The organism is Staphylococcus sp. LKG3-1 (assembly GCF_048568385.1).
GTDB classification, from domain to species: Bacteria; Bacillota; Bacilli; order Staphylococcales; family Staphylococcaceae; genus Staphylococcus; species Staphylococcus saprophyticus.
Window position 1 is genome coordinate 57,672 of the sequence record NZ_CP183796.1, and the last position, 115,343, is coordinate 173,014.

Annotated in this window: 126 protein-coding genes, 2 tRNA genes, 1 pseudogene and 2 riboswitches (2 of these 131 cut by a window edge); of the genes and pseudogenes, 99 read left to right on the forward strand and 30 right to left on the reverse strand. The window is 33.3% G+C overall.

Annotated features, from left to right (window positions below):
* The 3 genes from mgtE to fabI all read left to right on the forward strand — a co-directional run.
* On the forward strand, positions 1-426 hold the final stretch of the coding sequence (gene mgtE / locus ACM595_RS00240; RefSeq protein ID WP_002483753.1) for a magnesium transporter. Its footprint begins 960 nt before the window's first position; only the last 426 of its 1,386 coding nucleotides appear in the window; the start codon falls outside the window, past its left edge; it ends in the stop codon at positions 424-426.
* A 9-nt stretch (positions 427-435) separates the two neighbouring features.
* On the forward strand, positions 436-2,280 hold the full coding sequence (locus tag ACM595_RS00245; RefSeq protein ID WP_011303479.1) for a monovalent cation:proton antiporter family protein: 1,845 nt from the start codon (positions 436-438) through the stop codon (positions 2,278-2,280).
* Positions 2,281-2,551: 271 nt separating this feature from the next.
* On the forward strand, positions 2,552-3,322 hold the full coding sequence (gene fabI, locus ACM595_RS00250) for an enoyl-ACP reductase FabI (RefSeq protein WP_002483750.1): 771 nt from the start codon (positions 2,552-2,554) through the stop codon (positions 3,320-3,322).
* A gap of 175 nt (positions 3,323-3,497) precedes the next feature.
* On the opposite strand, the gene cozEa is transcribed toward fabI, so the two are convergent.
* The gene (gene cozEa / locus ACM595_RS00255) at positions 3,498-4,583 is read right to left on the reverse strand and encodes a lipoteichoic acid biosynthesis protein CozEa (RefSeq protein WP_037538884.1); all 1,086 of its coding nucleotides are present in this window, start codon (positions 4,581-4,583) and stop codon (positions 3,498-3,500) included.
* Positions 4,584-4,920: 337 nt separating this feature from the next.
* Here cozEa and ACM595_RS00260 point away from each other — a divergent pair, with 337 nt between their 5' ends.
* The 3 genes from ACM595_RS00260 (at position 4,921) to ACM595_RS00270 (ending at position 7,931) form a co-directional block, all read left to right on the forward strand.
* A complete protein-coding gene (locus ACM595_RS00260; protein ID WP_037538882.1) occupies positions 4,921-6,495 on the forward strand; it encodes an alanine/glycine:cation symporter family protein in 1,575 nt (524 codons plus the stop codon).
* Between the two features lie 94 nt (positions 6,496-6,589).
* Complete coding sequence (locus tag ACM595_RS00265; RefSeq protein ID WP_037538881.1) at positions 6,590-7,336, forward strand: esterase family protein; 747 nt, start codon at positions 6,590-6,592, stop codon at positions 7,334-7,336.
* Positions 7,337-7,421: 85 nt separating this feature from the next.
* Positions 7,422-7,931, forward strand: a complete 510-nt coding sequence (locus ACM595_RS00270) for a YjcG family protein (RefSeq protein ID WP_002483746.1) — start codon at positions 7,422-7,424, stop codon at positions 7,929-7,931.
* A 121-nt stretch (positions 7,932-8,052) separates the two neighbouring features.
* Here the strand turns inward: ACM595_RS00270 and ltaA are convergent, their stop codons facing one another.
* Both ltaA and ACM595_RS00280 read right to left on the reverse strand, forming a co-directional pair.
* Entirely contained in the window at positions 8,053-9,249 is a 1,197-nt protein-coding gene (ltaA, locus tag ACM595_RS00275; protein ID WP_037538878.1) for a lipoteichoic acid biosynthesis MFS flippase LtaA, read from the reverse strand.
* Complete coding sequence (locus ACM595_RS00280) at positions 9,227-10,402, reverse strand: diglucosyl diacylglycerol synthase (protein ID WP_037538876.1); 1,176 nt, start codon at positions 10,400-10,402, stop codon at positions 9,227-9,229. The genes ltaA and ACM595_RS00280 overlap by 23 nt, the downstream gene beginning before the upstream one ends.
* 402 nt (positions 10,403-10,804) lie before the next feature.
* Here ACM595_RS00280 and ACM595_RS00285 point away from each other — a divergent pair, with 402 nt between their 5' ends.
* From ACM595_RS00285 to ACM595_RS00315, 7 genes are all read left to right on the forward strand, one after another.
* Positions 10,805-12,289, forward strand: coding sequence for a UDP-N-acetylmuramoyl-L-alanyl-D-glutamate--L-lysine ligase (locus ACM595_RS00285; protein WP_041079090.1), 1,485 nt, complete (start codon positions 10,805-10,807; stop codon positions 12,287-12,289).
* Positions 12,270-12,518: a YueH family protein gene (locus ACM595_RS00290; RefSeq protein WP_268747308.1), complete on the forward strand. Its 249-nt coding sequence runs from the start codon at positions 12,270-12,272 to the stop codon at positions 12,516-12,518. Before ACM595_RS00285 ends, ACM595_RS00290 begins: the two co-directional genes overlap by 20 nt.
* A gap of 12 nt (positions 12,519-12,530) precedes the next feature.
* Entirely contained in the window at positions 12,531-14,093 is a 1,563-nt protein-coding gene (locus tag ACM595_RS00295) for a peptide chain release factor 3 (protein ID WP_002483741.1), read from the forward strand.
* 46 nt (positions 14,094-14,139) lie between these two features.
* Positions 14,140-14,321, forward strand: a riboswitch (yybP-ykoY riboswitch).
* Positions 14,322-14,452: 131 nt separating this feature from the next.
* The gene (locus ACM595_RS00300) at positions 14,453-15,253 is read left to right on the forward strand and encodes a TerC family protein (RefSeq protein ID WP_041079003.1); all 801 of its coding nucleotides are present in this window, start codon (positions 14,453-14,455) and stop codon (positions 15,251-15,253) included.
* A 371-nt stretch (positions 15,254-15,624) separates the two neighbouring features.
* Positions 15,625-17,418, forward strand: coding sequence for a S1C family serine protease (locus ACM595_RS00305; RefSeq protein ID WP_041079005.1), 1,794 nt, complete (start codon positions 15,625-15,627; stop codon positions 17,416-17,418).
* Positions 17,419-17,436: 18 nt separating this feature from the next.
* On the forward strand, positions 17,437-18,795 hold the full coding sequence (locus tag ACM595_RS00310; RefSeq protein ID WP_041079007.1) for a TrkH family potassium uptake protein: 1,359 nt from the start codon (positions 17,437-17,439) through the stop codon (positions 18,793-18,795).
* A gap of 166 nt (positions 18,796-18,961) precedes the next feature.
* Positions 18,962-20,470 (forward strand): bifunctional metallophosphatase/5'-nucleotidase, encoded by a 1,509-nt coding sequence (locus ACM595_RS00315; protein WP_002483737.1) that lies wholly within the window; start codon positions 18,962-18,964, stop codon positions 20,468-20,470.
* A 542-nt stretch (positions 20,471-21,012) separates the two neighbouring features.
* Here ACM595_RS00315 and ACM595_RS00320 read toward each other — a convergent pair.
* Positions 21,013-21,615: a type II CAAX prenyl endopeptidase Rce1 family protein gene (locus ACM595_RS00320; protein ID WP_002483736.1), complete on the reverse strand. Its 603-nt coding sequence runs from the start codon at positions 21,613-21,615 to the stop codon at positions 21,013-21,015.
* Between the two features lie 5 nt (positions 21,616-21,620).
* Entirely contained in the window at positions 21,621-21,806 is a 186-nt protein-coding gene (locus ACM595_RS00325) for a YkvS family protein (RefSeq protein WP_002483735.1), read from the reverse strand.
* Between the two features lie 200 nt (positions 21,807-22,006).
* On the opposite strand from ACM595_RS00325, the gene ACM595_RS00330 reads away from it, so the two are divergent.
* Positions 22,007-22,996 carry a lipoate--protein ligase gene (locus ACM595_RS00330; protein ID WP_002483734.1) on the forward strand — a complete coding sequence of 330 codons (990 nt, stop codon included), beginning with the start codon at positions 22,007-22,009 and terminating at the stop codon, positions 22,994-22,996.
* 81 nt (positions 22,997-23,077) lie between these two features.
* Here the strand turns inward: ACM595_RS00330 and ACM595_RS00335 are convergent, their stop codons facing one another.
* Positions 23,078-23,296, reverse strand: coding sequence for an IDEAL domain-containing protein (locus tag ACM595_RS00335; RefSeq protein ID WP_011303465.1), 219 nt, complete (start codon positions 23,294-23,296; stop codon positions 23,078-23,080).
* A gap of 252 nt (positions 23,297-23,548) precedes the next feature.
* On the opposite strand from ACM595_RS00335, the gene ACM595_RS00340 reads away from it, so the two are divergent.
* The 3 genes from ACM595_RS00340 (at position 23,549) to ACM595_RS00350 (ending at position 24,434) form a co-directional block, all read left to right on the forward strand.
* Positions 23,549-24,115, forward strand: coding sequence for a competence protein ComK (locus tag ACM595_RS00340; protein ID WP_041079011.1), 567 nt, complete (start codon positions 23,549-23,551; stop codon positions 24,113-24,115).
* Between the two features lie 153 nt (positions 24,116-24,268).
* A tRNA-Asn gene (locus ACM595_RS00345) sits at positions 24,269-24,343 on the forward strand.
* A gap of 2 nt (positions 24,344-24,345) precedes the next feature.
* Positions 24,346-24,434: transfer RNA gene (locus ACM595_RS00350), tRNA-Ser, on the forward strand.
* A gap of 171 nt (positions 24,435-24,605) precedes the next feature.
* On the opposite strand, the gene ACM595_RS00355 is transcribed toward ACM595_RS00350, so the two are convergent.
* Genes ACM595_RS00355 through ACM595_RS00370 form a run of 4 tightly spaced genes read right to left on the reverse strand, consistent with a single transcriptional unit; the run spans position 24,606 to position 27,164 of the window.
* Positions 24,606-25,661: a tyrosine-type recombinase/integrase gene (locus tag ACM595_RS00355; RefSeq protein WP_419744367.1), complete on the reverse strand. Its 1,056-nt coding sequence runs from the start codon at positions 25,659-25,661 to the stop codon at positions 24,606-24,608.
* 59 nt (positions 25,662-25,720) lie between these two features.
* Positions 25,721-26,359 carry a hypothetical protein gene (locus ACM595_RS00360; protein WP_419744368.1) on the reverse strand — a complete coding sequence of 213 codons (639 nt, stop codon included), beginning with the start codon at positions 26,357-26,359 and terminating at the stop codon, positions 25,721-25,723.
* 14 nt (positions 26,360-26,373) lie between these two features.
* Positions 26,374-26,838: an ImmA/IrrE family metallo-endopeptidase gene (locus tag ACM595_RS00365; protein WP_419744369.1), complete on the reverse strand. Its 465-nt coding sequence runs from the start codon at positions 26,836-26,838 to the stop codon at positions 26,374-26,376.
* A gap of 11 nt (positions 26,839-26,849) precedes the next feature.
* Entirely contained in the window at positions 26,850-27,164 is a 315-nt protein-coding gene (locus ACM595_RS00370; RefSeq protein WP_210136405.1) for a helix-turn-helix domain-containing protein, read from the reverse strand.
* Positions 27,165-27,316: 152 nt separating this feature from the next.
* On the opposite strand from ACM595_RS00370, the gene ACM595_RS00375 reads away from it, so the two are divergent.
* The 59 genes and pseudogenes from ACM595_RS00375 (at position 27,317) to ACM595_RS00665 (ending at position 67,645) form a co-directional block, all read left to right on the forward strand.
* On the forward strand, positions 27,317-27,529 hold the full coding sequence (locus ACM595_RS00375) for a helix-turn-helix transcriptional regulator (protein WP_210136404.1): 213 nt from the start codon (positions 27,317-27,319) through the stop codon (positions 27,527-27,529).
* 41 nt (positions 27,530-27,570) lie between these two features.
* Entirely contained in the window at positions 27,571-28,533 is a 963-nt protein-coding gene (locus ACM595_RS00380) for a hypothetical protein (protein WP_419744370.1), read from the forward strand.
* Complete coding sequence (locus tag ACM595_RS00385; protein ID WP_419744371.1) at positions 28,526-29,065, forward strand: ORF6C domain-containing protein; 540 nt, start codon at positions 28,526-28,528, stop codon at positions 29,063-29,065. The genes ACM595_RS00380 and ACM595_RS00385 overlap by 8 nt, the downstream gene beginning before the upstream one ends.
* A gap of 45 nt (positions 29,066-29,110) precedes the next feature.
* Entirely contained in the window at positions 29,111-29,437 is a 327-nt protein-coding gene (locus ACM595_RS00390; protein ID WP_210136401.1) for a DUF771 domain-containing protein, read from the forward strand.
* A gap of 12 nt (positions 29,438-29,449) precedes the next feature.
* A complete protein-coding gene (locus ACM595_RS00395; protein ID WP_419744372.1) occupies positions 29,450-29,623 on the forward strand; it encodes a hypothetical protein in 174 nt (57 codons plus the stop codon).
* Between the two features lie 61 nt (positions 29,624-29,684).
* Entirely contained in the window at positions 29,685-29,909 is a 225-nt protein-coding gene (locus tag ACM595_RS00400; RefSeq protein ID WP_326024551.1) for a DUF2483 family protein, read from the forward strand.
* Positions 29,902-30,534, forward strand: a complete 633-nt coding sequence (locus tag ACM595_RS00405; protein WP_419744373.1) for a DUF1071 domain-containing protein — start codon at positions 29,902-29,904, stop codon at positions 30,532-30,534. The genes ACM595_RS00400 and ACM595_RS00405 overlap by 8 nt, the downstream gene beginning before the upstream one ends.
* On the forward strand, positions 30,524-30,964 hold the full coding sequence (ssb, locus tag ACM595_RS00410; RefSeq protein ID WP_419744374.1) for a single-stranded DNA-binding protein: 441 nt from the start codon (positions 30,524-30,526) through the stop codon (positions 30,962-30,964). The genes ACM595_RS00405 and ssb overlap by 11 nt, the downstream gene beginning before the upstream one ends.
* Before the next feature lie 13 nt (positions 30,965-30,977).
* Positions 30,978-31,649, forward strand: a complete 672-nt coding sequence (locus tag ACM595_RS00415) for a putative HNHc nuclease (RefSeq protein WP_419744375.1) — start codon at positions 30,978-30,980, stop codon at positions 31,647-31,649.
* A complete protein-coding gene (locus tag ACM595_RS00420) occupies positions 31,646-32,398 on the forward strand; it encodes a DnaD domain protein (RefSeq protein ID WP_419744376.1) in 753 nt (250 codons plus the stop codon). Before ACM595_RS00415 ends, ACM595_RS00420 begins: the two co-directional genes overlap by 4 nt.
* Positions 32,399-32,401: 3 nt before the next feature.
* Positions 32,402-32,764, forward strand: coding sequence for a hypothetical protein (locus ACM595_RS00425; protein WP_419744377.1), 363 nt, complete (start codon positions 32,402-32,404; stop codon positions 32,762-32,764).
* The gene (locus tag ACM595_RS00430; protein ID WP_419744484.1) at positions 32,760-33,995 is read left to right on the forward strand and encodes a DnaB helicase C-terminal domain-containing protein; all 1,236 of its coding nucleotides are present in this window, start codon (positions 32,760-32,762) and stop codon (positions 33,993-33,995) included. Before ACM595_RS00425 ends, ACM595_RS00430 begins: the two co-directional genes overlap by 5 nt.
* Positions 33,992-34,204: a hypothetical protein gene (locus tag ACM595_RS00435; protein WP_419744378.1), complete on the forward strand. Its 213-nt coding sequence runs from the start codon at positions 33,992-33,994 to the stop codon at positions 34,202-34,204. The genes ACM595_RS00430 and ACM595_RS00435 overlap by 4 nt, the downstream gene beginning before the upstream one ends.
* Entirely contained in the window at positions 34,191-34,427 is a 237-nt protein-coding gene (locus ACM595_RS00440; protein ID WP_129303566.1) for a DUF3269 family protein, read from the forward strand. The genes ACM595_RS00435 and ACM595_RS00440 overlap by 14 nt, the downstream gene beginning before the upstream one ends.
* 10 nt (positions 34,428-34,437) lie before the next feature.
* Positions 34,438-34,839 carry a DUF1064 domain-containing protein gene (locus ACM595_RS00445; protein WP_069822265.1) on the forward strand — a complete coding sequence of 134 codons (402 nt, stop codon included), beginning with the start codon at positions 34,438-34,440 and terminating at the stop codon, positions 34,837-34,839.
* On the forward strand, positions 34,836-35,048 hold the full coding sequence (locus ACM595_RS00450) for a hypothetical protein (RefSeq protein ID WP_419744379.1): 213 nt from the start codon (positions 34,836-34,838) through the stop codon (positions 35,046-35,048). The genes ACM595_RS00445 and ACM595_RS00450 overlap by 4 nt, the downstream gene beginning before the upstream one ends.
* Before the next feature lie 13 nt (positions 35,049-35,061).
* On the forward strand, positions 35,062-35,415 hold the full coding sequence (locus ACM595_RS00455) for an SA1788 family PVL leukocidin-associated protein (protein ID WP_419744380.1): 354 nt from the start codon (positions 35,062-35,064) through the stop codon (positions 35,413-35,415).
* Positions 35,416-35,931: 516 nt separating this feature from the next.
* Positions 35,932-36,147 (forward strand): annotated as a pseudogene (locus ACM595_RS00460) (DUF3310 domain-containing protein); the annotation flags it as partial.
* Positions 36,148-36,453, forward strand: a complete 306-nt coding sequence (locus tag ACM595_RS00465; protein WP_419744381.1) for a DUF1140 family protein — start codon at positions 36,148-36,150, stop codon at positions 36,451-36,453.
* Between the two features lie 62 nt (positions 36,454-36,515).
* On the forward strand, positions 36,516-36,662 hold the full coding sequence (locus ACM595_RS00470; RefSeq protein ID WP_419744382.1) for a hypothetical protein: 147 nt from the start codon (positions 36,516-36,518) through the stop codon (positions 36,660-36,662).
* The gene (locus tag ACM595_RS00475) at positions 36,655-37,008 is read left to right on the forward strand and encodes a hypothetical protein (RefSeq protein WP_419744383.1); all 354 of its coding nucleotides are present in this window, start codon (positions 36,655-36,657) and stop codon (positions 37,006-37,008) included. The genes ACM595_RS00470 and ACM595_RS00475 overlap by 8 nt, the downstream gene beginning before the upstream one ends.
* A 2-nt stretch (positions 37,009-37,010) precedes the next feature.
* Positions 37,011-37,280 carry a hypothetical protein gene (locus tag ACM595_RS00480; protein ID WP_210146124.1) on the forward strand — a complete coding sequence of 90 codons (270 nt, stop codon included), beginning with the start codon at positions 37,011-37,013 and terminating at the stop codon, positions 37,278-37,280.
* 195 nt (positions 37,281-37,475) lie between these two features.
* On the forward strand, positions 37,476-37,835 hold the full coding sequence (locus tag ACM595_RS00485; protein ID WP_419744485.1) for a MazG-like family protein: 360 nt from the start codon (positions 37,476-37,478) through the stop codon (positions 37,833-37,835).
* 85 nt (positions 37,836-37,920) lie between these two features.
* Entirely contained in the window at positions 37,921-38,163 is a 243-nt protein-coding gene (locus ACM595_RS00490; RefSeq protein WP_419744384.1) for a hypothetical protein, read from the forward strand.
* Positions 38,163-38,396, forward strand: coding sequence for a DUF1381 domain-containing protein (locus ACM595_RS00495; RefSeq protein WP_419744385.1), 234 nt, complete (start codon positions 38,163-38,165; stop codon positions 38,394-38,396). The genes ACM595_RS00490 and ACM595_RS00495 overlap by 1 nt, the downstream gene beginning before the upstream one ends.
* Entirely contained in the window at positions 38,393-38,539 is a 147-nt protein-coding gene (rinB, locus tag ACM595_RS00500) for a transcriptional activator RinB (protein WP_419744386.1), read from the forward strand. Before ACM595_RS00495 ends, rinB begins: the two co-directional genes overlap by 4 nt.
* Before the next feature lie 15 nt (positions 38,540-38,554).
* Positions 38,555-38,971 carry a transcriptional regulator gene (locus ACM595_RS00505; RefSeq protein WP_419744387.1) on the forward strand — a complete coding sequence of 139 codons (417 nt, stop codon included), beginning with the start codon at positions 38,555-38,557 and terminating at the stop codon, positions 38,969-38,971.
* A 231-nt stretch (positions 38,972-39,202) separates the two neighbouring features.
* Positions 39,203-39,871 (forward strand): hypothetical protein, encoded by a 669-nt coding sequence (locus ACM595_RS00510; protein ID WP_419744388.1) that lies wholly within the window; start codon positions 39,203-39,205, stop codon positions 39,869-39,871.
* 62 nt (positions 39,872-39,933) lie between these two features.
* Positions 39,934-40,371: a terminase small subunit gene (locus ACM595_RS00515; RefSeq protein ID WP_419744389.1), complete on the forward strand. Its 438-nt coding sequence runs from the start codon at positions 39,934-39,936 to the stop codon at positions 40,369-40,371.
* Between the two features lie 8 nt (positions 40,372-40,379).
* On the forward strand, positions 40,380-41,648 hold the full coding sequence (locus ACM595_RS00520; protein ID WP_419744390.1) for a PBSX family phage terminase large subunit: 1,269 nt from the start codon (positions 40,380-40,382) through the stop codon (positions 41,646-41,648).
* Positions 41,649-41,652: 4 nt separating this feature from the next.
* Positions 41,653-43,086 (forward strand): phage portal protein, encoded by a 1,434-nt coding sequence (locus ACM595_RS00525; protein ID WP_419744391.1) that lies wholly within the window; start codon positions 41,653-41,655, stop codon positions 43,084-43,086.
* A 13-nt stretch (positions 43,087-43,099) separates the two neighbouring features.
* Entirely contained in the window at positions 43,100-43,999 is a 900-nt protein-coding gene (locus ACM595_RS00530) for a phage minor head protein (protein WP_419744392.1), read from the forward strand.
* A 93-nt stretch (positions 44,000-44,092) separates the two neighbouring features.
* Positions 44,093-44,686 (forward strand): phage scaffolding protein, encoded by a 594-nt coding sequence (locus tag ACM595_RS00535; protein ID WP_419744393.1) that lies wholly within the window; start codon positions 44,093-44,095, stop codon positions 44,684-44,686.
* Positions 44,687-44,704: 18 nt separating this feature from the next.
* Positions 44,705-45,523 carry a N4-gp56 family major capsid protein gene (locus ACM595_RS00540; RefSeq protein WP_419744394.1) on the forward strand — a complete coding sequence of 273 codons (819 nt, stop codon included), beginning with the start codon at positions 44,705-44,707 and terminating at the stop codon, positions 45,521-45,523.
* 14 nt (positions 45,524-45,537) lie between these two features.
* Positions 45,538-45,831, forward strand: a complete 294-nt coding sequence (locus tag ACM595_RS00545) for a Rho termination factor N-terminal domain-containing protein (RefSeq protein ID WP_419744395.1) — start codon at positions 45,538-45,540, stop codon at positions 45,829-45,831.
* A complete protein-coding gene (locus ACM595_RS00550) occupies positions 45,831-46,145 on the forward strand; it encodes a phage head-tail connector protein (protein ID WP_419744396.1) in 315 nt (104 codons plus the stop codon). Before ACM595_RS00545 ends, ACM595_RS00550 begins: the two co-directional genes overlap by 1 nt.
* The gene (locus ACM595_RS00555; protein WP_419744397.1) at positions 46,138-46,470 is read left to right on the forward strand and encodes a phage head closure protein; all 333 of its coding nucleotides are present in this window, start codon (positions 46,138-46,140) and stop codon (positions 46,468-46,470) included. The genes ACM595_RS00550 and ACM595_RS00555 overlap by 8 nt, the downstream gene beginning before the upstream one ends.
* A complete protein-coding gene (locus ACM595_RS00560) occupies positions 46,463-46,879 on the forward strand; it encodes an HK97-gp10 family putative phage morphogenesis protein (protein WP_419744398.1) in 417 nt (138 codons plus the stop codon). Before ACM595_RS00555 ends, ACM595_RS00560 begins: the two co-directional genes overlap by 8 nt.
* Before the next feature lie 12 nt (positions 46,880-46,891).
* Positions 46,892-47,314, forward strand: a complete 423-nt coding sequence (locus ACM595_RS00565) for a DUF3168 domain-containing protein (RefSeq protein ID WP_419744399.1) — start codon at positions 46,892-46,894, stop codon at positions 47,312-47,314.
* A 3-nt stretch (positions 47,315-47,317) separates the two neighbouring features.
* A complete protein-coding gene (locus ACM595_RS00570) occupies positions 47,318-47,845 on the forward strand; it encodes a phage tail protein (RefSeq protein ID WP_078072853.1) in 528 nt (175 codons plus the stop codon).
* Positions 47,846-47,903: 58 nt separating this feature from the next.
* Complete coding sequence (locus tag ACM595_RS00575; RefSeq protein WP_419744400.1) at positions 47,904-48,401, forward strand: tail assembly chaperone; 498 nt, start codon at positions 47,904-47,906, stop codon at positions 48,399-48,401.
* Positions 48,402-48,454: 53 nt separating this feature from the next.
* Positions 48,455-48,751, forward strand: coding sequence for a hypothetical protein (locus ACM595_RS00580; protein ID WP_419744401.1), 297 nt, complete (start codon positions 48,455-48,457; stop codon positions 48,749-48,751).
* A 3-nt stretch (positions 48,752-48,754) separates the two neighbouring features.
* Positions 48,755-51,691 (forward strand): phage tail protein, encoded by a 2,937-nt coding sequence (locus ACM595_RS00585; RefSeq protein WP_419744402.1) that lies wholly within the window; start codon positions 48,755-48,757, stop codon positions 51,689-51,691.
* An 11-nt stretch (positions 51,692-51,702) separates the two neighbouring features.
* A complete protein-coding gene (locus ACM595_RS00590; protein ID WP_419744403.1) occupies positions 51,703-52,617 on the forward strand; it encodes a phage tail protein in 915 nt (304 codons plus the stop codon).
* A 14-nt stretch (positions 52,618-52,631) separates the two neighbouring features.
* The gene (locus ACM595_RS00595) at positions 52,632-54,104 is read left to right on the forward strand and encodes a DUF7643 domain-containing protein (protein WP_419744404.1); all 1,473 of its coding nucleotides are present in this window, start codon (positions 52,632-52,634) and stop codon (positions 54,102-54,104) included.
* A complete protein-coding gene (locus ACM595_RS00600; protein ID WP_419744405.1) occupies positions 54,104-55,993 on the forward strand; it encodes a hypothetical protein in 1,890 nt (629 codons plus the stop codon). The genes ACM595_RS00595 and ACM595_RS00600 overlap by 1 nt, the downstream gene beginning before the upstream one ends.
* The gene (locus ACM595_RS00605; RefSeq protein ID WP_419744406.1) at positions 55,994-57,919 is read left to right on the forward strand and encodes a BppU family phage baseplate upper protein; all 1,926 of its coding nucleotides are present in this window, start codon (positions 55,994-55,996) and stop codon (positions 57,917-57,919) included. It abuts the gene before it with no gap.
* Entirely contained in the window at positions 57,919-58,266 is a 348-nt protein-coding gene (locus ACM595_RS00610; RefSeq protein WP_419744407.1) for a DUF2977 domain-containing protein, read from the forward strand. The genes ACM595_RS00605 and ACM595_RS00610 overlap by 1 nt, the downstream gene beginning before the upstream one ends.
* Entirely contained in the window at positions 58,253-58,414 is a 162-nt protein-coding gene (locus tag ACM595_RS00615) for an XkdX family protein (RefSeq protein ID WP_078072845.1), read from the forward strand. The genes ACM595_RS00610 and ACM595_RS00615 overlap by 14 nt, the downstream gene beginning before the upstream one ends.
* 37 nt (positions 58,415-58,451) lie before the next feature.
* A complete protein-coding gene (locus ACM595_RS00620) occupies positions 58,452-58,886 on the forward strand; it encodes a hypothetical protein (RefSeq protein ID WP_419744408.1) in 435 nt (144 codons plus the stop codon).
* Entirely contained in the window at positions 58,870-59,274 is a 405-nt protein-coding gene (locus tag ACM595_RS00625; protein WP_078072843.1) for a hypothetical protein, read from the forward strand. The genes ACM595_RS00620 and ACM595_RS00625 overlap by 17 nt, the downstream gene beginning before the upstream one ends.
* 52 nt (positions 59,275-59,326) lie before the next feature.
* On the forward strand, positions 59,327-61,252 hold the full coding sequence (locus ACM595_RS00630) for a glucosaminidase domain-containing protein (protein ID WP_419744409.1): 1,926 nt from the start codon (positions 59,327-59,329) through the stop codon (positions 61,250-61,252).
* Between the two features lie 141 nt (positions 61,253-61,393).
* Positions 61,394-63,625: a BppU family phage baseplate upper protein gene (locus tag ACM595_RS00635; protein ID WP_419744410.1), complete on the forward strand. Its 2,232-nt coding sequence runs from the start codon at positions 61,394-61,396 to the stop codon at positions 63,623-63,625.
* A gap of 82 nt (positions 63,626-63,707) precedes the next feature.
* Entirely contained in the window at positions 63,708-63,995 is a 288-nt protein-coding gene (locus tag ACM595_RS00640; protein ID WP_419744411.1) for a phage holin, read from the forward strand.
* A 10-nt stretch (positions 63,996-64,005) separates the two neighbouring features.
* Positions 64,006-65,385 carry an N-acetylmuramoyl-L-alanine amidase gene (locus ACM595_RS00645; RefSeq protein ID WP_419744412.1) on the forward strand — a complete coding sequence of 460 codons (1,380 nt, stop codon included), beginning with the start codon at positions 64,006-64,008 and terminating at the stop codon, positions 65,383-65,385.
* Positions 65,386-65,695: 310 nt separating this feature from the next.
* Positions 65,696-66,007, forward strand: a complete 312-nt coding sequence (locus ACM595_RS00650; protein WP_174605002.1) for a DUF3467 domain-containing protein — start codon at positions 65,696-65,698, stop codon at positions 66,005-66,007.
* Positions 65,994-66,389, forward strand: coding sequence for a hypothetical protein (locus ACM595_RS00655; protein WP_239466229.1), 396 nt, complete (start codon positions 65,994-65,996; stop codon positions 66,387-66,389). The genes ACM595_RS00650 and ACM595_RS00655 overlap by 14 nt, the downstream gene beginning before the upstream one ends.
* 99 nt (positions 66,390-66,488) lie before the next feature.
* Positions 66,489-66,899 (forward strand): YolD-like family protein, encoded by a 411-nt coding sequence (locus ACM595_RS00660; protein WP_419744413.1) that lies wholly within the window; start codon positions 66,489-66,491, stop codon positions 66,897-66,899.
* Positions 66,900-67,216: 317 nt separating this feature from the next.
* Positions 67,217-67,645 (forward strand): organic hydroperoxide resistance protein, encoded by a 429-nt coding sequence (locus ACM595_RS00665; protein ID WP_002483731.1) that lies wholly within the window; start codon positions 67,217-67,219, stop codon positions 67,643-67,645.
* A gap of 86 nt (positions 67,646-67,731) precedes the next feature.
* Here ACM595_RS00665 and ACM595_RS00670 read toward each other — a convergent pair whose 3' ends face one another.
* Together ACM595_RS00670 and ACM595_RS00675 are read right to left on the reverse strand one after the other, a co-directional pair.
* Positions 67,732-67,821 carry an SAR1012 family small protein gene (locus ACM595_RS00670; protein WP_011303463.1) on the reverse strand — a complete coding sequence of 30 codons (90 nt, stop codon included), beginning with the start codon at positions 67,819-67,821 and terminating at the stop codon, positions 67,732-67,734.
* Positions 67,822-67,941: 120 nt separating this feature from the next.
* Positions 67,942-68,154, reverse strand: a complete 213-nt coding sequence (locus ACM595_RS00675) for a TM2 domain-containing protein (protein ID WP_011303462.1) — start codon at positions 68,152-68,154, stop codon at positions 67,942-67,944.
* A gap of 177 nt (positions 68,155-68,331) precedes the next feature.
* On the opposite strand from ACM595_RS00675, the gene ACM595_RS00680 reads away from it, so the two are divergent.
* Positions 68,332-68,889 carry a GNAT family N-acetyltransferase gene (locus ACM595_RS00680; protein WP_002483730.1) on the forward strand — a complete coding sequence of 186 codons (558 nt, stop codon included), beginning with the start codon at positions 68,332-68,334 and terminating at the stop codon, positions 68,887-68,889.
* Positions 68,890-68,999: 110 nt separating this feature from the next.
* On the opposite strand, the gene ACM595_RS00685 is transcribed toward ACM595_RS00680, so the two are convergent.
* Positions 69,000-69,938, reverse strand: coding sequence for a 1,4-dihydroxy-2-naphthoate polyprenyltransferase (locus ACM595_RS00685; protein WP_041079016.1), 939 nt, complete (start codon positions 69,936-69,938; stop codon positions 69,000-69,002).
* Between the two features lie 188 nt (positions 69,939-70,126).
* Here ACM595_RS00685 and ACM595_RS00690 point away from each other — a divergent pair, with 188 nt between their 5' ends.
* The 5 genes from ACM595_RS00690 to ACM595_RS00710 all read left to right on the forward strand — a co-directional run bounded on the left by ACM595_RS00690 (position 70,127) and on the right by ACM595_RS00710 (position 75,648).
* Positions 70,127-71,479 carry an isochorismate synthase gene (locus tag ACM595_RS00690; protein WP_069821856.1) on the forward strand — a complete coding sequence of 451 codons (1,353 nt, stop codon included), beginning with the start codon at positions 70,127-70,129 and terminating at the stop codon, positions 71,477-71,479.
* The gene (gene menD / locus ACM595_RS00695) at positions 71,472-73,154 is read left to right on the forward strand and encodes a 2-succinyl-5-enolpyruvyl-6-hydroxy-3-cyclohexene-1-carboxylic-acid synthase (protein WP_126424498.1); all 1,683 of its coding nucleotides are present in this window, start codon (positions 71,472-71,474) and stop codon (positions 73,152-73,154) included. Before ACM595_RS00690 ends, menD begins: the two co-directional genes overlap by 8 nt.
* Positions 73,141-73,947 carry a 2-succinyl-6-hydroxy-2,4-cyclohexadiene-1-carboxylate synthase gene (gene menH / locus ACM595_RS00700; protein WP_115338605.1) on the forward strand — a complete coding sequence of 269 codons (807 nt, stop codon included), beginning with the start codon at positions 73,141-73,143 and terminating at the stop codon, positions 73,945-73,947. The genes menD and menH overlap by 14 nt, the downstream gene beginning before the upstream one ends.
* The gene (menB, locus tag ACM595_RS00705; RefSeq protein WP_002483725.1) at positions 73,940-74,758 is read left to right on the forward strand and encodes a 1,4-dihydroxy-2-naphthoyl-CoA synthase; all 819 of its coding nucleotides are present in this window, start codon (positions 73,940-73,942) and stop codon (positions 74,756-74,758) included. The genes menH and menB overlap by 8 nt, the downstream gene beginning before the upstream one ends.
* A gap of 437 nt (positions 74,759-75,195) precedes the next feature.
* Positions 75,196-75,648 (forward strand): MarR family winged helix-turn-helix transcriptional regulator, encoded by a 453-nt coding sequence (locus ACM595_RS00710; protein ID WP_041079024.1) that lies wholly within the window; start codon positions 75,196-75,198, stop codon positions 75,646-75,648.
* 94 nt (positions 75,649-75,742) lie between these two features.
* On the opposite strand, the gene ACM595_RS00715 is transcribed toward ACM595_RS00710, so the two are convergent.
* Together ACM595_RS00715 and ACM595_RS00720 are read right to left on the reverse strand one after the other, a co-directional pair.
* The gene (locus tag ACM595_RS00715; RefSeq protein WP_041079026.1) at positions 75,743-76,903 is read right to left on the reverse strand and encodes an aminotransferase class I/II-fold pyridoxal phosphate-dependent enzyme; all 1,161 of its coding nucleotides are present in this window, start codon (positions 76,901-76,903) and stop codon (positions 75,743-75,745) included.
* A gap of 243 nt (positions 76,904-77,146) precedes the next feature.
* A complete protein-coding gene (locus tag ACM595_RS00720; RefSeq protein WP_075339736.1) occupies positions 77,147-78,151 on the reverse strand; it encodes an acyltransferase family protein in 1,005 nt (334 codons plus the stop codon).
* 200 nt (positions 78,152-78,351) lie between these two features.
* On the opposite strand from ACM595_RS00720, the gene ACM595_RS00725 reads away from it, so the two are divergent.
* Positions 78,352-78,777 carry a MarR family transcriptional regulator gene (locus ACM595_RS00725; protein ID WP_002483721.1) on the forward strand — a complete coding sequence of 142 codons (426 nt, stop codon included), beginning with the start codon at positions 78,352-78,354 and terminating at the stop codon, positions 78,775-78,777.
* 193 nt (positions 78,778-78,970) lie between these two features.
* Here ACM595_RS00725 and ACM595_RS00730 read toward each other — a convergent pair whose 3' ends face one another.
* The 4 genes from ACM595_RS00730 to ACM595_RS00745 all read right to left on the reverse strand — a co-directional run bounded on the left by ACM595_RS00730 (position 78,971) and on the right by ACM595_RS00745 (position 86,037).
* The gene (locus tag ACM595_RS00730; protein WP_419744414.1) at positions 78,971-83,494 is read right to left on the reverse strand and encodes a GW dipeptide domain-containing protein; all 4,524 of its coding nucleotides are present in this window, start codon (positions 83,492-83,494) and stop codon (positions 78,971-78,973) included.
* Positions 83,495-83,728: 234 nt separating this feature from the next.
* Positions 83,729-84,151: a GNAT family N-acetyltransferase gene (locus tag ACM595_RS00735; RefSeq protein WP_069821859.1), complete on the reverse strand. Its 423-nt coding sequence runs from the start codon at positions 84,149-84,151 to the stop codon at positions 83,729-83,731.
* A gap of 77 nt (positions 84,152-84,228) precedes the next feature.
* Positions 84,229-84,699: a DUF2538 family protein gene (locus tag ACM595_RS00740; protein WP_011303451.1), complete on the reverse strand. Its 471-nt coding sequence runs from the start codon at positions 84,697-84,699 to the stop codon at positions 84,229-84,231.
* Positions 84,700-84,723: 24 nt separating this feature from the next.
* Positions 84,724-86,037 carry an LCP family protein gene (locus ACM595_RS00745; protein WP_069821860.1) on the reverse strand — a complete coding sequence of 438 codons (1,314 nt, stop codon included), beginning with the start codon at positions 86,035-86,037 and terminating at the stop codon, positions 84,724-84,726.
* A 573-nt stretch (positions 86,038-86,610) separates the two neighbouring features.
* On the opposite strand from ACM595_RS00745, the gene ACM595_RS00750 reads away from it, so the two are divergent.
* Positions 86,611-88,269: a phospho-sugar mutase gene (locus tag ACM595_RS00750; protein WP_419744415.1), complete on the forward strand. Its 1,659-nt coding sequence runs from the start codon at positions 86,611-86,613 to the stop codon at positions 88,267-88,269.
* Positions 88,270-88,289: 20 nt separating this feature from the next.
* Positions 88,290-89,465 carry a serine hydrolase domain-containing protein gene (locus ACM595_RS00755; protein ID WP_115343871.1) on the forward strand — a complete coding sequence of 392 codons (1,176 nt, stop codon included), beginning with the start codon at positions 88,290-88,292 and terminating at the stop codon, positions 89,463-89,465.
* A gap of 52 nt (positions 89,466-89,517) precedes the next feature.
* Here the strand turns inward: ACM595_RS00755 and rihC are convergent, their stop codons facing one another.
* From rihC to ACM595_RS00785, 6 genes are all read right to left on the reverse strand, one after another.
* Positions 89,518-90,426 (reverse strand): ribonucleoside hydrolase RihC, encoded by a 909-nt coding sequence (gene rihC, locus ACM595_RS00760; RefSeq protein WP_115343870.1) that lies wholly within the window; start codon positions 90,424-90,426, stop codon positions 89,518-89,520.
* 481 nt (positions 90,427-90,907) lie between these two features.
* Entirely contained in the window at positions 90,908-91,198 is a 291-nt protein-coding gene (gene qoxD / locus ACM595_RS00765; protein ID WP_037538855.1) for a cytochrome aa3 quinol oxidase subunit IV, read from the reverse strand.
* Positions 91,195-91,800: a cytochrome aa3 quinol oxidase subunit III gene (gene qoxC / locus ACM595_RS00770; RefSeq protein WP_002483712.1), complete on the reverse strand. Its 606-nt coding sequence runs from the start codon at positions 91,798-91,800 to the stop codon at positions 91,195-91,197. Before qoxC ends, qoxD begins: the two co-directional genes overlap by 4 nt.
* Positions 91,790-93,778, reverse strand: a complete 1,989-nt coding sequence (qoxB, locus tag ACM595_RS00775) for a cytochrome aa3 quinol oxidase subunit I (protein WP_037538853.1) — start codon at positions 93,776-93,778, stop codon at positions 91,790-91,792. The genes qoxC and qoxB overlap by 11 nt, the downstream gene beginning before the upstream one ends.
* Positions 93,778-94,899 (reverse strand): cytochrome aa3 quinol oxidase subunit II, encoded by a 1,122-nt coding sequence (gene qoxA, locus ACM595_RS00780; protein WP_037538850.1) that lies wholly within the window; start codon positions 94,897-94,899, stop codon positions 93,778-93,780. Before qoxA ends, qoxB begins: the two co-directional genes overlap by 1 nt.
* Positions 94,900-95,168: 269 nt before the next feature.
* A complete protein-coding gene (locus ACM595_RS00785) occupies positions 95,169-95,486 on the reverse strand; it encodes a DUF5011 domain-containing protein (RefSeq protein WP_002483709.1) in 318 nt (105 codons plus the stop codon).
* A gap of 245 nt (positions 95,487-95,731) precedes the next feature.
* On the opposite strand from ACM595_RS00785, the gene ACM595_RS00790 reads away from it, so the two are divergent.
* Positions 95,732-96,877 carry a globin domain-containing protein gene (locus tag ACM595_RS00790; RefSeq protein WP_041079039.1) on the forward strand — a complete coding sequence of 382 codons (1,146 nt, stop codon included), beginning with the start codon at positions 95,732-95,734 and terminating at the stop codon, positions 96,875-96,877.
* A gap of 153 nt (positions 96,878-97,030) precedes the next feature.
* Here ACM595_RS00790 and folD read toward each other — a convergent pair whose 3' ends face one another.
* Complete coding sequence (gene folD, locus ACM595_RS00795) at positions 97,031-97,888, reverse strand: bifunctional methylenetetrahydrofolate dehydrogenase/methenyltetrahydrofolate cyclohydrolase FolD (protein WP_011303442.1); 858 nt, start codon at positions 97,886-97,888, stop codon at positions 97,031-97,033.
* Between the two features lie 204 nt (positions 97,889-98,092).
* Between folD and purE the strand changes: the two genes are divergently transcribed.
* From purE to purD, 11 genes are read left to right on the forward strand one after another with little or no spacing between them, the layout of a single operon-like run.
* Positions 98,093-98,575, forward strand: coding sequence for a 5-(carboxyamino)imidazole ribonucleotide mutase (gene purE, locus ACM595_RS00800; protein ID WP_037538847.1), 483 nt, complete (start codon positions 98,093-98,095; stop codon positions 98,573-98,575).
* Positions 98,562-99,689: a 5-(carboxyamino)imidazole ribonucleotide synthase gene (gene purK / locus ACM595_RS00805; RefSeq protein WP_115338601.1), complete on the forward strand. Its 1,128-nt coding sequence runs from the start codon at positions 98,562-98,564 to the stop codon at positions 99,687-99,689. The genes purE and purK overlap by 14 nt, the downstream gene beginning before the upstream one ends.
* 4 nt (positions 99,690-99,693) lie before the next feature.
* Complete coding sequence (purC, locus tag ACM595_RS00810; protein ID WP_041079043.1) at positions 99,694-100,395, forward strand: phosphoribosylaminoimidazolesuccinocarboxamide synthase; 702 nt, start codon at positions 99,694-99,696, stop codon at positions 100,393-100,395.
* A gap of 2 nt (positions 100,396-100,397) precedes the next feature.
* The gene (gene purS / locus ACM595_RS00815) at positions 100,398-100,658 is read left to right on the forward strand and encodes a phosphoribosylformylglycinamidine synthase subunit PurS (RefSeq protein WP_002483703.1); all 261 of its coding nucleotides are present in this window, start codon (positions 100,398-100,400) and stop codon (positions 100,656-100,658) included.
* Positions 100,658-101,329, forward strand: a complete 672-nt coding sequence (purQ, locus tag ACM595_RS00820; protein ID WP_011303437.1) for a phosphoribosylformylglycinamidine synthase subunit PurQ — start codon at positions 100,658-100,660, stop codon at positions 101,327-101,329. Before purS ends, purQ begins: the two co-directional genes overlap by 1 nt.
* A complete protein-coding gene (purL, locus tag ACM595_RS00825; RefSeq protein ID WP_115338599.1) occupies positions 101,322-103,511 on the forward strand; it encodes a phosphoribosylformylglycinamidine synthase subunit PurL in 2,190 nt (729 codons plus the stop codon). The genes purQ and purL overlap by 8 nt, the downstream gene beginning before the upstream one ends.
* The gene (purF, locus tag ACM595_RS00830) at positions 103,490-104,977 is read left to right on the forward strand and encodes an amidophosphoribosyltransferase (protein WP_115338598.1); all 1,488 of its coding nucleotides are present in this window, start codon (positions 103,490-103,492) and stop codon (positions 104,975-104,977) included. The genes purL and purF overlap by 22 nt, the downstream gene beginning before the upstream one ends.
* Positions 104,970-105,998, forward strand: coding sequence for a phosphoribosylformylglycinamidine cyclo-ligase (purM, locus tag ACM595_RS00835; protein ID WP_041079047.1), 1,029 nt, complete (start codon positions 104,970-104,972; stop codon positions 105,996-105,998). Before purF ends, purM begins: the two co-directional genes overlap by 8 nt.
* Positions 105,999-106,000: 2 nt before the next feature.
* Entirely contained in the window at positions 106,001-106,567 is a 567-nt protein-coding gene (gene purN / locus ACM595_RS00840) for a phosphoribosylglycinamide formyltransferase (RefSeq protein WP_115338597.1), read from the forward strand.
* Between the two features lie 15 nt (positions 106,568-106,582).
* Complete coding sequence (gene purH, locus ACM595_RS00845; RefSeq protein WP_115338596.1) at positions 106,583-108,061, forward strand: bifunctional phosphoribosylaminoimidazolecarboxamide formyltransferase/IMP cyclohydrolase; 1,479 nt, start codon at positions 106,583-106,585, stop codon at positions 108,059-108,061.
* 24 nt (positions 108,062-108,085) lie between these two features.
* Entirely contained in the window at positions 108,086-109,330 is a 1,245-nt protein-coding gene (gene purD, locus ACM595_RS00850; RefSeq protein ID WP_115338595.1) for a phosphoribosylamine--glycine ligase, read from the forward strand.
* Positions 109,331-109,422: 92 nt separating this feature from the next.
* On the opposite strand, the gene ACM595_RS00855 is transcribed toward purD, so the two are convergent.
* The 4 genes from ACM595_RS00855 to graF form a co-directional block, all read right to left on the reverse strand.
* On the reverse strand, positions 109,423-110,229 hold the full coding sequence (locus ACM595_RS00855; RefSeq protein WP_115338594.1) for an energy-coupling factor transporter transmembrane component T family protein: 807 nt from the start codon (positions 110,227-110,229) through the stop codon (positions 109,423-109,425).
* Positions 110,222-111,634, reverse strand: coding sequence for an ABC transporter ATP-binding protein (locus ACM595_RS00860; RefSeq protein WP_041079092.1), 1,413 nt, complete (start codon positions 111,632-111,634; stop codon positions 110,222-110,224). The genes ACM595_RS00855 and ACM595_RS00860 overlap by 8 nt, the downstream gene beginning before the upstream one ends.
* A gap of 12 nt (positions 111,635-111,646) precedes the next feature.
* On the reverse strand, positions 111,647-112,222 hold the full coding sequence (locus ACM595_RS00865; RefSeq protein WP_037538842.1) for an ECF transporter S component: 576 nt from the start codon (positions 112,220-112,222) through the stop codon (positions 111,647-111,649).
* Between the two features lie 86 nt (positions 112,223-112,308).
* Positions 112,309-112,410: riboswitch (TPP riboswitch) on the reverse strand.
* A gap of 249 nt (positions 112,411-112,659) precedes the next feature.
* Positions 112,660-112,794 (reverse strand): glycopeptide resistance-associated protein GraF, encoded by a 135-nt coding sequence (graF, locus tag ACM595_RS00870; RefSeq protein WP_002483692.1) that lies wholly within the window; start codon positions 112,792-112,794, stop codon positions 112,660-112,662.
* Between the two features lie 300 nt (positions 112,795-113,094).
* Here graF and auxA point away from each other — a divergent pair, with 300 nt between their 5' ends.
* Both auxA and ACM595_RS00880 read left to right on the forward strand, forming a co-directional pair.
* Positions 113,095-114,396: a lipoteichoic acid stability factor AuxA gene (gene auxA, locus ACM595_RS00875; protein WP_115338593.1), complete on the forward strand. Its 1,302-nt coding sequence runs from the start codon at positions 113,095-113,097 to the stop codon at positions 114,394-114,396.
* A 345-nt stretch (positions 114,397-114,741) separates the two neighbouring features.
* Positions 114,742-115,343: the 5' portion of a class I SAM-dependent rRNA methyltransferase gene (locus tag ACM595_RS00880; RefSeq protein ID WP_041079055.1), read on the forward strand. It continues 568 nt past the right edge of the window; 602 of the gene's 1,170 nt are visible here — the first part of the coding sequence; its start codon is at positions 114,742-114,744; its stop codon lies off the right edge, out of view.

The following is a 115,343-nucleotide window of genomic DNA, read 5'->3' on the forward strand; positions in this document are numbered from 1 at the left end:
AAAGTAGCATTATTAGCAGCATTTATTCCTATTATCAGCGGGATGTCCGGGAACTCTGGGACACAATCACTCGCCGTATCCGTACGTAATATTTCTACTGGTGAAATATATGAACAAAGTAAATTTAAAGTCGCTTTAAGAGAAGCGGGTAGTGGATTTTTAAGTGGTCTTGTATGTGCTTTGTTACTATTTATTATTATAATGGTGCTGTACGGACAAGCAATACTAGCTATCATTGTTGGTGGAAGTTTGACGATTGCAATGACGGTAGGTACTTTAGTGGGATCCATGATTCCCTTAGTAATGAATAAATTGAAAATTGATCCAGCGGTTGCTAGCGGACCATTTATCACAACAATCAATGATATTGTCAGTATGCTAATTTATTTTGGATTAGCTACATCATTTATGTCTTATTTAACTTAAGGGGGTTATATGGAATTTTTATCGCTTGTTGTCGTAGTGTTAGCGGCATTTTTTACACCAATATTAGTCAATCGACTCAGAATCACATTTTTACCTATAGTGGTAGCTGAAATTTTAATGGGCATTGTCATTGGGCACTCATTTTTAAATTTAGTAGAACGAGATGCAATGCTCAATATATTATCAACTTTAGGATTTATTTTCTTGATGTTCTTAAGTGGTTTGGAAATAGATTTTAAAGCTTTTAAAAGAGATAAAAGTTCAGCGAATAAAGAACAAAAATTGAAGAAACAAGAACCTGGCCATTTACAATTAGCAGTTGTTGTTTTCATGTTTATTATGATTATTTCTATTATTTTCGCATATATGTTTAAGTGGTTTGGACTTATTGATGATGTCTTACTAATGGTTATTATTATTTCTACGATCTCATTAGGTGTAGTCGTGCCGACACTTAAAGAAATGAATATTATGCGTACGACGATAGGTCAGTTTATCTTATTAGTAGCTGTACTTGCAGACTTAGTTACAATGATTCTATTAACAGCTTATGGTACATTACATGCTTCGGGTAATACATCGTTATGGCTAATTGGTAGTTTAGTCGTCTTTACCATTATTTTTTATTTGTTAGGCGGCATTTTCAAAAAAGCACAATTTTTACAGAAATTAATGGATGGTACGACTCAAATCGGTATACGTGCAGTATTTGCCCTGATTATTTTGTTAGTTGCTTTAGCTGAAGGGGTAGGGGCAGAAAATATTTTAGGTGCATTTTTAGCAGGTGTGGTTGTCTCATTACTTGGTCCAGATGAAGATATGGTTGAAAAGCTAGACTCTTTTGGCTATGGCTTTTTTATTCCAATCTTTTTCATAATGGTCGGCGTAGATTTGAATATTCCACAACTCATTAAAGAACCAGCATTATTATTAATTATTCCATTTTTAATTTTAGCATTTTTAATTTCTAAATTAATTCCATTGTTTTACATACGAAAATGGTTTGATATGAAAACAACGATTTCTTCCGCATTTTTACTAACATCAACTTTATCGTTAGTTATTGCTTCTGCAAAAATAGCAGAACAATTAGGTACAATTTCACCAGAAATTTCAGGTATTTTGATATTAAGTGCAGTGATTACATGTGTATTTGTACCTATTGTATTTAAAAAAATGTTTCCTATGCCTGATGAGGCCACTAGACAAATTGAAGTTAGTTTGATTGGGAAAAATCAATTAACGATTCCAATTGCCCAAAATTTATCATCACAACTTTATCAAGTATCGCTTTATTATAGAAATGATTTAAGTGATAAACGTAAATTGTCTGATGCCATTTCAATGATTGAAATTTCGGATTACGAAGAAGAGTTGTTAGAACGTCTAGGACTATTCGAAAGAAATATCGTAGTATGTTCTACAAATGATGATGAAATTAACCGTAAAGTAGCATTGATGGCTAAGGCGCATGGTGTGAAACGTGTTATCTGTCGATTGGAGTCTAGTTCGTCAGATGAAACGTTACAAAAAGCGGGTATTGAAATCTTCAGTAGTTATATGAGTAACAAAATTTTGTTAAAAGGTCTCATTGAAACACCAAATATGCTTAATCTTTTAAGTAATGTTGAAACATCATTATATGAAATTGCGATGTTAAATCATCAATATGATCAAATCCAATTACGTAATTTCCCATTTGGTGGAGATATTATCTTTGTACGAATTATTAGAAATAATGAATCTATCGTGCCACATGGTGATACACAATTACGTTACAGAGATAGAGTAATCGTTACTGGTTCAAAAGAATATGTAGACGAATTAAAACGCGAATTAGAATTCTATTATTAAGTTAGTGAAAAATAGAGCGAAGGACATTGCATGGTATGCAATGTCGTTTGCTTTATTTTTATGTTTTTTTTGTACGAAAGCGCGTTATACTGACAAATTTGGAAGTGAAAACGTATTAAATTTATGAGTATAGTAAAATAAATTGTTTATTCAATCAAACCAATGTTAAAATAGGGAATGCTTATATTGGCATAGAGCAAAGTGATCGTTCGTAGCTTCATAACTACTCGAACCAATTAAAAATGGAAATTTAAATAAAGGAGTTATATTCATGTTAAATTTAGAGAATAAAACATTCGTCATTATGGGTATTGCGAACAAACGTAGTATCGGTTTTGGTGTAGCTAAAGTATTGGACCAACTTGGTGCAAAATTAGTATTTACATACCGTAAGGATCGCAGTAAAAATGAATTAGAAAAATTAGTTGAACAATTAAACCAATCAGAACATCATATGTATCAAATTGATGTTCAACAAGATGAAGATGTCATTAATGGTTTTGCTAAAATTGGTGAAGATATCGGACATATTGATGGCGTATACCACTCAATTGCTTTTGCAAATATGGAAGATTTACGTGGTCGCTTTAGTGATACATCACGTGATGGTTTCTTATTAGCGCAAGATATTAGTTCTTATTCATTAACACTTGTAGCGCGTGAAGCAAAAAAATTAATGCCTGAAGGTGGTAGCATTGTAGCTACAACATATCTAGGCGGAGAATTTGCAGTACAAAACTACAATGTGATGGGTGTTGCTAAAGCAAGTTTAGAAGCAAATGTACGTTATTTAGCTTTAGACTTAGGTGAAGATAACATTCGTGTTAATGCGATATCAGCTGGTCCTATCCGTACATTAAGTGCGAAAGGTGTTGGCGGCTTTAACACTATCTTAAAAGAGATTGCAGAACGTGCGCCTCTAAAACGTAACATTGATCAAGAAGAAGTAGGTAAGACAGCGGCATACTTGTTAAGTGATTTTTCAAGTGGTGTAACGGGTGAAAATATCCATGTAGATAGTGGTTACCATATCGTTAAATAAAGAAACACAAAATACGCATGACCATCGTTACAATTCAACGATGGTCATGCGTATTTTTATATAAATGAGACCGAGACATAGATTATTGTCTCGGTCTCAAACTTTATTTTCAAAAAAGGAAGATGAGCGCATTTTATATAACCATGAGTTCATCTTCCCACTTATTTTTTGATGATTATTCTTTTACATCACTATTCGCTTTTTCCATAATCTTTTCTCGATAATGGAATACATTTCGAACAATTGTTTTAATGACTGCATATAATGGAACGGCTACTAGGATGAGTACGAAACCACCTAAATTACCAGCAGCAAGAATAACAACAATAATCGTTAGTGGGTGAATATTTAATGATTTACCCATAACGTTTGGTGTGATGACATTACCTTCTAATTGTTGAGCGATTAGTGTAATGATACATACCCAAATGAAAATTGTAGGACTTTGAATAATACCAATAATACCTGCTGGTGCAAATGCCATCCAAGGACCTAAGAACGGTATCATATTGGCAACACATGCAAATATAACAAGTAATAATGTGTAATTTAAACCTACAATAGAATAGCCTATATATAAAATGATACCTAAGATAATACTTACTGTCACTTGACCTTGAATATAAGATTTTAAAGTGTCATTTAAGTCTTTTAATAAATCAACAATAAATACTTTTCTTTCGCCTTTAAATAATTTAGCGATAAATGGAATAAAACGTTCGTGATCTTTTAACATATAGATCAAGAAGAATGGCACCATGATGAGTAAGAATAAAGTTGAAATAAATGAAGTCAAGTAACTTAATGAGTTAGATAAAACATTTGCAGTACTATCACTCATAGATTGAACCATTTTATTAATTCTATCTGTGACATCATTAGGTAGTCTTTCCATTTGGTCTAATGAAAAGTTAATGATGTGTTGAACTTCGTGCTGTAATGCTGGAATTTGATTAATTAAATTTTCAATTTGCTCGGCAATCAGTGGTCCTATATAACCAATGACAACACCAATGATGATAATTAAGCCAATGAAAATTAAAGTGATACTTCCCCAACGAGGGATTTTATTTTTTTCAAGTATTTTTTGAAAAGGTAAGCAAATATAGAATAAGAAGCTACTTAATAAGAGTGGTAACAACACCGATTGTAAAATAATAATAAATGGCGTGAACACACTATGGACTTCCATTACTAATTTGATTAGTAAAAACAGGATTAATAGTGCAATACCTGTTCTAAACCAAACCTTATTTAGCATAGAACGGTTCCTCCTAAAATTCATTATTTAAGTACAATTCAGTATATCTTAAATGAAGACATAACAAAAGATGAAATTAAAATTATTGAAGCCAATAGAGTATATTGTGATAAATAAAGAAATCTAAAAACGATATACGCGTGACGTCATATTAAATAGTGTGAAATTATTTTCCTTTGATATAAAGTAATTGTAAATATTTTATATTAATTATAACTTGAAATATATAAATTGTGAAAATGATTACTTATGAAATACGTTGCACGGAATATTTTATAAGTGTATAATGATGAAAAATATATCATTTTACATAATGGTACTACAAGGGGGATACATTATGTTAGAGGGGTTACTTACTTGGTTTTATGATATTGTTTGGAGCAAACCGTTAGTTTATGGGTTACTGATTACAGGTGTACTTTTTTCATTAATGATGCGCTTTTTCCAAGTTAGGCATTTTAAAGAAATGATCAGATTAATGTTTCAAGGGGAAAAATCACCTACGGGGATATCGAGTTTCCAAGCCATTGCACTGTCACTCGCTGGCCGTGTCGGTACTGGTAACATAGTGGGTGTATCAACTGCAATCTTTATTGGTGGACCAGGTGCTGTATTTTGGATGTGGGCAACGGCTTTCTTAGGGGCAAGTAGTGCATTTATAGAATCAACACTAGGTCAAATATATAAGCGAGAAGAAAAGGGACAATACCGTGGTGGACCAGCATTCTATATTGAATATGGGATTAAGGGCAAATTAGGAAAAGTCTATGGCTTAATTTTTGCTATTGTCACAGTCATTTCTGTAGGACTCCTATTACCAGGTGTTCAGTCTAATGCGATTGCCAGCTCTATGAAAAATGCATTTAGATTGGAACCATGGATTATTGCAATATTTTTAGCGGTGCTTTTAGCCTTAATTATTTTTGGAGGTATTAAATGGATAGCGAATGCAGCAACCGCTATTGTTCCATTTATGGCAATTGCATATATTATAATGGCTGTTATCATTATATTCTTGAATATTGAACAAGTTCCAGGATTGATTGCACTTATTTTCAAATCTGCTTTTGGTATGCAAGCGGCTTTTGGTGGTATCTTAGGTGCCATGATTGAAATCGGTGTTAAACGTGGATTGTATTCTAATGAGGCTGGACAAGGAACTGGACCACATGCAGCTTCAGCAGCAGAGGTGTCACACCCAGCTAAGCAAGGGTTAGTTCAAGCGTTTTCTGTCTATGTAGATACATTGTTTGTATGTTCGGCAACGGCTTTAATTATATTACTTTCAGGTACATATAATGTGACAGATGGAGGGACAACCTCAAGTGGTAAACCGAGTATGATTAAAGATAATGGCATTTTTGTAGAAATGTCAAATGGTGATAAAGATTATTCGGGTACAGCGATGTATGCACAAGCTGGTATTGATAAGGCCTTTCAAGGTGGTAGTTATCATTTTGATCCTGCATTTTCAGGCATTGGCTCATACTTTATTGCATTTGCGTTATTCTTCTTTGCATTTACAACGATATTAGCGTATTACTATATTGCAGAAACCAATATTACTTATTTGACTCGGAAGGGAACAGGAAGGACAACATTCTTCTGGATTAATGTCACGAGAGTCGTATTAATTGTTGCCACAGTATATGGTGCAGTGAAGACGGCGGATATCGCTTGGATGATGGGTGATTTGGGAGTTGGTATGATGGCTTGGTTGAATATCATAGCTATTTGGATATTGCACAAACCAGCTATTCAAGCATTGAAAGATTATGAATTACAGAAAAAACAACTAGGTTCTGGTAAAAAAGCAATTTACAAACCAGACCCCAAAAAAGTACCAAATGCCGTCTTTTGGCTAAAAGACTATCCACAACGTTTGGCCAAACAAAAAACAGATGAGTCATAGAGGTATTTACACCATAAATAATAAGATTTCAACATTTTAAAATAATGCGTCTCTTGGTACAATGTCATTAAGACTACGAGGGGGCGCATTATTTATGTATGATTTTAAACCAGGATGTATCACTAAAATTAATTTTCCTAGTAAAATATTAGATAGAGATGTCACACTATCTATTTATTTACCAAAAGATTTTACCGAATTATTTAAATATAAAATCGTATTTTGTTTTGATGGTGCTGATTTTTTCAGTTTTGGTAGAATTCATCGAACTTATGAGCAGTTACGAGAGGCCAATGAGGTAGAAAGAGCTATATTTGTTGGATTTCACTATGAAGATGTTGATAAACGGCGCGCAGAATTTCATCCACAGGGTGCACGTACACATTTAACTGTAAAAGCAATGGCCAATGAAATATTGCCATATATTGATCAAACATTTCCTACATTTAAAGTAGGTAACGCACGCATTTTATTAGGTGATAGTTTAGGGGGTAGTGCTGCGTTAATTACGGCGTTATCTTATCCGCGTATCTTCAGTCAAGTTGGTTTATTAAGTCCACAACATGATGAAGCGATTGAAATGTTAATTGAACGTTGTCAGTTTAAAGAACAATTATCCATTTGGCATGCTGTAGGATTAGAGGAAGAAGACTTTAAATTGCCAACAACAGGCAAATCTGCAGACTTTTTAACACCTAATCGAAAACTAAATCAAGTCATTGAAAAAAATGATTTCACATACCATTATTTAGAATTTAAAGGTGGCCATATGTGGAAGTCATGGAAACCATTATTAGGAGATCTGTTAAAATATTTTTTATCAGATAATATTTCTTTTTAATAATCTGAACTAAGATGACTTTAGAGTAACGAATTTTTCAGAAATTTGCTATAATGAAAATATGTTAAACAAAGGAGGAATTTAAATGATTTTAGGATTAGCATTAATTCCGTCAAAAGCATTTCAAGATGAAGTGAACGCATATCGTAAGCGTTATGATGCACATTATGCGACAATTATGCCGCACATTACGATTAAGGGGCAATTTAAAATAAACGATGGTGATTTAGAATCTGTTAAAGAGACAATTAAATCTAAAATCGAAGGCATTCCAACGATTGATATACATGCGACAAAAGCATCAAATTTTGCGCCAATCACTAATGTTATTTATTTTAAAGTTGAAAAAACTGAAACTTTAGAAAGACTATTTAATCAATTTAACAATGGTGATTTTTATGGTGTAGCAGATCATACATTCGTGCCTCACTTTACTATTGCTCAAGGCTTGACTAGTCAAGAATTTGAAGATATTTATGGTCAATTAAAGTTAGCGGGAATTGATTACAAAGAAACAATTGAGCAGCTTTCACTTGTTTATTATGATGAAAAAGAAGAAAAATGGAAAGTACTTGAGAACTATAACTTAGCTTAAGATTAAACTATAAAATATGAGTCATAACATACGATAAAAACTTGGAATGAATAAAAGCGCCACTCGCAATATTAGAAATAAATTTTCTAATATGCGAGTGGCGCTTTTTTATATTATTTAGTTAAGAAGTTTTAGTTTTATTGTTCACTTTTACAAAATAAATACCATAAAAGATGGCTAAGAATAAGAATACAAGTGCTGAGAAATAAAAAGTATTGTTAACTGATTTGGTGAATTCAGTAATGAGTCCACCTACAAGGGGACCGATCATTGAACCGAAACCTTGTACACTATTGAATACCCCCCAAGTTTCTTCTTGTTCATCTGAATGGATATGACTTGCCATAAACGTATTCCACGCTGGCAGTAAAATACCGTACATAAGACCTATAAATACTGCTAGCACCCAAACGATTGTAATATTTGTAATAAGTGAAAGTGCAAATATCATCAGCGTGTATAAGACAAAGCCACCAAAAATAACCCAGTACATAAATAAGGTGCCATGTTTATCTATTATTTTAGATAAGAAGAGCATTGAAATAGCACAACCGATACCGCCGAACACAATTGCCATAGTATATTCTAATGTGGAGACACCAACAACTTTAGTAGCGTATGTAGGTAATATGGGTACCAATGCAGTGATTGAAGCACCTTGTAATAATATACCAGGGAATAATATCATGTGACGTTTAGTCACATCGACAATTTGCCCTAATTGTTGTTTGACTGGGCGTGTATTGTAATTCGTCAATCTTATTTTCACGAAGTAGTATAATATCCAAGCGATTAATACAACGAGTGACATTAAAAATGCAAATTGAGTTGGATGGAATTTAAAAATGATATTCATACCAACCATACCGACTAGCAGGCCTAACAGCCAAGAGAAATATACATATCCCATTTGCTTACCACGATTATTCTCATCTACACTTGCTAACATAATCACCCAAATTGGACTCACAGCGATACCAAGTAAAATGGCACTGGCTATTAAAACAAAGGGCGATGTAGGGAACCAAATGACTAAAAATAAACTTGCAAAGGCAAGTAAGAAACCTAGTGTTAGCACTAATTTAGTACCTAAACGCTTAAGTAAAAAGCCAATCACAAAATTGGTAGTTGCATCAGCAATAAAATGTATAGAAATAGCGATAGATGTAATACCTACCGCGATAGATGTTGCTGTTGGAAGTAGCGCTAAATAACTGAGTATGTACATTCCGCGAGCGAATTCCATTAAGAATAAGATGATGAGCATGATTATGAAATTTTTATTTGAGTTGTAATTATTTAACGAAGAGCTTTGCATATAAAGGAACCTTTCCATATACTTCTTCATAATGAGATGAATGATTAAGTAAGTTTAATAAATCTTTACATAATTTATAAGTTGAATATGGAATTCTTGACGCGTCCATAGATTCTGACATCGAAGCTAATTTGGTCGGTGCATTCGTTAGAGCAGCGACTTGCTCAATAGCAGCTTCAGGTGTATTGGCAATACGACCATAGCCTTTTTCTTCAAAGTAAACTGCGTTCTCAAGTTCTTGACCTGGCGCAGGATCTAAGAAAATCATAGGGATTTGACGCGTTAATGCTTCTGAGATCGTGATGCCACCTGGTTTAGTAATCATCAATTGACTCGAAGCCATCCATTCATTCATATGTTTGGTATAACCTAAAATCAAGACGTTGTTATAATCTTTAAATTGCGATGTTAATGAACGTTTTAAATCTTTATTTTTACCACATATCATGACAACTTGTGCATGCGGACTGCGATTTAAAATTTCTTGAATCATTTGACCAAAACCTTTAGAAACACCAAAAGCACCCGCAGACATTAGAATTGTCGGTTTGTCAGGGTCTAAGTGATTTTGACTTAGCCATGCCGTTTTATCAATGTCTGTTTCGAATTTATCAGATATAGGAATACCTGTAACCTTCAATTTATCTTTAGGAATGCCAATACTTGCAAACTCATCTTTCAGTTCCTCTGTAGCAAGATAGTATCGTTGAGAGAAAGGTGTAATCCAATTCTTTTGCATACGATAGTCAGTCATGACAGTAGCGATTGGTATATTCATATCAAATTGCTCAGTTAATACAGACATGACTGGTGTAGGAAATGTGAGTAAGATAAGGTCTGGCTTTTCTTTCAAAAGTAAATTCATTAATTTATTTAATCCGTAATATTTATAGAAACATTTATCTAATTGATCTGGTTGGCTATAATAAAAAGCTTTATACATATTTCTAAAGTATTTAAAGCTGTTAATGTACCATTTTTTACAAATAGAAGTGAGGATAGGGTGTGCTTCTAAAAATAAATCGTGTTCGATAACTGTTAAATTGTCTAGATTCATTTCTTTGAATTGGTTCACTACACTCTGAGTAACTTGTAAATGCCCATTACCAAAAGATCCAGTAATTATCAGTATTTTTTTATTTTGAGTAACCATTAAAAGCCACCCTCCAATAGATTATATTTAGCTCATGTTAAGTTTAACGTATTTTTTTAACGTGTGAAAGAAAAAACACAATTAATAATGATTATATCATTTTACAATCAGATAAGAAATGCTACATACTGTATTGGAAATTAATACATATTAAAATAAGATTGTTGTATATCTATACCATACCACTATTAATCTAGAAGTAAGCTTGCAAAATGGTAATTTAAGCAAATATATAGAAAATATTAACAATTATATAACATGGGGTTAATATTTAACAGATTTTAAATGTATAAAATAGCTATATACAATAGGAAGAAATTATTAGCATCTCATCTTTAGATTCTATAAAATAAGTTGAAAATGTGTATAATAGAACTATTGGAAATAAAGGAGCGATAAATGTTGGATGCAAATGTGTTGTTTGAAAAAATAAGAGTGAAACAAGTTATCGGCACACTAGAAAAAAATATAACAGATATAACGACCGATTCACGTACGGCACAACATGGCAGTGTGTTTGTTGCCTCAAAAGGTTATACAGTGGATAGTCATAAATTCTGCCAAGATGTCGTTAATCAAGGATGCCAAGTGATTATCGTTAGCCATCAGCAAGAAATAACAGGCGATGTAACTCAAGTTATCGTACCTGATACTTTGCGTGTGGCTAGTTTATTGGCAAATACATTGTACAATTACCCTAGTAAACAATTGATAACTTATGGTGTAACTGGAACAAATGGTAAAACGTCAATTGCAACAATGATACACCACATATATAGAAAGTTAGGTAAAGGAAGTGCTTATTTAGGTACGAACGGCTTTCAAATTAATGAGGATAAATCAAAAGGTGCTAATACGACGCCTGAAACAGTCTCACTGACTAAAAAAATAAATGAAGCAGTAGAAAAAAATGCAGAAGCCATGACTTTGGAAGTGTCAAGTCATGGATTATCATTAGGTAGATTACGAGGCGTTGATTTTGACGTAGCAATCTTTTCAAACTTAACACAAGATCATTTGGACTTTCATGGTACTATGGAAGCCTATGGACATGCCAAATCATTATTATTTAGTCAATTAGGAGAAGACTTATCACAAGAAAAGTTTGTAGTATTGAATAAGGATGACGCTTTTTCAGAATATCTTGCCTCTGTTACACCATTTGAAGTATTTACATATGGAGTGACAAATGATGCACAATTTACAGCACATCATATCAATGAATCATTACAAGGTGTGCAGTTTACCTTTAAAACCCCTGAAGGTGAGTTTCAAGTGAAATCACCTTACGTTGGTTTATTCAATGTCTCTAATATTATGGCAGCAATGATTGCTGTGTGGAGTAAAGGTATTGCGTTAAATGATATCGTTGATGCGGTAGAAAATCTAGAACCAGTTGAAGGACGATTGGAAGTACTTGATCCGTCATTACCTATAGATTTGATTATAGATTATGCACACACGGCTGATGGTATGGATAAACTGATAGATGCGGTTAAACCATTTGCTAAACAAAAATTGATATTCTTATGTGGTATGGCTGGAGAACGAGATTTAACGAAGACGCCAGAAATGGGCCGGGTCGCTTGTCGTGCAGACTATGTTATTTTTACACCTGATAATCCAGCTAATGATGACCCTAAGACACTAACTCAAGAATTAGCAAAAGGTGCTACACATGATAATTATATTGAATTTGAAGACAGAGCTGAAGGTATTCGTCATGCAATCAATATAGCGGAACCAGGAGATACTGTCGTATTAGCTTCTAAAGGGCGTGAGCCTTATCAAATTATGCCTGGACATGTCAAAGTGCCACATCGCGATGATTTAATTGGTCTTGAAGCGGCTTATGATAAATTCGGTGGTGGTCCAATTGAAGATTAAAAATTTACATTTTAATGAAATAGCTGGTCATGTGTATATTTATGAAAACAAAGTGAATCAATGTATGTTAATCGCAATTCCTGATATGCTTTGGTCATTAGAAATCGATTCATCTTTAAATGAAGATGATATGAACGAGGAACTTGTGATACACTTGTTTACGTTACTTGATGAGTCAACAGCTTCACAAATTGCTGATGACATCGTTAAATGGATATTTGAAAGTTAAAGGAGAGTATAAATGAGTATAAAGGAAGAAGTAGAATCAAGAAAAACCTTTGCGATTATATCTCACCCAGATGCTGGGAAGACTACATTAACAGAAAAGTTATTACTATTCGGTGGTGCGATAAGAGAAGCAGGTACGGTTAAAGGTAAAAAAAGTGGCAAATTTGCGACGAGTGACTGGATGAAAGTTGAGCAGGAGAGAGGGATTTCTGTTACAAGTTCAGTGATGCAATTTGATTATGACCACTATAAAATCAACATTTTAGATACGCCAGGACATGAAGACTTCTCAGAGGACACATATAGAACACTGATGGCAGTTGATAGTGCTGTAATGGTGATTGACTGTGCTAAAGGTATCGAACCTCAAACATTGAAACTATTCAAAGTATGTAAAATGAGAGGTATACCTATTTTCACATTTATTAACAAATTAGATAGAGTCGGTAAAGAACCTTTTGAATTATTAGATGAAATAGAATCTACATTAGAAATCGAAACATACCCAATGAATTGGCCAGTAGGTATGGGGCAAAATTTCTTTGGTATTATCGATCGTGAATCTCACACAATAGAGCCTTTTAGAGATGAAGAAAATGTACTGCATTTAAATGATGATTATGAGTTGGAAGAAGACCATGCAATGAAAAACGATAGTGCATTTACTCAAGCAATCGAAGAGTTAATGCTTGTCGAAGAAGCGGGCGAAACGTTTGATAATGAAGCATTATTAAGCGGTGATTTGACACCTGTATTTTTCGGATCTGCACTAGCGAATTTTGGTGTTCAAAATTTCTTGAATGCTTATGTTGATCATGCGCCAATGCCGAATGCTCGTCAAACTAATGAAGATATAGAAGTTAGTCCATTTGATCTTGATTTTTCAGGATTTATCTTTAAAATTCAAGCTAATATGGATCCTAAACATAGAGATAGAATTGCATTTATGCGAGTTGTAAGTGGTGCTTTTGAACGTGGTATGGATGTAACCCTTCAACGTACACATAAAAAACAAAAGATAACACGTTCAACTTCGTTTATGGCAGATGATAAAGAAACCGTTAATCATGCTGTTGCAGGCGATATTATTGGACTTTATGACACAGGAAATTACCAAATTGGTGACACGCTCGTAGGTGGTAATCAGAAATTCAGTTTCCAAGAACTACCGCAATTTACACCGGAATTGTTTATGAAAGTTTCTGCAAAAAATGTTATGAAGCAAAAACATTTTCATAAAGGTATTGAACAGCTTGTTCAAGAAGGTGCTATTCAATATTATAAAGCATTGCATACAAATCAAATTATTATTGGTGCAGTTGGACAATTACAATTTGAAGTATTCGAACATCGTTTGAAAAATGAATATAATGTTGACGTAGTGATGGAACCGGTGGGTCAGAAAATTGCACGTTGGATTGAAAACGAAGAAGACATAAAAGATAAAATGAGTACATCACGTTCAATCTTAGTAAAAGATATATACGATAACTATGTATTCTTGTTTGAAAATGAATTTGCTACAAGATGGTTTGAAGAGAAGTTCCCAGAAATTAAATTATATGGATTGTTATAAATTTTATTTTTGTGTATAATAACTATATTAATAGAATACCTATGACTCAGTTGTCAGAGGGGAGTAACTTAACTTTAGTTGAAAATATATGAGTTTCGCATACAATCGTTTATATATGGAAAGTAATGCAACTTGTTTATCTTTTAACTTAGTCATTTTATCGTCATTACGAAGTATCAAACTTCCGGTAAAGTGGGCAGAATAAAACTGTCGAGTGAGACCTTTGCTAATAGTGAATATGGATTGCCAGTTGGTTCTTAACATCATTATAAATGATGAAGACAAGTGCAAGTTACGTAAACACTAGCTTAGCTTAGGTCTCTATTTTTATTCTTAAAAAATTAAAGGAGTTGTCCTATATGGATCCAAGTTTGATCTTACCTTATCTATGGGTACTATTAGTGCTCGTATTTTTAGAAGGTTTACTCGCTGCAGATAATGCAGTTGTAATGGCTGTTATGGTGAAACATTTACCACCAGAGCAACGTAAAAAAGCACTGTTTTATGGTTTGCTTGGTGCATTTGCATTTCGTTTTATTTCTTTATTCTTAATCAGTATCATAGCGCATTTCTGGTGGATACAAGCACTAGGTGCGATATATCTACTTTATATGTCAATACGGAACTTGATAACCTTCTTTAAAGAGAAAGATCAGCAAGAGCATGATGGTACCGACGATCATCATTTTGATGATGATGGAGAAGAAATTCATGCCAGTGCTAAATCATTCTGGGGTACAGTATTGAAAGTTGAATTTGCAGATATTGCTTTTGCAATAGACTCAATGCTTGCAGCACTTGCAATAGCAGTTACGTTACCAGCGGTTGGTATACACTTTGGTGGTATGGACTTAGGTCAATTTGCTGTGATGTTCTTAGGCGGTATGATAGGTGTTATCATTATGCGTTTTGCAGCAACATGGTTTGTCAACTTATTAAACAAATATCCAGGTTTAGAAGGCGCGGCATTTGCCATTGTTGGTTGGGTTGGTATTAAACTTGTTGTTATGGTGTTAGCACACCCAGACATTTTAATTTTACCTGAACACTTCCCACACAGTATTTTATGGCAATCTATCTTCTGGACAGTTATGATATTATTAGTTCTAATTGGTTGGTTGACGTCAGTTCGTCAAAATAAAAAAGAAGAGAAAAAATAATCATTTATTATTAGACTGGAAAGCCATTGTGCTTTTCAGTTTTTTGTTTGCAGAAAATAGTTTATTTTAAATAATGATTGTTTAAGTAAATTTAAAAATATCTGCTTAAATTATTTAAAGAGAAAATGAGATAAAGTTAGAAATTTGTATAAAAAGTGCTTATAATCAAAGCTAAGGTATAAATGATAAAATATTTGAAAATATAATAGCTAAATAGTAAATTTGGCGATTTATGCAATACATTTACACACTCAATCAAAATAGAATTCAGTATGAATATTTGTGTGTACTAGTAAAATAAATCGGAAAAATCCTTAATGATATGTCATAATGGATAGTATAAAAAATATGTAGTTTAGGGGGGCGTTTTTGTGGCGAATGATAAAAAACATGTGATCCCAAGAGAGAAATATGGTCGTAAAAGACGAGAATATTTTCACAATGAAGAACGGGAACAACGTGTCCAAATGGAACGTAAAGCTAGAAAACAACGGGCTGAAAAAGCGGAAAAATTAGCAAAGAATAACGAAGAACGTGTTAAAGAAAATTTAAGAAAAGCACGCATAGAAAAACTAACACAAGAAGAAATTCAGCAGCAACAAGCAATGGCTGCGAAACGAAATAGCAGTAATTCAGAAAGTGAATTTGAACCATCTGAAGATAACGCTCTGAATCATGTATCTAAGCAACAACCAGAAGAAGTTTCGCCTACATCGGATATAGCCAAAGATGATGTTGAAGTGGCATCAACGACAAATGAAACAAATGGTTATTTAAAAACCAACGAAACATCAAATGATTCAGATATAGATGTAAATGCGTCTACTAACAAAGACCGTTTACATGATGATCATTTTTATTCTGAAGAAGCGCAACAGTCAAGGGTTAATCAGTATATTGAAGAAGATAACTCAGATAAGGTTCATAACAATATTGCCAGAAATCATAAGTCTGGACAGACAGATGATAAATCTGACCAACACAGACATAGTGACCAACCAACTTTAATAGATAAAGTTAAGTATTTCTTCAAAGAACACTGGGCGAAAGTACTAATTGTATTGGCAGTTATTTTGTTAATTGTCTTAATTAATGCCATCTTTAATAATGTAGATCATAATGGAAACACGAAGGATAATATATTCCAAAGCAACGATAATGCTAATAAAGAAAAAACATATACAGATACAATGAAAAGTGCGAATAGTGCCATTCATTCCATCGTAACAGTCGAAAATGATACAAGTAATAATAGTTCATCTGCGGAGAAAGAGACACAAGAAGCAGGAAAAGAAAATGAATTAGGATCAGGTGTCGTCTACAAAAAAGTGGGCGACTCTATTTTTATCATGACGAATGCACATGTTGTAGGTGATAAAAAGGAACAAAAAATTACATACGGTAATAATGATACATCTATTGGTAAGGTCATTGGAACGGACAAATTTTCTGATATTGCAGTAGTTAAAACCAAAATAAAATCAGGTAGTGATGTTAAATCAATTAAAATGGGTGATTCCAGTACATTAGTCCTCGGTGAGCCTATTATTGTCGTAGGGAACCCACTAGGTGTTGACTTTAAAGGTAGTGTTTCAGAAGGTATTGTGTCTGGTTTAAATCGTCATGTGCCAGTTGATATCGATAAAGATAATCAATATGATGTGCTCATGAGCGCTTTTCAAATGGATGCACCTGTTAATCCTGGTAATTCAGGTGGTGGTGTTATTGATAAAAATGGTAAATTGATTGGTATAGCTTCTTTAAAAATTGATATGGATCATGTTGAAGGAATTGCATTTGCAATCCCAGTCAATGACGCTGAATCTATTGCCAAACAACTTGAAGCAAAAGGCGAAGTTAAATATCCTAATACTGGCATAAAAATCGCGAATGTTAAAGATATGGATGAAGCTACGCATCAATCCCTTAACTTACCTGAAGAGGTTAATAAAGGTGTTATCATTGGAGATGTAAAAGATAATAGTTTAGGTGAAAAATCTGGGTTGCAAAAAAATGATGTAATAGTAGAATTAGATGGTAAAGAAGTTGAAGATAATCTAAGATATAGACAGATTATTTTTAGTCATAAAGATGATTTAGATACATTGCCAGCAAAAATATATAGAGATGGTAAAGAGCAAGATATCAAGATTAAATTGAAGTAGCGTTGGGGTGAGTACGCGTTGTCCATTTTCAATCAATTATTTAAAAAATCAAGTCCTCAACAAGGTATTGTGATGTATTATATAGTCGCGATTATCGTGGCATTCTTACTGTTGAACTTACCTTATGTTCATAAAGCAGGTGTCTCTGTAGACCCAATCGATTCATTGTTTGTTGCTGTTTCAGGTGTGAGTGTTACAGGGTTATCACCAGTTAATATTGTAGAAACATATACGACGTTTGGACAAATTATCATCATGATCATCCTAAACATTGGCGGTATTGGTGTAATGGCAATTGGAACAATGTTGTGGGTAGTACTTGGTAAACATATTGGTATGCGTGAAAGACAGTTAATTATGTTGGATAATAATAAAGATACAATGAGTGGTACAGTTAAATTAATTCTCGATATCGTGCGTACCATTTTAATAATCGAAGTGGTTGGTGCAGCATTATTAACGTTCTATTTTTATCGAGATAACCCTGATTTGCAGTATGCTATCATGCAAGGGTTATTTGTTGCAGTATCAGCAACGACGAATGGTGGTTTAGATATTACCGGTCAATCCTTGATTCCATATGCTAATGATTATTTTGTGCAAACCATTGTAATGTTTTTAATTATATTAGGTTCGATTGGCTTCCCTGTGTTAATTGAAGTGAAGGCATATATTAAAAATAGAATCCCTAATTTTAGATTTTCATTATTTGCTAAAATAACAACAGTAACGTATTTAGTACTATTTGTATTTGGTGTCATTATCATTTTACTATTTGAATATAACCATGCATTCCAAAATATGTCTTGGCACAAATCGTTATTCTATGCTTTGTTCCAATCTGCAACGACGAGAAGTGCTGGATTACAGACAATTGATGTAAGTCATTTTGGTGAAGGTACGAACGTGATTATGAGCATCTTGATGTTTATTGGGTCATCACCAAGCTCGGTCGGTGGTGGTATTAGAACAACAACATTTGCAATTTTAATCTTATTTTTATTAAACTTTAATAATAATAGCGAGAAATTGTCAATTAAAGTATTTAATCGTGAGATACATACAACAGATGTTCAACGATCATTTGCAGTGTTCACAATGGCAGGTATTTTAACTTTTGCAGCGACGATTTTTATATTAGTTGTTGAGAATGGTAAAATTTCATTTCTTCAAGGCTTTTTTGAGGTGATGTCTGCGTTCGGAACGTGTGGGTTATCATTAGGTGTCACTGGCGATTTTAATGATATGTCGAAAGTTACACTTATGATATTAATGTTTATCGGACGTGTAGGTTTAATTAGCTTTATTATAATGATTGGTGGACGTAGAGAACCAGATAAATTCCATTATCCAAAAGAACGTGTGCAAATTGGATAATGTGATGAGCATAGAATCCTAAAAAAACACTTAGTTGAACGACAAATTCAATTAAGTGTTTTTTAATTATCTATTTTTAATATTAGTTATAAATAATGAAGATAAGATATTAGTATCGACGTAATTTAAAAACATGTTAAACTGTGATTAACGAGGAGAGAGGCATATGAAAAAAAGTGAAAAGATTGCAATTGATGTTATTGCTACTTCAGATATGCATAGTTATTTTCTAAATGGAGATAATGGTTCTAATATCTATCGAGCTGGTACGTATGTTAAATCGAAAAGAGAAGAAAATGAACATGTCATTTTACTAGATAGTGGCGGGAGTTTAGCGGGTTCTCTGGCTGCGTTTTACTACGCTGTGGTAGCGCCATATAAACGCCATCCAATGATAAAATTAATGAACGCCATGCAATATGATGCAAGTGGCATTAGTCCTAATGAATTCAAATTTGGATTATCCTTCTTTTCTAGAGCAGTTTCATTATCGAGATTTCCATGGCTTTCTGCCAATATTGAATATAAGAAAACACGTGAGCCTTATTTTTCAACGCCTTATACAATTAAAGAAATAGAAGGTGTTAAAATTGCAATCGTTGGATTAACTTCGGACGGTTTAATGGAGAGAGAGCATTTTGAAATGGAGAATGATGTACAAATTGAAAAAACCTTGCTGTCTTCTAAGCGATGGATTCGATTTATTCACGAAACAGAGATGCCAGAATTTCTAATTGTCATTTATCATGGGGGATTAGATCAGCTTAATAAGTCATCAAATGAACGTGAGCAAAATGTGAATGAAGCAGAAAAACTAATGCAAACCTTAGGTGTCATCGATTTGCTTATTACTGGTCATCAGCATCAAACATTTATTGGAAAAGATGAAAAAACTTTATATGTTCAAGCTGGCCAAAATGCAGAACAGTTAATCCACGTGAAAATCAATTTTAAAAAGCGAACGAATTCATTCGAATTAGAAAATGTAGAATCAAAAATCGTTGATTTAAATGAATATAAAGAAGATGAAGCGTTATTAGATTTAACTTATTATGATCGAAAAACAGTTGAACATTGGGGAAAAGAAATTTTAACAAATAAAGATATAGATGCACATATTGATGGGTTAGATGACGTGATTACCAAACCTCATGCATTTACCCAACTATTACATGATAGTATACGTCGCAAATTTGATTATGATATTTCCTGTGTCCATTTGCCTACAAGCGGCGAAACTGGATTATCTGGACAAATTACTAATGAGGCATTATATAATGCATATCCTCATCCAGATGTACCAATTGATTTAACTTTGAAAGGTCAACAAATAAAAGATATTTTAGAATATTGTTATGCACATATTGAATTTAGTGGAGGTTCGTTAAGCTTAACTATTGTGGATGAAACACTCTGTACATTTTGGCAAGGTGTGGACTATACAATTGATATGAATGCATTGCCATTTGAAAGGGTTCAATTAAATAATATAACATTAGATCATATGTATCGCGTAAGTATGACAGATTATTGCTACAGAAATTATAAACAATATTTAGAGCAAGCAGTTATTCATGAAACAGGTGAAATTACGATGGTTGAATTGATTTCACGAAATTTGAAAGATGACCAATATAAAATAAAACAAAAACAGACATTTGAAGTTTTAATATAAGCACGTCTAGTATATAAGTAACTTTGACTAAAAATAAACGTCAATTTCTATTGAGATAATATAGAAATTGACGTTTTCTTTACTTTTTGCAAAATTATACGAAAGTATCTTTATTTAGAATATTAAATTAAAGATTATATGATGTTGTAACATCCTGACTCTCGGGCGCATTGTATAAATATCGTTTTGTATCGCTAACTTTCAATAGCTTGAATGAATCTCCAAAAGTGCAAAATGTTAATAACGAAAGGGGAGTGGGACAGAAATCAAATTTTTTAATAGAGATTTCGTAGTCCCACCTATGCAATCAAGGCAAGGATGACTAGGATTGAAATGTTTATCTGAGCTAAAGCCCATGCATAAGTCTCCTAGAATTTTATGCAGAATACATAAGCTTTGGCTTATGCATAAGAACTACTGATTTTCATAAATTGAAAAAGTAGTTCTTTAAATCAGTGAGACTTTACATTTTCAATTCAGTCATCTGCTGCCTAAATGAAAAGGGTATTGAAGTCCCAACGTTTATTAATAATCGTATAGGTTTATACGTTGAATATTAATAAGATAACAACTGCTACAATTTGAGCTACAACAGTTGTTGCTATTCTGCGTGTATAGAAATAACTTAATGAAAGTGCCATTTGTACAATAAATACAAAGAAAACAATCCATAAGTTGTCAAGATAGTAAAATAATGAAGCAGAACATAATGCTGTAATTATAATACTTAACCAACTTGGGATATTTAATTTGATTAATTCTTTTTGTAAAACAGTTCTCATGTAAAGCTCATGACAAGGTATAACAAAGACTAATGTTACTAACATTTGCCATTTATAATAGACACCCGTACGTGTGAGTTCTTTGATTAATTCAGCATATTTTATATCAGAAGCAATTGCTGCGATAATAAGTTGAATAATAATCAATACAATACCAGTAATAATGCCCACACCTAGTGATGTGAGTAAACGTTTAGATTCAATATCTCTCTGATAAAAGATATAACTGATACCAGCAATTAGCATAATGCCCGTATAAAGATACCAATATTCTTGTTTCTCGCCCCACATTACCAAAAGAATAATGTGGAATACTATGAAACTTACGACAAACCAAATTAGTGCCTTAGAAATTCTATTCATTTTAACTATCCTTCTTGTTCGACGATTGTGTATCGTTTGTGATTAATGACAGTTTTTTCTGGCAAGTCTAGTTCTTCGAAGTTCTCCATAATTGTTAAATCAACAATTACTGAGTTGTCATTAATTTTTTCAACTCGACCTTTTAAGCCGTCATAAAATTCTACGATATTTCCCACTTCTGCAACAGTCATTTTTAGTCCTCCCTAGAAATGCTAACTAGATAGTATTATACAAAAAATCGGCAGACAAATAAACAAAAAACCATTAAATTGCATGATGTAAAACAATTTTCAATTTTTAGCAAAATATCAAAGTGAATGATTGGCAATTTTTGTGAAAATATAGCATAAATAGGGTAAGGGCATATATTTATGGAAAAGGAGTGCAGTAGATGAAGTTTATTAGTAACAACGACATTACAGATCCAACATTAAATTTGGCAATGGAAGAATATGTTTTAAAAAATATGCCAAAAGATGATAGTTATTTTTTGTTTTATGTAAATAGACCTTCGATTATTATTGGGAAAAATCAAAATACAATTGAAGAAGTGAATCAACCATATATAGACGAACACGGCATTGATGTCGTTAGACGTATATCTGGTGGAGGAGCAGTATACCATGACACAGGCAATTTAAACTTTAGTTTTGTAACTGATGATGATGGTAACAGTTTCCATAATTTCAAAAAATTCACAGAGCCGATTGTTGAGGCATTACAATCATTAGGCGTTGATGCTGACATGAGTGGTAGAAATGACATTCAAGTAGGTAGTGCAAAAATATCAGGTAATGCTATGGTCAAAGTAAAGGATCGTATGTTTAGTCATGGCACATTAATGCTAAATAGTGAATTGAATGAAGTCCAAAATGCATTGAAAGTTAATCCAGCAAAGATTAAATCGAAAGGTATCAAATCAGTAAGAAGCAGAGTAGCCAATATTTCTGAGTTTTTAGATGAACCTTTAGATATTGATCGATTTAAGGAAATAATTTTAAAAACAATTTTTGGAGAAGCTACGCAAGTAGAAGAATATATATTAACTGATGACGATTGGAAAAAAATTGAACAACTAAGTAATGAAAAATACCGTACATGGGAATGGAATTACGGTAGGAATCCAAAATATAATTTTGAAAGAGAAGAAAAATTTGAAAAAGGTTTCGTTCAAATAAAATTAGATGTAAAAAAAGGTCGGATTGAGCATGCAAAAATTTTCGGTGACTTTTTCGGTGAAGGCGACATAACTGAATTAGAAAATGCACTAGAGGGTACAATGCATGAATTCGATAGTATAGAAGAAGCACTTTCAAATTACGATATTTATCATTATTTTGGTGATATTGAACGCTACGAATTAATCAGATTAATGTCATAATAAATAACATATAAAAAGGTCTATTCTCTATCTTAATTTTAAGTAGGGAATAGACCTTATTTTAAGTAACAAAACAATAAATTAACCAACGAGAAATTCCTCCAAATTTTTGTATTCTTCAGTATAGCGTTTGAAATCATTCTCGTTTTTATTTTTTAAAGCATTATCAATGAGTTGTTCCAATTTTTGCTTACGAACGTTGCGCAATGATTCATCTATGATCAATTCAATGCCTAAATCATTAATCGTAGATACAAATGATTCTAGTGTATTGTACTTTACATGTGTATTATGTTTCATAATCAACACAGCCCCTCTATCTATATTTATATACAGTATACAAGGTTTTAATTTTTAAATCAATGAATATTCAGACTTTTCCGAAAAAAATAAGTGTAAAATGCAACTTTACAAAAAATAAATTAATGCAAAAGTATAGATACTAAAAATTAATTGTAGAAAATTTATAAAAATTATTATTATATAAGTTGATTTTAAGATGCTTGTATTATATTATTTGGTTGTCGCCATAATATATAAGGAGGTAAAAATATGATTCAACCCTATATCATTAAAAAAGGGGATATGGTTTTACAACCATGCAGTTTATCAACTGGTAAGTATGAAGGTAGTTATCTTTTAAAGTATAAGGATGACAGCAAAGTTCTAAAAGAACGTGTTCCAAAGATTATTGATCGATCGTGTAGATTTTATGGTAGTAGTTATCATTTTAAGAAAGAAGATACGATGAGAATTACTGGCATAAGCAGTAAACCCCCAATTTTATTTACTCCACTTTTTCCTACTTATTTTTTCCCAACGCACTCTGATAGAAAAGAAGAAAATACTTGGATTAATATTCATTATGTTCACCAAATCAAACCACTAAAAGAAAAGAAATGTAAAGTGACATTTGTAGATAATCAAACAATTGTAGCTAACATTTCAGCACATAGCATGCATCATCAATACCTAAATGGTATTTATTATTACTATATGATGGATAGGGCAGCAAGAGTTGCTACCTTTGATCCAGAATCTCCTATTGATTATACAAAACCTCAATTAAATATTTATGAAGCATTAGCAAAATATTCATTATTTGAAAATAAATCGTAGTAAATTTGGCGACGTAAGCATGTAAAAATGATATATGTGGAATATTATATTAATTTAGTGTAAATATTCCGCATATTTTTTTACGTTTACTACTTGAAAATTTAACGAGAGTTGATATAATAATATTTGTGCTTGATTAGAGCAACCCATTATTCCACAGTAGCTCAGTGGTAGAGCTATCGGCTGTTAACCGATCGGTCGTAGGTTCGAGTCCTACCTGTGGAGCCATTGGAAACGTACTCAAGTTGGCTGAAGAGGCGCCCCTGCTAAGGGTGTAGGTCGCGAGAGCGGCGCGAGGGTTCGAATCCCTCCGTTTCCGTAAAAACAGAAAAATCAATCCAAGTGAATACTTTGGATGACGAAAGAACGTTGTTAAATCAGCGTTCTTTTTATTTTGTCAAAAATACAAAAAAGTGAGTTCTAAAAATTATGGTCGAGAAGTGGACGAATTGACCAAATACAATTAAATATTGTCCGTTTTGTTGTCCATCTAGAAATTTATTACTTCATCTAGCTTGTCATCTTCTTCTGATTTTAATTCTTCTAATAAGTGACTGTATACTCTCCAAGTGATCTCAATGTTTGCATGGCCTAATCTTTTACTAACATATTGTATTGAAAAACCTTTACTTAATAACATAGATGCGTGTGTATGTCTTAACGAATGCAATGTGTAATTACCAACATTATTTTCTAATAAGAATTTTTTTAATGTGTTTGTTACTGCTTTATTTGAAATTAAAGACACACCGGTATTAAATATAAAACTACCAATTGAAGTAGGGCGCTCCTTTAAAACTTTAGTTATATGTTTCATGTCGTTTTTAGGGATTGCTATAGTTCGGTCTGCAGATTCTGTTTTTGTACCAGGTAAATGAATTGTAGAATTTAATTCATCTATATGTTTGTATTCTAATTTTTGTACTTCTCCAAATCTAGCGCCAGTAGATATTAAAATATATATTGCTAAATAAGATAGTTCGTTTTTTGATTTAGAAAAATTTTTTAGATCTTTATAATTTTTTAAGGTCATAAATTTAGTTTCTTCTTTTTTAGCTGCTTTTTTTTCATAAATAGGCGCATTCCAAGTTGGATCACGATATATCAACCGTTCATTTAAAGCATCTTTAAACGCTTGTGAAAAACAATTATTTAGCTTATTTACACTTTGTTTAGTTCTCCCTTCTTTTCGACCACCTACAAATTTACCTTCTGCATATTCTTTGAGCATTTCACGATATTTAAGTTGAGATACATTTTTGATTTCTAACACACCAAACTTTTCTTCAAAGATATTTTTCGCATTATGATATCTGTTAAGCGTAGATTGAGTAACTCGTCCTTCTTTATTAATTTTAATCCAGTTTTCAAAGTAATCTATGAAGCTCATATCTTCTGATAAATTACCACCTTTAGTAACTTCATTGTATACATCGTTCATCGCATTTGTTGCTTCACGTTTTGTAGAAAATCCACGTTTTCTATATCTTTTTTTATCGAATCTGAAATCATATTCCCATGTTTTACCGACTTTTTTCACATTCATTGCACATTCCTCCTAAAAAAAGTAAAAAAATAATAAGGGTAGGCGTGCTACCCATAAAATTATTGTTGTGGTGTTGTTTCTTGTACATTTTGTTGACGTTGCGCCCAACTATCATAACCTTCATTTTTACCAACCCAACCTGGTCCTCCTACATGAGCGTTAGGATCATTCCAAACCTGCTTGCTTTGTTCTCTTGCGGCTTCATAATCTCCTCGTCCATAACCCATTTGTGATTCATCGTGCGTAGTAGGTTTATTTTTGTTCCACTCTGCTATTTCAGCTTCACTCATCTGATTGTTTTCGTTTGAAGGGTTTGCTTGTTGATTAGTATTGCTATTTTGAGCTTGAGCTACTTCAGATTGTTGATTGTTTGATGTGTTGGCATTTTGTTCAGTATCACTACTTTGACTTCGTTCAGCGTTCTTAGTATTTTCGTTATTCGTTTGTGTAGCACTTTCATCTTGGCTACTTGTTTCAGTTTGATTGTTTTCGTCTTTACTAACATCAGTTTCATTTTGAGCATTTGTTGTAACTTCTTTTTCCTTTTTATCATTATTTGAAGATTTATCATTTTTACTCTTATCTTTCTCTGGTGTTTTAGCATATTTCTTATGATTGTGATTTTTGCTTTCTTCGTCATTTCCACATGCTCCTAAAACTAATGCACTCGCTAATAATATTCCAAATACCTTTTTCATTCAACATAACCCCTTTATTTAATATTTTTATGTTCAAACACACGCAATGGTTCAAAATGAATTAAGTAACCACTATGTAGTGTCGATAAACCAAATCTCTTTTTATAGTTATCAATACACTGTTGTACATAAACTTCTGAAACCTCCAAAAAATTAGCCATTGTATATAAGTTATGACAACCGTGTTTAAAACTATCAATAATATCTTGTAAAGATATAAGTTGTTCCATTGCATAACGTCTTGCGTAGCTCTCAAACTTACGACTATTAAATTGTGTTTGGTCAGTTATATCTCCGTATGTAAGTTTATGATGCGCAATTTCTTCTGATAGTGTTTCTAACTTAACTGCTTCGGATCTATTACTGTTAATATAAATTTGGTTATTAAAACATATACCTGATTGAAAACTAGGTAGCATATCAGTTTCTATGATTATTAAATGGTTATATTTACTAATTAATGTTTCGTATCTCCCCATATAAACACCCTTTATTTACGTTTACTTTTTAAGTAGTTAATGAAATCTTGAACTTCTTGCTTTTCTTCATCAGTTAAATCTTCTTTGTCAAAATGTGCTGCGATTGTGTCTTGTTGTGTACTTTTATCTTCTGTTATATCAGAGGGCATAACACCAAAATAATCAGCAAGTAATTCAATTTTATCTCTTCTCGGATACTTAACCGCATTAACCCAGCTACTAACTGTTGATTCTTTTAAATCTAAATCTTTTGCCATATCCGTTTGTGTTTTACCTTTGCGTTCTAAAAGATTTTTTAAATTTTTTGAAAGGATATTTTTAGCCATTTGTACTGCCTCTCTTCTTATTTAAGTGTTGTATTAAGTATATTAAAAAGTTTACAAAAAGTAAAGTGTTTTGGAAAAAAGTTTACTTAATGTGTTGACACTTTACTTTTAGTGTAGTAAATTTAGTACATACCTTACAGGGAGGTGACGACATGACAGACACAATAGAAACTTTTTCTTTGAAAGGTGCACGAAATGAATACGACTATACACAAGAACAAATAGCTGATAAATTAGGCGTTTCAAGAGCACAATACATTGCATGGGAAAAAGGGGAAGTAATTCCAAAAAGTATGGTTGTTTATGCTTTAGCATATATTTACGGAATTAATGCTGACTTGTTAAGAGTTAGCAAAAAAATTTAATATAAACTTCACTTTTAGTGTAGTTAAAGGAGGGATAACCATTGTTTGAAATTGAACATATGAATGAAACGTTTGATTATTCGTTAGTAGATAATAATACAGCAGAATTTTTAAAAGAACGTGAATACACTATTAATGGTATAGCTGAAGACGCTCGTATCAAAATCGGTCGAGAGTTAAAGAAGGCGCAAGACAAGTTGGCTAATCACGATAAAGGAGTTTTTTATAAATGGTTTGAAAGTGGTGGATTAAATAAACATCAAGTTTACTACTATATCAATTTAGTAGAGTTGTCCACAAATCTGGACAACGTTCAAAAAGATAATTTTCTTAATGCACCTAAATCACTACAAAAAGAAATAATGAAAAAGAATGTGCCTGAAGAGTTAAAACAAAAAGTCTTAGACGGAGATATTACTACCAACAAAGAATACAAACAACTTCAACAAAAAAAGGAATCATTAGAACAAGAAAAATCACAACTCCAATCCCAATTGGAACAAGCACAACGTTCTGAATCAATTGCACGTAAGCAACTTGAAGATGAACTGAATAGGGATCCTGAAGTTGTTGAGAAGTACATGGAACCAGAGGATTATCAACAAACAAAAGAAGCTCTAGTACAATCTCGTCATCATCAAAAACTTATAGAACAACGTAATGAGAAGTTAGAAAAAGACATCAAGGAAATGGAACAACGCAGAGATGAAGTGAGTAAGAAATCACAAAAATATGATGAATTGAATAAAGCGTTGGGCGATATGAACAGAAAATTAGACGATGGACAACGTAGATTAAAAGCTCAGAAAGAAGTGTATGACCTTGTTAAAAAAAGTGAAGCGCTTATCAAAGAAATAGCACCTATGACTTACTTTATCCATGATGAGTACATTTTGAGTAATGAGTATGCGATTAAACCTATTAAAAAGATTGCAGATGATTTACTCGATTTATCCAAAAAACTAAACAGACAAATTAACAAAGGAGATGTAATCGATGTCTAAAAATTTAATTGATATCAGTAGAAGACAAGCAGATCAATTAGTACAACAAGCAGAATTTAGCAGGGAATTATTAAACAAAATGGTAGAACACGAAAAGAAAATGGAAGAAAACGAACAAAAGATGGACGTTTTTGAAAACAAAATGATAGATACAGAACAGAAATTGGATACTCGCTTTGAAAAGTTAGAGAAAAACCTAACACTTACTCATGGTGAATGTAAATTTATCAAAGCTAATGTCATGGAAAAGTCGTATCAATTAGCAAATCAGTATTTTGAAGAGAAAGTTTCAAATGAACTTTATCACAAAAAGCGTTGTCATTTCATGAAGGGTTTATACAGTTTATTAAATAAACATTTCAACTCAATCACATATACCACTATAAAGCATGTAGATTTTGAAAATGCAATGCAACTTGTTCGAAATGCAACATTAGATAGTTTGTCTAAAAATTATTTAAGGCTTACTGACAGCCAAATTGATACAGCTACAAGACATGGTGATTATGGAATTTTAGAAAGATTAGCATAGAACGAATTGAAATATAAGAGTAAACGGATGAAAGGAGTGATTTAAATGTCTCAAACACTACAGGTTACTGTTCCAGTACCAGAAACGCATGTGATTATTTCTAAAATTGAATATCAAGAGTTAATGGATAGTAAACCAGTAAACATGACGTTAACTGAAGCAGCGAAGGCTTATCCAACTTACAACGATTGGATTGTAAAAAACATTTGTGAAGATCCTTATCTAAGAAAAATAATTGAGCCATTTTCACAATTGCCAAATCCAGGAGAAAAAGGCGTATATAAATTCAATCGTAGAAGATGGCTGCAATTTTTAGATGAGTACGATGAAGAAATAAAAGCAAGAGCTAAACAAAAAAATAAGAAAAAATAAAGGAGGGATAACATGAAACACATTTTAGCATGGTTAACTGCAATACTATTCACAATGTTGTTTGCACTTATCACATTCGATTTTCATTACAGTATTGCATTTAGCATTATAAGTTTCATCGGTAGTTATGTATTTTGGAATAGCTATTACGCAGAAAAAAAGACCGCTAAGCGCGCCAACGCTTAACAGTCAAACGATTTACAAAATATACAAATTAAATATACACGGAATAGAGGTGTTTCGTCAAATGGCGAAGGAAACGGTAACTTATATCATTCGGCACAGAGAAATACCAATTTATATAACGAACAAACCTAGTGACGCTAATCCAGACACAAATTATTCCACAAACAGAAGTAGAGCGAGGGAGTTTGACGGAATGGAAGAAGCAAAAATCAACATGGACCATCACATAGCTATAAAAAAGACGGTCATAGAAACAACGGAATACGAGGAGGTACAAGATGACTAGCTTTATCGAAAAATTTAACGAACTTAATTCACGTAACGTAAACGAACACGTCGAACAAAAAAATGGATTGAATTATCTTTCTTGGGCATTTGTACAGCAAGAGCTAACAAAAATGGATGAAAATTTTCAACACAGATTCATAGAATTTCCTTATACAGACAGTGACCGTGACGACATTTTCGTACCTTATTTAAAAACAGATGAAGGTTATATGGTTTGTGTAGAAATCACATTATTTGGCGTTACTAAAAGAGAGTGGCTGCCAGTATTAAATTACAAAAACCAAGCAATTCCTAAAGGATCAGCGACAACTTTCGACATAAACAAAAGTATGAAAAGAGTAATGGTAAAATGTGCAGCTCAATTTGGTCTAGGAAACTATTTATATTTGGGCGAGGATGCACCAGATGCTAGTGATAACGACAGAACTGAATTAGAAGATAAGATTAATCAATTTGTTAGTATTTCGCAAGAAAAAGGCCGTGACGCAACATTAGACAAAACAATGCGCTGGTTAGGTATATCGGACATTAATAAAGTATCGCAAAAAGAAATAGCACAAGCACACGCGAAACTAGATGCAGGACTAAAACAATTAGATAAGGATGATGAAAATGATAAATAGAGTTGTATTAGTAGGTAGATTAACAAAGGACCCAGAATTTAGAACAACACCTAGTGGAGTGAGTATTGCAAATTTTACTTTAGCTGTTAATAGAACATTCACAAATTCACAAGGTGAACGTGAAGCAGACTTCATCAATGTAGTTGTTTTTCGTAAACAAGCAGAAAATGTAAACAACTATTTATTCAAAGGTCATTTAGCTGGTGTTGATGGTCGTATGCAATCACGTAGTTATGAAAATAATGAAGGTAAACGAATATTCGTTACCGAAGTAGTAGCGGACAGTGTTCAATTCATGGAACCTAAATCACAATCTAAAGGTCAATCTCAACAACAAAGTGGACAAGCTAAGTCACAACAATCACCTGATAAGGATAACCCTTTTGCTAACGGTAACGCAGATATAGATACGGACGATCTCCCGTTCTGATTGGACTGATTAAATGCCAATAATTAAAAACTACATCCAACAAGATGACGGCACAATAACAGCTGTCATCGAGGGTGTGACATTAGAAAATAAAGACTTCTTATTATTAGATAACGGGTTAGAAGTTGAATGTGAAGTAAGCATCACAGATCCATACAAAATAACTGATAAGCAACGTAGAAAGATATTTGCGCTTATGAACGATATAGAAGCTCATACAGGGCAACCACAAGATTATATGAGGAATGTATTCCAAGAATACGTTCGTGTCTTATACGCCTATGAGAATCGAATATCACTAGCTGATTGTTCACGTAAAGTAGCTGGTCAAATTATAGATATAGCAATCGAATGGATATTTGAAAATGATATACCACTTAGATTTAAAACGAGTGACCTTATCAAGAACGATAGAACATTCTTATACATGGCTACTATCAATAGGAAATGTGTTATTTGTGGGAAACATGCAGAACTTGCACATTATCAAGCAGTAGGTAGAGGACGTAACAGACGCAATATAGAACACTTCGGTAATAAGGTGTTGGCATTATGTTCAAGTCATCACAGAGAACAGCACACGATTGGTATGGATAGCTTCAATAGTAAATATCATTTAACTGATAGTTGGGTGGATGTAGACGAGAAACTAAATAGAATGTTGAAAGGACTGAAAACTAAATGAGTAAGTTATTAATTGATGATTATCCAATACAAGTGCTGCCTAAATTGGCAGAACAAATTGGATTAAATGAAGCAATCATACTTCAACAAATGCATTACTGGTTGAATACAAGTAAACATTCACATGAAGGTAAGAAGTGGATATACAACAGTTACAAAAGTTGGGAAGAGCAATTCCCTTTTTGGAGTAACGTCACAGTGAGGCGAACAATATCAAGTTTAGAGAAGCAAGATTTACTTTATACAGGTAATTTTAACAAAGCTGGATTTGATAAAACGAAGTGGTATTCAATCAATTATCTAACTCTTGAAGGTGTGAGCAAACGAGTTGCTCAAAATGAGCAAACGAATGAGTCAAAAAGAGCAAATGGAGATGCTCAAAATGAGCAAACCAATACCATAGACTACACAGAGACTTCTACAGAGAGTCTACACGTTGACGAAACATTTAAATATATAACTAAAGAATTAGAAATGATAAGAAATCCATTACAAATTGAAAACCTAGAATACGAGATCAATCTAATAAAAGATGATACTTATGAAATAACTAAGGCAGCTGTTGATTACTGTAAAGAGAAAAACAAAGGGATACCATACCTAATAACTATATTAAAGAATTGGAATAAAGAAGGTATCGATACAGTGGAAAAAGCTAAGGCTAAAGTAGTGCCTAAAAAACGTAAGCAGCCTAAAAAAGAAACGGATGACTTCCTCGAAAGGAAACGTCAAGAATTAATGGGAGGATAAACCATGTCAATGACTAAAAAAGAAGCTTTCGAAATCATTGAGATGTTAGCCAATGTATACAACATGGAATTGAATGATACTAAATTCAATTTGTGGATTAACTTCTTATGTGAAGATGGCGATTACGAACCATCAATGAAGATGGCTAAGAAATATATAAAAGATGGCAACGTCTATCCACCTAAAATACCTAATATTATGCGTAAGTTTCCTAAGACATTTAAAGATGATGAACCAGATGAAGAAACTAAGCTGCATAGATGGAAGATGGATAACGACCCAGACTATGTTAGACAACGTAAACAGGCGTTAGAACAATTCAGACGTAAGGTAGCAGAATTTGATAGAGGTGATGACATTGATTAATGAGCAATACGAAATAGAAAGTACAGTCATTGCCAGTCTATTACAGAAACCTGATTTGTTAGAGAAGCTAAGAGTAAAGCCTTATATGTTCCAAAACGAACATTTTAAAGGGTTCATGGAATATGTGCTAGATCAAGGCAAAGTTGATTTGAATGAGATATATCTGAAAAGTATTAAAGATAAAGAATTTCTAAACAATGATGTAATTGGTCAACTATACAAAACAGATTTTATTGGTTACGGATTCTTTGAAAGATACCAACAAGATTTATTGCAGAATTATCAAATCATTAAAGCAAACCAACTTGCTGATGACTTCAAACAATCTGCTACACCAGAAACATTTAATGAAATGGTGGAACAACTTAAATATTTAACGAGTATCGCAACTAAAAAAGAAGATGGTACGCAACGCTATGCTAAGCAGTTAGTTGAAGATTTATATAGTGATGAACCAGTAGAACGTGTGAAAACAAAGTATCAACTTATGGATTATAAGATTGGAGGGTTTGAACCAAGCCAATTAATAGTTATCGCTGCACGACCTAGTGTAGGTAAAACTGGTTTTGCTTTAAACATGTTATGGAACATAGCCAAGCAAGGACACCAAACATCATTCTTTAGTATCGAAACAACAGGTAAAAACGTATTGCAAAGACTGTTAGCAACTATCACAGGCATTGAGTTGAATCGCATTAAGAATGTACAAGACTTAACACCAGATGAATTAACCAAATTAACAGATGCGATAGACCAAATTCTTAAATTAGGAATCAATATTAATGATGATAGTACAACAACGCCTCAAGACATTAGATCTCAAGCAATGAAACATAGCGATAAGCCACAAGTTATATTCATTGATTACTTACAACTTATGGAAACAGATACGAATGTTGATAGACGAGTTGCAGTTGAAAAGATATCACGTGACTTGAAAATCATAGCGAACGAAACAGGCGCAATCATCGTAGTGCTTTCACAGTTAAATCGTGGTGTTGAATCTCGAAATGACAAACGCCCAATGTTATCGGATATGAAAGAATCCGGTGGTATTGAAGCAGACGCAAGTATGGCAATGATGTTGTATCGAGATGACTATTACGAGCAAGAAGATGTGGACGATTCTGGTAAGTCAATTGTTGAGTGTAACATCGCTAAAAATAAAGATGGTGAAACTGGTGTGATTGAGTTTGAATTTTATAAGAAAACGCAGAGGTTTTTCACATGAGCATAGGACAATTCCAAACATTACTGGGGTACCTATACAGAGAAACATACAAGGGCGATACAGACGTTCAATCGTGTTTACTTGAGTTAGGTTACACAATTAAGATATTGCGTGAAAATGGGCGTTTAACGCCCTTTGATGATTACGAAGAAAATAAGAATATTATCTTTAAAAACTATAAAGGTGTGAATATAAATGGGATTAATTGAAGGTAGCAAGAACAAATATTACTTATACCGAGATAACGATGAAAAAGCAGTATCTGTATTACCATTGTCACCAAATGTGAATAGCGTCGGAAATATAACTGGCGCTTACTTCTCGGGTGGAGTTAAGAATATGACTGATGACGAATTATTAAATTTCAAAGCAGTACACAATTTATTTTACGAACAAGAGTTAGGTTCGCAGTTAAATATATTTGATCTGTAGGAGTGACGGAATGAGTAAGTACAACGCTAAGAAAGTTGAATATAAAGGGATTGTGTTTGATAGCACAGTCGAATGTGAGTATTACAAACATTTAGAAAATCGATTGCATATAGATGGATTCGATGAAATAGAAGTGCAACCAAGATACGAACTAATACCTAAAATAGGTAAACAGCGTAAATCAGAATATATCGCAGACTTTGCACTGTTGAGTGAAGGGAAGTTAATCGAAGTAATAGACGTGAAAGGTATGGCCACTGAAACAGCTAAGTTAAAAGCTAAGTTCTTTAGATACTTATATCCCGATGTAAAGCTAACGTGGATATGTAAAGCGCCTAAATACACAGGACTAGAGTGGATCACGTATGAAGATTTAATTAAGGCTAGACGAGAACGCAAGAAAGCGAAGTGATTACAACGGAACAAACAATCACACTACAAATAAAAGTGGAAGTTGAACAGGAAGTGACGGTACCTGTGGCAGACAATTACGACATGGAAGCAATTCAGGAACGTGAAGCAGATAAAGTAGCGGAGAAATATAAAAATAACCCAGAGTTACTAGGGTTTGAAGATATTAAATTCAGAAAAGTATCAGACGTACAAGTTAAGGATTATTAGGAGGACGAAAACAATGTTAACAATAACAGCTAATCGTGTTGAATACGACATATTAGGCGACAACTTTAAAGCTATGGAACGTAACGGATTATCAAGTGAAGGTATTAGAAATCGAATTGTCAGAGGTTGGTCTTTAAATGAGGCATGCCATGTACCTAAGAGAATGGATGTGGATGAGTATAGATCATTACAAAACACACTAGATAAGGAAGAAGATACTTCAGAGGCGAAAGCAAAGTATAAAGAAGAACTTTTAAGAAAGCAAAAGCCGCATTTATTTAATGTAGAGCAACAACATAGTGAAAGTAAGTATGCGAAGTATTTATGGAATAGTTATAAATTTAAGTGTGCAGAGGTGGCTAGGTAGATGAAGATTAGAGATTTAGACTTAGATCAATACGTAATTGTTTATGGCATGGGTAAGAGTGAATACAGCGAAGGTATGACAGTTGTTGGACGTGTGGAAGAAATAGTGTTCAATGATGATAACGACAATGTAGCTACTATCAATTCGTTAGGCAACTTATACGATATCACAGACGATAACGATTTTGAGTTATGGAGTAAGAGTATCGAAGGTAAGACAGAGTGTATGAGTGAAAAGAGGTTTAGAAAATTAAATGTAGGTGATTGGATTCAATACGTTGAAAATAATGGTCAAGAAAGATTTGGTAAAGTCAGTGGTTTAATAGGATTGCAAGCTGAAAAAAGTGTAGATAACGATACAAGAATTGAGTTGGAATTGTTAAATGGGAAAACAGATTCTATTAAACAAAACAGCAGCGAATGGATTAAAGTTCGACCAAATGAAGCACACTTATTAGAGAAAGATTACAGAGAAAGATTTGTCCAATCCAACGACGTACAACAACGTAAGCGTAACGATACAGTCAACCACCCATCACATTATAACTACGGTGATATAGAGGTAATAGATTTCATAGAGCAGGTAACGAAACATTACAATCCTAACGTAGCTTATCACATTGGTAATGCGATTAAATATTTAGCACGTTCCCCACATAAGAATGGTAAAGAAGATGTGGCTAAGGCTAAATGGTACATCGAGCGTGCGTATGAGAATTGGGATGTGAAGTAAATGACACCTAACGACATACTACTAAAAAATTCCGACTTGATTGTTAAATCATTATTTCAAAGAGCTGATAAAACATATAAACAATTCTTGAAATATAGTAACACAAGTTATGAGGCAGAAGTTGGTACAAGTAGATACTGGAAAGCGGTGGCTGCCGCTGAACAGACGCAGAGAGAAATAAAAGGATTAATTGAACAACTTAAAGCAATGGATGAATATACACAGTGGAGTGAGAAGTTACACCAAGACAGATATAAATTTATTGAGAAGTACGACATTGTAATGGAGAAATATAAATTATCATGATCCTATCCGACACTATCAAAGTTAAGTACAAAATTGATACGAAAGGCAGAAATACTGTCGAAATGGCAAAGCTACTAAGAGATTACGGAGTTCGAGGTTTCTTATACTCGATTAATCCACGTAGCATTGTCATGGCAGTGTTACCAGAAGATAAAGCACATAACAGGAAAGTGTTAAATAAATTAAAAGGAGTGATGGCGAGTGAATAACACAGTTAAAGATTATGAAAAGCTATCAGAACAATATAACAAAATGATAGCAGAACGAAACAGCCTTATCGACGACTTGTCTTGGTATAAAGCAAAGGTTAGTAGGTTGGAACGGGGGAATCATGATTTTAAAAAACGTAATGCCTTACTTATGAATACAGTAGATGATTTAGATAAAGAAAATAAAGCGTTACGTTTACAATCAGACACTTACTTTGAACAACGGCAACAACACAAAGCATTAAATAATGAAATCTCCCAACACATCGGCAACAAACCATCGAGCAGCACGTATAAGTATTTTAGAGCGAAGTTGGATGGTATTGGGATTAAGGAGGGTGAGTAGATATGACATTTGGAATAGACCTTTGGAAAATAGTGCTAGAGTCTAATTGTTCAGAAGAAACAGAAAGAGATATAAAAATCGGATTAGATGATTTATATGCTAAAGCTAAGGCGTTTGATAAAGTATTGGAATTACATTCTCAACATATAGATACATCAAGTATATATGGAAACGATTTACCGTTATCTGAAAATAGATATGGATATTATGACGATGGATTGTTCGCTTACGAAATGTATACATTAATCAGAAATTATTTGGAGGACGAGTAGATGAGAAACGAATGTGATTACTTATGTAAGGTGAATATAGATAGATTTAAAGAACTAAAAAAGATTATGGGGATTACGATGAACGATATAGTTATGAAAACAGGTGTTGCTCGAACTCATATATCTAGAGTGATACACGGTGAGCAAATAACAAAACAAACTATCAATAGTATTTTACTTCCAATAGCTAATTTGATGGAAATAGATGTAAAGGAATTGATTGTGATAAATCCTAATTTAATTAAATTAAACTCAACTGGTCAATTAATCAAACAAGTAGAACAATGGAGTATAGATAAAAACCTAGACAAAGGTAATTCAGATAGACAAGCATTGAAATTCTATGAAGAAGCTGGCGAAGTTGGTGCAGCATTATCACGTAACAAACTAGACGACTTAAAAGACGGTATAGGCGATACAGTCGTTACTTTAATTATATTGGCACAACAGCATGGTTGGTCGTTAGAGGAGTGTTTACAGTACGCGTATGACGAAATCAAAGGAAGAAAAGGAAAGACAATCAATGGAACATTCATCAAAGAATCAGACCTATAAATCTAAAGTGGGCGAAATAGACCATATTAAACATAAAGACATACTCGAACGTGTACGAATAATCTTAGGTAAGGAGTAAGTGTGGATGACAACAATAGAGTTTATTAAATCAGTCGAGCTACTAGGCTACAAATTGAATTGGTCATATAAAAATGTAAATAACCGTAAAGTTAAACTGCTTATTACACATAAGGATGAGAAACATCCTAACGCTTGGGTATTCGTGCATGAACCTTATTCTTTTAGAAGTTTAGGAGTTAGCAGTGAATTGTTTACATTACTTGTTATGTATGCAAGCACTTCAATTTATGAAAGAGGTGTCGTGTAATGCAATTCCTAGTACGCAAAACACACCACACAACAGGTGAAGTATTCTTTGATGTAACCAGAGCTAAGGAGAATGAATCATACACTGTGATTGAGGCAGAGAGTAAGGAAGAGGCGTTGGAAATGGTAAAGAAACCCAAAGGATTATTAAGTGTAGTACCTTCTAGTTTTAATAACGGTCCAATTAGTAGAGCGTTAAAAGGTAGCATATATAGAAAGGACAGTGACCAATGAAAATACTTAAAACATTACTAATCATAGCACTTTACGAACTAAGCAAATACGTTACGAATGAAATACTAATTAAATTATCTGCCAATGATGAGATAGATCAGCCGAAAGATTATCACGAAGATTCATGGAAATATCAATATTAATGGTGGGGGCATCCGATGATAACGATAGAGAAACATGATATTAAAAAATTAGAAGAATACATTAAACACATAGATAGATACAAAAAGGAATTAAAAATAAGAGAGTATGAGTTGCTTGAAAATCATGAGCCAGAAAACATTGGTGCAAGTAAAAGTAATATTCCAGGTAATCCAATAGAAAGACAATCAATTAAAAAACTTAGTGATAGTTACTATAACAATTTACGTAATATTGTTAAGGGTGTTGAGAAGTTAATAGACAATGCAGATGAAGATACTATTGATTTAATACGGTTGAGATACTGGGAATGTCCAATAGGCTGTTATGAATGGGAAGATATAGCTGATTACTTCGGAACAAGTAAAACTTCAATTATTCGTAGACGTGATGCAATAATTAAAAAATTAGCTAGACACATAGGTTATGTATAAACGGACTTTTGGTATATGTAAGTCCACCTAAAAACGTATTATATTAGTATTATCAGGACAGGAGCCTGACGGAGAGTTTCTCCTTCTCTCCATCTATTAATTTTTCTTATTTTTCTATTAAACTAAAACGTTACTTCCTCCTAAGAAAAGAAGACGTTTATGGCACTCGCTTAAAAGTGGGTGCCTTTTTGTTGTATAATAAACGTATTAAAAAAATTGGGAGATGGATTCATGAGTAATAATCAATTTCTTTTAGTTTATAATGACTTATTTAAAGATAAACTACCACGAGATGATAACGAGGGTACTTTATATAAATTAATGCAAGTATATGATGATAATTATTATGTCTTAGTGGTAGCTTTGAACGAATTTGAAAGAACGTTAAAGACTTATCGAAAAAAAGGTTATAATGATAAATCGTTTTCTCTAGGTGTAGAAGTGCTATATCATATGAGCAGTATTATTAGAATGATAGCTACTTCAGAAGATATACTGATTAAAATTTATATATTTACACAAAAGGTAAATGATGAAAAATTGATGGGGGATAAAGTAAAAAAATACAATGGATATTCTATAGAAGATTACAGAAAAGAATATAATAAATTGAAACTACATAAAATGGGTTATCCTAAATTACCTGTCGAAAAGAATAGAAGAACTAGAAAATATAGAAACGATATTACACATGGTGATGAATTAATGATTACCAAAGGTGAAATAAAAAAGAAAAGCACAGTTTGGAGTATTTCTCCTGAAGGTGTTTATAATCACAATTTGGAAATATTTAATAAAACCGAAAAAGAGATTGCACATGACTTGCAAACACTTGATAAAAATAGAAAGAAAGTTGAAAATAAAATCATAAATTTAATAGATGTATACAAAAGACATTAAAATGATGTCTTTTTTTATGAAAATAATTAGAGTGAATAACGTAAAGTGGGTGGTAGTATACGATGACTGAATTAAATATTAAGCAACAAAGATTTGCAGATGAATATATTAAAAGTGGTAATGCTACAGACGCATATGTGAAAGCTGGTTATTCAAAAAACAAAGCTAATACCAACGCAACTAAACTACTACAAAATACTACAATTAAAAAATACATTAAAGAACGCATAGAACAAGCACAGGAAGAAAGTTTAATGGGTGTTACAGAAGCTTTAGCTATTTCTGCATCAATTGCTCGTGGCGAGCCACAACAAGCATACAGTAAACGATATGACCACTTAACTAATGAAGTCGATAGAGAAACAACTTATACCATCACACCGGACTTTGAAGAAAGACAAAGGTCAATAGATCATATCCTTAAAGTTCATGGTGCATACTTGGATAGGAAAGAAATTAATGCAACTATTACACCAGAATTTATAGATTCAATAGAGTAGGTGTTTGTATGGGTGAGTTAAAAATAGATTTAGCAGACATTATACCTAAACACTTTCATGATTTATGGCGCGCCACCAAAGATAAAAATATAATGAATATCGTAGCTAAAGGTGGACGTGGTAGTGGTAAGTCATCTGACATATCACATATTATTGTTCAACTTATAATGCGACAACCTATAAATGCAGTAGTGGTGCGTAAAACAGATAATACGCTTGCAACTTCAGTGTTTGAACAAATTAAATGGGCTATCGAAGAACAACATGTATCTCATTTATTCAAAGTTAAAGTTTCACCAATGGAAATAACATATATACCTAGAGGGAATCGAATTATCTTTAGAGGTGCGCAGAATCCAGAGCGTTTAAAATCCTTGAAAGATAGTAGATTCCCTTTTTCTGTTGCGTGGTTTGAAGAATTAGCAGAGTTTAAAACAGAAGATGAAGTAACCACTATAACTAACTCAATCGTTCGTGGGGAATTACCGGAAGGGATAAATTATAAAATGTTCTTCTCATACAACCCACCTAAACGAAAACAGTCGTGGGTTAATAAGAAATACGAAACTTCATTCCAACCCGATAACACATTCGTTCATCACTCAACCTACTTAGATAATCCGTTTATATCTAAACAGTTTATACAAGAGGCAGAAGGTGCTAAAGAACGAAATGAATTACGTTATAGATGGGAATACATGGGTGAAGCTATTGGTAGTGGTGTTGTACCGTTTAACAATTTACGAATAGAATCAATACCACAAAAAATGATTGATAGTTTTGATAATATACGTAACGCTGTGGATTTTGGATACGCTGCTGATCCTTTAGCATTTGTGAGTTGGCACTACGATAAAAAGAAACGTACAATATACGCTATTGATGAACATTACGGTGTACAGATTAGTAATAGAGAGTTTGCTAACTGGTTATGGAAGAAAGGTTATCAATCAGATTATATCTATGCAGATAGTGCAGAGCCTAAATCAATCGCAGAATTGAAAAAGGAACATGGCATCAAACAAGTTAGACCAGTTAAAAAAGGTCCAGACAGTGTTGAATACGGTGAACAGTGGCTTGATGATTTAGACGCTATTGTAATTGACCCTAAACGAACACCTAACATAGCTAGGGAGTTTGAGAACATAGATTACGAAACAGACAAAGATGGCAACATTAAACCTAGATTAGAAGATAAAGACAATCACAGTATAGATGCTACAAGATACGCACTAGAACGTGATATGAAACAAGCTGCATTATCTATACTTAAATAAGAAGGTGATTAACATATACTTACCTAATGAAAAGCCATATGGTGAACGTATTGTAGAAGCAATCAAACCTAAATATGAAACACAAGAAGAAATGATAGTTAGATTAATCAATGATCATAAGCAAAACATAAATGATATAACTATCGGTCAACGTTATTATGACAAAAAGAGTGACATACTAGATATCAAAGCAAAATTGGATGCAGATGGGAATGTAGATATTGATAAACCGGATTGGCGTATCACTACTAACTTCCATCAAAACTTAGTAGACCAAAAAGTTGGTTACACAGTAGGTAATCCAATAACTTTGTCATGTGATAACGAACAAGCTACAAAACAATTAGATGAATTCTTTGATAATCGCTGGGATAACAAACTAATTGATATATTAACTGCTGCAAGTAATAAAGGTATTGAGTGGTTACAACCTTATATTGATGAACAAGGGGAGTTTAAACTATTCAGAGTACCTGCAGAACAAGCAATCCCTATTTGGACTGATAAGGAACGTGAGAAGTTACAAGCGTTCATTCGATTCTACACACTTAACGATGAAGAAAAGGTTGAGTATTGGACTGATACAGAAGTTACTTATTATGTAAAAGAATATGAGCAACTAATACCAGATTATTATCATGGTGAGAACAACGTACAACCGCATTTTAACGGTGGTAACTGGGGCAAGGTGCCATTTATCCCATTCAAGAATAATCCCGAAGAAACAAGCGATATTCACATGTATAAAACAATTATTGATGCTATAGACAAACGTTTATCAGATACACAAAATATGTTTGATGAATCTGCCGAATTAATCTACATTCTTAAAGGTTATGAGGGTGAAGATTTAAAAGAGTTTATGCGTAACCTTAAATACTACAAAGCAATTAATGTAGATGGAGATAATGGTGGTGTTGATACTATACAAGTTGAAGTACCAGTAGCAAGCACTAAAGAGTATTTAGAGATTATGCGTGCTTATCTTATGGAATTTGGCCAAGCAGTCGATTTCCAAACAGATAAGTTTGGTAATAGCCCTAGTGGTATCGCACTTAAATTTTTATACGGTAACTTGGACTTGAAAGCTAATAAACTACGTAACAAAACAAAAGTTGCTATACAAGAGTTATTAGGGTATGTGATTGACTTCTATCATATTAAAGTAGAAGTTAAAGATATCGAAATAGTATTCAACTACAACCGTATGATGAATGAATCAGAGCAATCTCAAATCGGTGCGCAATCACAATACTTATCTAAAGAAACACTTGTTACTAATCACCCTTGGGTAACTGATCCAACAGCAGAGCTTGAACGTATGGAACAAGAACACATAGAGTATCAAGAACAACAAATCGAAGAAGAAGGTGACGTTGATGGCGAAGAACAACAAGGACAATCGAAAGAAAAACGTCAAGATACGAAACCAGAGTGACGCAGATAACTATATGGAATATCTATTGTCTTTAGCGTTAAAGGCTTTAGATATTGTTTTTTTACGTTTAATTCGTTCTATCAAAGCAGATATAGCCGAAATGTATGAACGTTACCAATCGGGCGATGATTATGTTACTTGGACTGAATTTAATAAGTTTAATCGCATGAACAAGTTACTTACACGTATAGAAAAACAGGCAAAGAAAGAATATGTAGAAGTAGCTAAAGAGATTAAAGAGTCGCAAGAACTAACCTATATTGAAAAGCATATGACTAGCATGTATATATATGAGCAAGCAAGTCAAATACCAATGGACTTTGAATTGCCAGGAAGTAAAGAAGTAGAAAAGGCTATTGAGCAACCAATTGATAAGATTAAATTAGATCCTACGTTACAGAAACACCGTGACAATGTATTAGATAAAATACGTATTATCATTACACAAGGTGTGATGAATGGTGATGGTTATGCAAAGGTAGCACAAGCTATTGAAAAAGAATTGCAAATGTCTAAACAACAAGCTATGAGAGTTGCACGTACCGAATTAGGTAGAGCGCAATCGCAAGCTACATTAGATAGTGCAATGGATGCTAAGAATAATGGTTTAGATATGAAAAAGAAGTGGTTAGCTACATTAGATACACGTACACGTCATACACACCAACATTTAGACGGGCAATCAGTAGACGTAGAAGATTCATTTGAATCTAGTGGTTGTAAAGGACAAGCACCACATATGTTTATAGGTATAAATAGCGCTAAAGAGAATATTAATTGTAGATGTACATTGATGTTCTATATGGATGACGATGAATTACCTACAGTAAGACGTACAAAAAATGATGAAGGTAAAAGTGAAGTTATCCCATTTGTTACCTATAGAGAATGGGAGCGAATGAAACGTAAATAATACTCGCCCTAGACATGGCGTTAAAAGGTCTATTTTTTATGCAAAAATTCTTCGTGGCGTTGCACGTAAAACTCGTAAAAGGAGCAAACGAAAATGGACTTAAACGCAGTGTTAACTCAATTCGAGAATGGTGAAATAGACAAACAGAAAGTAATTGACTCAATAGAGGAAAATAATTCTGGAATGGTACCACGTTCACGTCTTAATGATAAGAACGCAGAAATTAAAGACCTTAAAGAAGAAATTACTAACCGTGATTCTCAAATTGAAAAGTTAGAGAAATCAGTAGACCAAGATAGCGAGTTTCAAAAAGAACTCGAACAACTTAAACAGTCAAACGCTGATTGGCAAGACAAGTACCAACAATCACAATTGAATAACGCAATCAAGTTAGGAGTAGCAAAAGATGCTAACGATCCTGACGATATTCTAGCTTTCATTAAAACAGATGACCTAGAATTGCAAGACGATGGCAAATTAAAAGGTTTAGATGACGCATTAAAGAATTTGCGTGAATCTAAGCCTTATTTATTTGCAGAAACAAAACCTACAGGACGTAAACCAGAAGATGGTGGCAATCCTACAGGTGGCATTACAAAAGAGCAATTCGACAAAATGGGTGTCGCTGAACGTAACGAATTATATACAAGTAATCCCGACACCTATAACCAATTAGCTCAACAATAATAGAAAAGAGGTTATAGCATGGCTAAAGGTACAACTAAAAAGGCAACACAAATTATTCCTGAAGTATTAGCACCAATGATGCAAGCAGAATTAGAAAATAACTTACGATTTGCAGGATTTGCGGATATTGACAACACATTAGTAGGCCAACCCGGCGATACTTTATCATTCCCAGCTTTCTTATACAGTGGAGATGCTGTAGTAGTTGGTGAAGGTGAAGAAATTCCGATTGATCAACTAGAAACTTCAAGACGTGAAGCTAAGATTCGTAAAACTGGTAAAGGTACAGAAATCACTGACGAAGTATTATTAAGTGGTTATGGCGACCCTCAAGGTGAAGCAGTACGTCAACATGGTTTAGCACATGCCAACAAAGTAGATAATGATGTATTAGAAGCATTACGAGGAGCAACAGTATCAGTAGACGCTGATGTATCTACTATCGCTGGTGTAGAACAAGCTATCGATGCTTTCAATGATGAAGATTTAGAACCAACTGTTTTATTCGTTAATCCTAAGGATGCTACTAAATTACGTAATAGTGCTGGTATTAACTTCACTCGTGCAACTGATTTAGGCGATGACATTTTAGTTAAAGGTGCATTTGGTGAAGTGTTAGGCGCTACTATTGTACGTTCTAACAAATTAAAAGAAGGAGAAGCATACATTGCTAAACGCGGTGCAGTTAAATTAATTACAAAACGTGACTTCTTCTTAGAAACTGAACGTGACGCATCTCGTAAAGCTACTGCGTTATTCTCTGATAAGCACTATGTAGCTTACTTATACGACGAATCTAAAGTAGTTAAAATTGGTGGAGCTGACACAGGCGCATAAAGGAGTGATTCATAGTGACGAATAAAGTAATCAAGTATTTTACCGACTTACAAGACAATAACCATGAATACAACGAAGGTGATGTTTTCCCTCGTGAAGGTAAAGAAGTAAGTGAAGAAAGATTAGCTGAATTATCCACAAAGAATAACCGACAAGGTGTGCCTTTAATAGAGCGCGTTCAAGAGCAAATTAATTACAATGATATGAAAGTATCAGAGCTAAAAGAACTTGCTAAAGAACGTGAAGTTGAAGGCTACAGTGATATGAAGAAAGCAGAATTAATTGAGGTATTAGAGGGTGGTAAATAATGGACGCAAAAGACGTCAAACTATTTAATCAATTACCACTTGAAAATACTGACAATGATGACACTTTTATCGAACTTATTAAACTATATAAACCTTTAGCAGATGACTATTGTAATCGTGAATTTGATTTAGATAATCTACCTAGTGGTGTTAAGAAATTTATAGCTGATTGTATCAAATATGGGTCTACTGGCAATATCGCTAGTCGTTCTATGGGTACAGTCAGCTATTCTTATGTAACTGACATTCCCGATAGTATGTATAAGCCGTTGAAACCATACAGAAAGCTTAGTTGGAGTGGTAAACATGTTTAATCCTTACAATGAGTTTCCACATGCAATACAGTTAGGTGTTCGTGAAACTATTGGTGATTACCGTAATGAACGAGAGCGCTTTAAAAGCGAAAAAGTCGTATATGGATTTATGGACACACCTAGTACAAATGAACGCCTTTTGTATCATCAAATGGATAACTCGTTTGACCGTAATCTATACACACCGTATGACTTGCCAATTAATCATAATAAAACATTATTCAAGTATGAGGGTAGAATCTACGAGTGTGTAGGAGAGCCGATTGATCAAGGTGGGCAACATAAAATCAATCTTACTAAGTTGAAGGTGGTACCTATTGGCTAAAGTAAAATATGGGAATATGGAGTTAGTTGCAGCATTAGAAGATTATCGTGATGATATGGAAAAGTGGGTTAAAAAAGGCATATACCGAGTTACTAACGTTATAGCTAACACCGCTAAATCATTAGCGCCTGTTGATGATGGTAATTTACGTAAAAGTATTACTACTGATATGCGTGATAGTGGATTTACTGGTGTAATTAATGTTGGAGCAAATTACGCAATATACGTTGAATATGGCACAGGGATTTATTCTCAAGGACCCGGTGGAAGTCGTGCTAAGAAGATACCCTGGACTTATTATAGCGATAAGTTAAATAGATGGGTAACGACTAAAGGCCAACATGCACAACCTTTTTGGAACCCTGCAATAGATGCTGGTAGGAAAGAGTTTAATAAGTATTTTTCATAAGGTGGTTAAGATATGTGGGTATCAGTGCAAACAGATTTATCTGAAAGTATTTACAACAAATTGAAAAGCAACCCTATCATTCAAAATCAATTGGGTGGTAGGGTTTTTGATTCCGTTCAAAAAGACGCTGTATACCCATATATCATTGTGGGTGAAACCAACGTCACTAATAAGGAATCTACTACAAGCATGCGTGAAGATGTAGGTATCATTATTCATGTGTATAGCCAAACTAAGACTAAATATGAAGTGAATAAAATACTTCAGTTTTTAGGTTTAGTTTTAAACAGAGAAATAGATCTCAGAGATTATGAATTTATTAGAAGTCGTATAGATGACCAACAAGTGTTTGATGATGTAGATCAATTCACTAAGCACGGCATCATTCGACTTCTTTTTAAATACAGACACAAGACTAAATATGAAGGAGTGTAGCTAATGGCTCAAAGTAGTTATATTGCAGTTGTGCAACCAACTAATGACCAACTACCTAATGGCGAAGGATTATTGCTTGCCGATTTACAAGAGGGTGGACATACCATCTCTACTGAATTAGCAGAGTTAATCAAAGCAGGTAAAACAGATTATGCAGTAAATAGTGTTAATGAAGAATTTTCTTTAACAATGGGCTATGTACGTGGAGATAAAGGGCAAGAACAATTAAAACGTGCAGTCAAAGCCGGCGAACAATTACGTGTATGGATTATTGAAACTAAAAAGTATGAAGATGGCTATCATGCTGTATTTGGTTATGTTATCAACGAAGAATATGAGAAATCATTTGATGATGAAGATGACACAATCGAAATGACGCAAAAAGTTAAGTTTAATAGTGCTGATGGTGTTGAAAAGAACATCCCACCAGAATGGTTAAACCCAAGCGCAGCAGCAGAAACTGTCGAATACGAAAGTATTGGCGAATACACAGGAACATACGAAGAACGCAAAGCATCAACTGGTGCGTAATTCAAAGGGGCTACATGCCCCTATTTTTTTATATCAAACTTGAGGAGTGTATTTATAAATGGCAAAGCAAACTAAAGAAACTGGCATCACAGTTTTAAATATTAATGGTGAAGATTACAAAGCAAGAGGATCATTCTACTTCGACCAAAAAGCAGAGAAATATGCTACAGAAGATAAAGAAGGCAATGTTGTTGATGGCTTTTCTAATATCTACCAAGACTTATTAAACCGTAAAACTAAAGCGTTATATCAATTTTGGGATTGTGCATTAGCATACAAACAAAAAGGACCTTCATTTGAAGATATTATGGTGAAAATTGATGAAGTAATCGATGAAAAAGGTACTACAATTGAACTTATTCAAGGGGCATTATCTGTTTTAAGTAATAGTGGTTTTTTCAAGGAACAGACGGGTCAGTTCTGGAAACAAATGAACGCCGGGAAGAAAATGGCGAAAGAGGAAGACAAGGAAACAGTTCAAGAAGGAATCGAGTTCATGAAAGAGAACTACAAAGACATCATGGGCGAAGAACCTTACTTGACTACAGCCAAATAAGACGCAATACAGCGCAGTACATTGGTTATATACCAGAAAATGAACTATATAACATGACACCGAGTGAATGGAACGATTGGCTAGTAGGTTCACGTGAGAGTTTCTTAGATCAATTAGAATCTAATTTACATGCTGCGACTGCTAACGGAATTATTCAAGGTGGCAAGAAGTTAAAAGGTATGCAAAAAGAAATTGAGACAAAACGTTATGAAATACGTGGAGAACTTGAAGAATATAGGGCAGAACAAGAACGCAAACGTGCGCACAATAGACGTATGCGTGAAATACAAAAACGCGGTGCTGCTAAGTTCTTACAAGCGAATACAAATACAAGCCAGAAACGGGGGTAACGCATGGAAAAGAACTTTGTAGCTAAAATAACGGCTATTATTAGTAGTTTTGAACGTAATGTTAGAAAAGCTCAGAGGTTATCTAAAACAGCTATTCCTAACGAAATTGAAACAGATATCACTGCTAATACTAATAAATTCCAACGTGCTATTCAAAAAGCTAAAGCTATGGCACAGAAATGGCGTTCTCACAAAGTAGACATCAATGCCAATACAACACCATTTACTAGAGCGGTTGCTTTTTCTAAGGCTAAATTAGCAACATGGCGTAAACATACTGTGAAATTAGATTTCGATACTACTGGTATGACAAAAGCGCAAGTAGCTATGAGAACTTTAAGCAGAATGACAGAAGAATATCAAAGCAAGATGGATAAATTAGCTAGTAATATCAGAACATTTGGTACAATCTTCAGTCAACAAGTCAAAGGTTTAATGATTGCCAGTGTTCAAGCACTTATTCCGGTTATAGCTGGTATAGTACCAGTCATATTTGCAGTGTTAAATGCAATTAAAGCTTTATCTGGTGGAGTTGTTGCATTTGCTGGTGCAGGAGCAATTGCATTTGGTGGATTTGTAGCATATGCAGCCATGGCAACTACTGCTATTAAAATGTTAAATGATGGAACAATTAAAGCTAGTGCTGCAACACGTAAGTATCAATCTGCACTTAAAGGTGTTAAAGATGAATGGCAAGGTATTATTAAACAAAATGCTACTGCAATATTTCAGTCTATGGCTAATGGTTTAAATACCGTTAAAACTGCGTTATCTTCACTCAAACCTTTCTTTAAAGGTGTGGCAGATGGCGTAAATCAAGCTAGTAAAAAGATGTTAGAGTGGGCTAAAAACTCACAGGTAGCACAAAGATTTTTCAAAATGATGAACACAACTGGTGTTTCAGTATTTAATAAATTATTAAGTGCCTCAGGTCGTTTTGGTGATGGGCTTATTAACGTATTTACACAATTAGCTCCATTATTCCAATGGTCTGCTAACTGGATGAATAGACTAGGTGCATCATTCCAGAAATGGGCAAATAGTGCAGCGGGTCAAAATAGTATCAAACAATTCATGGAATATACGAAAACAAACTTACCTATTATTGGTAATATATTCAAAAATGTATTTGCCGGTATCTTTAACTTAATGAAAGCATTTGGATCTAACAGTACATCTATATTCAAGTATCTTGAACAAATGAGTGCAAAATTCAGAGCTTGGTCAGAAACAATTGCAAACTCGCAAGGGTTTAAAAAATTCGTTGAGTATATGCAAAAGAATGGTCCAGTAATCATGCAATTAATAGGTGATATTGTGCGTGCGTTAGTTGCCTTTGGTATTGCAATGGCGCCAATAGCAAGTGCGTTATTGAAAGTAATCACTGCAATAGCTGGTTTTGTTGCTAAGTTATTTGAAACGCATCCGGCAGTAGCAAAAGTTGTTGGCATATTAGGAATATTAGCAGGCATATTTTGGGCTTTAATGGCACCAGTAATTGCAGTAGGAACCGTTTTAAACAACGTATTCGGATTATCTTTATTAACTGTAGGCAAGCATATACTAGGTTTTATTAAAAATGCTGGTCTTTTAAAAGGCATTCTAAACATAGTAAAAGTTGCATTTGGTTTATTAATGAACCCTATTGCTAATTTAGCTAAATTGATACCACTACTAGGAACTGCTTTAACTGCGCTAACTGGTCCAGTTGGAATAGTGATTGGAGTTATAACTGCTTTAGTAGGAATAATCATTTGGTTATGGAAAACAAACGAAGGATTTAGACAAGCCATAACTAATGCTTGGCAGGTAATTTCTGAATCGGTTGGTGGCGCCATTCAATCTGTGATTAACTGGTTTACTCAATTGTGGAATAGTGTGTCTACTTTATTAGCTCCGATAATACCTTTAATTCAACAATTTGGCGCGATTATGAGTCAAATTTTAGGTGTAGTCGTTGTTGGAGCGATAAATATTTTGATTATGATGTTCCAAACTTTATGGACTTATGTCTCTGTAGCTTGGACAGCTATAGGTGGAATTATTATGGCTGCAGTCCAATTAATCGTCGGCATTTTCACTGCTTTAGTTCAATTTTTATCAGGCGATGTATCAGGTGCCTGGGTAACTTTGGAAAATACGATAAGTGTGGTTATGCAGACAATTTGGGGTACCATTCAACAAATTTGGTCGTTAATTTCTAACTATATATTCTCAATTCTAAGTAGAATCACTGGCCAAAACATCACAAGTTGGTCGCAAGTTTTCAGTATAATTTCTGATAAATTATCTCAAGCTTGGGGCGCAGCTCAACAATGGATGGGCAATATTCTAAATACGATAGTTAATGCATTAGTCCAAGTTGTAGCTAATGCAATAGCGAAAATGGTTGAATTTGCTCAAGGTATTGGAGATGGCGTCCGTAATGGTTGGCAAGCAGCTATGAACTTCTTAGGACAATTTAAACAAGCTGGTGTTGATTTAATCATGGGCTTAGTAAATGGTGTTATTAGCATGGCACACAGATTAGTATCAGCAGTTGAAGGTGTGGTTGGAAACGCAATTTCTGCCGCTAAAAACTTACTTAATCAGCATTCACCATCAAAGGTATTTGAAGAAATAGGTATGTATACTATGCAAGGTTTCATTAATGGGATAAACGGTCAAGGTGGAGCTGTTGTTAAAAACATGCGTCATCTAATGCAAGATGCAGTTGATGCTTTCCAACCAAACATAGGATTAGATAGCAATTTAACTGATGGTCTTGATAGCTCAATGACAGGTAATGTTGATTCACATATGACTAAAGATGTTAAACATAGCATGCAAGAAAACAATAGACCTATTGTTAACGTACAAGTACGTAATGAAGGTGATATTGACTTTATTAAATCAACTATTGAAGATATGAACTCAAGGGATAGCTTGATGTACACGTAGGAGGGTTGCTCGTGTTAATATCACACGATGTAGAAATAGTAAAAAATAATAAATATCGTATAAGCGACAACTCTTTCACTGGTACTGATTTAGTTGTCGCTTCTTTTAATGTTGAAGGTGCTGAATATGAAAGGGATTTCGGAACGATTGATAGAATTAATGGCCGTTTTCTTAATTCCAGTCGTGAAGATCATAAGACGGTTAAAATGACATTGAGATATAACGTTGATAAACCAGCATATGCAGCACTTCTTAAATCAAGGATGCAATCTTTGTTCAGTGGAAGTTTTTATATGCGAGAGTTAGCAACAAACGACAATACAATTCCGTATATAAGTTTAGGACAAGCTAATCATTCGTTTGACCTAGAATATGTGGACGGTAGACAAATTAAAGTAGTATTAACTAGCCCTATATCATTCGATACAACGCAAACCGCAGGATTAATTGATTTAGAGTTTGAAACTATTGGCTCGCCTTATTTTGAAAGCATAGCTTATAGTACAGAATTAGAAAATGACCCTAATTTGAATTATTGGGATGTTGGTGAAGAATTAGGTTTTGATAAAGAAGATGTATATAGAAAATGTACATTTGAAAACTTAATGGACGGTTGGTTATATTATGCAGGTGATGTAACGATAAATCAGTTCACCCAAGACTTCACTACTACTATCACATTAGGTGAAAATTCAAGTTTATTTAGATTCTATATATCCGATAGCGATTTGATGGAAATTAAAGGTTTGAAACTTAAAAAAGGCGATAAAATCGTTTTTGATGGAATGAGAACATACAGAAACGGTAAATCTATTGACGAATATGCATTTGGTCCTCAACCAATGATTAGACCAGGTGGTAACAACTTCCATTTTAACCAAGTAGTGGCTAAAGTCGTTTATAAATACAAGTTGTACTTTAGATAGTTAGGAGAGCATAAATGAAATTATTCAATTTACAAGGTCGTGCTTATCCTATCAAAGTAAGTACGACTTTAAACGAAAAAGTATCAGAAGATGGAACATTAGATTTTGAGATTATAGAAAATTCATACACTTATGATGTCGTAGGCAGTATTACAAAAATGTGGACTGTTAGTGAAGTAGGTGGAGTTAACGATAAAAGAGTATATAGAATTGTTATGTTGGATAAATCATCTGTAGGCGAAAAGCTTAAAATAAGCGTTAAAGCTAGAGAACGTGAAATAGATGATCTACAAAACAAACGGATATATGAAACTTTTACCGGTAGCTTTACTGGTAGTAAATATTTTGATTTGGTGTTCAAAGGCACTAATTATAAATATAAATTCACCCACAAAGTGAAAGCGAAGAAGTTTGAAAACGTGGGTGATGGCGAATCTAAACTTGATGTGATGAAAAAAGGTTTAGAAAGTTTTGGTCTTGAATACTCATATGATGAACCTAGTAAAACATTCACGTTTACTCCGTCAATACAAAATAAAGCTAAATATTTTTTCGACAGTAAAATAAATGCTAATAGCATCAAAATAGAAGAAGATGCTACTAAATGTTACACATACATTAAAGGTTATGGTGATTACACTGGTGAACAAAGTTATTTAGAAGGTGGATTAAAAGTAGAATACGAACACCCTCTATCGAGTGTAATCGGACGTAGAGAGGCGCCACCAATTAAGAATGGAAACATTACTAAGATAGATACTATGAAGGCTTATTTAGAGTCCGAAATAGACAAAAGTTTAAACGTTTCCATTTCAATTGATTTCATAAGTCTGCCAGAAACATTTAAAGAAGCAGTACCACGTATTGGAGATGTAGTTAAACTACGTGAAGATATTACAGGTATTAACAATGAAGATGTTCGGATTGTTGAAATAACAACTAAACGTGATCCATACGGAAAAATCGTTAAACAAGATGTTGTCGTAGGTGATTTTAGACTACGTGAAAGATACAATCGTCGAATTCATAATGCAGCAAACTTTGTTAGTAATTTAGGCGGTATGGGTGGACTAGGTGGTCAGGGTGGAGCAATTAATTTTAATACCAATATGCGTAATTTAGATGCGCAACTTAAAGCTACATCATTAGCTACCACTAAATTAATAGATAGTTCACAAGCACTAAATTATGATGTTCAAGGTATAACAAGTAAAGGTGATAACGGGGTTGTTGCGTTGAGAGGAAATGGTGTTGTTTATTCAAAAGATAATGCTAATTTCAATGTTGCTATTGATGGTAAAGGAATCAATCCTAAAGCCATACCAACAGCCACTACTTCATCAAATGGCGCAATGAGCAAAGAAGATAAAGCTAAATTAGATAATTTCACAGGAAATAGTTTCTTATTAACTGACGAATCAAATTCAGATAAAAAATATAAAGTTTCCATTTATAATGGACAATTTAAAATCCAGGAGGTTAAATGATGGCGTACACAACGAACCTTCATCCGATATTCGGAACTTCGATAATAAAGCAACTCGAATACAATTTTGAATATTTATATGAATTCAAAAAAACAATATCAAACAGTTTACAAGAACATAAAAATGCTAAAACAGCACATAAAGCCACACAAATTAGTTACGGTGATGAACCGATTTCTGATTTTGTGGCTTTTTTAAATGGTCGAATTAGCAACTTAGTATTAGGTCACAATGGTAATGGTATAAATGAAGTTAAAGACGCTAGGACAGACAATATAGGCGTTGGGCATCCTACATTACAAGATAGGTTAAGACGTGATTATTTAAACTATATGGTTGATAAAAAAGCTATTTTAGACAAAGTAGAAAGTACCAGAAAAGAATTAATGGATATCGAATATAGATTTGATCCATTACACCAAGAACCACAATTCATTACTGACTTATCACCTTATACAAACGCAGTTATGCAGTCATTTTGGTTTGACCCATACACACATATAATTTATATGACACAAGCTAGACCAGGTAACCATTATATGCTAACGAGATTAAAACCTAATGGCCAATACATCGATAGATTGTTAGTTAAAAACGGTGGGCATGGTACCCACAACGGTTATAGATACGTTGATGGTCAATTATGGATTTATTCAGCAGTGTTAGATAGTAATAACAAGAATAAGTTCGTAAGATTTAAATATAGAAAAGGTGAAATTGTTTACGGTAATGACATGGAAGATGTCATGCCTAATACATTTAACACACGTTATTCTAATGCGATTTATAACCCTAAAGAAGATTTATTAATTGTTCGACGTGAATATACAGAATCTGAAAAAGCTAAGTACCAAGCGATGAACTTTGTTGAAATAAGAAGTATGAAAGACATAGATAAAAATATAGACAAAGTATTGTATAAATTAACGATACCAGGATCATATACAACACCAACACAACCTATGCAAGGTATAACATATGATGATGGTATTTTATATTGGTATACAGGCGATAGTAATCCTAGTAATCCAAACTATCTATTAGCTTATGATGTTAAAACTGGTGATCAGTTATGGCGTAAGACGATTAAAATTGGTGGAGTTAATGGCACTTATACTGGTAATTTCCAAGAAGCAGAAGGTATGGCTATGTATTACGATCACGATACTGGTAAAAAAGCATTACTACTAGGTGTTACTACAGGTCCAGGTAACAATAGACATCACGAAGTTTATTCTATAGGACAAAGAGATATAAACGAAATACTTAAGAATAGAGTAGCACCAGTGGCAATGTATGAAACCGGTGGACGTACAAAACCAATGCCTGTTCAAGGTACTGATTTACTATCTAAAGTAACAGAAATCGGTCATTACTATTTGTATACTACCGACACTTTAACTATTGCAGATTTCCCTTTATCTAAAGCATGGAAAGACGCAGGTTGGTATTTGGATGTATTACCAGGGCATGTTAATGGTGCGTTAAGACAAGTGTTAACTCGTAACAGTACAGGGCGTAATATGGTTAGATTTGAAAGAATCATAAGTGTGTTTGATCCTAAAGCATCTGGACCATGGAACTATGTTTCTTTATCAGCTGGTAAATGGGAACGCATACCGAAATCAATCACGTTATTAAAAGACTTAGATATTGTGGGTATGACTTTTTATATAACTACCGAAGAAAGTAAAAGATTCAAAGACTTTCCTAAAGATTACAAAGGCGTTGCGGGGTGGTTGTTAGAAGTTAAAGGCAACTCTACTGGCGCATTTACACACGTATTGAGAAGGAACAACTATGCATATCATCATCAATTCTTAGTGAAAAATTATGCTAAAAAAAACACTTCCAAATGGTCAGTATTTGATGGAAAAGAGGTAGATTAGATGACAAAAGATAATTTCTCAAAAGATGATAATAGTATCGAATTACAAACGACGTCTAAACAGCAGAATTTAGGGAATACCAATATTCAATTTTACAATATGGATAGTGGAACAGCAGTATTAAATTTTATTGTAACTAAGAATGATAGACCATTTGAGATTGGACCAAGTAACGCTAAAACATCGATTGCATTAAAAACTTCAAACTATACAGTTGAAAATGGTGTGTTTATTTCAGACGATTTAACGTTTGTCGACCCAATCAACGGAAGATTATCATATACACTTCCAGATTCGATATTATCCTATACTGGCACTGTACATGGTCAAGTATATTTCGCACAAAACGGTTCTAGTAATGTGATTGTGCAAAGAGAATTTACTTTCACTGTAGCTAACGATCTAATTAGCAATATTCACGCGACAACAAAATTAACACACATTAAAACTTTAAACGATATAACAGAAAGTATTAAAGACGAAGTTGATTTAATTAAAAATAGTTTGTCAGGTGGTCGTGATGTAGTTGAAGGCATTAATAACACTGTATCAGATGGCATCGCTCAATTAGAACATAAGCAAAATGAAACTGTTGAATTAATAACAACACTTGAAAATGAGAAGTCATCTATCTTTGCAAAAAAGGTCGATGGCTTTTTAAGTGAAGTAGAATCGAAAAAGAATGAAATTGATACTGATATTACAAGACTAGAATCTGAAATGAGTAACGCAAATGTGCTTTTATCTACTAATACTGAAAATTGGCAAAAACACGCTTTAACTGATTCAAATGGTTATATAAAAGAGTTAGACGGAGTAAGTATCGAACAAATTCTAAAAAGTTCGACGGGCAGCACTATTTATCATATTACTAACGCAACAGACGCACCATCTTTCAACATGGTTGAATCAATTCCAAGCACTGTAGAAACGCCGACAGTACCCGACACATCAGATGATGTAGATACTGGTATTAATGACGATGTTCCAAATGACGAAGATAACGGCATATACGATGATCCAGAAGAAAGTGATAGTGTAACAGGTGAAACTCCAATACCAGAAGTTGTGGCAAGTGGCGAGTCAGGTATTTTGAAAATATTTAAAGCAGATGGTAAAGGTAGAGCTACATGGGAACCAGATGATTTAAATGAAATTTATACTAGATTTTATCAAAACAATCTTTGGTATGGTTGGGGCAAAATAAACGATGAAGGTATTAGTAAAGATTATATTACAAATAATATTCAAACAGGAGTAGATACAGCAAAAGCTTATACTGATGAAAAGGTTGGTCAGTTTGGTGGGCAAAAGTATGTGTTAACTAAAGATGACGGCACACTAATCCAAGTGAATTTAGACTTTGGCTTAGCTAAACTTTATGCTTTGAAAAGTGGCGTATACTATGCAACTAATGTTCCGGATTTACCAAGTACGGTTAAATCGGTAAATGGCTACTTGAAGATATACTATAAGGATTTAACAACAGCTTATATCGAATTCACACCAATAGGTGGTACAACTCGCTACATTAAACAACTTGCAAATTCCACGTGGACTGCATTTTATACACCAGATTCTACAAATAATGTAGTGTTGTTTGAAGGTAGTGCAACTGGACAAGGTACTCAAATCAATTTAACAGATTCGTATAAAAATTATTCGAGTCTTAAATTTTACGTTAAAGGTTTTGGGGGCGATGACATTAAGGAGTTTGAAGGTAATAGAACTTCAGGTATAGTTTTATATACATTAAACGTAGTAAATGCAGATGGTAGTGATGGTCACATTAGTGAAACTACAATAACAAGAACAAGTGAAAAAGTTTTAACGATTGATAATGAAGTAACGTGGAGATTCAAAATCCTTACTGGACAACCAGTTACTAATGGCGTAGTAATAACGAAGATTGTGGGTGTTAAATAATGTTGATATTGTTAAATGAAAACAATGTGATTACATCTTATGCAACTGTAGGATCGTTAGAAAATGGATTCCAAATTAATGATGAATTGTTGCCAAATGACCTAAAAACTAACTTTGAGCCTTACAAATATAAATTACAAGATGGCAGAATTATTTTAAATGAAGATTACAAACCAATTCCAGAGACGAATGTCATTAATACACCATCAAATACACGCGATGAAGATCTATGGCAAATGGTCGCTAATTTACAGGTACAAAATGTGCAATCAAATATGATAGCGCAACAAGCACTACAAAAAGTAGAAGAATTAGAAAATAGAGGTGTTTCCAATGATCAAAGTTAAAATCCCTCGTTTCGAAGATGTAAAGATGATGTATCAACGTGGATATTATAAAAAAGATACTATTAAATGGTTTGTAGATATGAATTCATTAGATAAAGAAGAATACGCCCTTATTACTGGCGAGAAATACCCAGAGTCACAAGTTTAGCTTGTGGCTTTTTATTATATTAAAAGAAGGTGTGTAGATGTTAAAACCATTCAATAAACTAAAGTGGGCTGAAATTGAAGTTAGTAAAATGTATTTATTCACTGCTTTGTATGTATTGGTTAGATCGAGTTATTTTATTTTTAATAAAGAGGATGCTTTTCATGAAAGTGCGTTTTATATAACTTTAGATAAATTCATCCCTCTACCAGTTGTGGGGATTATAATTTTAGTTTTTGGACTAACTTATTTGTTAGGCTCATTTAACATACCCTGGCAACAACATAATAGAAATTGTAATAGGATTATTTTTGTTGGCAGTATTATTGGATTTGTTATTTATTTAATAATGGCATCGGCTTCATTTTTTACGGCCATAAATTATATATCTACTTTTCAATTCTTAGTTTTTTCTACTTGGTTTTTTACCAACGCATTAACTTCTTGGGGGGAATTATATGACCGAAGAAAATAATGGATATTGGACACCAATGCATGTACATCAAAAATCTGAACTAGATATTTACAAAGAAATTCACAGAGTAGAAAGAGAAACTCAAGAAGATATTACAGAATTAAAAAATGGTATGACAGAGTTGAATTCCTCACAAAAAGAACAAATAAGTAGACAAAAAGAAGGAAATGAACATTTAAAAAACATTAGTGAAAAATTCAGCGAATTTACTACATGGTCAATATCAGTAGACAACATTATAAGTTCTCAAGGCGAAAGGCTATCAACTATGGAAACTTCTATAGAAGAAAAAGCTAAAGCGAATAGCAGTGTTATTGGCGCAGCTTTTGCAGCGTTCGCAACAATAGTTGCAGCAGCTTTTGCTTTTGCAGCAGCCTTTTTTAATTAAGTCAGTTACTTATGTAGCTGGCTTTTTATTATGCAGTAAATGGGGTGGATAGATGGGATTACCATCGGCAAGAAGTAGAAAGCCTAGAGCGAGCGAAGTTGAAGCGTGGGCAAGAGGACAGATTGGTAAGAGGATAAATGTAGATGGACGGTATGGGGCACAGTGTTGGGACTTGCCTAACTTCTTATTCCAAAAATACTGGGGATTTAGAACATGGGGTAACGCCGTTGATATGGCTAATAATAAATACCCAAAAGGATTTTTAAAGATATATAACAAAAAGGACACAGTGCCTAAACCAGGTGACATTGCAGTATGGCATCCCAGTCCTGGAACGATTGGGTGGGCTGGACATACAGCAGTTGTTGTAGGACCTTCGACTAAAAGTTATTTTTATTCAGTAGATCAAAACTGGAAAAACGCTAATGATTACGTAGGCAGTCCTGGTAGTTTAGAAAAGCATAGTTATGTAGGTATAACATGTTTTATAAGACCGGCATATTATCCAGAAAAGAAAACAACAGGTACAACATCAAACAGTTCAAATACTAGTAAGCCAGAGCCTAAACCAAATGAAACACCACAGGTTAAAAAACCTAAATATGTTAATAAAGAAATCACCAAAGTTAAATATACATCATTTACAGAAGATGACATGGACTATCAAGAGATCGTTCATTATATGTACGATGCAACAAGTACAGATAGAACTAAAACGCCTAAAGGCATATACGTCAGAGAAAGTGAATTCTTTAGAGAGGTTAGTGATATTTACAAGCAACGTAACAAGTATATGAAACCAGAACAATTCCCTCATGCTTATGTTGATAGAGAAATGGCATGGCATTGTAGACACACTAACAGTATGTATCCTGGCAAAGAAGATTATTTAGTGTTAGAAGTATGTGGTGCAGAAACATCAAACAAACGAGAGTTTATGCTTAATCAACTAACTGCCATTTTATATGGATTGAAGTTATTAGAATGGCAAAATGTAAAATTAAGCAAAAATACTTTAAAACTATCGCCAACTATATGGCGTAGTATGAAGGACTTAATTGGTTATGACATGATCGTTGAAGGTTTTCCACCTGATGCGAAATATGAGGATGTTAAATTGAAGTTATTAGCTAATTATAAGAATATTAAAAAGTTGATGACCGAAACAATTACAACAACAACTTTGAAAACAACAATTAAGGTGAAAAATCCTAACGCAAACCAAAGTAGTGTGACGGTTAGTAAACCTGGAACTAAAAAGTCAGATAAAGTAACGCCAAAAAACAATAAGCCTAAGATTAGTGTAGAAACAACTAAGTATACATTTGCAAATGCTTTAAATAGACAGATGGGAACTAATCCACCACCACAGATAAGCAATGGTTGGTCATGGTATAACGCAAGTCGAACACAGACTAGTAATGCTATGAGTCCATCAGCGATATGGAAAAGTGGCGTACAGAAATATCAAATGCTGAATTTAGGTAAGTATCAAGGTGTACCAGTAGCAAAATTAAACGCTATTCTTAAAGGCAAAGGTAAATTAAGTGGACAAGGAGCTGCGTTTGCCAAAGCATGTAAGAAGTACAATGTAAATGAGATATATCTAATAGCGCACGCGTTTCTAGAAAGTGGCAATGGCACAAGTAACTTTGCTAGTGGTCGTTATGGCGTATATAACTTCTTTGGAATTGCTGCTTATGATAGTAATCCTAATTACTCAATTAACTATGCAAAAAGTCATGGATGGACGACACCGGCAAAAGGTATTGAAGGTGGCGCTTGGTTTGTAAGGAAATCATTCTTTGATGCTGGCAAAAACACACTTTACCGTATGCGTTGGAATCCTAGAAATCCTGCTACAATGCAATATGCTACAGATGTACGTTGGGCGCAACATCAAGCAACAACAATATACAATCTGTATAAAAAAGTAGGATTAAAAGGCATGTATTACATTAGAGATAAATACAAATAGGACTAATCACGTTGTGATTGGTCTATTTTTTATGGGGTGAATAAATGATATATAAACAAAAAGATGTCACAGCTAATATAAACAATAAGAGTGTAGATATTGGAAATATAGGCGTTAATTTTTATACAAAGGAGTGTTAAAATGGCGATATTTAAAAATAAAGATGTACAAGCGAATATCAATAATAAAGGTGTAGACATAGGAAACATTGGCGTTAATTTTTACACAGAAGATGACAATACAAGTTCTATTCGTATATACATTAAATGGAACGGACAACCTGTTAATTTAAACACAATAGATATGAAACCACGATTAGACTTGTTCCTGCAAGATAAATCAATATTCCTGAATGAGCCAGTGGATGTTGTTCTACCTCAAAGCGGGCTGATTCAATATATCATTCCTACAAAAATCATCAAGCACATAGGTAAAGTTGATGCAAAGCTGTTCCTTGAATCTGAAGAACGTTCTGTACACGTTGCTAATTTTAACTTCAACATTTCCGATAGTGGCGTTGAAAAGGCGGTAGCTAAAGAAATTAGTGTAAATATTGTCGACAATGCAGTACGCAGAATTGTCAAAGAAAATGCTATCGAGATATTAGGCGATGGTTTTGAACAGCGTCTAAACACAGATGTAGTTAAGCATTTGGATAGTAACCCTGAACTTTTTAAAGGCGAAAAAGGCGATACTGGCGAGCAAGGAATACAAGGAGAACGTGGCTTAAAAGGTGATACCGGTGAAAGAGGACCACAAGGGTTACAAGGTCCTAGAGGTTTCAACGGTCAAGATGGATTGAATGGCGCTAGAGGAGAAAAAGGCGATACTGGAGAACGGGGACCACAAGGATTTAAGGGTGAGAAAGGAACGGAAGGGAAAAATAGTACACAAGTAAACTACAGAGATGTGAAAATCATTGCGGATATTCCTTTACAATTTGAAGGCTATCAAGAAGAATTAGCAATAAATAATACAACTTGGTATTATCCTCAAGGGTTGGCTTTAGATGATGAGTACTATTTTGTTTCTTACGGCACGCCTTCAAACAATGCAAAAACTATATTGGTAATTTATGACCGATCATTTAATACAATATGCAAATATTACTTAGGTAATCAATACACTGAAAGTTTACATGTTGAAAAGAAAAATGGTTTAAGGTATCTTTATTGCCAAGTGAAAAGTGGTTATATTTCTAAATTTGACATAAGCAATATTGTTAAAACACAGACAACAAAACCTATCGGAACACCAATATCTGAATATAATGTAGGTCTTTTATATAGATTCACAAAAACAAATAGTGGTTGGGTTGTTGAACAAAACAATCAATCAAAAGGTGTTTATAATCAACAAGATACATTGTTTATATATGATGAAGAGTTTCAAAACAGTAAAGGATTAATAAGAACATTCCCTAATGCAGCAGAAGATTTAGAAAAAGTCAGTTTTAAAAAGCAATCTTTAGTTTTCAATTTAGGTAGTATTAAATATATTGTAGGTGGTTTATATCGCAAAGGCGATGGTACTTATCCTTATTTCTCACAAGGTGTGATTGAAATAGGTCCTGATGGACAGATAGCTAACGACTACACTTATTCACCTGATGAGCTTATGAATAAATTAGAAAGTTTGAATAAAACATATGACCGTATAGAGCATGAAGGTTCTTACATTTATAATAATGAATTGTACAGTTCAGTTGCATATAGAGATAGTAGCAGTGTGGACTCAAAGCAAAACGGATTGCTAATAGTAAAGTATGGTGATTCTGATAAAGACTTTACTATGAAAGACAACTTCGTGAATAATATCCCTAATACCTTATACAATCCTTATAAAACAAATATAAACAGTTCTTTAATTAATGAGTTTACAGGAGAAGAAATTAAAGATTTTAAAACTTTAATAAAGTATATGGCAAAGTCTTATATTCCTAAAATTGTTTTTTATTCATCAAGAGTTAGCATGAAGGATTTAGATGATAATAATTTACCTGGTTCAAGAAGAATCGAAGTCGAAAATATGAACAACTACACTTTCTTTATAAGATATGCTGGTGTAAATGTAGATGATTTTTACCTAATTTCATATGATAAAAACAAAGATACATTTTCAACAGCTAAAACAGGAAGAGAAGAAAGGAAACCATCTTTCGATTTATTATCTATAGATTATGCTACTCACTTTTATGTTTATAATGCTATTAATTCGCCAGAAGGTGCAAGTAGTAATGGTTTTGTTAAAGTAAAAACCGATAATAACGTAAGAAGAATGATTTACGAACCTGAAAACAGTTGGGATAGTTATGTAAATATCTATTACAGTGGGAGTTGGAAGGGTTGGAAGAAAGTTACTACTGTAATTTAAATGTATAACGAAGAAACAACAAAAGCATAAATCAAATTAAGTCACTCCTAACGGGGTGGCTTTTTATTATGGAGGTTTTTAAATGGATATTACAAAAGGAACCGCAGTAAGAATTTTAGCTTTAATTTTAGCTTTAATAAATCAACAACTTACAAAACATGGTATTAGTCCTATTCCTAGTGACGACCAAATGTTAAGCGATATCGTTGTGTGGATTATTGGAGCATACACAGCTTATAAAGATAACCCAATAACTAAAGAAGGTAAGCAAGCAAACGATAAATTAAAGCAATTGAAATATGAAAAGAAACAACCGACTAACGGTAAGGCACCTAGTGATTTTGACGCAGATAAAGACGGACAAATATAGGAGGGGTTAAATGACTGTAAATAAAACTAAAGCACAAGCAATAGCTTATATGAAGTCCCTTAAAGGTAAAGGTTGGGATTTTGATGGAGCTTTTGGGTGGCAATGTTTTGATCTAAGTAACATGCAATGGAACTATTTAACAGGTGGACGTTTAGCTGGTTACTATGCTAAGGATATTCCTTTTGAAAATAATTTCGATGGTTTAGCAACTGTATATAAAAACACACCATCATTTCTCCCAGAAGAAGGGGATATTTTTGTAATGGATGAAAAGTACGGACAAGGTGCTGGACATACTGGAATGGTATGGAGTGCTAACCTAAACACCTTTGTAGGATTAGAGCAAAATTGGTATGGGGGTGGAAGATATAAAACTGAAGTAGCTCAACTTGTCACTCACACATATGATATGAATATGCATTTCATTCGCCCACATTATAAAGCTAAAGCAAGCGTTGTATCTAAAGCCAAAGATAAAATTTCTAAACCTAGCACATCTAAAGCAACAAGTAAAAAAATATTAATCGCAAGTGGCCACGGATATTCGGATGGGGGTGCAGAAGGTAACGGTACAAATGAACGTGACTTTATTCGTAAACACATTGCTCCAAATGTACAAAAGTATCTTAAACAAGCAGGTCACACTGTTGATTTATACGGTGGAAGCAAGCAAGACCAAAACTTATACACTGATACTGCATATGGAGAACGTATTGGGAACCACAAAGACTACGGCATGTATTGGGTACACAAGCAGAAATATGACATAGTCGTTGAGTTACATCTTGACGCAGCAGGTGCAAGTGCATCAGGTGGTCATGTAATCATTTCTAATCAATGGCCAGCAGATAAAGTGGACAAAGATATTAACAATTGTTTGAAAGCTACTGTGGGTACAATAAGAGGTATTGACCCACGCAATGATCTACTCAATGCTAATGTAGCTGGTCGTTTAGGTACGAATTACAGACTTGTGGAAATGGGCTTTATCACGAATAAAAAAGATATGAATTATCTTAAAAAGAACTATGACAAGTTTAGCAAAGAGTTGGCAGGGGCTATCAATGGTAAACCAATTGGTGGTACAAGTGCAGGAAGTAAAAAAACCACTTGGAACTGGAAGGGCAGATTTACTGCAAATACTACTATCAAGGTTAGACGTAAACCTGGATTAAGTGGCGCAGTTGTTGACAAAGGTTCTTGGATATACAAAAACCAATGGGTAGATTTTGTAAGTGTAACTAAGAAAGATAACTATTGGTGGGTTAAATTTAAATATCCGACGAATCCGAAAGCTGGTTATTTCTATATGGCTATTTGTAAGATAACAGATAAAAAGGAACGACTCAAAAAAGAGAAAAAGTTATTTGGTAAGATTAAATATAAATAATATGATAGAATTGAAAATGGTCTCCTCCACGAGATTATATTACAGGGTAGGCACTTATGTGCTTGCCCTATTTTTTTATGTTATAGTTTACAATTAATATTCAATGTCGTACTATTATCTAGTGCACCTTAGGGTGTTGCTAGATAGAGTAGGTCTAATACATGCCCTAGGGTGTGCATCCAGACAAACTCTCTAAGACCACCCTAAACAAGGGTGGTTATTTTTTTTGTTCGCTTTTATGTTCTGTCTATACCTTTTTTAATAATTTATGTATTATATATTTAATTATGTTAAAAAGGGGAATAAAGAAATGGAAAATAATGAAAATTACGAAGTAGAATTTGACCAGAGCGATAATTATATTTATGGAGAAAATCATGAAATGTTTTATGCTAATTCGTTAGATGTTCAGACAAGTATTACAGATTTTATGGTAAACTTTAAACAAAGTACTCCAAATGGTTTTTTAGAAAATAAAAAAGTTATAATGAATCCAAGTTTAGCAAAACAATTAAAAAAGGCTTTGGGACAAGCAATTGATCAACACGAAAAAATGCATGGAGAAATAAAAGATATAGATTCTCTTCAAATTGAAATGAGCAATTATTATGACGAAGCCTAAAAATATCTATGAGATTAACTCTCATCCTAAATATAAGAAGTATGGTGGTGATTCCACTAGAACTTATACGAGTACTAGTGGCACTGGAACATTAGGTTTTCAAGAAGTGGAGGTTGGTGAAATGAGTATGGATTATATTACTAGACCAGAATTTGAACAACATGAAAAGTATATGGAAAAAAGATTTGATAATGTTGATGATAAGATAGATAACGTAAAAGAAGTATTATCCGGAGAGATTCAGAAAGCCGTTTTAATTTTAGAAAAAAATATAAACGAGAAAAAAGTTACAACTGGAAGATTTTGGTTAGGTATTACAATACCATCCGTAATTAGTATTATCTCAATAATAGTTTCTATAGTTTTAGCGCTATATAACTAACACTCACCAACTGGTGGGTGTTTTTTTATGGCCATTTATATGTAATATACATCTTTACACATACGAACAAGTGTTCTATTATATTCATGAGGTGATAATATGAAAGTAGTAAATCCAGACGCACCAGATGAATATAAATATGAAACTGATTACCGTAATATACCTAGAGAATATCTTAATCCTAAAATTCCACAAGGTAGAGGAATCGTTAAGTGGCAAGCATTTAAGACAATGCCCGAACAATATGAGCAACTAGAACAATACATACAAGACCAAAATAAAATTGAAAAACCGATATTAGACGACGATCAGTTGAATGAATTAAATAACAAATTAATTTTCAAAATGTACAACGACCCATCTATTGAATTGCGTTACTTCGAAAATGGATATATTAAAACGAAAGTAGGTTACATTCATAAAGTAGATGTTCATACAAAAACACTACATATGTATGAAGATACTGGAATGAGTGTGTTGAATTTAAAAGATATTGTGGAGATAAAATAATCCCACCTAAATGAATAGGTGGGTTGTTTTTAAAGCGGACAACTAACGGACAATAAAAACGCGTGAATACTATTCTTGTAGCATTTCCGTAATCCCTCCGTTTCCGTAATATAAAACTTTGTTTTAAACACCGTAATCCTTTTTGGGATTGCGGTGTTTTTTTGTGCGTTTAAAGTAAGTGAATTAAGTAGTTTTTGTAATTCTATAAAATAGCTCAAATCATATTTTTGTTAATCACAAAAAAATAATGTTATATTATTAATGAATTAATGTTTATTGTATAAAAAAATAATATAATTTTAAAAGGAGATTTTAAGATGGTCAAACCTTTATATGAAACAAAAGTGATTAGCAATGGTGGAAGAGATGGTAAAGTATTTAGTGAAGATAATACATTTTATCAGGATTTAGCAGTGCCGAAAGAGATGGGTGGTAATGGCGTAACAGAATCTAATCCCGAGCAGCTATTTGCAGCAGGTTACAGTGCATGTTTTAACAATGCACTTATGCATATTTTAAAAAGCGATAGTAAAGGCACGATTGAACCAGAAGTAAGTGTGACAGCTTATTTATTACCAGACAAGAATGACGGTGGTGTTAAATTAGCTGCAGAATTAGATGTAACGTTAACTGATATGACTCAGGAAGAAGCAGAAACTTATGTTGAAAAAGCGCATAACTATTGTCCGTATTCTAAGGCTTTAAAAGAATCAATCGATATTGAAATTCAAGTCAGTGTCAACTAAATTAACGAAGATAGAAAAAGCTTATAACCCTTAAAGTACAAGGCGTTATAAGCTTTTTTGATTTATACAATTTGCGATTAGCTTTATTATTTATTTTTACTTATTAAATTTCTAATTGCTTTAACAATATAACCTACAGCTAAAGCTCTGAATACACGTTGAATAATATTTTTCATCCTAAGACCTCCCAAAATACAATTGAAATGTTTTAATTTGCGTTATTTTTCTATTTACCCAATTTTAAGACAAAATATAGATGATTTTGCAAATTCATAAATTTTATAAGAGGTTAAAGTCTATTTCTCGAGGATAATCAATCCATCTTCATCAGCTTTGTTGAAAAATATTGTTAACAATCCACTAATAATCGCAATGATATAGGGGATACCAGTCCAAAAGAAAATAAGGTGAAGTATTCCTTGTAAAAGCTGATTTGAATAAAATTTGTGTATACCACACCAGCCTAAAATAAACGCAAGTACGACGTAAATGACTTTATTTACTTTCATTATTCCATATCCTTTCATAAATTATAGTTAATACGGTAATTATCTCTTATCTTTTACGATACAACAATTGAAAACAATTGATTTAAAAGAGAAAAATTAAATAGTATTAACTTCGAAATTTTAGATTTTATCATTTATAATTAAAATAAATAATTAACGAAGCTGAGGAGATTATATATGATTAGAAAAGCAAATCCAAACGATATTCAAAAAATTGCAGAATTGTGTTACATCATTTGGCAAGAACTAGAAGTTGATATGGTAAAAGGTATTGAAAAGGAACGTTTACTGAAAGTAATGGAGCAAAGTATGATTGAGGTACCTTACAGAGGTCATTATAGCAATACATGGATATATGAAATAGATGGAGAGGTAGCAGGGTGCTTAATTGCATATCCTGGCAATAAGGAATTAGAAATGGAACGTGCGTGGCTAGATATGACGTTAGACGATGATATTAGAGCATACGGGTCGCCGATGCCGATGAAAGAGGCTAATGATGATGAATGGTATATAGAGACAGTCGCAACATTTCCACAATATCGTGGAAGAGGTGTTGCCACACAGTTAGTTAAACATGTGCTAAATGCATATAAAGATGAAAAATGGAGTTTAAATTGTGATGTAACTAATGAAGGCGCATTAAGTGTGTATAAAAAGTTGGGATTTGAAGCGAATAGTAAATTTGATCTATATGGTCATATACATTATCACATGGTTTATAAAGCGAATTAAAAAAGCCGAGACATGAATATATGTCTCGACTTAATTCAGCTTATTTACAGTGGTTAACAGGGACGAAAATGTATACGTCCGAGTCATGGTAATGTGACACTAGCACGTTCTTAAATACCACCAAGTAATGCGCTAATATAAATACCTAATGCATATAGTAAACCAAAGAATGTATTGGTTTTACCTGTCGCTGCCATCGCTGGCATCATTGTTTGAGGTGTATCGTTTTTCTTGAATCTACGCACGGCTTTAATTGGCATTGGGAATGAAAGCAATGCTAATAAAAAGAAGATTGAACCACCAGGGATAAAGAAAGTGATATAAATAACAAGTACATAGGCAATAATATACATGAGACCTAAGAAGCGTACTGAATTATTTTTGCCTAATAAGATTGGTAGTGTCTTTCGACCACTTTCTTTATCTTTAACACGATCTCGAATATTGTTGGCCATATTGATAAGACCAATAGTGATTACAATTGGAATGCTTATCCAAACAACAAGGCTTTGTAAATTGCCAGTTTGAATAAAGAATGCAATTAATATAATGATCATACCCATAAACACGCCAGAAAACAGTTCGCCGAATGGTGTCCATGAGATTGGTAAAGGACCACCAGTATACAAATAACCAACTGACATACAAACTAGACCAATTGGCAGTAACCAGAATGAGCTTTGTATTGCAATGAAAATACCTAATAACGCGGCTATAATATAGAATGCAATGGCTAAATTCATTACTAATTTGGGACTCATACCATTTCGAACAATGGCGCCTCCGATACCAACTGAAGTATGATCATCTAAGCCTTTTTTGAAATCATAGTATTCGTTGAACATGTTCGTTGCAGCTTGTATTAATAGACAGGCAATTAACATAGCTAATAAGAGACTTAGTTTTAAATGATCTTCACTCCCCAGTAAGAAGAGCTTAGCTGAAGCAGTACCAACGAGTACAGGTACGACAGCAGCAGTCAATGTATGTGGTCTCATTAACTGCCAGTACTTTTTGACAGTTGAATATTGTTGATATTGAGATGACATAATGATTTACCTCGAATTCTTTAAATTTATGATATTTTTTATCTAATATATTTTAATAGAATAAGGTGTAAAGGTCAAATTACGTAAAAATTTGTAGTAACGAAATAAGCTAGAAACCATACACACATTGTGAAAAGTGGTACAATATTATAATGAGTGTAAACTGATAAATGAAAGAAGTGAAATAGATGACATTAGACCTCAGGGAAAGTGAAATTGTCGAAGCGGTATACGAAAGTAATCATACTTGGGTTTCAGTAGAAGCAAAAATAGACTATGAATTAGATCCTACAGTGTTATTCCATTTGACTGAAGAAAATGCTGGAGACCGTTTTTATTACAAGAAAAATGACAACAAAACTTCATTCTTTGGCTATCATGCTATTACTAGATTTAAAAATGATTTTGAAAATAAACAATCTATTTTTCGAGAATGGCAAAAATACAAAAGTGATATTGAATTAATACATCCGAGCTCCGATAAACATCATCTGAAGATTTGCGGAGGTTTCCAATTCTCAATGCATAAATCTGGTGATGAGTGGCGAGAATTTGGTATTAATCATTTTATACTACCAGAAGTATTAATAACTATGGAAAATGGTGTTTCTTATATTACTTATACTGTAAAAGCAGAACAATTTGAAATTGAACAATTTAAAGCGTTGATTGTACATTTAACTCAAAATACAATAGATTCTGAGTCTGAAATTGGTAATATTAAACGCATTGAAGATATATATAAAGATGAATGGCGTGATTTAGTTAAGGATACAATTGATGTATTAGATGAACATAAAAAAATTGTATTAGCGAGAAAACGTTTGGTTATGTTTGATAAAAATATCAATATACCGTATATCTTACAAAAAGCATCACAAGGTGAACATAATAGTTACTTATTTGTCTTAGAGTCACAGGATAGTATATTCTTCTCGCAAACACCGGAACAATTAATGGAAGTTAACAATGGTATATTATCTACCAAGGCTGTTGCTGGAACAATCAAACGTACACATCAAGATGAAGTAGATAAAGAAAATATACAGGCTTTCTTAAATGATGATAAAAATTTAAACGAACATCGTTTCGTAGTAGAAAGTATATTAAACGATATAGCACCTTATGTTAGAGATATTACTTTTAACGAAACACCGCAGATATTAACCAATGATCATTTATATCACCTATATACAAAAATTAAGGGTCAATTAGAAAATGATTCATATATTGGATTGTTAGACAATTTACATCCAACACCAGCGCTTGGAGGCTATCCAAAAGCTGAAGCAATTGAATACATTGAACAAAATGAATTCGGTACGCGTGGATTATATGGTGCACCTGTTGGATATATAGATATGAATGATGATTGCGAGTTTATTGTAGCAATTAGATCCATGCTAATTAAGAAAAACCAGGCCACATTATTTGCTGGTTGTGGCATTGTGAAAAATTCTGATGCGGATAGTGAAGTCGAAGAAACTGCAGTTAAATTTAACCCTATGATGAAAGCTTTAGGAGTCGAGGAATATGAATAATCATACAGATGCATTAACAAAGCAGGTCTTTACAATTGTTTCTGAATTATATGCTTATGGCATTAGAGAAGTAGTTATAAGTCCTGGATCGCGTTCTACACCACTAGCAATTGCTATAGAAGCGCATCCCAAATTGAAATCGTGGATTCATCCAGATGAAAGAAGTGCAGCCTTTTTTGCAATGGGTTTGACGAAAGGTAGTGAAAAACCAGTCGCTATCCTTTGTACATCAGGAAGTGCAGCTGCTAACTATACACCTGCGATTTCCGAAAGCAGTTTGAGTCACTTACCATTAGTTGTACTTACAAGTGATCGACCTCATGAATTAAGAGGCATTGGTGCACCTCAGGCAATAAATCAAACGAATATGTTTGCTAATTATGTGCAGTATCAGTTTGATTTTCCAATTGCTGAAAAGAATGATAATGAAGATATAATGGCGAATACAATTAAATTCCAATTGCAAAAAGCGAGTCAATTTCTTTATGGCCCACATCGAGGACCCATACATCTTAATTTACCTTTTAGAGAACCATTAACACCAAATACTGAAAAAGTAGAATGGTTAACTTCAGATACAAAGATATTGCCACACTATCAAAAAACAACGAGTTTAAATGAAATTAGTGCAATGATGAAAAAAAGAAAAGGTTTAATCATTGTTGGTGATATGCAACATCAAGATGTGGATCAAATTCTTACATTTTCAACAATCCATGATATGCCAATTTTAGCTGATCCATTGAGTCAATTAAGACGTGAACACCATCCGAATGTGGTTACGACTTATGATCTATTGTTGAGATCAGGTTTAGAATTAGAGGCTGATTTTGTCATTCGTGTTGGTAAACCTGTAATTTCGAAAAAATTAAATCAATGGTTAAAAGTAACAGAAGCATTCCAAATATTAGTACAAAATAATGATCGTCCGGATGCATTTCCGATCACCCCACACGTATCATATGAAATGTCTGCTAATGATTTCTTTAGACAATTATCAGAGATGCCAACAGTTGAGCGTAAGCAATGGTTAGAGAAATGGCAAACAGTGGAAAAACATGCAATAGTAGAAATCAAAGATCATTTAAGAACTGCTACAGATGAAGCTGCTTATGTGGGTAATGTATTAGATAAATTAACCAAGGATGATGCTATGTTTGTGAGCAATAGTATGCCAATTCGTGATGTTGATAATCTATTTATTGATTGTGAGGCAGAAGTATTCGCGAATCGTGGTGCGAACGGTATAGATGGTGTCACATCTACGGCGTTAGGTATGGCCGTGCATAAAAAGATTACATTGTTGATTGGAGATTTAGCATTTTACCATGATATGAATGGCTTATTAATGTCTAAATTGAATGATATACAACTCAATATCGTCTTACTTAATAATGATGGTGGCGGTATCTTTTCATATTTACCTCAAAAAAATGAGGCAGATGCATATTTTGAAAGATTGTTCGGTACACCAACTGGATTGAATTTTGAACATACGGCGTTATTATATGATTTTGCATTTGATCGATTTGATACGATTGAAGCCTTTAAATATGCAGATTTATCGCAATTTGGTTCACATATTTACGAAATCATGACACATCGAGAAAATAACAAACAGCAACATCTTAAACTCTATAAAAAGTTGAGTGATATTATCGATGTTACATTATAAATTTCATCAATCAACCGTCCCAACAGACAAATTGTTAGTCATGTTGCATGGCTTTATTAGTGATCAACAGACATTTGATCAACATATTTATAGTCTAAATAAAAATATAAATATTTTAACTATTGATTTACCAGGTCATGGTGCAGATCAGTCTGATTTAGAGCATAAATGGGATTTTCCTTTTATTAGTCATGAGTTAGATCAAACGTTGCGATTATTTACAAATTATCAAATTTACTTACATGGTTATTCCATGGGTGGTAGAATTGGACTTTACTATGCTTTATATGGTCAAGCGCAATTAACAGGGCTTATACTAGAAAGTACATCTCCTGGAATTGAAAACATTGATGAGCGACAAGAAAGACAGCTAGTTGATCAAGCAAGAGCAAAAGTGCTTGAAATAGCTGGCTTAGAGGTGTTTGTGAATGATTGGGAAAAATTACCATTGTTTTATACGCAGTATGAGTTAGATAAATCAACAAGAAACGCAATTCGTGATATGAGATTACGTCAAAATCCAATGCGTTTAGCCAAAGCTTTGCGTGATTATGGAACTGGACAAATGCCGAACTTATGGCCACAATTAAATCAAATTCAAATACCAACGTGTATCATAGCAGGTGAATTAGATGGTAAGTTCTGTAAAATAGCTAAAAATATCATTTCAGTTATGCCAAATTTTGAAATGCATGTTGTTGCTAATAGTGGACATACAATTCATGTGGAAGAAATGGCAGAATTTGATAGAATAGTAATAGGTTTTATTAATAAGGAGGAGCAAAATGACTAGACAGTGGGAAACAATTAGAGAATATAAAGAAATTAAATATGAATTATATGATGGTATTGCAAAAGTTACAATTAATCGTCCTGAAGTACGTAATGCATTCACACCAAATACGGTACAAGAAATGATTGATGCATTTACAAGAGCACGTGACGACCAACGTATTTCTGTCATTATTTTGACAGGTGAAGGAGATAAAGCGTTTTGTTCTGGCGGAGACCAAAAAGTCCGTGGCCATGGTGGTTATGTAGGCGATGATCAAATTCCACGTTTAAACGTTTTAGATTTACAAAGACTTATTCGTGTAATCCCTAAACCTGTAGTTGCAATGGTTAGAGGTTATGCTATCGGTGGCGGTAACGTATTGAACGTTGTATGTGATTTAACAATTGCTGCTGATAATGCTATTTTTGGCCAAACAGGACCTAAAGTAGGTTCGTTTGATGCTGGCTATGGTTCAGGTTATTTAGCTCGTATCGTAGGACATAAAAAAGCACGTGAAATTTGGTACTTATGTCGTCAATATAATGCTCAGGAAGCATTGGACATGGGCTTAGTCAATACGGTTGTTCCTTTAGATCAAGTTGAAGATGAAACAGTACAATGGTGTCAAGAAATGAAACAACATTCTCCTACAGCATTAAGATTCTTAAAAGCAGCTATGAATGCTGATACGGATGGATTAGCTGGTTTACAACAAATGGCAGGAGACGCTACTTTACTTTATTACACAACGGATGAAGCTAAAGAAGGTAGAGATGCGTTTAAAGAAAAACGTGATCCTGATTTTGATCAATTCCCTAAATTCCCATAAAAATTTAGGATGTGAAAGTAGTGTATAAGGATTACTTGAGCTAACCTCATGCATAAGAACTACTAATTCACATAAAATGTGAAAGTAGTTCTAAGTTGTACTTTATATCTACTGGTAATTAAGAAAAGAGTCTGGACATTTTGACATGTGCCAGGCTCTTTTTTATTAATTTTAGAATATCAATTGTATTTAATAATTAATAATAATATTAATATTCAAGCGTACTAATATTGATAGATTATGATTTGTTATTGTGAGATAGTTAAAAATTTTAGAATGTAAATTCAAAATATTTACCTTAATTTTTTAGTGTTTCTTTTCAAAATAATAAATGGTGGTATACCTTTATATGTGAAAACTTTTTTACAATTAATTATTAAATTTGACTATTATTAAAACATCTATTAATATTATTATTAATAGATTGGGGGAGACAGATGACTTCAAACGATTATGATCAAATGAGAAAAGAAATGTGCTATTTATTTTATATTACTAGCAAAGAAGTAGTAAATAGATTTAATAAGTATTTAAAGCAATTTGATATTAGCTTTCCGAATTATATTGTCTTACTTTATATTGAAAATGATAAACCTATATATATTAAAACCTTGTGTGATGAACTTTATTTAGATTCAGGTACAATCAGTCCAATTATTAAACGTTTAGAAAAAAAATCACTTATTGAGCGTATGAGAACGGAAGAAGATGAGCGCAGAGTGAAGGTTCGATTAACTGAAAAAGGATTAGAATTGAAAGATCATTTTCCAAAAATATCAGAGGATGTCATTCAACAGTTTAATATGAAGAGGGAAGATTCTCTTGCTTATCATGAAATTTTAAAAACGTTCGCTGAACAAAATATATATATAAATGATGAAGAAAGATAAATATAACAGGATTGAATAGCTGACGAGCAGCACTTGTTTATAAAAAAACCGAGTAAAAGTTATTAATAGACATAACTTTTACTCGGTTTTTATTTTAATTATATTTATTTTTAAGGTAATCTTCTAATCTTCTCATGGCTTCTTTTAAAGCATCAAGTTCGTATGCGTAAGATATACGAACATGCCCCTTTCCAATATCAGTAAAAGATGAACCAGGTACAATTGCAACATGAGCATTTTCCAGAACATCTACACAAAAGTCAAAATCGTTTTCTGTAAAGCGTTGAATACTTGGGAAAATATAAAAAGCACCTTCAGGTTTGGCATCGAGTTCAAAACCTAATGATTCAAGTTTTTGTATAAGGAAATTACGGCGTTCAATATATGCTTCGTTCATATATTGTGGTGCTTCAAGTCCTTCGTTCAATGCAGCGATACAAGCAATTTGTGCTGGTACATTTGCACAAATACAATTGTAGGCATGCATAAAAGTTAATTTTTCAATAAGATATTCTGGACCTATTAAGAATCCAATGCGAATACCTGTAGCAGAGTGAGATTTACTTAAACCACCAACTAATAATAATTGTTCTCTAATAGATGGGAATTCAGCGAATGATGTATGTTTGCCAGTAAAAGTGTTTTCAGCATATATCTCATCACTAATAACAAATATAGGCATATGCTTTAAAGTTTCAGTTAGTGCTTGAACCTCATTGTGGTTCAAAATGACGCCCGTTGGATTAGTAGGGTAGTTTAGTAATATGGCTTTGGTCTTCGCAGTTAAATGTGCCTCTATAGCTTCAGGTGTGACTTTATAATTCGTCTCTGTGGTATCAATATAAACCGGCACGCCACCTAATGTTTTGATAAGTGGAATATAGCCAGAATATACTGGACCTGGTATTAATATTTCATCACCTTCATCAATGATGCTTCTTAATGCAGTATCTAATGCTTCACTAGCACCGTTGGTAATAATAATTTCTTCGGAACTATATTTAAATCCATAACGTTGATGGAAATATTGGCTAACTGCATTTCTTGTTTCCTCTAGACCTTTATTATGTGAATAGCTTGTTTGATTTTCATTTATTGCCTGGATATAAGCAGATTTAACAACATCAGGCATTGGAAAATCTGGTTGACCAATTGTTAAATTAATACAGTCTTTTATACCGCTAATACGGCTTGAAAATTGACGAATACTTGGTGCACTTAAATGTTTTGAATTATTATTTAATGATAGTTTCATTGTATAAATCACCTCAAGATTTAAAAATACCAAATTTAATTTTATATGTAGAGTTAGAGCGAGAATCAAAGATAGCTTTGGCTTTTGATTCTCGCTCCACAAGCATGTCGATATAAAGTTATAATGGATAGCAAAAATTTATATCATGCTTATTTTTTAATGATACTTGCTATAAAGCGATTGCGTTAATTAATGGTTACGCATCATTACTTTAAATATATCATATCGCGTTTCACAGTACCTTTATTCTTTGAATTTAGAAGGGGATTGTAGATTAATAATTGGATTTGTCCATTTTGATACAAAACGTGTTGATAATGCATAGACAATAATCGTCGTAAAGAGCAGTAAATAGACATAAGTTAATATCGATACTGAATCTTTAAATGGATAAATACCGAATCCACGTATAACCCCGATGACTAAACCATGTAATAAATAAACATACATTGTTCTACGTCCAATATAAGTGTAAAACTTTTCTTTTTCTGGTATTAGATTTAAGAAAGAGAAAAGTGTTATTAAAATTATGAAATAAAGTAATAACCTTTTAATAGGACTGTATAAGTCTTGTTTACCTTCGAGTGACATATAGGGTGAGTCACCTAATAACCAATCTGCATTAATAGGATGATATGTATAAGTAACATAAAATACAATCAAAATGATGATAGAGATTGGAACAAGTTTTTTATTTTTTAAAGTTTGGATATGCTTATTCGTAAACAGATAACCTAAATAAAATATTGGAAAGAACATGATGGTTCTTGAAAAGCTTAGATAATTATCGATATTTGATGAATAACCCGCAAATAATGAGATAATTATGGCAATCGGTAAAACATAGTATGGTTTATAGTCCTTCACGATTACTAATATAACGTGGAAAAAGAATAATGTAAGTAAAAACCATAATGCAAATACTGGATCGAATGGATCAAATTTCACACTATCTTCTTTACCAGTTAAATAATAGTAAAAAGAGAAAAAGCCAAAGAAAACAACGTAAGGAATTAATAGTTTTTTAGAGACTTTTTCTAAATAACCAGCTTGGCCTGCTTTTTTTGCAAAATAACCAGAAATAAATAAAAAGCCCGGCATATGAAAGCTGTATATTGTTAAATACAATGAAGAAAGATGTTTACTGGCTTCTGTATATGGCTGTAATAAATGGCCAAACACAACAAGAAAGATTAACATTGCTCTAGCATTATCGAAAAAGTAATCTCTCTCTTTCAATTGTGACATTATTTTGCTCCTTTTATATATGCGATAAATTTTATATGCGCTACTTCTAATTTATTATAAAACATATGAGAAATGCAACAAAATAGTACAATTTGTCTTTTATCATTGTATATTAGGAAGAATACTATTATAATATTAGAAAATAAAATAGTGTATTTAACCTCTTAAGAATTTAATTTAAAGTAGTGGAGATGACCAACATGTATAAACAACTAGAACAATTAATTACACTGACGAGCAATGATCTTAATTTAGTAAGTAGACGATTTGGACAACGTACAGATTTAACTTCAGAGCAATTGGAGATGCTAAGAATTTTATATAATTATAAAAAGTTATCTCAATATGATTTAACAATGAAGATTAATAAAGAACAATCTATCGTATCACGTTGGATCAAGAAGTTATGTCAAATGGGTTATATCACGAGCAAACAATCCAATAAGGATATGAGATGCAAAGATTTAATGGTGACAGAGAAGTCAAAAGCTTTAGTCGAACAAATAAATGAAGTTAGGATAGCGCTAATCGAAGCACGATGTCAAAATTTAACAGCTAAAGATATTGAAAGCTTAAATCAGTTATTAAAAAAATTAAATGCACATCATACATATTTTATTAAATGAAATATAAAATAAACGAAGCGTAGGTGATATATAGCACTTTTTTGAAAAGTGATGTATTACCTACGCTTCGTTTAATATCTTTTGTTATTTATAAAGCATAAAGTGATTTTTACTTTTTAGTCATCAAATACCAAAAATTGGGATACAGGTAAAGCTGATAAACATTTAATAATGCCTCTAAAAAGTAGTGCGATTATTTATAAGTATCTACGTCAAAGTATTTACCTAATTTACCCATTGAATCATAAAACCCTTTAATACGTGTAGCATTATGTGCTGCCCATGCTACATCTGTTGCATATTGATGAACACCTGGATTTTCAGGGTTCCAACGCATTTTGTAAAGTGTGTTTTGACCTTGATTGATATATGAGCCAGCGATGAATTTAGCACCACCAACAATTGCTTTTTTAACAGTATTCCAACCATTATTTTTGGCTGTAGCGAAACCTTGTTTAACAGCATCGCTGTCAACAGCACCAATACCAAACATATTATAGTATTTATCTTTGCCATTAGTTACAACTTTACCGTTAACAACATCTCCGCCATTAGCTAGTTTAGATGTACCATTACCAGTTTCAAGTAGGGCATGTGAAATTAAATATACTTCATTGATATTATACGCTTTGGCAGCTTCGCTAAATGCTTCACCTTGGCCTTCTAAAATACCTTTACCAACTAATAGTTTATCCAAATCAGCTGAAGAAATATTTTGTGATTTATCTAAACGTAAGAATTGATATTTTTGAGTTGGATCTTTAATTAATTTGCTAGAATCCATAGCATTTTTAATTTCAGTTGCAGAAGCATCTTGCCATTTACCAGCTGTATGTTGAATTTGTGGTTTGAATTTCAATCCTTTTTGGATAGCAAATGCTTGATCAAGTGTAAGACCTGATTTGTAATATTTCACTAATTCTTTACGTAAGTCATCTTCTTTTACCCAAACGACTTTACCATTAGCTAATTTACCATGGTACCAAGTGACACCATTAATGACTTGTTTTTCAAATACAGTGAAAATACCTTCATAAAAGTCTTTCAATGAACCAGCAGCTTTTCCTGTTAATGGATCAATATAATAACTACCTTTTTGGTTATGAATGATGTAATCATATTTTATAGGTGTTACAGCTGATTTTGTAACGCTAGGTGTCTTCGTGGTACTATTTAAATCTTTTGCAGCAATCCAACCAGTTTTATTATTAACAATACCGTAGATATATTCATCTTTGTCAACGTAGACTGATTTTGATGCATTAAATTGATTGTTTTTTACATTTTTTAAAGTATCTAGTTGTTGTGATTTTGTACCCCAAGGGACAGCATAAAGACCATTATTTGTAGCTTTAACAGTATATTGACCATTTTTAGCCGTTGTCTTACTTAAGTTACGTGTATTGATATCTTTTGTATTAACCCAACCGATTGGTGTGTTTTGATTTGTATTTTGGATTAAGACATATGTGTTATTGCCTTGTGTACGTTGTTTAGTAACAGTAAATGTTTTACCTGAGAATTTAGATGCATCTTTACCTTTTGGATCATAAACTGTTGTTTTAATTCCAGAGTTAGTAGCATTTAATTGACCAATCTTACTTACAGTTTGTGTTTGAGTTGCTGCTGGTTTCTTAGCAGTCTCTTTAACTGTTATATCTCCAGTTTGCATCCAACCTAAATTAGTATTGGTTTTATTATCAGTAATTAAATAAAATGCATTGCTACCTAAAGTTGCTTTTTTACTTAATTTGTATGTTTGACCATTCACATATGATTTTTGTACACCTTGCTTATCATATACAGATGTATATACACCATGATTAGATTTAGCAACTGTACCTTGTTGATTAGTTAAATTAGATACAACTAACTTGGCAGTCGTAGACGGCTTGCTTGGCGTCGTAGGTGGTGCCGTTAATTTACTTAAGCTAACCCATCCAGTTAAATTATTTACAGTACCATAAATATAGTTTGTTTTACCAATTTGTTGTTGCTTAGTTGCTTTAAATGTTTGAGCTGATTTACCTGAAACAGAACCTGCTTTTTGACTACTTGTTCCCCAAGGAACTGTATAAATCACTTCTCCAGGATTAATTTTATAAGTTTTATTGATTTTTGCAGCGGCTTTAGCGGCGTTATAACTCACATCACCTTGATGTACCCAACCAATTAAAGTGCCTTTGTTATAGTCAGAAACTAAATAGTATTGTTCTTTACCTAAAGTAGCAGATTTAGTTACTTTAAGTGTTTGGTTTACGCGATCAGTCTTTTTACCTTTTTGGTCATAAACGGTTGTATATAAACCATCATTTTTTGAGTTGATACGGCCTACGCCATTATTTTCAGTAACTTTAACGGTACCTGATTTTGATGGGGTAGTTGTGCCTGTGTTTCCAGAACCAGTGCTACCACCAGTACCACCAGTACCACCTGTACTGCCAGAAGAAGTAGTACCCCATGCTGCTGCTTGACCAGTTTTAATTAAATATTTTTCATAAATTAAATCGTAAAGTTCATCATAGCTATAATTATGTGCTGCTAAGTAACCATGAGGGTCAGAGTGGTCAGAACCACCTAAATAATTGCTGACTGCTTGGTGAGTCCATACCGTACCAACACCATCATATTCAGCACTGTCTGGGACTAAACCATAATATTGTAGGTTAGTTGCTGCGTAGTCTGCATAATTATTTATTGAACGTGCAAAAGAGTCATAGTCATGCGTATGAACTAATTCAACATGTATAAAACGATCATTTGCTTGTGGACCGGCACCCCATGCTAAGTAGTCAGTATTTGCAGTTTCAATAATACGATCACCATCTACATATGCATGAACAAAAGCGCTCGTGTAATTATTCTTCATATAGTTAATCTCACCAGTGATAGTTGAATTATCATTAGCAGTATCATGCATTACAATACCTTCAGGTTTGCCATAACGGTAATTATATTGAGGTAAGTAATTTGCTATATCTTGTTCGTAATTTGGTGCTTTAAAATTATTTTTACGAATATAGTTATTAATTGATGAATTAACTTTTGGTGAATATTTAGGTAATGCCGCACGTGTTGTTGCTTCTTTAGTTACTGCAGAACGTGTTGCTACTGCAGTATTAGCACTAGTAGTAGCTACTCTAAGCTTAGGTGTTACTTTTGCACTAAATGTAGCTGGTTGTACTTTGTTTTCTGCTGTAGAAGCTTCTTTAGATGATGTAGATACTTTGGCATTATCTTGCTTGTCATTAGAAGCAACGTCATCTTCTTTAGAAGTTGCTTTGTCATCTTGAGTGGCAGATTCGTTTTGATCTTTCACATCATCAGAAGCGTTAGCGTCACTATGAGTGTCGCCTTGTTTATCACTAGAAGCAACGTCTTCATTAGAAGTTTCTGCTTTATCATTTTGAGTTTCAGATTCGTTTTGATCTTTCACATCATCAGAAGCGTTAGCGTCACTATGAGTGTCGTCTTGCTTAACATCAGAAGAAGCAACGTCATCTTCATTAGAAGATTCTGCTTTATCATTTTGAGTCTCAGATTCGTTTTGATCTTTTACATCATCAGAAGCGTTATCGTCACTTTGAGTGTCATCTTGTTTAAAGTCCGAAGAAGCAACGTCTTCATTAGAAGTTTCTGCTTTGTCATCTTGAGTCTCAGATTCGTTTTGATCTTTTACATCATCAGAAGCGTTATCGTCACTTTGAGTGTCATCTTGTTTAAAGTCCGAAGAAGCAACGTCTTCATTAGAAGTTTCTGCTTTGTCATCTTGAGTCTCAGATTCGTTTTGATCTTTTACATCATCAGAAGCGTTATCGTCACTTTGAGTGTCATCTTGTTTAAAGTCCGAAGAAGCAACGTCTTCATTAGAAGTTTCTGCTTTGTCATCTTGAGTTTCAGATTCATTTTGATCTGCTACATCAGAAGTGTTAGCGTCACTTTGAGTGCCGTCTTGCTTAACGTCAGAAGAAGCAACGTCTTCATTAGAAGTTTCTGCTTTATCATTTTGAGCAACAGATTCGTTTTGATCTGTTACGTCATCAGAAGCGTTATCGTCACTATGAGTGCCGTCTTGCTTAACGTCAGAAGAAGCAACGTCTTCATTAGAAGTTTCTGCTTTGTCATTTTGAGCAACAGGTTCATTTTGATTTGCTACATCAGACGAATTTTCATCTGTATTTGTTTCTTCAGCATTCGAACTCACATCATTAGATGTCTGTGATGCTTCATTAGTTGAATTTGTTTCTGATTGTATTGAGTCAGTGTTGTTTTCTTCATTCTCTTGGTTGTTATCTTCAACAGAAGTTTGCTCAGTATCTAAAGATTTCGTGTCATTATCTGATGAAACATCTTGTTGATCTTCTTGAACGTCTGTCTCCTGATTATATGTATCTTGATTTGATGTTTGTTCAGAAGTTTGATCATTCAACTCATCTAACTGTGCATCATAATTTGTATCTTCATTTGAAGATGCATCTTTTACTTGTGTAGGGTCTTGGTATGTTTGTGTACCTGAAATGTTAGTTGTTGGTTTGCTAATTTCAGATTTAATTTGTTCGCTTTGGTTAAGTGCTTTTTCATCATCCAATACATTTTTATTCGGAGTTTGATCTTGTGTATTACTTGCTGCTTGAGCATGATGAGTTGTCAAAGCTGTACCTGCTAATGTAAGTGCTACAATCGAAGGTACCTTATAAGTGTTCTTTTTCTTAGCCATTTAACTGCCCCTTTAACTATATATTTTTGTATCCTATTATAATACGACGAAAGACCTAGAGGCTGGTTTTTACTGTTTTGTAATATAAAATTAATCTAAAGCCAGTATTAAAAAATTATAAAGCTAATAGAAAAGCGTTATAACGCCTAATTTACATTATATTAAAATATTACACTTTCTGAAATATTACAAAATTTAAATGAAGAATAACTGTAATATTCGGATGAAAAATTTTTAAATTATTTTTGTCATAGCAATGTGTTCGATATTTTCTTCCATAAAGATATCACCAGTAGATTTATAACCAAGCGCTTCATAAAAGGGCTTGGCATGATATTGTGCATTTAACGCCAATTTATTATAACCTTGTTGTTTTGCAGATGTTTCAAGAAATTGCATAAGTAATTGACCATATCCTGATTTACGGTGCGTCGCTCTAACAGCTACACGTTCTATTTTTACACTATCATTTACAGGACGAAATCTTCCAGTAGCAAAAGGTATATGATTTGAATCATAACCAATGACATGAGTGGCAACGTCTTCAAATTGATCAATTTCATTTTCTAATGGAACACCTTGTTCTTTCACAAATACTTCTTTACGAATTTCTAATGCATCGTCCATCATTTTAGGTGTAGTCACAATATTAAACATATATTTACCTCTTTTCTCATTTTAGATATTAAAAATACCCTACCATAAAATAGATGGTAGGGTAGAGTTATTTGAATTTATTGTGCTTCTTTTCTTACGATTGCTGTATACTGCCAAAAAATACGCATTTGTGCAATATTCCAGTTATTCATTCCCATGGTAAAGCCAGAAGGTTTGAATAGGTTTACATCGGTTACTTCTAACGCTGCAGCAATCAAGTATTGGATAGGTACACTGATTTGCTTCATAGTATCAGTGATACCATTTTGATCATATACCCAAGTAAATGGTAACTCAGATTCAAAAACATCAACTTTTTCAAATATTTCTGGGAGTGCAACGATGTAACACGCACCATCAACTACAGGATTAAGGTCACTATCTTTATAGTAAATGCGTAAGGCCTCATAATTCTCACGATGTTCATGATTAACGTAGAAAAATTCATTTCTGAATAGCGCCATATCTTTGCTGTGAATCAATTGCTGCTCTAAAACATTAAACATGCCATTCACATGTGCTAGTTTTTCATAAGTTTTGCGTGACATATTACGTACGAGCTCCTTTCTAGATTAATATTGATTCGTTGGTACTTCTTGAGCGTTCTGTTGTTGGTTTGGATCAATTTGCTGTTGGTTAGGATCGTTTTGTTGTTGGTTAGGATCGTTTTGTTGTTGATTAGAATCGTTCTGGGGTTGATTCACGTTATTTTGTTCGTTACCAAACTGATCCGTTTGTTGCTGATCATTATAATCTTCAGCGTTATTTGTTTCTGAGTTGCTATTGTCGTTCTCATTTGATTGATTTTCATTACTATTTTCATCTTCCGAGCTATCTTTTTGTGATTTCGTTAGAAGACTATCATCTAACTCGGTTAATGGTACGAGTGTACCATAATAATCAATCACGCGTTGATTTAATAATTCATCTTTATCTTTAATTTTAGGTAAATCTAAGTCACTTCGCAACATATTTGTCGTTGACAGGATATTTTTTATATCTGGATTATAGTAATAAATGCCATTTAAATAATCATCGTCACCTTCAAGTTGTGAACTTTTTATTTTTATATCATCTTTTAAATAAGAAGTAGCAAGTACTTTTATTTCATCATAACTTAAATTATGTTTGGCATTTTTTCCGACAATTTCAACAACATCATCTAGTTTATTAAATGAGTCTGCTTTTTGTGCTTTTGCAAATAGTTTTTTAATTAAATCCATTTGTCTCTGACCACGTTTTAAATCTGAGTCTTGATGACGTGTTCGAGCTACAGCCAATGCTTCATCGCCATTAAGATTTTGATAGCCTTTTTTGACTTTAATTTTACCAGTATCGTTTGTATTTGGTTCATTAATGTTGTAAGGGACGTCATATTTAATGCCGCCCAATTCATCAACTGCATCAACAAACGCTTCCATATTAATTCTGACATAGTAATCGACTGGTAAATCTAATGTAGCCTCTACCGAGTCCATTGAAGCAGTAGGGCCTCCGTATGCATGTGCATGCGTAATTTTATCATAATAACCAACTTTTGGTATGTAGCTGATTGTATCACGCGGAATACTTAACATTCTAATTTGTTCCTTATCTGCATTAAAAGTAGATAATATCATTGCATCGGTTCTAGATTTTTCAGCTGTTTGTCCATTTTTTTCACGGCCACTATTATCATCAATTCCCAAAAATAGGATAGATATAGGATCTTTTGAAGGATTTACTTTAGAGTCACGTATATTTGACTTCCTAGAGGAATCACTATCATTAAAGGAAGACTCAAAAGCGCCTTGAGAAGATTTTAGCAATATGATCGCAAAAATAATTGGAACAACGACAAGAACTAATGAAAGAAATATTAAGAAATATTTTAAAAATTTATTCATGTTTGAAGCTCCCAAATTATTAGATTTTTTGTACATGTAACTATATTTATATTTTGATTATACTTCTTTTTAACTTTGTAAATTATTTGTAAAGAAGAAAATGCACTATAAATTATAATTTTATTACTATCACTAAAAAATATCAACTATGAAGTTGTTAATTGTAATTTTATTGGCAATGTGTAATAAAATGATGAAACAATATGCACGCAGAAGTTATGTGTTAATCATAAATATACAATGCACTTGTCATGTATGATTAAGTAAATATGACTGTATTTAATCAAATCATCATTTATGAAATGATTTAAATCATTGAAAGTGGCAAGGTTAATAAATATAAAAATAGTATCACAATAATGTCATTTGATAAAATATGATTTATTTAAAGACATAGGATATAATATATATTGGAAATATCATCTTGTAGACGATTATAATTAAAAGATGTTAGAAATTTTAGATTGCCTTTGTACTTAAATATAGCAAGCGTTGAAACAAATTTAATCATATTCCAGCATAAAGATAGAATAAACGTACTAGGAATGAATGATTTGAGGAGGAAATATTATAGTGAAAGCACTTTGGTTAGAAAATATAAATGAAAGTTTAGTAAAGGATTTTTACGAAACACAAACAGAAGAAGAACAGAATGCTGGTTTTGAAGGGGTCTTATCATTTGGTACTGCAGGTATTAGAAGTACATTTGGTTTAGGACCAGCAAGGTTAAATGCTTTTACAGTCCGCAAAGTAGCGCTAGGATTAGCTCAATATTTAAATCATAATGTTGATGACGCATCTGTTGTCATACATTTTGATACAAGATTTTTATCAAAAGCATTTTCACAAGAGATGGCAAGTGTGTTGGCAAATAATGGTATCACAGCTATTATTTCAGACAATTATAAATCGACACCAGAATTATCCTTTGCCGTAAGACATCTACAAGTAAATGCAGGCATCATGATTACAGCAAGTCATAATCCTAAAAATTATAATGGTATAAAGATTTATAATGAAAAGGGTGGCCAATTATTACCTGAAGCTTCAGAGCAATTAAGTGAATATATAAATTCAATTGAAACTCCGTTAAATATTGAAAAAGGTGATTTTAATGCGTTCGTAGAAAACGGTAAAATAAAATATATGTCGAATGAAGTAACAGAAAGTTATAAAAAAGAAGTTAAGTCATTAGTAGGATCAATAGATGCACATGACGCAAAAGTCATATTGACGAGTTTACATGGTACGAGCCTACCTTTGGTATCTGACATTTTAACTGAATTAGATTATCATAATTTTGTTATAGAAAAAGAACAGTCAGAACCTAATGGTAATTTTCCAACAGTAGCTATTGCTAATCCTGAAGATGAAGCAGCTTTTGCACTTGGCAAACAGCTAGCAGATAAAACAGATGCACAGCTTATTATTGCAACTGATCCTGATGCGGATCGATTAGGATTTATAGAACGTTATGGTGATAATGATTTTAGATATTTTAATGGCAATGAAATAGGGCTATTATTAATGAAATTAAGGTTCCAAGATTTAACTGAAGATAGTACGCCGCAATATATGATCAAATCAATAGTTACGAGCGAGCTAGCAGAAAGGTTAGCAACATCTCTCAATGTAGAAGTTAACGATGTTCTGACAGGTTTTAAATATATTTCAGATTTAATAGAACACAAACAGAAAGATGATGATAAGCAATTACTGCTTGCATTTGAAGAAAGTCATGGGTACTTAGCACAACCTATTTCAAGAGATAAAGATGCTATACAAATGGTACCATTATTAGTTAAATATAAGAATTTACTTGATAAAAATAGTATAACATTTAAGGAAACAATTGAAGATATTTACGAAAATATCGGTTATTTCAAGGACAGAACACTTGCGCCTACATTTGAAGGAAAAGCCGGTGTTAAAAAAATAGAAAGTATTATGTCGCAATATAGAAATGAACAGGTATTTTCTATATGTGGTATGGATGTACTAAAAATTGAGGACTATCATGTTGGAGAAGTTAGAGACATGATAACAGGTCATACTGAGAAATTAACATTACCAAAGACAAATTTAATTAGATTTATTTTTGAAAATGGTTTTATTGCGTTAAGACCTTCTGGTACAGAGCCAAAAATTAAATTATATTTTTCACTTGAAGTTGAAAATATTGATGAAATTACACAACAGTTTGAAGCAAACTATATTAATAATATAGTTTAAACAAATATAGAGGCAACATTATGACAACAAAGATACTCAAAAAAATAACAATCATTTTAATTATATTATTAATAGTAATTATTATTACAATCGCCTATAAGCTATATCATCGTAGTCATCAAGAAACGCCAATGGTACAAAATGAGACGAAACAAGAAACTACGAATAAACAAATGGGACATTTACAGACTATTGTCGATAATCAAAATCCACAGATGATGCAGATTAATCAATATCTTGAACAAGTTAAATTTAACGGTACTGCAACTGTGTTCGAAAATGGTCAACTCAAATTAAATAAAGGATACGGTTTGCAAAACATTCAAGAAAATAAACAGAATCAAGCAGATACTTTATATTTAATTGGATCTTCTCAAAAGTTTGCGACAGGATTAATGTTGAAACAATTAGAAAGCGAAAATAAAATTAACATGAACGATTCTGTAACTAAATATTTGCCATGGTTTAAAACGAAGCAGCCAATTACTTTAAATCAACTGATGTTGCATAAAAGTGGATTGTTTAAATATAAAGCTTCTCCAAATTATAAAAATTTAAACGAAGCGGTACATGCAATTCAACAAAAAGGCATTGAGCCTAAATTTTACAATAAAAATAGGTACAACGACGGAAATTATTTAGTATTATCGCGTGTGATTGAAGAAGTGACAAACAAGTCGTATAAGAAAAATTTTGAGGATAGAATTTCAAAACCGCAACATCTAAATTTCACTGCATTTTTCGATAATTCAAATTTTCAAGCATATATGGCTAAGGGTTATAAAAAGGATGGTAAATCTGGCAAACCACTACAACAGTATCCCAACGTTTTAGAACAGTATTATGGGGCGGGTAATTTGTACATGACGCCGAGTGATATGGGAAAATTGATTTTAGGATTACAGAATAATAGAATATTAAACAGCCATATATCAAAACCACTGATACATGAGAGTAAGACGTCTAAATATCCTCAACCTTATCGCTATGGGTTTTATTCCTTTGCAGATAAAAATAGAATTAATGGTGGTTTTTTTGGTCAAGTTTTTACGTCATATTTTAATGACAAGTATATTGTAATCCTAGGAACTAATTATGAAAATAGTGACGTGAATAATGAACAGAAAATCCAACATATTTACAATCAGATTTTAAAACAGGGTGGACCTTATAATCATGTGGGTAAATCATATTAATTGAAATTTTAAAACACACGCCATGGAAATGGGCGTGTGTTTTTTACTAAGATTATATACAGTATTTTAAAGCTTCAATAAATAGTTTTTTGAAATCGTTTGTTTCGATAGACATAACAACTGAGCAGTTAGGGAAGTGCGTGTTAAAATCTGTAACAGTTGCACCTTTTGTAAGTGTTCCAGTGGTCTCAATTTGTACATTTGCCTCTTTCACATCAAATTTTTCAGGATGTAATAAATAAAGTATCGTATATGCATCATAGATATTGATTCCTTTTTCAAAATCGTCGCCCTTATAATGTTTGAAAAGTTGATGCAACATGTCACCGGTTTTGTTTAAACTTTGTAATTCATTCACCGTTGCGTGACTAAGTGTAGAACTTCTAGCTACATCCAAGCCAACCATAGTAATTGGTAATCCAGAGTTAAATACAATGTGTGCTGCTTCTGGATCACAATAAATATTAAATTCTGCTAATGGTGTGACATTGCCTCGAGCTGCCGAACCACCCATTAATACAATTTCTTTAATATAATCTTTTACTTCTGGATAGGTTGAGAGTAATAGGGCAATATTTGTTAAAGGTCCTATTGGTATTAAAGTAATAGGGTCTTCACTTGATTGAAGTTCTTTGCGCATGGCTTCTACAGCATGAGTGGATGATAAATCATTGTAATTAATCTTAGGAAAATCATATCCTCCCATCCCAGATTCACCATGTACTGCACTAGCATCTACGATTTCTGATAATAATGGTTGAGAGGAACCTCTATGTACAGGAACGGTACTCGAGAAAAAGCGTTTAAGTTTCAAAGCGTTCGCAGTTGTTTTTTCAATACCCACATTTCCATTAACTGTAGTAATCATTCGCAAATCAAAATTAGGATGATTTAATGCAATGCTAATCGCAGCAGCATCATCAATTCCAGGATCTGAATCTATGATAATAGGTTGTTTCATAATTGAATTTCCTCCTAAAAATAAATAATCATTTAAATATAGTGTACATTGTTTTACCTAGAAAATGTTGTATAGCAATTGAAAAATTAAGCGACTATTGATAGGAATATGAGCAAATAATGTTGTAAAGACATTCCATAGAGCCTAAGTTTAGTTTATTAGTATTTATTTTGAATAATCTAGGTTAGTTTTTAATATTCGTGAAGTATTTTCATTAGAAATCAGCGTCATCTAATGAAAATACTATTTGAAAATAGGGGGGATATGAAGAAGGAAAAGTGACGGTCAGTTGCATGTTTGGTTTACCATAGTTAATATAAACGATTAATTTAGTACTTTCTTTTCATACGAAAAATTTATAACAACAAAACATACATATTTTGAAATTAACGAAATCAATATATAAAGAGACCCCCTACACAAATGAATGCGTAGGGGGTCTCTTTATTCTAAGGCTTCTCAGAAGAGAAGTCTATATTGATTATAAGTGGCTTGAGTGTCCACCTTGCATTACCCAATAAGTACCGATAACAGTAATTAAAGTAATGATAATCGCAAATAAAACTTTAAAGGTTTGTAAATTACCATCTTTACCTTCAGTTAAGTGCATGAACATTAATAATTGAACTGCAGCTTGTATAAAAGCAAAACCAAAGATGATGGTAATCTTAGCATTAAGTGCCATAGATGTGTATAAGGTTACAAATACAGCTAAGATCGTTAAAACGATTGAGGCGATAAAACCTACAGTATGTTTTACTATTGTATTCATCCGCTAAACACCATCCCTATCATATATACGGCAGTGAAGATGAAAATCCATACAACATCTAAAAAGTGCCAGTATAAACTAACTATAAATAATTTAGGAGCATTGTCTTTATTTAATCCGCGCATTGCTACTTGAATTAATAGGCAAATAATCCAAACAATACCTAATGACACGTGGGCACCATGTGTTCCTAATAGAATAAAGAAACTAGACCAATAAGAACCGATAGTTAGATTAACACCTTCATGTACGTAGTGCGCAAACTCATAAATCTCGAAGCCTACGAATACCATACCAAGTAATACAGTGATAATCATCCAAATCAGCATTAATTTTTCTTTTTCTTTTCTCATATAGTAAATTGCAATACCACATGTATAAGAACTAATTAATAATGCAAATGTCATAATTAAAACTAATGGTAATTCAAACAATTCAGTCGTCATTTTTCCAGCATAATCGCCACCGTGTTGAAGTGTTAATAATGTTGCGAATAACGTACCGAATAATGAGAATTCTGCTGTAAGGAATACCCAAAAGCCAAGTTTATTTAAATTACCTTCATGCGAACGTTGATCAATTGTGTTTGCATCATGACTCATGACTTACAGCCTCCCTTTCTTTTATACGTGCATCACGTAAACGTTTTTCAGTTTCAGCAACTTCAGACGCTGGTATATGATAACCATGGTCGATTTGGAAACTGCGATAAACCATAGTTGCGAAGATACCAATTAAACAAATAATAGCTGGAACGAGTGTTTCAAAGATAAGGAAGAATCCACCAATAGTGAAGAGAATTCCCATCCAGAATCCAACAGGAGTATTATTTGGCATATGGATATCTGTATAGTTATGGTTGTCTAAATAATGACGACCATGTTCTTTCATATCTACAAATGTATCATAGTCATTCCAGTCTGGTGTGATAGCAAAGTTGTATTTAGGTGGCATTGCTCCAGCAGTTGCCCATTCTAAAGTACGTCCTAAACCATCCCAGTTGTCGCCAGTTGCTTCACGTGGTGCTTTGAAGAAGCTGTATACGATACTTGCAACTAAGAACATAAATCCTAATGCCATTAATAGGGCACCGACAGTTGAGATTGCGTTTAGTAACCACCAACCATCTTCTGGCATATAAGTGTATAAACGACGTGGCATACCATCTAATCCAAGGATGAATTGTGGTATGAAACAAACGTTAAATCCGATCATGAATAACCAGAAACACCATTTGTTTAATGTTTCGTTTAACTTGAAGCCAGTCATCTTAGGCCACCAGAATATTAAAGCTCCAAGACAGGCAAATACTACACCAGCTACTAGCGTATAGTGGAAATGCGCTACTAAGAAGTAAGTATTATGATATTGATAATCTGCTGCCGCCATTGAAAGCATAACACCTGTTACCCCACCGATTAAGAAGTTCGGTATGAACCCTAATGCGAATAGCATTGGAGATTCGAAGGTAATACGACCTTTATAAAGCGTGAACAACCAGTTAAAGATTTTAACACCAGTTGGTATACCAATTAACATGGTTGAAATTGAGAAGAATGAGTTAATTAATGCACCATTACCCATTGTGAAGAAATGGTGAACCCAAACTAAGAAACTTAAGAATGCGATACCTGCAGTCGCCCAGACCATGCTTTGATGTCCGAATAGGCGTTTACGTGCAAATGTCGGAATAATTTCAGAGTAGATACCGAATGCTGGCAAGATAACGATATACACTTCAGGGTGCCCCCATACCCAGAAGAAGTTAGCCCAAAGCATTGGCATACCACCATTTGCAACTGAGAAGAATGCTGTGTCGAAAATTCTATCAGTTGTAAATAGCGCTAATGTAACTGTTAATACTGGGAAAGCCAAGATAACGATTAATGCTGTAATAAAAGTCGTAACCGTAAACATTGGCATTTCCATAAATTTCATTGTTGGTGTTTTACATCTAAGTATAGTAACAAAGAAGTTAATACCAGTCATCAGTGTACCAATACCGGAAATTTGTATCGCTATTAAGTAATAGTTGACACCAGGTCCTGGACTGAATTCTCCTGCGAGTGGTGCGTAGTTTGTCCAACCAGCTGCAGGTGAGCCTCCGACTATAAATGAAAGGTTGAATAAAATCATACCTGAGAAGAATAACCAGAAACTTACGTTATTTAATACAGGGAATGCAACGTCACGCGCACCAATTTGTAGTGGTACGACAACATTCCATAAACCAAAGATGAAGGGCATAGCCATAAAGATAATCATTATTACGCCGTGCGTACTAAAGACTTCATTATAATGGTTTCCTTCTAAAAATGTATTGTCTGGAATGGCTAATTGCGTACGCATCATTAGCGCGTCAATACCACCACGTACGAACATTAATACCGCACAGATTAAGTACATTGCACCAATTTTTTTATGGTCAATAGATGTGAACCATTCTCTGTATAGATATTTCCATAATTTGAAATAGCTAATTACTGCGATCACGGCAATAACTGCGAAAGGAGCACCAATTTGTCCCATTGTTATCATCCAGTTACCTTGAACGAGTAATTGATCCCATGGAAAATTCATTAATGTCCACCTCCATTTTCATGGTCTTTTTTCTCAATTTTAGATGCTTTTTCATCTTTAGCACCTTCAGAGATTTTTTCCATTTCATCCATATTATGTGATTCTTCATCTTTGAATTCACTATCATATGGTTCATTATTGCCTAAAATCATGGCTTTCATTCCATGACGTTCGTAGTTAGCATTTGTGATTTGCGGCTTACGTGCAGGTTGATCTGGTTTATCTAACACATCTGCTGTACGTTCTTCTTCAGTGTTAAAGTTTGGATCTTTTTGAACGAAATTATAACGATCATAAGCATAGAAAATATACTCAGGATCTGCTGCAGGATCAACAAATGCTAAATGCGTACCACTGAAAGTTAAATTTTTGTTTTCAGTAGTTGGTAAAAGTTGCTTATCAAATGTATCTTGATCCAATACTTTTTGTTTTTTGGCATCTTTTACCCAATCCTCGAATTTGCTTTGGCTTACTGAATTCACATCAAATGTCTGACGACTGAAGCCTTCACCATTGAAGTTTGAGTTACGTCCACGGAACGTACCTTCTTCACTAGCTGTTAAAGTCCAGTCCATAGTCATACCTGTCATCGCATATTTTTGACCACCTAATTGTGGAATCCAGAAACTTGTCATCATATCCATTGATTGGAGCTTGAAGACAACTGGGCGATCTTTCGGAATAGTTAAATGGTTAACTGTTTCGATTTTCTCTTCAGGATAACTAAAGAACCACTTATAACCAGCACTTGTAGCATAAACAACAAGTGGATCGTCTTCTTTCTGTGGTTTTTCCTCGTAATTATAAAGTGAATTAACTGTTGGAATAGCTAATGCAATTACAATAATTACTGGAATAATAAACCAAATTGTTTCTAATAAAGAATTGTGGTGCATCTTACCTGATTCATCAGTGTTTCCAATTCTATATTTATATAGAAAAACTGTGAATAGAATAAGTACAGCGGCAATAATAACAAGCATGAAGATAATTGAATACATAATCAAAAACTTCGAATCACTTGCCATCGGCCCTTTTGGGTTTAAAACTTCTACGTTAGAACAGCCACTAAGTAAAATTAGCGAGCCAAAGAGTAGAAGCAAAGACTTAAATTTTGACACTTTTTTGACCTCCTAATACTACAAATGTAGGGCTTAACATCAATTTTAAGATATTACGCAATATTTACAAGTGTTTGTGCGAAAAAAAATATTGTAAAATTAAAAGAAACCCAACAAACTCAACGTCTGGTGGGCTTTCAAAGATTTGTTAAAATTATGTGTACATTTTGTGAAAAGTGTCATATTTAAGGCGAAAGGGTGATTTTATCAAAAAAGTAGTGATAAAGGTTATCATTTAGCTTGATTTTTGCTATGTATGGAATTTTAATTTATTTAACTTCTATATAACGTATCGATTTACTTGATGCGCCGTTTGAATCTTCCACTTTATACTCAATTTTGTATTTTCCAGCTTGGTTGATATTAACATTACCATCAACTTTAATTTTATGTGTTAAATCGCCGTCTTCTTTATCGTATGCATGTACACCATTTAAAAGATTATATTCTTCACCTTTATCTATGATTGTATCATTCGTACCTTTAAGCTCTGGAATTGAATTGTCAGTGGCTTCTGCACTTAGGTTTGGGGATACAAGAGTTGCAGAAACGCCAATTGCTGATAACGATTGTATAAGTTTATTCATTTATTGACCTCCAAGAAGAGACTTTAATTGATTTATCTATACTATACTGTAATGCGCTGTGTATTACATCATACTATAGTCCTAATATACCTTATTTATTTAAATATAATTGTAATTTTTAGTTAAAAATAAGTAAAATGAACTTTTTGTGAATTTTATCACAAATTTGTTTTGAAATACTATAATTTGTAATAAAATAAAGTAGAAATGATAAAGCTATATTTGAAGAAATGGAAGTGCTTATTATGTTGAATGAAAAAGAAAAAGCGATTATTAAAGAAACGGTTCCGGTATTGCAAGAAAGAGGGGTAGAAATCACATCGTTTTTCTATAATAGAATGTTTACACAACACCCTGAATTAAGAAATATGTTTAATCAAACAAACCAAAAGAAAGGATTGCAATCAACGGCGCTAGCACAGAGTGTATTAGCTGCAGCGATGAATATTGATGATTTGACACGTATTTTACCAGTTGTGAAAGAAATTGCATTTAAACATTGTGCATTACAGGTGCCGCCAGCTGGTTATGATATTGTAGGTGAAAATTTATTAGCTGCCATCCAAAATGTTTTAAAATTATCGGATGATGATGCAATATTAGACACTTGGGCTAAAGCATACGGAGAAATTGCTAAAGTATTTATTGAAGTTGAAAAAGATATTTATAAAACAATGGCATGGGATGGTTTCCAAGCATTTGTAATTAAAAATATAGAAACTGTAGCTACAGACATCAAAGCATTTACAGTTAAATCTGATGAAATAGACATGAGTAAATTTAAACCAGGTCAATATGTCACGGTCGATGTGAAGAGTGCGTCACTACCATACCGTGCTAAACGCCATTATTCAATTGTAGAAGGTGATAGTGAAACACTGACTTTTGCAGTTAAACATGATGTAACAACAACACATGAAGGGGAAGTGTCTACGATACTTCATAGTGAATACAAAGAAGGCGATACGATTCAATTATCAGCACCAGTAGGTCCGTTTTCCGTGGTCAACAGTGAGTCACCACAGCTATTTATTGGATCCGGTATCGGGGTTACACCTTTAATTCCAATGTTTAATCAAGTGGCTAAGTCAGAAGCGCCAATTCAATTTATTCAAAATATTATTAATGATACAGATATACCATTCTCAAATAAACTAGAGGCAATAGCTGAAAGTAAAGAGAATAACGATTATATTATTTATGATAAGCATAAAATGGGTTATATGGATGCATCGTATTTGAATCAATTTATAACAAAAGATACTGAAATTTATGTTTGTGGTGGTGTTAATTTCCTTCAATCTATCATCACTACCTTAAAAGAAATGGAAGTTGATGAAACGAAAATTCATTTCGAATCGTTTATCCCTAAATTAAGTGTTGGTGTATAAAGTGTTATATGATTGAATGAAATAATATAAATTAACAAAAAACAAGACACGTTAAGTCGTATTGAACTTAACGTGTCTTGTTTTTTGTTAATGAAGCAGTAAAGCATTTTATTTATATAAATATCAAAAAAATTGATTCTTTATCTCGCGAGTTTATTCAATCCCTCTACGCATTTTTTCAGCTATAAGTGTGTTATTTAATACCATTGTAATTGTCATTGGGCCAACGCCACCAGGTACGGGTGTAATTGCACCTGCCACTTCTTTAACTTCATCGTATTCGATATCACCTTTTAATTTACCATTTTCATCAGGTGTATTCCCTACATCGATTACAACCGCGCCTTCTTTAACGTCTTCTTTTGTTACTAATCCAGGACGACCCACAGCACTAACAATGATGTCAGCATTTTTTAAATAACGCTTCATATCTTTAGTTCTTGAATGAAGAATCGTTACGGAAGCATTTTTTTGAAGTAATAATTTAGAAACTGGTTGACCTACAATGTGACTACGTCCGATAACAACAGCGTCTTTTCCTTCTAAATCAATATCGGCATGATTTAAAAGTTCCATGATGCCTAATGGTGTACAAGGTACAAATGTTTGTTGATCAATATAAAGCTTACCAATATTTTCAGGATGGAAGCCATCGACATCTTTTGCTGGGTTAATAGATTCTAATACTTTTTGTTCACTTACTTGATCAGGAAGTGGTACTTGGACTAATATACCGCTCACACTATCATCTTCATTTAAGCGTTTTAATTCGTTTAAAACGTCTGCTTCAGAAGTAGATTCGTCGAGATGAACAATTTCTGAAATCATTCCAATCTTTTCCGCAGCTTTCTTTTTAGAGTTGACATAACTTTGACTTGCACCATCATTACCGACTAGAATAACAGATAATTTTGGTGTATACCCCTCAGCTTGTAAAGCTTCAACTTGATCTTTAAGTCCTTGTCTGTAATCTTTAGCGATTTGTTTCCCGTCTAAAATTTTTGCGACCATGAAAAAATCCTCCTTGAATGTTTGAACTTTACTTAACATTAACACAAATGATGGGATAATTAACAACCAAAAGACGTAGATTAAACAGAAAAAAAGTATTAAAGTTCGATTTTTGATTGAAAAAGCATCATTTACTTGTTATGCTATATCTGTAATATACATCTAATAGTAGTATCATTTCAAATTTCTGAAAGGGTGTTCATTTTGAAAGTAGTAGTCATTATGGGAAGTTCTTCTGATTGGGAAACAATGAAAGAAAGTTGTTCGATGTTAGACCAATTTGAAATTCCGTATGATAAAAAAGTAGTTTCAGCACATCGTACGCCTGAATTAATGTTTGAATTTTCAAGAGAAGCGAGAGATGCAGGATATGATGTCATTATCGCTGGTGCAGGCGGTGCTGCGCATTTACCAGGTATGGTTGCGTCAATGACGACTTTACCAGTAATTGGCGTTCCTATTGAGTCTAAAAGTTTAAAAGGAATGGATTCGCTATTGTCAATCGTACAAATGCCAGGTGGTATTCCAGTAGCAACGACAGCAATAGGTAAAGCTGGCGCTAAAAATGCGGGTATATTGGCTGCAAGAATACTTAGTATTGGTAATCAAACAGTGCAAAAGAATTTGGAAAATTATGAGAAATCTTTAGTTGAGAAAGTGAGTGATATGCAAGATGAACTTGAGTAAATTAAAATTCGGCTCAACCATAGGTATCATAGGAGGCGGTCAACTGGGCAAAATGATGGCGCAGTCTGCCCAACAAATGGGATACAAAGTGATTGTGTTAGATCCCGATTCATCATGTCCTTGCCAGTATGTTGCCAACGAGTTCATCAACGCTGCGTATGACGACCAAATAGCACTAGATCGACTTGGAGCATTATCAGATGTAATAACGTACGAATTTGAAAATATCTCGGCTAATCAATTACAAGCATTAGCTTCAAAATATAATATTCCTCAAGGCTATCAAGCGATTCAATTACTTCAAGATCGCCTGACGGAGAAACAAACTTTACAAGATTCTGGCAGTAATATAGCGCCGTTCCTCCAATTAACTGACTATGACGATCTAGTTAAAGCGGTTGATTCAATTGGATATCCTTTTATTGTTAAAACACGTTTCGGTGGATATGACGGTAAAGGTCAAGTGCTTGTTAAAGACGCCACTCATTTAGATGAAGCGCATCAACTGATTCAAGCACAAGAATGTGTAGCAGAACAGTACCTAAACTTAAGTAAAGAAGTTTCTTTGACAGTAACCATCGGTACAAACAATCAGATCACATATTTCCCTCTACAAGAAAATGAACATCAAAATCAAATACTATTTAAAACAATCGTGCCTGCGCGAGTACAAGATAATAAAGAGCAAGAAGCGCGTAATGAAGTAAATAAAATAATTAAAGCCATACATTTTATAGGCACATTTACAGTTGAATTTTTTATAGATCAACAGAATCAATTATATGTAAATGAAATTGCGCCTAGACCACATAATTCCGGACATTATTCAATTGAAGCTTGCGAATATTCTCAATTTGATACACATATTAAGGCGATAACAGGACAACAATTACCACAACAAGTAACACTATTGATACCGGCGATTATGATGAACTTATTAGGCAGAGATTTAGATTTATTAGAAGATCAATTCGCAGAACACCCTGAATGGCATGTCCATATCTATGGCAAAAACGAACGTAAATTTAATCGTAAGATGGGACATTTAACGGTGTTAACTAATGATATAAATGAAACTGAACAAAAGTTGCTTAAACAATTTGAAGGGAGATAAATATATGTCTTTGTTATATGAAGGAAAGGCTAAAAGAATTTTTTCAACAGGAACGTCTGATGTATTACGAGTTGAATATAAAGATGAAGTGACAGCTGGAAATGGTGCTAAAAAAGACTTCATTGAAGGGAAAGGGCGCTTAAATAACCAAATTACCTCTCGTATATTTAATTATTTGAAAGCTAAAGGCTTGAATAGTCATTTTATTGAGCAAATATCTGAAACGGAACAATTAGTTAATTCGGTTGAAATCATTCCTTTAGAAGTTGTAGTTAGAAATATTGCAGCAGGCTCAATTACAAAAAGACTAGGTTTTGAAAAAGGACATACATTTGAAACACCATTAGTTGAATTTTTCTACAAGAATGATGATTTGAACGACCCCCTTATCACTGAAGACCATATTAAACTACTTCAAATTGCTGATGATGGTGAAATTGAAAAATTAAAAGAAGCAGCAACAGAAATTAATGAAGTATTAGTGAACTTAATGGACAAAATGAATTTAAGATTAGTCGATTTTAAAATTGAATTCGGACGCACAAATGAAGGTGAAATTTTATTGGCTGATGAAATTTCTCCAGATACATGTCGAATTTGGGATAAACAAAGTGATACAAATTTTGATAAAGATGTTTATCGAGAAGATACAGGATCAATTATCGAGACATATCAAACTTTTTTAAATAAATTGGAGGCACTCTAACAATGAAAACAATTGAATTGCATATTACATTACAACCACAAGTATTAGATACACAAGGACAAGCATTAAATCGAGCTGTACATGATTTAGGATATAAGCAAGTCAATGATATCAGAGTTGGTAAAGTACTCTATATGACTGTTGATGAAGCAACTGACGAAGCAGTTCATAATGTTGTAATTACGTTAAGTGAAAAACTTTTTGCTAATACTGTTATTGAAGAATATAGTTATAAAGTATTGGAAGAAGGAGAGAAGGCATAATGAAATTTGCAGTGCTGAAATTTCCAGGATCAAATTGCGACAGAGACATGTATAATGCTGCATTGAAATCAGATGTAGAAGCAGAATATGTAGATTATAGAAATACATCGTTGGACGGTTTTGATGGTGTACTGATACCAGGTGGTTTTTCTTTTGGTGATTATTTACGTTCTGGGGCAATGGCAAGTGTTGCACCAATTACAGAAGCAGTAAAACAATTTGCGAAAGAAGGTAAACCGGTACTTGGTGTGTGTAATGGGTTTCAAATTCTAACTGAAATTGGTTTACTTCCAGGTGCTTTACTACATAATGATTCTCATTTATTCGTGAGTCGAAATGAATCATTGCGTGTGGTAAATCATAATACGGCATTCACAAATTTATATAATGAGGATGAAACTGTAGTTTATCCTGTTGCCCATGGTGAAGGTCATTATTATTGTACTCAAGATATGTATGATCGTTTAGAGGCAAATAATCAAATTATATTAAAATATGTCAATAATCCGAATGGTTCTTTTAATGATATCGCAGGTATTATCAATGAACAGGGCAATGTGTGTGGTATGATGCCTCATCCGGAACGTGCTATTGAACCAATTCTTGGTACAGATAGCGGCGTAAAATTATTTCAAGCAATGGTAAATAGTTGGAGGGAACAAAATGTCTAAATTTATTGAACCAAGTTCTGAAGATATTAAAATTGAACAACTGTACAAGGATATGGGATTAAGTGATGAAGAATACGCAAAGGTTTGTGATATTTTAGGTAGTGAACCTAACTTTACGGAGATTGGTATTTTCTCAGTTATGTGGAGTGAACACTGTTCTTATAAACATTCCAAACCCTTTTTAACACAATTTCCAACTTCAGGTGAACATGTTTTAATGGGCCCAGGAGAAGGCGCAGGCGTTGTTGATATTGGTGATAACCAAGCGGTTGTGTTTAAGGTTGAGTCACACAATCACCCTTCTGCAGTTGAACCATACCAAGGCGCAGCTACTGGTGTGGGAGGCATTATTAGAGATATTGTTTCTATTGGTGCACGTCCAATTAATTTATTGAATAGTCTAAGGTTTGGTGAATTGACAGAAAAACAAAACCGTCGACTTTTACGTGGCGTTGTTGCAGGTATAGGTGGCTATGGTAACTGTATAGGAATTCCTACAACTGCTGGAGAAATAGAGTTTGATGATCGATATGATGGCAACCCACTCGTCAATGCGATGTGTGTAGGCATAATTGATCACGACATGGTTCAAAAAGGGACGGCTAAAGGCGTTGGAAACTCTGTTATTTATGTTGGTTTGAAAACTGGCCGCGATGGTATTCATGGTGCGACTTTTGCTTCTGAAGAATTAAGTGAAGATAGTGAAAGCAAACGACCATCTGTTCAAATTGGTGATCCATTTGTAGGTAAAAAATTAATGGAAGCCACGCTAGAAGCCATCACATTTGATGAACTCGTTGGTATCCAAGACATGGGGGCTGCAGGACTAACATCATCATCCTCAGAAATGGCAGCTAAAGGTGGTAGTGGCTTACATTTACGTTTAGAACAAGTCCCTACAAGAGAACAAGGTATTTCACCGTATGAAATGATGTTATCTGAAACTCAGGAACGTATGTTGCTTGTTGTAGAAAAGGGAACAGAACAAAAATTCTTAGACCTCTTTGATAAACATGAGTTAGACAGTGCAGTAATTGGAGAAGTAACTGACACGGATCGTTTCGTATTAACTTATGAAGATGAAGTATTTGCCGATATTCCAGTTCAACCTTTATCTGATGAAGCGCCAGTTTATGTACTTGAAGGTACGTCGCCAGAATACAATGAAACTAAAAATGACTATAGCAGTGTAGATGTTGAATCCGTATTTGATCAATTATTACAACACCCAACTATAGCTTCGAAGCGTTATTTATACGAACAATATGATCAACAAGTAGGTGCTAATACGATAGTTAAGCCAGGATTACAAGCCTCTGTTGTGCGCGTTGAAGGAACTGATAAAGCTATTGCGTCAACGATTGATGGAGAAGCCCGCTATGTATTTAACAATCCATATGAAGGTGGAAAAATGGTTGTTGCCGAAGCGTATAGAAATTTAATTTCTGTAGGTGCAACGCCTTTAGCTATGACGGATTGTTTAAATTATGGCTCACCTGAGAAGAAAGAAATATATCAACAATTAGCAGATTCAACAAAAGGTATGGCAGAAGCATGTGAGATTTTAAGCACACCTGTCGTTTCGGGTAATGTGTCTTTATATAACGAAACGAGAGAAACATCTATATTCCCAACACCTGTAGTAGGTATGGTTGGTCTCATCGATGACATAAGTTATCTTAATCATTTTAATCCTTCTGTAGGAGATACATTATATGTTGTTGGTGATACAAATGACGATTTCGGTGGTAGTCAAATTGAGAAATTGTTGTATGGTCAAGTGAATCATGAATTTGAATCCATTGATTTATCGGAAGAAGTTCGTAAAGGTGAATCGATAAAACAAGCAATTCGAGAAGGGGTAGCTTCACATGTGCAAACAGTAGGTAAAGGTGGCTTATTGCTTACTTTAGCTCGTATCAGTGCACATTACCAACTTGGTTTACAGGCGAAACTAAGTGTTACGAATGCGCAACTGTTTAGTGAAACACAAGGACGTTATATTGTAATCGTAAAAAATGGTCAATCATTAAACTGCGATCATGCTGTTGAGATTGGTAAAGTGACTAATGATCAACAATTTAAAGTGACGAATGAACAGAGCGAAATTGTGCGTGATGTAAAACATTTAAATGATTTATGGGAAGGAGCTATACCTCAATGTATGACAGCAACGGATTAAATGAAGAATGTGGCGTGTTTGGCATATGGAATCATCCGGAATCTGCTCAATTAACCTATATGGGACTACACAGTTTGCAACATCGTGGTCAAGAAGGTGCTGGAATCGTTTGTTCAAATGGTGAAGTGCTTAAAGGTGAACGTGGTTTAGGTTTATTGACAGATGCGATATCAGATACACAAATGGAATCATTTAAAACATATCAACATGCAATTGGGCATGTGAGATACGCAACATCCGGGAATAAAGGTATAGAGAATATTCAACCGTTTTTATATCATTTTTATGATATGAGTGTTGCAGTTTGTCATAATGGTAATCTTATCAATGCGCAAAGTCTAAAAAAATCTTTAGAACATCAAGGCTCTATTTTTCACTCTTCTTCAGATACTGAAGTTATCATGCACTTGATACGAAGAAGTAAAGCACCTACATTTGAAGGTGCTTTTCAAGAAAGTTTAAGAAAAATAAAAGGCGGATTTACTTTTGCGGTACTAACTAAAGACGCTTTATATGGTGCAGTTGACCCTAATGCGATTCGACCATTAGCTGTTGGTAAAATGAAAAATGGTTCATATATTATTGCAAGTGAAACATGTGCAATCGATGTCCTAGGTGCTGAATTTGTAAGAGATATTCATGCTGGAGAATATGTAGTCATCAATGATGATGGGATCAGAGTCGAATCTTATACGCGTCATACAACGACGGCTATTTCAGCTATGGAGTATATTTACTTTGCTAGACCTGATTCAACCATTGCCGGTAAAAACGTACATGCTGTTAGAAAACAGTCTGGTAAACAATTAGCGAAAGAAAGTCCAGCATCAAGTGCGGACATGGTTATTGGTGTACCTAATTCTTCACTTTCAGCAGCATCTGGTTATGCCGAAGAGAGTGGACTGCCGTATGAAATGGGTCTTGTTAAAAATCAATATGTTGCAAGAACATTTATTCAACCGACACAAGAATTACGTGAACAAGGCGTCCGCGTAAAATTATCTGCTGTAAAAGATATTGTCTATGATAAAAATATTGTCTTAGTAGATGATTCGATTGTCAGAGGTACTACGAGTAAACGTATAGTACAAATGTTGAAAGACGCAGGCGCTAAGGAAGTTCATGTACGCATTGCTTCTCCTGAGTTTATGTTTCCAAGTTTTTATGGCATAGATGTTTCAACAACGGCAGAGCTTATTTCATCAAATAAATCGCCCGAGGAGATTAGTGATTATATTGGAGCAGATTCACTGGCTTATTTAACAGTCGAAGGTCTAATTGATTCTATTGGACTTGATTGCGATGCGCCTTATAGTGGACTTTGTGTTGAAAGTTTCACAGGTGATTATCCTGCAGGTTTATATGATTATGAGCAAGATTATGTAGCGCATTTAAGTGAACGTCAAAAAGCATACTTAGCAAATCATCAACAATACTTTGATAGAGAGGGTAATTTAAATGTCTAAAGCATATCAACAAGCAGGCGTCGATATTAATGCAGGGTACGAAGCGGTAGAACGAATGACAAGTCATGTCCAAAGAACAATGCGCAAAGAAGTACTTGGTGGATTGGGTGGCTTTGGTGCTACGTTTGATTTGTCACAGTTGAATATGAAAGCACCTTTACTTGTATCAGGTACAGATGGTGTAGGTACAAAATTAAAATTAGCCATCGATAACGATAAACATGACACGATTGGTATAGATGTTGTCGCAATGTGTGTCAATGATATTTTAACTACAGGTGCAGAACCACTTTACTTTTTAGATTATATTGCAACTAATAAAGTCGTTCCTGAAGTCATTGAGCAAATTGTCAAAGGGGTAAGTGATGGCTGTGAAGAGACCAATACAGCTTTAATCGGTGGAGAAACAGCTGAAATGGGAGAAATGTATCACGAGGGTGAATATGATTTAGCAGGCTTCGCAGTAGGTGCAGTAGAAAAGGATGACTATATTGATGGCTCATCTGTTGAACCTGGACAAGCAATTATAGGTCTTGAATCTAGTGGCATACATTCCAATGGTTATAGTTTAGTTAGAAAATTAATACAACAATCAGGTATTAAATTAAGTGAACCATTCAATCAAGAACAGACATTTTTAGATGCTTTTTTGAAACCCACACGTTTATATGTAAAACCCGTGTTAGCTGTTAAATCATCTATTAAGATATATGCCATGACCCATATTACAGGGGGCGGTTTTTATGAAAATATACCTAGAGCCTTACCTGAGGGGATAACAGCCAAGATTGATGTCACGCAATTTCCTACGCCAGCTATATTTGATTGGTTACAGGAACAAGGAAACATCTCAACTGATGAAATGTATAACATTTTTAACATGGGTATTGGCTTTACTTTAGTCGTTGATAAAAACCAAGTTGAATCAACATTAGAAATACTTAAAGGTCAAAATATCAAGGCATATAAAATTGGTGAAACTGTTAAAGGCAACGAACCAATCCAATTAACGGGGGTATAAAATTGACCAAAATAGCTATATTTGCTTCTGGTTCTGGAAGTAATTTTGAAAGTATTATGTCTAAAATCAAACAAGGGGAACTACCAAATATTGAACTAACCTCACTTTATACAGATCAAGTAAATGCATATTGTATTGAACGCGCGCGCAAATATCATTTAGATGTTCATATTAATGAATTGAAAAATTTTGATTCTAAAGCGGATTATGAACGTAAAATTATAGAATGGTTAACGTCTGAAAAAGTAGAGTGGATTGTTCTAGCTGGCTATATGAAATTAATAGGTGAAAATATTTTAAGAGCTTATGATAAACGCATTTTAAATATTCACCCTTCATTATTACCAAAATATAAAGGGAAAGATGCTATAGGACAAGCGCTAGCAAGTGGCGATACAATAACTGGTTCAACAGTACATTATGTTGACAGTGGTATGGATACGGGAGAAATTATTGAACAACGTCAATGTGATATTTATCCGGACGATAATAAATCTGATCTTGAAGAAAGAATTAAAGCAATAGAGCATGAATTATATCCAGAAGTCATATCAAAAATCATTCAATAAGAGGTGCTAATTTAAATGAAGAAAGCAATATTAAGTGTGTCTAATAAAGCAGGTATTGTAACCTTTGGTCAATCATTAATAGAGCAAAATTATGAATTATATTCAACGGGCGGAACAATGCGTGAATTAGCCAATGCCGGGTTACCTGTGAAGTCGATTTCAGAGTTGACAGAGTTTGAAGAAATTATGGATGGCAGAGTTAAAACATTACATCCATCTGTACACGGCGGTATTTTAGCTGATAGAGATAAACCTGAACATTTAGAACAACTGCAAGCACAAGGTATTGATTTAATAGATATGGTAGTTGTCAATTTATATCCATTTAAAGAAACGGTTGCAAACCCTAATGTGACAGAAGAAGATGCAATTGAAAACATTGATATCGGTGGACCAACGATGCTGCGTGCTGCAGCAAAGAACTTCAAACATGTTATCACCGTTGTACATCCTGCTGATTATAATGAAGTGATTTATAAATTGAAAAATGGCACATTAGATGAAGCTTATCGCAAATCACTTATGATTAAAGTATTTGAACATACAAATGAATATGACGTAGCGATTGTAGACTATTTTAAAGATAATAAGGAAAGTTTACGTTATGGTGAAAATCCACAACAATCAGCTTATTTTGTTAGAACATCTGATGCCAAACATACTTTAGCAGGTGCCAAACAATTACATGGCAAGCAATTAAGCTATAACAATATCAAAGATGCGGATGCAGCGTTATCATTGGTGAAACAATTTGAACAACCTGCTGCTGTTGCTGTTAAGCATATGAATCCATGTGGCGTGGGCGTTGCTGAAACAATTGATGAGGCATATAAACATGCTTTCGATGCAGATAATCAGTCTATTTTTGGTGGTATTGTTGCTTTGAATAGAACTGTAGAAAAATCATTGGCAGAAGTATTGCATGGTATCTTTTTAGAAGTTGTTATTGCACCAAAATTTACACAAGAAGCTCTAGAAGTGTTAGGTAAAAAGAAAAATATTAGGCTTTTAGAGACTGATATGACAATTGATAATAGTGAACAAGAACTTGTCTCTGTATCAGGAGGTTATCTTGTACAAGATAAAGATAATGTCAAATTAAATAGAGAAGACATGACAGTCGTTACAGAAGTTGAGCCAACAGAAGCGCAATGGGATGCTATGCTTCTTGGATGGAAAGTTGTTGCATCAGTTAAAAGTAATGCTGTTATCTTAAGTAATGCAAAACAAACAGTGGGTATTGGTGCAGGTCAAATGAATAGAGTAGGTTCTGCTCAAATTGCAATTGAAAGAGCGATTGAAATAAACGATGACGTTGCTATGGTTTCAGATGGTTTCTTCCCTATGGATGACACGGTAGAATTAGCTGCAAATTCTGGTATTAAAGCAATTATTCAACCAGGTGGTTCTATCAAAGATCAAGAATCTATTGATATGGCAAATAAACATGGTATTGCAATGGTTACAACAGGCGTAAGACATTTTAAACATTAATTAATATTGGAGGAAATGTAGCTTATGAAAGTACTCGTAATTGGTGCAGGTGGTAGAGAGCATGTATTAGCATTTAAATTAAAACAGTCTCCACTTATTAATGAAATTCATGTGATACCAGGCAATGACGCTATGAAAAATATAGCGACAGTACATACAGATATAGATGAAGCGAATCATGAAAAAATTGTAGATTTTGCTAAGACACAGAATGTTTCATGGGTAATTATTGGACCTGAACAGCCATTAACCGAAGGATTAACCGATAAATTGCAAACAGAAAATATAAAAGTATTTGGTCCAAATCAAGCTGCAGCACAAATTGAAGGTTCAAAATTATTTGCAAAACAACTCATGGAAAAGTATGACATTCCAACTGCAGCTTACAAAGAAACAAATAACAAAACAGATGCATTAGCCTATATTGACACATGTGAATTTCCAATTGTACTGAAAAAAGATGGATTAGCCGCAGGTAAAGGTGTTATTATTGCTAATAATATCGATGAAGCACGTGAAGGAATAGATATTTTATATTCTGAAGAAAAAGGCACAGTTGTATTTGAACAATTTCTTGAAGGTGAGGAATTTTCACTTATGACATTTGTTAATCAAGATTATGCTGTGCCATTTGATTGTATTGCGCAAGATCATAAACGTGCGTTTGACAATGATGAAGGTCCTAATACTGGTGGTATGGGAGCATACTGTCCGGTACCTCATATTGATAAGGGTATGATAGAACGTACAAATAAAGAAATTGCTCAGCCAATTGCACAAGCAATGGCGAAAGAGGGCTATTCATTTTTTGGTGTGCTATATATAGGCGCAATTATAACAAAAGAGGGTCCTAAGGTGATTGAGTTTAATGCAAGGTTTGGAGATCCAGAAGCGCAAGTGTTGTTGACTCGAATGGAAAGTGATTTGATGCAACACATTTTAGATTTAGAGGCGAAGCAACCGATTCAATTTAAGTGGAAAAAAGATGCGGTTGTAGGGGTTATGCTTGCGTCTAAAGGCTATCCAGGTACTTATAATAAAGGTGAGGTCGTTTCAGGGTTTACATTAGATGGAAGATACTTTGTAAGTGGTTTAAATAAAGTTGATCAACATTACGTAACTTCAGGAGGTCGTGTTATTCTCGCTTTAGGCGAAGGTAGCGACATTAGTGAAGCTAAAGCTAATGCTTATGAAGCGGTTGACCAAATTCAAAGTAATGCATTATTTTATCGTTCTGACATCAGTGACAAAGCGATAAAACAAAAATAGCAAAAAAAGCGATGGAACAAACTGGTTTAGGTTTTGTTCCATCGCTTTTATTTTTTGGATAAAAATGATTTCGAAAAGTTAGTTGAACTTTTTTAATAAATACTTGTTATACGGACATCGTCGATTCCAGTTATTGGAAAATATAGTGATAAGTAATAGGCACTTATTAATATGAGTCCCATAACTATAATTAATAGAATATCTTTATACGAGAAAGGTGCATGATAATAATATGTTCGAGGCCCATCTTTGAAGCCTTTTTTTTCCATTGCTACTGAAAGCTGATGTGCCTTCCTGATGTTTTGACTTAATAACGGAATGATGAGGTGCTTGACTCTTTTTATACCTCGATAATTTTGGGCACTTATTAATTGATAACGTATTTTTAATGATTTTCTTAATTGTAAAAAAGACATAAACATTAATGGCACCATGCGTATTGCCGCCATAAAGGCATATGCTACTTTGGGTTTTACTTTTAAATGTTGCATTAAACTATAAAATACAAGAACGATTTGTGAAGTAAAAGCAATTAAGATTCCAAAAAATGAAACCGTTGTTGTACGCATTGCTAAATGTAAGCCACGATACAAACTTTCAGTTGTTATTTGGATAAACCCAAATTTGAATAGTAAGTGCGTCCCATCACCATAAAAAATCATGAATAATGCGGACACTAAACTGAAAATTATTGTAAAAGTGATAAATACTAAGGTGATTTTAAATTGCAAGCCATTGAATATTAATAATAGGGCAAGCATTAAGCACGTAATATAAAACATATAATCGAATTGATGAACAAATATGACTAAGAAGAATAATATAACAGCAATCCCTAATTTAGTAATGATATTTACATCATCGATAAAGGAATGGTGTTTTTTCCACATATCAAACATACGTATCACCTGTCTTTTCTATTAAATGGTGATGTTCGAGATGTAGTCTTCGAGTTGGGTAACGTGCAATAATTTCTGGGTCATGTGTAACCATGATAATGGTTTGTCCTTGTTTAATTCTCTGTTGAAACAGCTTAATTAGGTTAAATGTATTGTGACTATCAAGTCCAAATGTAGGTTCATCAAGTAAAATTAAATCAGAAGAAGCACTTAAAGCAATGGCAACACTTAAGCGTCGCTTTTGTCCCATAGATAATTCATAAGGGTGTTGCATTTGTACTGATGTTAAGTTAAGCGTTTTTAATAATGATTCAGTTTGCTGTTTAGCTTCATCCGTTGAATTAAATTTGTTTTTGTTTTGTATATGAATTTCGTCGTATACAGAATTTGTTATAAATTGTAATTCGGGATTTTGATACACAAGATACATAGATTTTGCTGCAGATTTAATTTTAGTGTAAATATGATGATTGATGTACATCTGACCTTCATATTTAATTAATTGCATCATTGATTCGAGCAGTGAAGTTTTACCTGAACCATTGGACCCGGTAATGGATATCCATTCTCCCGCATTGACATTTAACTTAGGAATGTTAATGAGTTGCTGCTTTCCACGTTTAATAACTGCATCTTGAATTTGGAAATTAAAATGAGATGAATCAGAATCTGAAAAATTTAGCGCTTTTGGTGCAGAATGCCAAGCTTTTGGATGCCAAACACCATATTCAGTTAATAGCGCTTCATAATCATTTAAAATTTGAGAAGGTGGGGCATCTGCAATGATGGCACCATCATAATTCATTAAAACGACACGATCGACATGTTGCCATATATGTTCGACTTTGTGTTCTACTATAAGTACAGTTTGGTCTCGCCACAATGATTGAATTTTTTGCCATAAATCAGCAGTTGACTCTACATCTAACATCGCGGTAGGTTCATCTAAAAATAGTGTCGTTGCTTGTTGTAAAATTGTCTCAGCAATCGCAAGTTTTTGTTTCATACCGCCACTTAATTCATTAATATATTGATTTTTGTCCACGTTTAATCCAACTGTCATTAGCGCTTCCTCAATACGATGATCCATTTCTTCCCGAGGAACTTGCTGATTTTCTAATACAAATGCAAGCTCTTCATAAACTTTAGGCATACAAAATTGAGTATCTGGATCTTGGAATATGACACCACTTGAAGGATCGACTTCTAAAGCATCATATTTTAACGGCAAACCTATCAAGTTTGGCACAATGCCGCTAAGTACGTTTAATAAAGTACTTTTACCTGAGCCAGAAGGACCTAATAATAATACTTTTTCTTTATCTTTTATTTGAATAGACAAATTGTCGAATATTTTTTTTTGACCATTTGGATATTTCAAGCGTAAATTTTTAGTAGCTATCAACATTATTACTCCTTATAGATTGTCATAATCACTCTGGGTTGCTGGTCTGAATAATTTTGTTACACCAGTTTGGTCAAGTGCTTTAACAATATAATAAGATAAGAGACCGGCAACGATAATACCGCTAATTAATCTAAATATGATGTATAAAGCAAGATTCCAACCCGCGACTTCTCCTAGATAACCATAGGCAAAATCTAAAGGTAGTGTTGCAACTGAAGCTAAAAATCCTGCTAGCATTGCAACCATTGCTGAACGTGATTTATATCGAAAAATAGCAAATATAATTTCGCAAGCTAAGCCTTGTAATAATGCATAGACCATCGTTGCAATATCAAAACGACCCATTACAATTGTTTCACCAGCACCTGCAGCAAATTCTGCAAGCACAGCAATACCGGCTTTTGGAATTATGAGATAAGCTACGACTGCTGCCATAAACCAGGCACCATAAGTGAGTTCTTCAAAATGAAGTCCAGTTACCTGTACAGCTTTATAGACAAAATTCCAAACATTATAAATAATGGCGAAAACAACTGCGATAAGCACAGTTACAAGTATTTCGGATAGTTTTAAACCTTTTGACATCATTGTTCCTCCTAATATAAAAAACGCACAACCTTCTAGAAAGTTGCGCGTTTTTATATAGGCATACGGATACCAAAGTTACTCAGTGATATCGCAATACACTTTCCTACGCTAGTTTAATCTAGATCAGGTTCAAAGGGTTTGAGGGTATACCTCATCTCAGTCACAAAACACCCCTAGTGCGAATGATTTATTTAAATTTAATTATAATGTATGACTTTTCGACGTTTATGTCAAGGTTATGCTAAAAAATTGTTGGTTAATAGAGTGATTATTTTAAGGACAAACGTTGTTATTTAAGTTTATTACACGTAATCATGTTATAAAACCCTTAAAAATAGGAGTGGACACAAACCTCATTTCGATAAGATTTGATGTCGCACTCCCATATCGGATTTACATTTATATTGAATTACTATTAATACCAAGTATCTATACTAGTCTAAAGTATCTTGAATATTTTGTTTAGTTTCTTCAGTGTTATCTTTTGCAGATTCTTTTTCTTCTTTTAATTTATCCTCTGCTTTTTTAGCTTTTTCAGCTGCTTCTTTATTTAATTCTTCTTTACTCATAATTAAAGCACTCCTTCATAGTTATGATTATCTACATTTAGTATGTACCACAATTGAATAAAATATAAACACTTCAATATAATTACAATAGTTTGATATGAGATTAATGTTAATTAATGGATAATCTAAATAATGCATCGATAATGTACTTAATAAGTTAAATTTATAAAATTGTTTAAACATGAATTGTAAGTGGAAATTTGACTATAAGTCATTTTATATCATACTATGGACTTATTTATTAGATAATTAAAGACAAGAACTAAATGTTCATATATAATAACTTTTGAGGTGAATGGTATGTCTTTTTTGAAGAAACACGCTGAGATATTATATAGTTATGTTATAGGCATCGTTTCGCTTTTCACAGGTCTTATCATTTTAATTAATTTACCATTAATTAATAAATTAAATGGTAAAGGTAAAATTGATTTGCACATTCATAATGTATGGGATTTTATAAATGCATTTTTTGGTGAAATAATTAGAGTAATGAGTAATTACATAGGTAATTTCCCGATAATTAGTGCCATCATTATTGCTTTATTTGGTATTGGTGTCATTATAATTGGCTTTACTTTATATAGAACGACAAGATATGACTATGATATTTCAGCATTCTTTTTAGTTATTGGTATTCTTTTTTTCATCATAACACTGATATTGATGACTCAAGTTTATAGCTTTTTTGCTATTATTTTCGTAATACCATTTGCAATTCATATTGGTTATATCGTTTATAAGGACGAGTTAAATACAGAACATAGAAAATATCATTATTTATGGATTATTTTCAGTTATGGGATAAGTTACTTAATAACGCAAATTGTTTTATACGGAAGAATTGAAAGCGATGAAATCATTCCTATTGATATTTTGAGTGTTAACACATTCTTTATTATCATGTGGTTACTTGGACAAATGTCTATTTGGAACTTCTTATTTTTAAGAAGATCACTTCCTTTAACAAAACAAGAACTTGGGGAAGAAGAACCAGAATTATCAAGAACTAACAAAGGATCAGTAACAAATCAAACGAAAGAAACATGGAAGACACTACAAGATAAAACAACAGAATTTACACGTAAAACGCGCAGAAGTGTTGATATTCAAAAAGCTAGAGATAAAAAAGATAAATTTATTGCTAAATGGAAAGAAATTATCGATATTCAAGAGGATGATATTCCAAATTGGATGAAAAAACCTAAATGGATTAAACCTGCATATGTAGAGTTGTTCTGTGGAGCAATCTTATTATTCTTTACTTTAATTGAATTTAACAATAGGAATTCACTTTTTGTTTCAGGTAATTGGGAAATTTCCCAAACACAATATGTGATAGAATGGATTACGCTATTCTTTTTAATGATTATTATCATTATTTATATATTGACAACATTAACGAATTTCTTAAAAGATAGGTTCTATTATCTGCAAATGTTTATGGTCAGTTTATTATTCTTTAAATTACTGACTGAGTTTATGAACATTATGGTTCACGGATTATTATTATCTATCTTTATCACACCAATTTTAATCATTATGCTATTGGCTATATTTGTAGCATTTGTTATGAAGTTACGTGAACCAACTAAATATTAATTACTTTAATAGAAACAAGGAAGAAGTCTGGGACATGGCATTGTCTCAGGCTTTTTTTATTTGAAAGTAAAGGTGAAACATAACTTCTAAATAGAATTTCTTTCACATTTTATGTGGATTAGTCGCACTTATTCATGAGCATCGGCGGATGTCATTCACTATATTTGATAAGGTGAGGCGACCCAATCTTTATTGAAAAATTAAATTTCTATAAAAATACTTATGAAGTTTCAGATATAATATTTTGGTGAATTGTAGATAATTGATGTTACGATGTTAATGAGATGATAAAATGAATAAGTAAATAATAAATATAAATAAAAGTAGAAAGGCTGACATAAATTTATGAAAATTGCCACGTTAAATAGAGGAAAAGAAACGAAATATTTAAATGAATACCCATTAGTAGATGAAGAAGATATTTATGCACACGATCATTTAAAAGAGGGAGACCTATTTTATTTAATGAACGATAGAGATCAATATATAGCTACTGCTTATGTTGGTAGACAGCATAAAGGCGTTGGCTGGGTATTGAGCTATGACAAAGATGAAGTCATTAACACACAATTTTTTGAAACATTATTTAAAAATGCCAAAGCTGAACGTGAATATTTCTATAATATTGATGGGACGAATGCTTTTCGTGTTTTTAATGGTGAAGGCGATGGTATAGGTGGTTTAACCATAGATAACTATGATGGTCATTTCTTAATCCAATGGTATTCAAAAGGCATTTATAAATTCCGTTATAATGTGTTATCAGCGTTAGAAAATGTATTCGAATATACGTCTATATTTGAAAAAATGAGATTTAAAGACGCAGAAATTCAAGGTGGATTTGTTGATGGTGAAGCACCTGAGTTTCCAATTATTATTGAAGAAAATTTCACATTCTATAATGTAGATTTAAATGATGGACCTATGACAGGCATATTTTTAGATCA

Coding starts and splice junctions, on each gene's coding strand:
- purH (WP_115338596.1), top strand. CDS start 106,583: ATGAAGAAAGCAATATTAAGTGTGTCTAATAAAGCAGGTATTGTAACC.
- folD (WP_011303442.1), bottom strand. CDS start 97,888: ATGGTCGCAAAAATTTTAGACGGGAAACAAATCGCTAAAGATTACAGA.
- ACM595_RS00675 (WP_011303462.1), bottom strand. CDS start 68,154: ATGAAAGTAAATAAAGTCATTTACGTCGTACTTGCGTTTATTTTAGGC.
- ACM595_RS00620 (WP_419744408.1), top strand. CDS start 58,452: ATGTTAAAACCATTCAATAAACTAAAGTGGGCTGAAATTGAAGTTAGT.
- ACM595_RS00715 (WP_041079026.1), bottom strand. CDS start 76,903: ATGAAACTATCATTAAATAATAATTCAAAACATTTAAGTGCACCAAGT.
- rihC (WP_115343870.1), bottom strand. CDS start 90,426: ATGAAACAACCTATTATCATAGATTCAGATCCTGGAATTGATGATGCT.
- ACM595_RS00465 (WP_419744381.1), top strand. CDS start 36,148: ATGACACCTAACGACATACTACTAAAAAATTCCGACTTGATTGTTAAA.
- ACM595_RS00630 (WP_419744409.1), top strand. CDS start 59,327: ATGGGATTACCATCGGCAAGAAGTAGAAAGCCTAGAGCGAGCGAAGTT.
- graF (WP_002483692.1), bottom strand. CDS start 112,794: ATGAGTAAAGAAGAATTAAATAAAGAAGCAGCTGAAAAAGCTAAAAAA.
- ACM595_RS00455 (WP_419744380.1), top strand. CDS start 35,062: ATGTTAACAATAACAGCTAATCGTGTTGAATACGACATATTAGGCGAC.
- ACM595_RS00385 (WP_419744371.1), top strand. CDS start 28,526: ATGTCTAAAAATTTAATTGATATCAGTAGAAGACAAGCAGATCAATTA.
- ACM595_RS00660 (WP_419744413.1), top strand. CDS start 66,489: ATGAAAGTAGTAAATCCAGACGCACCAGATGAATATAAATATGAAACT.
- ACM595_RS00540 (WP_419744394.1), top strand. CDS start 44,705: ATGGCTAAAGGTACAACTAAAAAGGCAACACAAATTATTCCTGAAGTA.
- ACM595_RS00645 (WP_419744412.1), top strand. CDS start 64,006: ATGACTGTAAATAAAACTAAAGCACAAGCAATAGCTTATATGAAGTCC.
- purM (WP_041079047.1), top strand. CDS start 104,970: ATGTCTAAAGCATATCAACAAGCAGGCGTCGATATTAATGCAGGGTAC.
- ACM595_RS00690 (WP_069821856.1), top strand. CDS start 70,127: ATGACATTAGACCTCAGGGAAAGTGAAATTGTCGAAGCGGTATACGAA.
- ACM595_RS00390 (WP_210136401.1), top strand. CDS start 29,111: ATGTCTCAAACACTACAGGTTACTGTTCCAGTACCAGAAACGCATGTG.
- ACM595_RS00605 (WP_419744406.1), top strand. CDS start 55,994: ATGACAAAAGATAATTTCTCAAAAGATGATAATAGTATCGAATTACAA.
- ACM595_RS00360 (WP_419744368.1), bottom strand. CDS start 26,359: ATGAAAAAGGTATTTGGAATATTATTAGCGAGTGCATTAGTTTTAGGA.
- ACM595_RS00425 (WP_419744377.1), top strand. CDS start 32,402: ATGTCAATGACTAAAAAAGAAGCTTTCGAAATCATTGAGATGTTAGCC.
- ACM595_RS00865 (WP_037538842.1), bottom strand. CDS start 112,222: ATGTCAAAAGGTTTAAAACTATCCGAAATACTTGTAACTGTGCTTATC.
- ACM595_RS00400 (WP_326024551.1), top strand. CDS start 29,685: ATGGCGAAGGAAACGGTAACTTATATCATTCGGCACAGAGAAATACCA.
- ACM595_RS00355 (WP_419744367.1), bottom strand. CDS start 25,661: ATGAATGTGAAAAAAGTCGGTAAAACATGGGAATATGATTTCAGATTC.
- ACM595_RS00260 (WP_037538882.1), top strand. CDS start 4,921: ATGTTAGAGGGGTTACTTACTTGGTTTTATGATATTGTTTGGAGCAAA.
- ACM595_RS00495 (WP_419744385.1), top strand. CDS start 38,163: ATGCAATTCCTAGTACGCAAAACACACCACACAACAGGTGAAGTATTC.
- rinB (WP_419744386.1), top strand. CDS start 38,393: ATGAAAATACTTAAAACATTACTAATCATAGCACTTTACGAACTAAGC.
- ACM595_RS00550 (WP_419744396.1), top strand. CDS start 45,831: ATGGACGCAAAAGACGTCAAACTATTTAATCAATTACCACTTGAAAAT.
- purL (WP_115338599.1), top strand. CDS start 101,322: ATGTCTAAATTTATTGAACCAAGTTCTGAAGATATTAAAATTGAACAA.
- ACM595_RS00505 (WP_419744387.1), top strand. CDS start 38,555: ATGATAACGATAGAGAAACATGATATTAAAAAATTAGAAGAATACATT.
- ACM595_RS00535 (WP_419744393.1), top strand. CDS start 44,093: ATGGACTTAAACGCAGTGTTAACTCAATTCGAGAATGGTGAAATAGAC.
- auxA (WP_115338593.1), top strand. CDS start 113,095: ATGTCTTTTTTGAAGAAACACGCTGAGATATTATATAGTTATGTTATA.
- ACM595_RS00615 (WP_078072845.1), top strand. CDS start 58,253: ATGATCAAAGTTAAAATCCCTCGTTTCGAAGATGTAAAGATGATGTAT.
- purD (WP_115338595.1), top strand. CDS start 108,086: ATGAAAGTACTCGTAATTGGTGCAGGTGGTAGAGAGCATGTATTAGCA.
- ACM595_RS00790 (WP_041079039.1), top strand. CDS start 95,732: ATGTTGAATGAAAAAGAAAAAGCGATTATTAAAGAAACGGTTCCGGTA.
- ACM595_RS00520 (WP_419744390.1), top strand. CDS start 40,380: ATGGGTGAGTTAAAAATAGATTTAGCAGACATTATACCTAAACACTTT.
- ACM595_RS00470 (WP_419744382.1), top strand. CDS start 36,516: ATGGCAAAGCTACTAAGAGATTACGGAGTTCGAGGTTTCTTATACTCG.
- ACM595_RS00295 (WP_002483741.1), top strand. CDS start 12,531: ATGAGTATAAAGGAAGAAGTAGAATCAAGAAAAACCTTTGCGATTATA.
- qoxD (WP_037538855.1), bottom strand. CDS start 91,198: ATGAATACAATAGTAAAACATACTGTAGGTTTTATCGCCTCAATCGTT.
- ACM595_RS00855 (WP_115338594.1), bottom strand. CDS start 110,229: ATGTTTGATATGTGGAAAAAACACCATTCCTTTATCGATGATGTAAAT.
- ACM595_RS00555 (WP_419744397.1), top strand. CDS start 46,138: ATGTTTAATCCTTACAATGAGTTTCCACATGCAATACAGTTAGGTGTT.
- ACM595_RS00370 (WP_210136405.1), bottom strand. CDS start 27,164: ATGGCTAAAAATATCCTTTCAAAAAATTTAAAAAATCTTTTAGAACGC.
- purS (WP_002483703.1), top strand. CDS start 100,398: ATGAAAACAATTGAATTGCATATTACATTACAACCACAAGTATTAGAT.
- ACM595_RS00375 (WP_210136404.1), top strand. CDS start 27,317: ATGACAGACACAATAGAAACTTTTTCTTTGAAAGGTGCACGAAATGAA.
- menH (WP_115338605.1), top strand. CDS start 73,141: ATGTTACATTATAAATTTCATCAATCAACCGTCCCAACAGACAAATTG.
- ACM595_RS00580 (WP_419744401.1), top strand. CDS start 48,455: ATGACACCGAGTGAATGGAACGATTGGCTAGTAGGTTCACGTGAGAGT.
- ACM595_RS00485 (WP_419744485.1), top strand. CDS start 37,476: ATGGAAATAGATGTAAAGGAATTGATTGTGATAAATCCTAATTTAATT.
- ACM595_RS00655 (WP_239466229.1), top strand. CDS start 65,994: ATGACGAAGCCTAAAAATATCTATGAGATTAACTCTCATCCTAAATAT.
- ACM595_RS00395 (WP_419744372.1), top strand. CDS start 29,450: ATGAAACACATTTTAGCATGGTTAACTGCAATACTATTCACAATGTTG.
- ACM595_RS00685 (WP_041079016.1), bottom strand. CDS start 69,938: ATGTCATCTCAATATCAACAATATTCAACTGTCAAAAAGTACTGGCAG.
- ACM595_RS00680 (WP_002483730.1), top strand. CDS start 68,332: ATGATTAGAAAAGCAAATCCAAACGATATTCAAAAAATTGCAGAATTG.
- ACM595_RS00365 (WP_419744369.1), bottom strand. CDS start 26,838: ATGGGGAGATACGAAACATTAATTAGTAAATATAACCATTTAATAATC.
- ACM595_RS00720 (WP_075339736.1), bottom strand. CDS start 78,151: ATGTCACAATTGAAAGAGAGAGATTACTTTTTCGATAATGCTAGAGCA.
- ACM595_RS00335 (WP_011303465.1), bottom strand. CDS start 23,296: ATGAAACATAATACACATGTAAAGTACAATACACTAGAATCATTTGTA.
- ACM595_RS00710 (WP_041079024.1), top strand. CDS start 75,196: ATGACTTCAAACGATTATGATCAAATGAGAAAAGAAATGTGCTATTTA.
- purC (WP_041079043.1), top strand. CDS start 99,694: ATGTCTTTGTTATATGAAGGAAAGGCTAAAAGAATTTTTTCAACAGGA.
- ACM595_RS00565 (WP_419744399.1), top strand. CDS start 46,892: ATGTGGGTATCAGTGCAAACAGATTTATCTGAAAGTATTTACAACAAA.
- ACM595_RS00585 (WP_419744402.1), top strand. CDS start 48,755: ATGGAAAAGAACTTTGTAGCTAAAATAACGGCTATTATTAGTAGTTTT.
- menB (WP_002483725.1), top strand. CDS start 73,940: ATGACTAGACAGTGGGAAACAATTAGAGAATATAAAGAAATTAAATAT.
- qoxB (WP_037538853.1), bottom strand. CDS start 93,778: ATGAATTTTCCATGGGATCAATTACTCGTTCAAGGTAACTGGATGATA.
- ACM595_RS00300 (WP_041079003.1), top strand. CDS start 14,453: ATGGATCCAAGTTTGATCTTACCTTATCTATGGGTACTATTAGTGCTC.
- purF (WP_115338598.1), top strand. CDS start 103,490: ATGTATGACAGCAACGGATTAAATGAAGAATGTGGCGTGTTTGGCATA.
- ACM595_RS00245 (WP_011303479.1), top strand. CDS start 436: ATGGAATTTTTATCGCTTGTTGTCGTAGTGTTAGCGGCATTTTTTACA.
- ACM595_RS00320 (WP_002483736.1), bottom strand. CDS start 21,615: ATGAATAGAATTTCTAAGGCACTAATTTGGTTTGTCGTAAGTTTCATA.
- ACM595_RS00330 (WP_002483734.1), top strand. CDS start 22,007: ATGAAGTTTATTAGTAACAACGACATTACAGATCCAACATTAAATTTG.
- fabI (WP_002483750.1), top strand. CDS start 2,552: ATGTTAAATTTAGAGAATAAAACATTCGTCATTATGGGTATTGCGAAC.
- ACM595_RS00405 (WP_419744373.1), top strand. CDS start 29,902: ATGACTAGCTTTATCGAAAAATTTAACGAACTTAATTCACGTAACGTA.
- ACM595_RS00785 (WP_002483709.1), bottom strand. CDS start 95,486: ATGAATAAACTTATACAATCGTTATCAGCAATTGGCGTTTCTGCAACT.
- ACM595_RS00670 (WP_011303463.1), bottom strand. CDS start 67,821: ATGAAAAATATTATTCAACGTGTATTCAGAGCTTTAGCTGTAGGTTAT.
- ACM595_RS00435 (WP_419744378.1), top strand. CDS start 33,992: ATGAGCATAGGACAATTCCAAACATTACTGGGGTACCTATACAGAGAA.
- ACM595_RS00625 (WP_078072843.1), top strand. CDS start 58,870: ATGACCGAAGAAAATAATGGATATTGGACACCAATGCATGTACATCAA.
- ACM595_RS00515 (WP_419744389.1), top strand. CDS start 39,934: ATGACTGAATTAAATATTAAGCAACAAAGATTTGCAGATGAATATATT.
- ACM595_RS00640 (WP_419744411.1), top strand. CDS start 63,708: ATGGATATTACAAAAGGAACCGCAGTAAGAATTTTAGCTTTAATTTTA.
- ACM595_RS00595 (WP_419744404.1), top strand. CDS start 52,632: ATGAAATTATTCAATTTACAAGGTCGTGCTTATCCTATCAAAGTAAGT.
- ACM595_RS00315 (WP_002483737.1), top strand. CDS start 18,962: ATGAAAAAAAGTGAAAAGATTGCAATTGATGTTATTGCTACTTCAGAT.
- ACM595_RS00280 (WP_037538876.1), bottom strand. CDS start 10,402: ATGGTTACTCAAAATAAAAAAATACTGATAATTACTGGATCTTTTGGT.
- ACM595_RS00530 (WP_419744392.1), top strand. CDS start 43,100: ATGGAATATCTATTGTCTTTAGCGTTAAAGGCTTTAGATATTGTTTTT.
- ACM595_RS00635 (WP_419744410.1), top strand. CDS start 61,394: ATGGCGATATTTAAAAATAAAGATGTACAAGCGAATATCAATAATAAA.
- ACM595_RS00735 (WP_069821859.1), bottom strand. CDS start 84,151: ATGTTTAATATTGTGACTACACCTAAAATGATGGACGATGCATTAGAA.
- ACM595_RS00575 (WP_419744400.1), top strand. CDS start 47,904: ATGGCAAAGCAAACTAAAGAAACTGGCATCACAGTTTTAAATATTAAT.
- ACM595_RS00340 (WP_041079011.1), top strand. CDS start 23,549: ATGATTCAACCCTATATCATTAAAAAAGGGGATATGGTTTTACAACCA.
- ACM595_RS00570 (WP_078072853.1), top strand. CDS start 47,318: ATGGCTCAAAGTAGTTATATTGCAGTTGTGCAACCAACTAATGACCAA.
- ssb (WP_419744374.1), top strand. CDS start 30,524: ATGATAAATAGAGTTGTATTAGTAGGTAGATTAACAAAGGACCCAGAA.
- ACM595_RS00665 (WP_002483731.1), top strand. CDS start 67,217: ATGGTCAAACCTTTATATGAAACAAAAGTGATTAGCAATGGTGGAAGA.
- ACM595_RS00730 (WP_419744414.1), bottom strand. CDS start 83,494: ATGGCTAAGAAAAAGAACACTTATAAGGTACCTTCGATTGTAGCACTT.
- ACM595_RS00440 (WP_129303566.1), top strand. CDS start 34,191: ATGGGATTAATTGAAGGTAGCAAGAACAAATATTACTTATACCGAGAT.
- purQ (WP_011303437.1), top strand. CDS start 100,658: ATGAAATTTGCAGTGCTGAAATTTCCAGGATCAAATTGCGACAGAGAC.
- ACM595_RS00445 (WP_069822265.1), top strand. CDS start 34,438: ATGAGTAAGTACAACGCTAAGAAAGTTGAATATAAAGGGATTGTGTTT.
- ACM595_RS00600 (WP_419744405.1), top strand. CDS start 54,104: ATGGCGTACACAACGAACCTTCATCCGATATTCGGAACTTCGATAATA.
- ACM595_RS00490 (WP_419744384.1), top strand. CDS start 37,921: ATGACAACAATAGAGTTTATTAAATCAGTCGAGCTACTAGGCTACAAA.
- ACM595_RS00510 (WP_419744388.1), top strand. CDS start 39,203: ATGAGTAATAATCAATTTCTTTTAGTTTATAATGACTTATTTAAAGAT.
- ACM595_RS00480 (WP_210146124.1), top strand. CDS start 37,011: ATGACATTTGGAATAGACCTTTGGAAAATAGTGCTAGAGTCTAATTGT.
- ACM595_RS00415 (WP_419744375.1), top strand. CDS start 30,978: ATGCCAATAATTAAAAACTACATCCAACAAGATGACGGCACAATAACA.
- purK (WP_115338601.1), top strand. CDS start 98,562: ATGAACTTGAGTAAATTAAAATTCGGCTCAACCATAGGTATCATAGGA.
- ACM595_RS00755 (WP_115343871.1), top strand. CDS start 88,290: ATGACAACAAAGATACTCAAAAAAATAACAATCATTTTAATTATATTA.
- menD (WP_126424498.1), top strand. CDS start 71,472: ATGAATAATCATACAGATGCATTAACAAAGCAGGTCTTTACAATTGTT.
- ACM595_RS00325 (WP_002483735.1), bottom strand. CDS start 21,806: ATGACTGTTGCAGAAGTGGGAAATATCGTAGAATTTTATGACGGCTTA.
- qoxC (WP_002483712.1), bottom strand. CDS start 91,800: ATGAGTCATGATGCAAACACAATTGATCAACGTTCGCATGAAGGTAAT.
- ACM595_RS00725 (WP_002483721.1), top strand. CDS start 78,352: ATGTATAAACAACTAGAACAATTAATTACACTGACGAGCAATGATCTT.
- ACM595_RS00270 (WP_002483746.1), top strand. CDS start 7,422: ATGATTTTAGGATTAGCATTAATTCCGTCAAAAGCATTTCAAGATGAA.
- ltaA (WP_037538878.1), bottom strand. CDS start 9,249: ATGCAAAGCTCTTCGTTAAATAATTACAACTCAAATAAAAATTTCATA.
- ACM595_RS00420 (WP_419744376.1), top strand. CDS start 31,646: ATGAGTAAGTTATTAATTGATGATTATCCAATACAAGTGCTGCCTAAA.
- ACM595_RS00650 (WP_174605002.1), top strand. CDS start 65,696: ATGGAAAATAATGAAAATTACGAAGTAGAATTTGACCAGAGCGATAAT.
- ACM595_RS00745 (WP_069821860.1), bottom strand. CDS start 86,037: ATGAATAAATTTTTAAAATATTTCTTAATATTTCTTTCATTAGTTCTT.
- ACM595_RS00740 (WP_011303451.1), bottom strand. CDS start 84,699: ATGTCACGCAAAACTTATGAAAAACTAGCACATGTGAATGGCATGTTT.
- ACM595_RS00265 (WP_037538881.1), top strand. CDS start 6,590: ATGTATGATTTTAAACCAGGATGTATCACTAAAATTAATTTTCCTAGT.
- ACM595_RS00610 (WP_419744407.1), top strand. CDS start 57,919: ATGTTGATATTGTTAAATGAAAACAATGTGATTACATCTTATGCAACT.
- cozEa (WP_037538884.1), bottom strand. CDS start 4,583: ATGCTAAATAAGGTTTGGTTTAGAACAGGTATTGCACTATTAATCCTG.